Genomic DNA, 111389 nt, shown 5'->3' with positions numbered 1-111389 from the left:
TTCCGGAGTTCGATCTCAACCAGTGGAAGCTGGTGTCGAACGTGCCGAATCCGGCTGAAGGCGACAAACCGGCTTACAACTTCGAAGTCTGGGAGCGGGTTTAGCTCAATTGATCGTTCCCACGCTCCTGCGTGGGAATGCCTCTAGGGACGCTCCGCGTCCAGTGACGCAGAGCGTCACGGGCTGCATTCCCACGCGGAGCGTGGGAACGATCAGCGAGGGAGCACGCTCCCTCGCTACAACGTCAATCAAGCCTGAGCAAGCTCCGCATGCTCATCGGCATCCAGCAGGGCCTTGTCGGTCTGCTGCATCACCTGGCTGGTAATCGCGCCAGCGGTGATCGAACCACTCACGTTCAGCGCCGTACGACCCATGTCGATCAGTGGCTCGACCGAAATCAGCAACGCCACCAGCGAAACCGGCAAGCCCATGGCCGGCAGCACGATCAGTGCCGCGAAAGTCGCACCGCCACCCACGCCCGCCACACCGGCCGAACTCAAGGTCACGATCGCCACCAGCGTCGCGATCCACAGTGGATCCAGCGGGTTGATGCCGACCGTTGGCGCAACCATCACCGCCAACATTGCCGGGTACAGACCGGCGCAGCCGTTCTGGCCGATGGTCGCACCGAACGATGCGGCGAAGCTGGCAACCGATTGCGGAATGCCCAGACGACGGGTCTGCGCTTCGATGCTCAGCGGGATGCTCGCGGCGCTGGAGCGACTGGTGAACGCGAAGGTCAGCACCGGCCAGATCTTGCGGAAGAAGCGCAGCGGGTTGATCCCGGCCGCCGACACCAGCAGGCCGTGCACCACGAACATCAGGCCCAGACCGAGGTACGACACCACCACAAAACTGCCGAGTTTGATGATGTCTTGCAGGTTGGAACCCGCCACCACTTTGGTCATCAGCGCCAGCACGCCGTACGGGGTCAGCTTCATCACCAGACGCACCAGACGCATCACCCAGGCTTGCAGGGTGTCGATGGCGTTGATCACTTTCTGACCTTTCTCGACGTCATCCTTGAGCAGTTGCAGCGCGGCAACCCCCAGGAACGCGGCGAAGATCACCACGCTGATGATCGACGTCGGCTTGGCCCGGGCCAGGTCGGCGAACGGGTTCTGCGGGATGAACGACAGCAGCAGTTGCGGCACATTCAGGTCGGCGACCTTGCCGGCGTAGTCGGTCTGAATGGTTTGCAGACGGGCCATTTCCTGAGTGCCGGCGACCAGGCCTTCGGCGGTCAGGCCGAACAGATTGGTCAGGCCGATACCGATCAGCGCCGCAATCGTGGTGGTGAACAGCAGTGTGCCGATGGTCAGGAAGCTGATCTTGCCCAGCGATGAAGCGTTGTGCAGACGGGCCACGGCGCTGAGGATCGAGGCGAACACCAGCGGGATCACGATCATTTGCAGCAGTTGCACGTAACCGTTGCCGACCAGGTCGAACCAGCCGATCGAGGCTTTCAGCACCGGGTTGCCGGCACCGTAAATCGTGTGCAGCGCGACGCCGAATGCCACGCCCAGCACCAGCGCGAGCAGGACTTTTTTCGCCAGGCTCCACGAGGTGTGACGGGTTTGCGCCAGGCCGAAGAGCAGGGCGAGGAACACCAGCAAGTTGAGAATCAGAGGCAGATTCATGAGGACTCCAGAAAAGACTGTGCCAACAACCTTCCGGGGCTGTTGCGAACCGGCAAGCCTAACAGTTTGATTTCCAATGAATTAATACCGAAATCGAAGGTCGTCCGTCGTTTTTGGAATAAGCGTGTGTCGCTCTCGGGGATGCAACTGGCGCGGAAGGGACGCGGACGGTCGCTGACAGACGAGGACTGTCACATTTATTTGTTAGCGTCGATTTCTTTGACTCAGGGAGAAGTGTCCATGAAGTTTGCACCGAAATTTCTGGCTGTCGCGCTGACTGTGGGGATGGGCCTGGCCACTCAGGCGTTCGCCACCGACCTGAAACACTGGCCGGCGGATCAGGCCAAGGCGCTGGACGCGATGATTGCCGCCAACGCCAACAAGGGTAACTACGCGGTGTTCGACATGGACAACACCAGCTACCGCTACGACCTCGAAGAGTCGTTGCTGCCGTTCATGGAAAACAAGGGCCTGATCACCCGCGACAAACTCGACCCCTCCCTGAAACTGATGCCGTTCAAGGACACCGCCGACTACAAGGAAAGCCTGTTCAGCTACTACTATCGCCTCTGCGAAGTCGACGACATGGTCTGCTATCCATGGGTCGCGCAGGTGTTCTCCGGTTTCACCCTCAAGGAACTCAAAGGCTACGTCGATGAGCTGATGGCGTCGGGCAAACCGGTGCCGGCGACTTATTACGATGGCGATGTGGTGAAGAACCTCGACGTCCAGCCGCCGAAAGTCTTCGCCGGTCAGGCCGAGTTGTACAACAAGTTGATGGAGAACGGCATCGAGGTCTACGTGATGACCGCCGCCTCCGAAGAACTGGTGCGGATGGTCGCGGCCGATCCGAAGTACGGCTACAACGTCAAACCGCAGAACGTGATCGGTGTATCGCTGCTGCTCAAGGATCCAAAGACCGGCGAACTGACCACCGCGCGCAAGCAGATCACCGCTGGCAAGTATGACGAGAAGGCCAACCTCGGCCTGGAACTGACGCCTTACCTGTGGACCCCGGCGACCTGGATGGCCGGCAAGCACGCGGCGATCCTGACCTACATCGACGAATGGAAAAAACCGGTGCTGGTGGGCGGCGACACCCCGAGCAGCGACGGCTACATGCTGTTCCACAGCGTCGACGTGGCCAAGGGCGGCATTCACCTGTGGGTCAACCGCAAGGACAAGTACATGACCCAGCTCAACGGCATGATGGCCAAACACGCAGCGGCGCAGGCGAAGGAAGGTTTGCCGGTGACGGCGGACAAGAACTGGGTGATCGTGAAGCCGGAAGAAATTCAGTAATCCTTTCTACGATGATCGTTCCCACGCAGAGCGTGGGAACGATCAAACTGAAGGAAACAAAATGCCCCGCACTTGGCGGGGCATTTTGTTTCTGCGATTTGACGCTTACAGCCCGTCGAGCATCGCCTTGTTACGCACCGCACCCTTGTCGGCGCTGGTGGCCAGCAGGGCGTAGGCCTTGAGGGCGGTGGTCACTTTGCGTGGACGGATTTCCACCGGTTTCCAGCCCTTCTTGTCCTGCTCGACCCGGCGTGCCGCCAGTTCCTCGTCGCTGATCAACAGGTTGATCGAGCGGTTCGGAATGTCGATCAGCACCTTGTCACCGTCCTGCACCAGACCGATCGCGCCGCCGGCTGCAGCTTCTGGCGAAGCGTGGCCGATGGACAGGCCGGAGGTGCCGCCGGAGAAACGGCCATCGGTCAGCAGGGCGCAGGCTTTGCCCAGGCCTTTGGATTTCAGGTACGACGTCGGGTAGAGCATTTCCTGCATGCCCGGGCCGCCTTTCGGGCCTTCGTAGCGAATGATGACGATGTCGCCTTCCTTCACTTCGTCGGCGAGGATGCCGCGCACGGCACTGTCCTGGCTTTCGAAGATCTTCGCGTTGCCTTCGAAGACGTGGATCGATTCATCGACGCCGGCGGTTTTCACCACGCAGCCGTCCAGGGCGATGTTGCCGTACAGCACGGCCAGGCCGCCTTCTTTCGAATAGGCGTGCTCGAAGCTGCGGATGCAGCCGTTTTCACGGTCGTCGTCCAGGGTTTCCCAACGGGTCGACTGGCTGAACGCGGTCTGCGTCGGAATGCCTGCCGGGCCGGCCTTGAAGAAGTGGTGTACGGCTTCATCGTCGGTCTGGGTGATGTCCCACTTGGCGATGGCTTCTTCCATGCTGCGGCTGTGCACGGTCGGCAGGTCGGTGTGCAGCAGGCCGCCACGGGCCAGCGAACCGAGGATGCTGAAGATGCCGCCGGCGCGGTGCACGTCTTCCATGTGGTACTTCTGGATGTTCGGCGCGACTTTGCACAGTTGTGGCACTACGCGCGACAGGCGATCGATGTCGCGCAGGTCGAACGCGATCTCGGCTTCCTGGGCAGCGGCCAGCAAGTGCAGGATGGTGTTGGTCGAGCCGCCCATGGCGATGTCGAGCATCATCGCGTTCTCAAACGCCTTGAAGTTGGCGATGTTGCGCGGCAGTACCGACTCGTCGTTCTCGCCGTAGTAGCGTTTGCACAGTTCGACGATGGTGCGGCCGGCCTGCAGGAACAGCTGTTCGCGGTCACTGTGGGTGGCGAGGGTCGAACCGTTGCCCGGCAATGCGAGGCCCAGGGCTTCGGTCAGGCAGTTCATCGAGTTGGCGGTGAACATGCCGGAGCACGAACCGCAGGTCGGGCAGGCGCTGCGCTCGTACTCGGCAACCTTCTCGTCAGAAGCGCTGGAGTCGGCAGCGATGACCATGGCGTCGACGAGGTCGAGACCGTGGCTGGCCAGTTTGGTCTTGCCGGCTTCCATCGGGCCGCCGGAGACGAAGATCACCGGAATGTTCAGGCGCAGGGCGGCCATCAGCATGCCCGGGGTGATCTTGTCGCAGTTCGAGATGCAGACGATGGCGTCGGCGCAGTGGGCGTTGACCATGTACTCGACGGAGTCGGCGATGATCTCGCGGCTCGGCAGCGAATACAGCATGCCGTCGTGGCCCATGGCGATGCCGTCGTCCACGGCGATGGTGTTGAATTCTTTCGCCACGCCACCGGCGCGTTCAATTTCACGGGCAACCAGTTGGCCCAGGTCCTTCAGGTGAACGTGGCCCGGTACGAACTGGGTGAAGGAGTTGGCAATCGCGATGATCGGCTTCTTGAAGTCGTCATCTTTCATCCCGGTGGCGCGCCACAGTGCGCGGGCGCCGGCCATGTTGCGGCCGTGGGTGGATGTTTTCGAACGGTAATCTGGCATGGAGCACTCCGGGCGGCTAATCACTTACTAATCAGGTGCAAAAGGGGAGTGAGCTTCTATTGACGTCTGGAACACTCAGAAATGGCCGTGTGTCCTGAAGTTGCCGATGACGTTGCGGGATCGCCGCTGGTCTCAGCCTGAGCTCATAAACCCGCCGGGGATGAATGGCGATGAATCTCGCGATTCTACACCGCTGGCGTCAGGAGGGAATGGCGCAAAACGTTGTTCCAGCGCTGACGCCCCGTGCGGAATGACGACTGGCAGGTTTAATCGCCGCCCGGCTGTGCGATGGCACCGGTTTGCAGGATTCTGGCGCGACGGCTGATCCGGTTGTTCAAGGCGAGCGCCACACCACTGAGCAAGACAAAGCTGTAGCCCAGGGTGGATTGCAGGTTGGTCGGGCTCAGACTGATCAAGGCACTGATCAAACCGCCGCAGATGAAAATGATCGTGCTGCCGGCCGAGGCCGAGGTGCCGGCGATGTCCGGAAACAGGCCCATGGCCCGTGAGGTGGCGGCCGGTCGGGCGATGGTGGTGCCGGCGGTGCAGATCAGCATCGGGATCAGCACTGTCGCCGGAGCCAGTGCAAAGCTCGACGACAGGTACAGCATGGTCACACCGGCGAACAGGATCAGGCTCAAACCGACGACCATCTGCTGGCCGCTGGTGATGCGCCTGCTCAGCACGCTGGCGAGGATGCCCCCGGTGACGTACGCCGCACCGTAGATCAGCAGGATCAAGGAAAATTCGTAGGCGGACAATTGCAGCCGGTCCATGAAGATCAGCGGCGAGATCACGATGAATGAAAAGTGGCAGGCGAACGCGAATGCCGAAATCAGCCAGTAGCCGACGAAGTCGAAATCCCCCAGCACCCGACGGTAAGCCGTGAGGAAGTTCGTGCTTGTGCCTCGGGTGGTCGGTCGGGTGTTCTCCAGAAACAGACAGGCCTTGAGCAGCACTACGGCGGATAATGTGATGAACACCCAGAAGCTGCCTCGCCAGCCCAACGTTGCCTGCATGAAAGTCCCTGCCAGCGGTGATACCGAGATGAAAATCCCGCCGGCGGTGACCATCAGGATTCGCAGGCGATCGCGTTCCTCGCCTTCGAACAGATCCTGGACCAGCGCCTGGGACAGCACGAAGCAACCGCAACCCAGCGCCTGAACGACCCGGAATATCAGGAACAGCGAATAGTCCGAGGTCATTACACACCCGAGGGCACCGAGCATTGAAACGCTCATGCCGGCGAGCAGCAGCCCCTTGCGACCGATCACATCCGACAGCGGCCCGATCAGCAACTGGGCGAAGGCGATACCGACGGCGAACAGGCTGATGGACAGTGCGATGTCCGCCGGAGTGCTGCGAAAGTGTTCGGCTAGCGCCGGGAACGAAGGCAGCAGGACATCCAGCGGAAATACACCCAGCAACACCATCGCCAGCAACAGGCTGACGGCCCCGCGACGTTGTCGGGTCGTCATCCCGGATTTTCCTTTATCCATCGATCAATCCTGCCTTGGCGAAAAGTATCTGGTTTTGAGGTTCAGTGAAAAATCCGGCTTTCTTCAGTGCATTCAACGTGGCGACGCTGCCTGCCCGTGCGCGCGATCGGGTGGCTTGCACTGTTACCAGCTTGCCGAGTATCTCCGTCACGACGCTGTCTGCGATCCCGGCGTTGCACAGGCTTTGCTGCAGCCACGGTTCATCGATTTCGAAGAAGATCCCGAGGATCTCAAGCAGGGTGGCGGCGGCGAAGGTTCGTTGTTGCGCGCCCAGGTGCAGCCAGAGGTAGTGGAACACTTCAGTGAAGTAGCGACTGTGGCGCGCTTCGTCCGTGAGGTGATCGCGCAGCATGTCGTTGACCCCGGACACCAGGCTGTCCCGGCAGACGTCGAGCAGCTCCCGGGCAATGATGGTTTCCGAGACGAAGCCGAGCAGGAACCCTGTCAGCGGTCGCTGCTCTTGAGGCGTTCTGGCGATCAGCCCGTCCATCCGCGTGATGCGCCTGGGCATCACCGGGCGCCCTGTGATGGCGTAGAACCCGGCGATCTGTTCCGCGACCTGATGGGAAAACAGGGCGTGGTAGCCCTCATCGGTGTAGAGCTGCAGTGCGGCGGTTTTCATGGATGGCAGAAGATCGACCGGCAGTTCGCCGTGGACGATGACTTCGACGGCGCGATTGACGATGCGGTGTTCAAGTAACGTGGTGTAGTCGAGAAAATGCACCAGATGACTGGCCGTGAGCCGATGCACTACCGAACGGCCCGCCGCTTCGATGGCCGGGTGGGCAAGATAGGGCAGAAATGCCGGCGGGAACCAATGACGGGTTTCCAGTTGTTGCGCGATGTCAGCCGGCAAGCGGTAATCGTGGGCGCTGGTACGCACCGAAGCGCGGGTGTTCCAGTCGCCCAGTGAAAACTCGAAGGCCGGGGCTTGGGAGAGAAGGCTCATGCTTGCGACTCACGCAGCAGGTCGCGCATTTCCTGGCACATCGCCTGACCGTCGCTTTCGCCGCAACCGACAAAGAACAGCGGTTGCTCGGTAGCGTTCTCCAGTTGCAGCAATGTGTCGACCTGATCGTCGGCGAATGCGCCTGTCAGCCAGGTGTTCATGCCTAGCGCGGTGGCGGCCAGTTGAAACGTCTGTGAAAGATGCCCGGCCTCGACGAACGCCATTCGGTAGGCGCGCGAGTGGGGATACTTCCACCAGAGCCTGTCGAAACGGGCGGTGATGAACAGGCCCAGTGGCAGGTTGTTGATGAAGTGCTGGCCTCCCAGCAGATTGCCCAGCGCTGTGTCGGGCGACGGGTTGATCAGGCTCAAGGCGTGTTCGGTCGGGTGATAGGCATATACGCCAGGTGCCAGTCCTTCGACGTTCTGGATCAGCAGGTAACCTTCGCAGGCATTGAGCCCGCCACCGGAAGGGCTGCTGCGGCGGGCGTCGAGTCCTTCGGCGACGCTGTCGTCGCCTTCGCGCTCGCGCAGGTATCCGAGGGTCAGGTAGAGCAAAGTGCCGACATCTTTCAGCGCGATGGAAGAGCCGGTGAAGGACCGGCAGGTTTTTCGCCGGGTCAGGGCGTTCGACAGACTGTCGTCATTCAATGTCGACGGCGCGGGGAGAGCGATGCGTCTGCCTGGGGGGCGCTCAGCCGTGTCATCGGCCGGGGGCGAGGAGGCGAGCACTTCGTTGCAATGTTCCAGGTATTGTCTGGCCCATTCATGAATGTTGTCCGGAATATATTCGCAGGGAATGTTGCGGGTGCCGATGTGATAAATCTTCGACAGTTCATCCCAACCCCAGACGGGGTTGTTTATTGCCGATACTGTCAGTATCCCGGCATTGAGTAACTGTGTATCTATGATGTTGTCGTTGTCGTACAGCTCGGGGTTGTGGATTAGTTGTGCCAGGCGAGATGAATAGTCCAGATCGAGTTCATGTTGCGTGTGATCTTTATAGTTCCAGACTATTTGTCCTGGCGTGCGCGGCAATATGAATAGATAGGGATTTATTTGCATGTTAAGGCAAGGCTCTCTGGATAGGTCATCAAAGACGCTGGGTAGCCGGCAATACCCAGCGCCGCCTTACTTATCGGGTTTTAGGTGCAACCAGAAAAGCCAGGTTTGCGATTTTGCGGGATTCCAGAGTAATTGCTTTCATGTTTGAACTCCTTGTTCATTGAGGCTTCGTTATTTGTTGAGTGCCACCTCGTGGTGACGACTTAATAATAGTTTGTAATGGATTAATCGCAAGTGGATATTAAGTAGGAATATTCCAGTAATTTTGTCGGAGTGATCTTTCGCTTGAAAAGGTCTTGTAAGTTAGATATTGGTAAATGATGAATGTAAGGAAAAGTCCTGCATGTTGATCGGACGATAAATGTAGGAAAACCAATAACGGAAGGCAAAAAGAAGGGGAGCCAACGGGCTCCCCTTCTTTTATACATCGATACCGTTAGCTGTTGGGCAGCAGACGGCAGGTGATGCTCTTGATGTAGCGGGTTTCCGGAATGGCCGGGTGCACCGGGTGATCCGGGCCCTGACCACCACGCTCCAGCAGCTGGATGTTGCGGTCCAGGTGACGGGCGCTGGTCAGCAGGATGTTCTGCAGGTCGTCTTCCGGCAGGTGCATCGAGCACGAAGCGCTGAACAGGATGCCGTCCTTGTTGAGCAGGCGCATGGCTTGCTCGTTCAGGCGGCGGTAGGCGCCTTCACCGTTTTTCATGTCCTTCTTGCGTTTGATGAACGCAGGCGGGTCGGCAACGATCACGTCGAAGCGTTCTTCGCTGGCCTTGAGTTCCTTCAGGGCTTCGAAGACGTCGCCTTCGATGCAGGTCATCTTGTCGGCGAAGCCGTTCAGCGCGGCGTTGCGTTCAACACCGTCGAGGGCAAAACCCGAGGCATCGACGCAGAACACTTCGCTGGCGCCGAATGCGGCAGCCTGCACACCCCAGCCACCGATGTAGCTGTAGAGGTCCAGCACGCGTTTGCCTTTGGCGTAAGGGGCCAGGCGCGCGCGGTTCATGCGGTGGTCGTAGAACCAGCCGGTTTTCTGGCCCTGAATCACCGGGGCTTCGAATTTCACGCCGTTCTCTTCCAGCGCCACCCACTCCGGCACCAGGCCGAACACGGTTTCGGTGTAGCGCTCGAGGCCTTCGGCATCACGGGCGGCGGAATCGTTCTTGAACAGGATGCCGCTTGGCTTGAGCACTTGGGTCAGCGCCGCGATCACGTCATCTTTATGCGCTTCCATGGTCGCCGAAGCGATCTGCACCACGAGGATGTCGCCGAAACGGTCGACCACCAGACCCGGCAGCAGGTCGGAATCACCGTAGACCAGACGATAGAACGGCTTGTCGAACAGGCGATCGCGCAGGGACAGGGCCACGTTCAGGCGATGCACCAGCAGCGACTTGTCCAGCGGCAGCTTGATGTCGCGCGACAGCAGGCGGGCGCAGATCAGGTTGTTCGGGCTCATGGCGACGATGCCCAGCGGCTTGCCGCCGGCGGCTTCGAGGATCGCCTGGTCGCCGGCCTTGAAGCCGTGCAACGGGGTCGCGGCCACGTCGATTTCGTTGCTGTAGATCCACAGGTGACCGGCGCGCAGGCGACGGTCGGCGTTGGCTTTGAGGCGCAAGCTAGGCAGGGACATGACGTCGCTCCGGAAAAAAGAGCGGGAGTATACCGTGTTGCGCTGCACGCGGGTTCGGTGCTGGACATGTGGCGCGTAAGCCCGGCCTGTCAGCGGATGAAGGCAGAATTGGCCAAATGGTCTTGAATGAAAGTTTCCGCCGATCTGTCCCCGATGTGTCGTTCGTCGGTTTTTAGGGGTTAGAATCGCCGCCTGTCCCAGAGTGTGTACTTATGTCCCAAGAGCTGACCACCGAACAGATTCAACAGTCCCTGCAAGGCATCAGCGTGCCTGCGCAACCGCAGATCATGGTGGATCTGCAAATGGAGCAGTACATGCCCGACCCGGATCTGGAGACGATCGCCAAGCTGATCTCCCAGGATCCCGGCCTGTCCGGCTCACTGCTGAAAATCGTCAACTCGCCGTATTACGGCCTGAGCAACAAGATCACTTCGATCAAGCGCGCGGTGAACCTGCTGGGCAGTCGTTCGATCATCAACCTGATCAACGCGATGTCGATCAAGGGCGAGATGAACGATGACACCATCGTCACCCTGAACCGCTTCTGGGATACCGCCCAGGACGTGGCCATGACCTGCCTGACCCTGGCCAAGCGCGTCGGCACCGAGGCGAGCGACGAGGCCTACGCATTGGGCCTGTTCCATGACTGCGGCGTGCCGCTGATGCTCCAGCGTTTCCCGGATTACATGAAGACACTCGAAGAGGCCTATGCCAACGCGGGTGCCGAACGCCGGGTTGTGGACACCGAGAACGATGTCTACAACACCAATCACTCGGTGGTCGGTTACTACACCGCCAAGTCCTGGCGCCTGCCGGAACACGTCAGCGCGGCCATCGCCAACCACCATAATGCGATGGCGATCTTCAGCGACGAGACTTCACGCAACAGCCAGATGAAAAACCTGCTGGCGATCCTGAAAATGGCCGAGCACATCTGCGCCTCGTATCGGGTGCTGGGCAACCAGACCGAAGACTTCGAATGGCAGGCCGTCGGGCCGCTGGTGCTCGAATACATCGGCCTCTCGGATTACGACTTCGAAACGTTGAAGCAGACGATCCGCGAACTTGGTGCACATTGATTTAGCAAACTGATTCGAGACACCCATGCCTGAATTGCCGGAAGTCGAAACCACCCGCCGCGGCATCGCCCCGCACCTGGAAGGCCAGCGCGTCAGCCGGGTGATCGTGCGTGACCGGCGGCTGCGCTGGCCGATTCCCGAAGACCTCGATGTGCGCCTGTCCGGGCAGCGCATCGTGCTGGTCGAGCGGCGCGCCAAGTATCTGCTGATCAACGCCGAGGTCGGCACGCTGATCAGTCACTTGGGCATGTCGGGCAATCTGCGGCTGGTTGAAGTCGGGCTGCCGGCGGCCAAACACGAGCATGTCGACATCGAGCTGGAATCCGGCCTGGCCCTGCGCTACACCGATCCGCGGCGCTTCGGCGCGATGCTCTGGAGTACCGACCCGCTCAATCACGAATTGCTGATTCGTCTGGGGCCTGAGCCGTTGACCGATCTGTTCGATGGCGAGCGGCTGTTCCAGTTGTCACGCGGGCGGTCGATGGCGGTCAAGCCGTTCATCATGGATAACGCAGTGGTGGTGGGCGTCGGCAATATTTACGCGACTGAAGCGCTGTTCGCCGCCGGTATCGATCCGCGTCGAGAAGCCAAGGGCATTTCCCGGGCGCGCTATCTGAAGCTGGCAATCGAGATCAAGCGCATCCTCGCCGCCGCCATCGAACGTGGCGGCACCACGTTGCGCGATTTCATCGGTGGCGACGGGCAGCCGGGGTATTTCCAGCAGGAACTGTTTGTCTACGGGCGTGGCAACGAGCACTGCAAAGTCTGCGGCACCGGTTTGCGGGAAGTGAAACTGGGTCAGCGCGCCAGCGTCTTCTGTCCGCGCTGCCAAAGCTGAGCGCAAAAGCTGAAAAAGTCCTACGGTCTATAGTGAGTTGTCTCACTGTTCAACCCGAAGGATCGTGCCATGAAATCCTCGCAAGCCCTGTTTCTCGCACTGCTGCTGTGTTCCGGCCTGACCGTTCATGCCACGGAAGGCGGCAGCGGTGACCCGCGATACGCGATCCAGAATCCACCGGCCTACGCCATGATTGGCGATCTGCTGATTGCCCGCCCCTTGCTGGTGGCGGCGACGGTGATCGGTGCGGGGGCGTTTGTGGTGTCGTTGCCGTTTACCGCGCTGGGCGGCGGCGTCGGCGATGCGGGGGAGGCGCTGGTGGTGGCACCGGCGAAAGCGGCGTTCGTGCGCTGCCTGGGCTGTACCGGGGAAGGATTCGAGCAACGTGAATGACGCGATCGCAGCCTGGCGCTGCGATCGGGGTCAGAGGCTCAAGCCTTGCCGGTAATCTTGCGGTACTTCTCCATCAACTGTTCTTCAGTCTCCGGATGGGCTTCGTCCAGTGGAATGCAATCCACCGGGCAGACCTGCTGGCACTGCGGCTCGTCGTAGTGGCCGACGCACTGGGTGCACAGGTTCGGATCGATCACGTAGATCTCTTCGCCCTGGGAAATGGCGGCGTTCGGGCACTCAGGTTCGCAGACGTCGCAGTTGATGCAATCGTCGGTGATGATCAGGGACATGCTAACTCCAGCCGGGGCGGCGGGCCCGGGCGCAATAAATCAATGCGCGCAATTGTGCCGCATTGGCGCCCGCAGTGCACGCGGGCGCCGTTTGAACGGTCGTTACTTCTTGAAGCGCAGGGTCAGTGCGTCAGCCACCGCCGGGTGGACGAACTTGCTGATATCGCCGCCCAGGGCTGCAATTTCCCGCACCAGCGTCGAGGAAATGAACGAATAACGCTCGGACGGGGTGAGGAACAGGCTCTCCACATCCGGTGCCAGTTGGCGGTTCATGTTGGCCAGCTGGAATTCGTATTCGAAGTCCGACACCGCGCGCAAACCACGCAGGAACACATTGGCGTTCTGCTCTTTGGCGAAATGCGCCAGCAGCGTCGAGAAGCCGACCACTTCCACGTTCGGCAGGTGTTTGGTGACCTCGCGAGCCAGCTCGACCCGTTGTTCCAGCGGGAACAGCGGATTCTTCTTGGGGCTGGCGGCGACGGCGATGATCACATGGTCGAACAGGCGCGAGGCGCGTTCGACCAGATCGCCATGGCCCTTGGTAATAGGGTCGAAGGTACCTGGGTACAACACTCGGTTCATCGCGTCGTCCTGGCGGGAATCCGTTGGGGAGTCGGATGGTATCGCAGCCGTCCCGGTCGGCCAAGTCGCCTTTTGGGTAAGAAAGCACTATAGACGGTACGAATCTTCGGCTTTTTCACGGGTTTCTCAACCGTTCGCCGAGGGATGTCGCCAGTTGCGCCGTCAGACCATATACCGACAGCTGCGGGTTGGCGCCGATGCTGGTGGGGAACAGCGAGCCGTCATGAATCGACAGATTGCGCAGTTGATGATGCCGGCCAAGGCTATCGGTGACGGCGGTTTTCGGGTCTTCGCCCATCGCACAACCGCCCATGACGTGGGCGCTGCCCAGGCGTGTGCGGTACAGCTCAAGGCTCAAGCCGTCGATCATTTTGCGTGCCTCGGCCAGACTGTTCACGTAGCGCGCATCGGCGTGCATCGGCATCACCGCTTTGGCGCCACCGGCGAACTGGATTTCGGCCATGACGTGGAAGGCCCGGCGCAAACCGTCCCAGGCGTAGGACGACACCTGATAATCGAGCACCGGCGAGCCGTCGCCACGCAATTCGACACTGCCGCCCTGGCTGTCCTGATGAAAGCCGTCACGCAGCAACGCCAGCATGGCGTGGGTGTGCGGAAGATCCGCCATGTGCTGCGCGTTTTCCTGGCCGAAGCCGCCGAGCAGGGTGGCAGCCAGCGCCGGGTGCAGCGGCGGCACTTCGAGTTTGAAGGCCATCGGCCCGGTGGTGCCGTCCTTCCACTGGAAGTGGTCGGAGTAGATCGACTGCGGCGCGCCATAAAACGGGTTGATGACCTCGTCGAAGCGCCCGGCGGACATGTTCACCGGGTGCAGAAAGGTGCGTTTGCCGAGGCGCTGATGGGGATCCGGCGCATCCGAGCGCAGCAGCAGGGCAGGGCTGTTGATCCCGCCGCCGGCCAGCACGTAATGGCGGGCCTTGATCGTGATCTTGCGTCCGGTCGGCTCGACGCAGCGTTCGTCCATCGCCACGCATTGCAGCCCGCTCACCTTGTCGCCGCTGATCAAGAGCTTTTCGGCGCGGGCCAGATAAAGCAGTTCGCCGCCCTTTTCCAGGGTCGCCGGAATGGTCGTGACCATCATCGATTGCTTGGCGTTGGTCGGGCAGCCCATGCCGCAGTAGCCGAGGTTCCAGCAACCGCGCACGTTGCGCGGGATCACGTGCCAGCTGTAGCCCAGTTGTTCGCAGCCTTTGCGGATCACGTCGTTGTTGGCGTTGGGTGGGATCATCCATGGCGCAACGCCGAGGCGCTGCTCCATTTTTTCGAACCACGGCGCCATGTCGGCGGGGCTGTGGCCCTTGACGTTGTGTTCTTTGGCCCAGTGTTCGAGGGTCGGCTCGGGGGTTCGGAAGCTCGATGTCCAGTTGATCAGGGTGGTGCCGCCGACCGCGCGACCCTGAAGGATGGTGATCGCGCCGTCCTTGCTCATGCGGCCGATGCCTTCCTGATAGAGGCTGCTGTAGGCCTTGTCCTCCAGCATCTTGAAGTCGCTGCTGGTCTTGAGCGGACCTTCTTCGATCAGCAGCACTTTATAACCGGCGGCGCTGAGGATTTCCGCCGTGGTGCCGCCGCCGGCACCGCTGCCGATGATGGCCACGTCGGCTTCCAGAGTCAGGTCGTCGGTCAGTTGTGCGCCGTTGTAGGTTTTCCAGCCACGGGCAAGGCCTTCGCGAAACGGGTCAGGTACGGGCATCAATCAGGCTCTCTTATTATTGTTCGGGGGAGGCGCGCGTCTCAGACGGTGGGCGGGCCGGGATAACCGCAGTGCGCCCAGGATTCGGCGCGGGTGTACCAGGCCATCATCACCATTTGCTGCAGGGAGCTGTGGCCCATGCGAAGCAGGCTCAACGAGCTGTTTTCCCAGCGTTCGAGGAAGTGCCGGATCGCCTCGGGACTGGCGTTTTCCCAGCTGCCCCAGATTCCGGTCAGCGGTCCTCGGGTCACGGCCATGCCCAGCACGTCGAACAGTTGCCGGGTGAGTTTGAGCATTTCCGGCGACAGGTGATCGAGGCTGTAATCCAGGGACTTCAGCGCTCCGTCGACAGCGGCGGGCATATTCTCCACTGCGACGGCTCCCTCGAGCATCACCGGAATCAGCGCGCGCAGAAACAGCAGGTCACCGCTGCGCAACGTGGTGAATCCGTTGGCCGATACGCTCGACGAACAGCCGCTGAGGCTGGCGCCGAGGCCGGCGGTGGCGAGGAAAGCCGTGGCGCCCAGGCTGAATTTCAGCAGGCCACGGCGCGACAGTGCAGGTGTTTCGGTCAGGCTTGGGTGCATTGTTGTTATTACCCGGCGGTGACGTTAGCGAATGAACAGTTTCTGGATCAGTTTCTGAATGGATTTGCCGTACGGCGGGTAGATCAGCTTCGCCGCGTTGAAGCGCTGTTTAACCAGCACACCCTTGGCCTTGCTGAAGGTCAGGAAACCTTCGTGTCCGTGGTAATGGCCCATGCCCGATGGGCCGATACCGCCGAAGGGCATGTCGTCCTGGGCCACATGCAGCAACGTATCGTTGAGGCAGACGCCGCCGGAATGGGTTTCGTGGAGCACGCGCTTTTGTTCGCGTTTGTCGTAGCCGAAGTAGTAAAGAGCCAGAGGACGTGGCCGTTGATTGATGTAAGCAAATGCCTGATCCAGATCCTGATACGGCACGATCGGCAGCAGCGGGCCGAAGATTTCGTCCTGCATCACCGCCATCTCGTCACTGACATTCAGCAGCAGGCTGTGAGGCATGCGTCGGCCCTGGCCCTGGTCGAACAGCGGAATCAGCAGCGCGCCCTTGCTGGTGGCGTCGCTGAGGTAGCTGTTCAGCCGCGCCAATTGGCGCTCGTTGATGATGGCGGTGTAGTCCGGGTTGTCGGCGAGTGTCGGATAAAACCCGCGCACGGCCTGGCGATAGGCTTCGACGAAACCGCCGACCCGATCTTCCGGCACCAGCACGTAGTCCGGGGCCACGCAGGTCTGGCCGGCGTTGAGCGTCTTGCCGAAGGCGATGCGCTCGGCGGCGTCCTTGAGCGGCACATCGCGGGAGACGATGGCCGGGGATTTACCGCCCAGTTCGAGAGTCACTGGCGTGAGGTTTTCCGCCGCTGCGCGCATCACGTGCTTGCCGATGCTGGTGGCGCCGGTGAACAGAAGGTGATCGAAGCGCAGTTTCGAGAACGCCACGCCGACATCGGCCTCGCCGAGCACCACGCAAACCAGGTCTTCCGGGAAGATCCGCGCCAGCAATTCCTTGAGCAACAGGCCGGTGGCCGGGGTCGATTCGCTGAGTTTGAGCATCACCCGGTTGCCGGCCGCGAGGGCACCGGTCAACGGGCCCATGGCCAGGAACAGCGGGTAGTTCCACGGCACGATCACGCCGACCACGCCCAGCGGCTGATACACCACTTTTGCCGATGCCGGCTGGAAGGCGACACCCACTTTGCGCCGCGATGGCTTCATCCACTGGCTGATATGGCGGCTGGCGTAATGAATGCCATGCAGGCTCGGCATCAACTCGGCGAGCAGGGTTTCATCGGTGCTGCGGTGGCTGAAATCCGAACTGATCGCCTCGACCAGCGCCTGCCGTTCGCTGCTCAGCAGATCGCGCAACGCCTTGAGCCATTGCTGGCGCTGGGCGGCCGGCGGCATCGGGTTGGCGGCGTAGGCGGCGCGCTGCGCGTTGAACAACCGGTTGAGCTCTTCCAGCGGCTGTTGCAACGATTGCAGGTAGGCAATATCGGCGGTCATTGTCGGCTCCGGATTTGTTGTCGTGAGGAACTTTTTAGAGTCTATGCTCTAGAAAGTCAAATGACTTCCTTGTGCGTCATGGTTTTATCCCATTCCGGTTAGGTCGTAAGATGCCCCCCAACGCACTCTGAATTAAAGCTCAAGCCATGGCCCCACGGATCAAAACCAGCGAGCGCATCGTGCAGAACAGCCTCGAGCTGTTCAATCAGCAGGGCGAGCGCAGCATCAGCACCAACCACATCGCCGCTCACATGGAGATTTCTCCGGGCAACCTGTACTACCACTTCCCCAACAAGCAGGCGATCATCTCCGTGCTGTTCAGTGAGTACGAAAGCCTGGTGGACAGCTTCCTGCGCCCGCCTCAGGGGCGTGCGGCGACGGTCGAAGACAAGCGTTTCTATCTCAAGGAACTGTTGTCGGCGATGTGGCGCTACCGTTTCCTGCATCGCGATCTCGAGCACCTGCTCGACAGCGACCCGGACCTGGCCGGGCGTTACCGGCGCTTTTCCCAGCGCTGTGTGATTCAGGGGGCAGCAATCTATGAAGGCTTCGTCGCCGCCGGCATCCTCAAGATGGACCGGGTGCAGATCGAATCCCTGACCCTCAACGCGTGGATCATCCTCACCTCCTGGGTGCGCTTTCTGTGCACGACCCGGGAAAACTCCAATCACCTCAGCGAGCAGGCCATTAAACGCGGCGTGTATCAGGTGCTGGTGCTGGAAGCGGGGTTTGTCACCGAGCAGGCCCGCGATGAGGTCAACGCACTGTTCGAAGAATTCTACGTACCGTTGGCCCAGGCCCTCGAAGAAAGGTCCTGACCCATCCGCTCACAGGAGTCGTTCGCTATGCCGATTGCGCAACTGATCAGCCCGACCACGCTGGATGCCCGCAAGGAGCAACCGGGGCTGGTGATTCTCGACTGCCGTTTTGCCCTCGAAGACCCGGACTACGGCCAGCGCAGCTATGCCGAAGGACACATTGCCGGGGCGAGCTATGCCGATCTTGAGCGAGACCTCAGCGGCCCGGTGACCAAGGGCGTGACCGGGCGTCATCCGTTGCCGGAGCCGGCAGCGCTGATCGAGCGCCTGCAAACCTTCGGCATCAACAACGACAGCGACGTGGTTCTGTATGACGACGGCCCCGGTGCCTACGCGGCGCGGGCCTGGTGGTTGCTGGCGTGGCTGGGCAAGCGCGACGGCGTGTTCATTCTCGATGGCGGGCTCAAGGCCTGGCACGCGGCCGGTCTGCCGCTGAGCCTGGATGCGCCTTCGGTGACTCGCGGGACGTTCAGCGGGCATCCGGACAAACATCTGCTGCTCAGCGCCGAGCAATTGCAGCAACGCCTCGGTCAACCGGCTCTGACTCTGCTCGATGCCCGCGCCTTGCCGCGTTTCAAGGGTGAAGTGGAGCCGATCGACCCGATCGCCGGGCACATCCCCGGTGCGCAATGCGCGGCGTTCACCGACAATCTGGGCAGCGATGGGCGTTTCTTGCCGTCCGACCAGCTCAAGCAGCGCTTTGCCGCGAAACTCGGCGAGCGGTCGCCGGCCGATCTGGTGGCGTATTGCGGCTCGGGGGTGACGGCGTGTCACAACCTGTTCGCCCTGTGCCTGGCGGGTTATCCGTTGGGTTCGCTGTATGCCGGGTCGTGGAGCGAGTGGATCAATGAGCCTTCGCGCGGTATCGCCACCGGCGAGTAAGCGCGTTCAGCGGTCCAGCCGCGCGCTGCGATAGGCCGCTGGCCCCACGCCGTAAACCTGTTTGAACTGCCGGCTCAGATGGCTCTGGTCGGCAAAGCCCAACTGTGTGGCGACCTCCACTGGCAGGCAGCCGCTCTGCAACAAGCCCCGCGCGCAGGCAATCCGCTGTTGCATCAGCCAGGTGTGCGGCGGCATGCCGGTGGCGCGGCGGAACACCCGGGCGAAGTGGAAGGGCGACAGGTTCACCGCTGCCGCCAGTTCTTCCAGCGAGGGTGGCGCCGCCAGTTGTGCGTGCAGCAATTCCTTGGCCATCACCACCGCACGATGTTCCTTGCCGGGTTTGCCGTTGATCTGCACCGCCGCGTGGCGTTGCAACAGCAGCATCATCATTTCGCGCCACACCGTTTGCTGTTGCAGCGCGGTGGCGGGGCTTTCCAGCAAGCGGTGCAACTGGCTGAAACCGTTGACCAGATCCGGATCGCGATAGAGCGTCGCGCCAAAAGCCGGCATCGGCGCAGTCGGCAGTTCCAGTTCTTCGAGCAACGAGACAATCTTGCCGGTATCCGGATAAAACGCCCGGTACAGCCAACCGTCCTCGGTGCCTTTGTGGCCGGTGTGCAATTCGTCCGGGTTGATCAGCACCAGCGTGCCGCTGCCGGCCAGGTGTTCGGCACCGCGATAACGGTAGCGCTGGGCGCCGGCCATGATCATGCCGATCACGTAGCCGTCGTGGACGTGCGGGGCGAAGCGATGCTCGATGTAGCGCGCCGACAGTAATTCGACCCCGGCCAGCGGCGCGGTTTGCCAGAAACGGATCGACTCGCCCTGTTCGCTCATGACGTCACTCGCGCCCCGAATCGGCCAGCCACTGGGGAATGCGCCGTTCCAGGTAATAACCCGGTTGGCGGAACGAGCCATCGACGAAGCCGACATGCCCGCCCTTGGTCTGCAATTCGAACGCGGTCGAACTCGACAGCTCACTGGCTGAAGGCAGGCTGTGGGGGAACACGAACGGGTCGTCCGCCGCTTGAATGATCAGGGTCGGTGTACGGATCTCGCCAAGAAAGTAGCGGCTCGATGCCCGGCGATAGTAATCCTCGGCATCGGCAAAGCCATTCAGTGGCGCCGTCACCCGGCCGTCGAAATCCCAGAAGGTGCGCATGTTTTCCAGTGAGCCGAGGGCGGCCAATGCGGCAAGACCCTCCTCGCGGCCGTCGTGCTGGAACTGGCGCTGCTTGTTCTTGATGTAGGCGACCATCTCGCGCATGAAGTGCGCCTGATAGACCTTCGAGAAACCCTGGCCAATACGGTCGGCGCACTGATCCAGACGAAACGGCACCGACACCGCCACCGCACCGAGCACGCCGCTGGCGCTGCCGGTTTCCCCCAGATGCTTGAGCAGCACGTTGCCGCCGAGGGAGTAGCCGACCGCATACAGCGGCGCCAGTGGCCGCTTGGCCTTCAGATGACGGATGGTTTCGGCGAGGTCTTCGCTGGCGCCGGAATGGTAGCTGCGCGGCAACAGGTTCGGTTCGCCCGAGCAGCCACGCCAGTTCAGCGCAACACTGGCCCAGCCTTGGGCGGCGAGCGCTGCCTGGATTCCGGCGACGTAAGGCGAATTGGAAGAACCAGTCAGCCCGTGCAGCACCAATACCAACGGCGCTTCCGCACTGTGGGGGCCGTGCCAGTCAAGGTCGAGGAAATCGCCGTCGTCCAGCCACAGTCGTTCGCGCTGGCGATCAAGGTGCACGGTTTTGCGCCACAGCGGCCCCCACAAGGTTTGCAGGTGCGGATTGCCGAGGCCGAAGGCGGGGATGAACGGTTTTGACGAAGGGGACACGATTGCTCTCGATGCAGCGCAGCGAGCCTCGGCTGAAGCTCGCCGCTTTTTCAGGCCGGTCGGTTAACCGGCGATCACTGCCATACGTTGCCACAACGCGTAGTACACCCGCCCGGATTTCTGCTCGCGGTGCAGGCGCCAGTTGCCTGGCAGGCCGAGGGTCGATGGCGCGGTTTCGCTTTCAGTGTAGATCCACGAATCATCGGCCAGCCATTGGCGTTCTTCCAGCAGCGTGCAGACGGCGGGCAGCAGGTTCTGGTTGAACGGCGGGTCGAGGAACACCAGATCGAACGCGGTCGCGGTCTGGGTTTCCAGATAGCGCAAGGCATCGGCGGTCTGCACGTGGCCGTTGGTGCAGCGCAGCGTGCCGAGGTGTTCTTTCAGGCTGGAGACCGCGACATGGCTGGCATCCAGCGCCTGGCCCATGGACGCGCCACGGGACAGCGCTTCCAGAAACAGCGCGCCGCTGCCGGCAAACGGATCGAGCACCTTGGCCCCGGCAACATACGGCGCGAGCCAGTTGAACAGGGTTTCACGCACCCGGTCCGGCGTCGGACGCAGGCCCGGCGCATCAGGGAAGCTCAGTTTGCGGCTGCGCCATTCGCCGCCGATGATGCGCAACTGGTTCACACCGTTGTGCAGTTTTTGTACAGGTTTCTTTGGACTGGCCATTAATGCTCCGGAACCCCGAGCGGCTGCTCGGCAAGTTTATCAGATGGGGCCGGTAACGGCTTTTGCGGCACGGTCGGGCCAGCGCTGACGATGACCAGTTTATCCGTGCTCAAGTGTTTGTTCAGGGCGTCGCGAACCTGCTCGACGGTCAGGCTCTGGGACTGACGCATGAAGTCGTCCAGATAATTCAGCGGCAGGTTGTAGAAACCCATGGCGCCGAGTTGGCCGACGATATCGGCGTTGCTCGCAGTGGACAGCGGGAAGCTGCCGGCCAGTTCGCGCTTGGCGTCATCAAGTTCTTTCTGGGTCGGGCCGCTCTTCAGGTAATCGGCGAGCACGTCCTGCACCAGTTTCAGGGTGCCTTCACTCATTTCCGCGCGGGTCTGCAGATTGATCATGAACGGGCCGCGCGCCTGCATCGGGCTGAACGCCGAATACACGGTGTAGGCCAGACCGCGTTTCTCGCGGACTTCACTCATCAAACGAGTGCCGAAACCACCACCGCCGAGGATCTGGTTGCCCATCGACAGTGCGGCGTAGTCCGGGTCGTCACGGTCGATGCCCAGTTGCGCAAGCATCAGATTGGTCTGCTTGGACGGGAACTCGATATGGCCGACGCTGGCCTTCGGCTCCTGCGGCTGGGCGATCTTCGCCAGCGCCGGGCCTTTTGGCAGGGCGGCAGAAACCTGATTGGCAATTGCCTCGGCCTCGGCACGGGACAGGTCGCCGACCAGCGCAATCACCACGTTGCCGGCGGCATACGCCTTGGCGTGGAACTCACGCAGTTGCGCCAGGGTGATCTTCGGTACGCTTTGCGCGCTGCCATCGCTGGAGTGCGCGTACGGGTGATCGCCGTACAGGCGCTTCATCAATTCCAGGCTGGCGAGTTTGCCGGGGCTCTGTTTCTGGTATTCGAAACCGGCGAGCATCTGGTTCTTGATACGCGCGAAGGAGTCGGCGGGGAAGGTCGGTTTGCCGATCACTTCGGAGAACAGCTTCAGTGCCGGTTCGCGTTTGTCGACGGCACTCAGGCTACGCAGCGATGCGATGGCCATGTCCTTGTAGGCGCCGTTGCCGAAATCCGCGCCCAGGCCTTCAAAGCCCTGGGCGATTGCACCGACATCCTTGCCGGCCACGCCTTCGTTGAGCATGGCGTTGGTCAGCAGGGCCAGGCCCGGCGCGTTGCCGTCCTGGCTGCTGCCGGCGGAGAAGATCAGGCGCATGTCGAACATCGGCAGTTCGCGAGCTTCGACGAACAACACCTTGGCGCCTTCGGCGGTGTTCCAGGTCTGCACGTCGAGCTTGCGGCTGGCCGGGGCCTTGCCGTCGAGTTCGGCCAGCGATTGCAGCTTCTGGCTGGACTTGGCGTTATCCAGTGCTTCGCTGGCCTTGCTGTTGTCGCTCGGCGCCAGGTAGAACGCGGCGGAGCCGATCACCGCCACGGTGATCATGCCGAGCAGCAACAGGCGTGGGGTTTTGCGCTCACTCATGAGTCGTCTCCAGTGGCAGGACGTGGGCGACGCTGAGACGTTCGCGGGTGAAATACAGCTTGGCGGCGTTCTGGATGTCTTGCGGGGTGACGCTTTCCAGATCGGCCAGTTCGGTGTCCATCAATTTCCACGACAGGCCGACCGTCTCCAGTTGGCCGATGGCGGTGGCCTGGGCAGTGATCGAGTCACGCTCGAAGACCAGGCCGGCGATGACTTGTGCACGCACGCGCTCCAGTTCTTCGGCGGACGGTGCGGTGGTTTTCAACTGTTCCAGCAGTTTCCACAGACCGGCTTCAGCCTGGGCCATGGTCTTTTTCTTCTGGGTGTTCGGTGTGGCGGACAGGGTGAACAGGCTGTCACCGCGCGTGTAGGCGTCATAACTCGACGAACCGCCGGACACCAGCTCTTCGCCACGCTCCAGTTGGGTCGGGATACGACCGCTGTAGCCGCCGTCCAGCAGCGCCGAAATCAGGCGCAAGGCATTGATGGAGCGCTTGTCCTCGACGGTGGCCAGGCTTGGCACGTTGAAACCGAGCATCAGGCTGGGCAGTTGGGTCTGCACATGCAGAGTGATCTGGCGTTCGCCGGGTTCGGCCAGTTCCAGCGGTTTTTTCGCTGGTGGCACGTCGCGTTTCGGGATCGGCCCGAAATAGCGCTGGGCGAGGGTTTTCACCTCGTCCGGGGTCACGTCACCGACCACCACCAGCGTGGCGTTGTTCGGCACATACCAGGACTGGTACCAGTGGCGCAGCTCTTCGACCTTCATCCGGTCGAGGTCGGCCATCCAGCCGATGGTCGGCGTGTGATAACCGCTGGCCGGGTAGGCCATGGCCTTGTAGCGCTCGTAAGCCTTGGACATCGGTTTGTCGTCGGTGCGCAGGCGGCGCTCTTCCTTGATGACTTCGATTTCCTTGGCGAACTCGTCGGCCGGCAGACGCAGATTGGCCATGCGGTCGGCTTCCAGTTCAAAGGCTACGCCCAGGCGGTCGCGGGCCAGCACCTGGTAGTAGGCGGTGAAGTCATCGCTGGTGAACGCGTTCTCTTCGGCGCCGAGGTCGCGCAGGATCAGCGAGGCTTCACCGGGGCCGACTTTCTCGCTGCCCTTGAACATCATGTGCTCGAGGGCGTGGGACAGACCGGTCTGGCCCGGGGTTTCGTAGCTGGAGCCGACCTTGTACCAGACCTGCGACACCACCACCGGCGCGCGATGATCTTCGCGCACGACAACCTTCAAACCGTTGTCGAGGGTGAATTCGTGGGTCGGTTGCGGGTCGGCTGCCAGGGCCGAAAGGGGCAGGCAGACTGTGCTGAGCAGCAGGCCTGCGGCGCGGCGGGCTAGAGCATTCATTCGTTTTTAAACCTGTTGGGCTGCCCGCTTGGTCTTAGCCTAGGCGGGCGAGGAGGTGCTAGGATACTGATCCGTTTTACCGGCGACCACGCCTATCCGGTTTTGAAACTTGATCAGGTTGTATGGGTTTGCGGCAGAAGGCCTTGGTTTATCAGCTAAACTTCGCTTTTTCGCCGATTTTGCCGGCTAGTCCTTCATTAAAACGATTCCTTTGAGGTGCCGTTGGCGCTTCGACAAAATGTTGCGCGTGAACAAGCTGGGTGAAACGCAGTCTGTTCTGCATCGAATATTTATTTGCCGGGGCGCCCCTGTGGCGCGTCGCTACCGTGAGATAGCCGTCCTCCATGTTTGGTTCCAACGACGACAAGAAGACCCCAGCTGCGGCTGGCGAGAAGAAAAGCCTGTTCGGATGGCTGCGCAAGAAACCGCAGGAACCCGTCGTCGAACAGCCGACGGCCATTCCTGAGCCGGCCCCGGCGCCAGCGCCGGTAATAGAGGAAGCGCCGGCCCCGGTTGTGCTGCCGATTGCCGAGCCTGTGTTGCAACCGGTGGCTGAGGCCGAACCTGAAATGCCGACGGCCGCCGAGCTGCCGCTGACTCCGGTTGCCCAGCCGTGGCTGACCTTGCCGGTGGCCGAAGAGCCGGTGGCACTGGTTGAAGAGGCTGCGCCGCATGTGACGCCGGTGATTCCTGCGCCGGTTGCTTGGGTGCCTGAGCCGGTTCTCGTTCCGGCGGCCGAGCCTGTGATCGAGACCGCACCGGTTCCTGCAGAGCCTGTCGCAGTTGCTCCGGTTGCTCCGGTTATCGAAATCCCCGAGCCTGCACCTGCACCTGCACCTGCACCTGCACCTGCACCTGCACCTGCACCTGCACCTGCACCGGTCGTCGCTGCGCCTGTCGCGGTCGTCGAAACTCCGGTCGCTGCGCCTCGCACCGAAGAAACCAAGGCCGGCTTCTTCGCCCGCCTCAAGCAAGGCCTGTCGAAGACCAGCGCCAGCATCGGCGAGGGCATGGCCAGCCTGTTCCTCGGCAAGAAAGCCATCGATGACGAGTTGCTCGACGACCTCGAAACCCGTCTGCTGACCGCTGACGTCGGCGTCGAAGCCACGTCGGTGATCATCCAGCGTCTGACCCAGAAGGTCGCACGCAAGGAGCTGGCCGATTCCGACGCACTGTACAAATCCCTGCAGGCCGAGCTGGCCGCGATGCTCAAGCCGGTCGAGCAGCCGCTGAAAATCGTTTCGCAGAACAAGCCGTTCGTGATCCTCGTGGTCGGCGTCAACGGTGCCGGCAAGACCACCACCATCGGCAAGCTGGCCAAGAAGCTGCAACTGGAAGGCAAGAAAGTCATGCTCGCCGCCGGTGACACTTTCCGCGCCGCGGCAGTCGAGCAATTGCAGGTCTGGGGCGAGCGCAACAAGATTCCGGTGATCGCCCAGCACACTGGCGCTGACTCGGCCTCGGTGATCTTCGACGCCGTGCAGGCCGCCAAGGCCCGTGGCATCGATGTGCTGATCGCCGACACCGCCGGTCGCCTGCACACCAAAGACAACCTGATGGAAGAACTGAAGAAGGTTCGCCGGGTAATCGGCAAGCTCGACGCCGATGCGCCGCACGAAGTGCTGCTGGTGCTCGACGCCGGTACCGGTCAGAACGCCATCAACCAGGCCAAGCAATTCAACCAGACCGTCGAACTGACCGGCCTGGCGCTGACCAAGCTCGACGGCACCGCCAAGGGCGGGGTGATTTTCGCCCTGGCCAAGCAATTCGGCCTGCCGATCCGCTACATCGGCGTCGGTGAAGGCATCGACGATCTGCGTACCTTTGAAGCCGAACCCTTTGTCCAGGCACTGTTTGCCGAGCGGGAGCGTTCATGATTCGTTTCGAACAGGTCGGTAAACGCTACCCGAACGGTCACGTCGGCTTGCATGAGCTGAGCTTTCGAGTCCGTCGCGGCGAGTTCCTGTTTGTCACCGGCCATTCCGGTGCCGGTAAATCCACATTGTTGCGCCTGCTGCTGGCGATGGAGCGTCCGACCAGCGGCAAACTGCTGCTGGCCGGGCAAGACCTGAGCACCATCAGTAACGCGCAGATTCCGTTCCTGCGCCGGCAGATCGGCGTGGTGTTCCAGAATCATCAACTGTTGTTCGATCGCACGGTGTTCAACAACGTCGCGCTGCCGTTGCAGATCCTCGGGCTGTCCAAGGCGGAAATCGCCAAGCGCGTCGATTCGGCGCTGGAGCGCGTGGCTCTGTCGGACAAGACCGATCTGTACCCCGGCGACCTGTCCACCGGTCAGCAACAGCGCGTCGGCATTGCCCGCGCCATCGTTCACCGTCCGGCCCTGCTGCTGGCGGACGAACCGACCGGTAACCTCGACCCGCGTCTGGCGGCCGAAATCATGGGTGTGTTCGAAGACATCAACCGTCTGGGTACCAGCGTGCTGATCGCCAGTCACGACCTGGCCCTGATTGCGCGCATGCGCCATCGCATGCTGACCCTGCAACGCGGCCGATTGATCGGTGACGGGGAGGCTGGCGAATGAGTGCAACACGTAGTCCGAAGGTTTCCGAGCGTGTGGCCCCGAAAGCCGCCGATCCGCAGCCGCCAAAAAAGAAAAAGCACGACGATGACGATGGCCCGGATTTCGCCACGCTGTTCCGTGCCTGGGTGGAAAACCACCGTGCCAGCCTGCTCGACAGCCTGCGCCGCCTCGGCAAGCAGCCGATCGGCAGCTTCTTCACCTGCATGGTGATGGCGGTCGCACTGAGTCTGCCGATGGGGCTGTCGCTGTTGCTGAACAACGTCGAGCGCCTGGGTGGTTCTTGGCAGCGTGCGGCACAGATCTCGCTGTACCTGGAGCTCGAAGCCAGTCCGGCTCAGGGCGAGAAGCTGCGCGATCAGATCAAGGGCATGCCCGGTGTAGCTGATGCTGAATATGTCGGCCGCGATCAGGCACTGGAAGAGTTCCAGCAGCAGTCCGGATTGGGCGAAGCCCTGCGCGAGCTGCCGGAAAACCCGCTGCCGGGCGTGGTGCTGGTCACGCCGAACGAGGTCGACAAGTCGACGCTGGAAGCATTAAGACAAAAACTTTCCGAGCTGCCCAAGGTACAACAGGCGCAACTTGATCTAGTCTGGGTCGAGCGTCTGGCTGCCATCCTCAAGCTCGGCGACCGCTTTGTCTTCGGTCTGACGGTGTTGCTGGTTTCCGCATTACTTTTGGTGATAGGCAATACCATTCGTCTTCATATTGAAAACCGCCGCACCGAGATAGAAGTGATTAAACTCGTCGGCGGCACTGACAGCTATGTACGTCGTCCCTTCCTTTATATGGGCGCGTTGTATGGTTTCGGTGCGGGGCTGCTGTCCTGGGGTGTGCTGGCGTTCGGCCTGAACTGGCTGAACGACGCGGTGGTTGGGCTGGCCGGCTTGTACGGCAGTGATTTTGCGCTGGCCGGAGTGCCAGTTGCCGACGGTCTGTCGCTCTTGCTTGGCGCGGTGCTGTTGGGTTATATCGGTGCATGGATTGCAGTCGCACGTCATCTCAGGGAGCTGGCGCCGAAGTAGAATCTTTTTTTGCGCGTGATTGACCTTACGGTTTTTAGGGAACTTGTACTTGAGTTCCCGGTCAATTTTTCGCAGTGCCGAAAGGCGCGAGTATGTAAGTCGGAGGTTTTTTCGTATGACCAATTCTTTGCAACCTGCGTATGCATTGGTTCCGGGCGCAAACCTGGAAGCCTATGTACACACCGTCAACAGCATTCCATTGCTGACGCCGGAGCAGGAGCGTGAACTGGCCGAGAGTCTCTACTATGAGCAGGATTTGGGGGCGGCTCGGCAGATGGTGCTCGCCCACCTGCGTTTTGTTGTACACATTGCCCGTAGCTATTCCGGCTACGGCCTGGCTCAGGCTGACCTGATCCAGGAAGGCAACGTCGGCCTGATGAAGGCTGTGAAGCGTTTCAACCCGGAAATGGGCGTGCGTCTGGTGTCCTTCGCGGTGCACTGGATCAAGGCCGAGATTCACGAGTTCATCCTGCGCAACTGGCGGATCGTGAAAGTCGCGACCACCAAGGCCCAGCGCAAGCTGTTCTTCAACCTGCGCAGCCAGAAGAAACGTCTGGCCTGGCTGAACAACGAGGAAGTCCACCGTGTGGCGGAAAGCCTCGGCGTCGAGCCGCGTGAAGTGCGAGAGATGGAAAGTCGCCTGACCGGTCATGACATGGCCTTCGACCCGGCTGCCGAAGCGGACGACGACAGTGCTTTCCAGTCGCCGGCCAACTACCTGGAAGACCACCGGTACGACCCGGCGCGTCAGCTGGAAGATGCCGACTGGAGCGACAACTCCAATCACAACCTGCACGAAGCGCTGGAAGTGCTGGACGAACGCAGCCGCGACATCCTCTACCAGCGCTGGCTGGCAGAAGAGAAAGCCACGCTGCACGACCTGGCGCAGAAGTACAACGTGTCGGCCGAGCGGATCCGTCAGCTCGAGAAGAGCGCGATGAACAAGCTCAAGTTGTCGATTGCCGCGTAACCGGTAGTCCGACAATAAAAAACGCCCCGATCAGTGATGATCGGGGCGTTTTTGTTTGCCTGTCAGAAACTCATTGGGCCCAGGGCGCGCGGCGTGAATCGTTGAGTGTCAGCAAATAGCTGTCGCCACCCAGTTGGCTCATCTGCTGGCGAATCCACCCCGCCCGGCGTGAAACATAGGATGTCGGGTGGCTGGCGCTCCAGACCCGGGGATTGGGCAATACGGCCGCCAGATAACTCGCCTGCTGTCGGGACACTGACTTGGCACCTACACCAAAGTGATGCCTTGCTGCCGCTTCGGCACCAAACACGCCGTCATCCCACTCGACGCTGTTCAGGTATACCTCGAGAATCCGCTGCTTGGGCCAGAACACTTCGATCAGCGCGGTAAACCACGCTTCCAGGCCTTTGCGCAGATAGCTGCGGCCCGACCACAAGAACAGGTTCTTCGACACCTGCTGGCTCAAGGTGCTGGCGCCGCGAATCGAGCCGCCGAGTTCGTTGTGGGCCAGTGCGGCCTTGATGGCACTCAGGTCAAAACCCCAGTGCTCGGGGAATTTCTGGTCTTCGCCGGCAATCACCGCGACCTTCAGGTCATCGGAGATCTCGTCCCACGGCTTCCACGTGCGTTGCAGATCAATCGGCTCGCCGTCGACCCAGGATTCGATCTTGCGCTCGACCATCAGCGCCGTGCCCGGTGGCGGCACGAAACGAAACACCAACACCAGCAATACGCTGCCGCCCGCGAACCAGAGCAGAGCCTTCGTGAAACGACGGAGAAATAAACGCAGCATAGAGATGGCTTGGCCGAACCGGTTGAGCGGGCCATTATACAGACCCTGCCGATCGAGTCTGACTGGAGTTCTACATGCTGCGTAGCTTTCTGATGCTGGCTGCCTTCTTTGGTTTTACCGGTGTCGGCCTCGGCGCATTCGCCGCCCATGGCCTGAAAAACCGCCTGACCCCCGAGTACCTCGCGATCTTCCACACCGGCGTCACCTATCAACTGGTGCATGCGCTGGCGTTGTTCGGCGTGGCACTGCTGGCCACGCAGCTTCAGGGGCGACTGGTTGCCTGGGCCGGTATCTCGTTCAGCATCGGCATCCTGCTGTTCTCCGGCAGCCTGTACCTGCTGACCACCGTCGGCATCGGCAAGCTCGGCATCATCACCCCGTTCGGTGGCCTGGCGTTCCTGATCGGTTGGCTGTGCCTCGGACTCGCCGCCTGGCGCCTGCAGCCAACCGCTTGACGCTTGGTGCTGACCTTTAGGTCATGATCGGGCTAGAATGCCACCCCCTAAAAATGATGGCGGCATCCGGCATGCGCATTCAGTTGAACGGCGAATCCCTTGAACTGCCCGACGGTGAAACCGTTGCGGCCCTGCTGACCCGTCTGGACCTGACCGGACGCCGGGTGGCGGTCGAACTCAATCTGGATATCGTCCCGCGCAGCCAGCATGCCGACACGACTTTGAACGACGGCGACAATGTCGAAGTGGTGCACGCCATCGGCGGCGGCTAGTCGCCAGGCCTGCATGGGCCGAGAATTCTGCAAGACCCTCACCCCAACAGAGGATTTCCCATGAGCATCGTTCGTAGCGACAAGCCTTTCGTTCTGGCCGGTCGTACTTACCAGTCGCGTTTGCTGGTCGGTACCGGCAAGTACCGTGACATGGAAGAAACCCGTCTGGCCATCGAAGCCTCGGGTGCCGAGATCGTCACCTTCGCCGTGCGCCGCACCAACCTGGGCCAGATCGAAGGCGAGCCGAACCTGCTCGACGTGCTGTCGCCGGATCGCTACACCTTCCTGCCGAACACCGCCGGCTGCTACGACGCGGTCGAGGCTGTGCGCACCTGCCGCCTGGCCCGTGAGCTGCTCGATGGCCACAACCTGGTGAAGCTGGAAGTGCTGGCCGACCAGAAAACCCTGTTCCCCAACGTGATCGAAACCCTCAAGGCCGCCGAAGTGCTGGTCAAGGAAGGCTTCGACGTGATGGTTTACACCAGTGATGACCCGATCATCGCCCGTCAACTGGCTGAAATCGGCTGCATCGCAGTGATGCCGCTGGCCGGTCTGATCGGTTCGGGCCTGGGGATCTGCAACCCGTACAACCTGCAGATCATCCTCGAAGAAGCAAAAATTCCGGTGCTGGTGGATGCCGGTGTCGGCACCGCTTCCGACGCCACCATCTCCATGGAGCTGGGCTGTGATGCGGTGCTGATGAACTCGGCCATCGCCCACGCCCAGCAGCCGATCATGATGGCTGAAGCCATGAAACACGCGATCGTCGCGGGCCGCCTGGCCTACCTCGCCGGCCGCATGCCGAAAAAACTCTATGCCAGCGCCTCTTCGCCGCTGGATGGTCTGATCAAGTAAGAGCTATTGATGACTGAATCGAACGACACGCCAATCCAGACGGAAGAAGGCGACGAGCGCCAACACCGCCGCATCAAGAGTTTCGTGATGCGCGCCGGGCGCATGACCGAAGGCCAGCAGCGCGGCCTGGATCAGGGCGCGCCGAAGTTCGTCCTGCCGCTGGCCGATGCACCGGTGGATTACGACCAGGTGTTCGGCCGTTCCGCGCCGCGTTCGCTGGAGATCGGTTTCGGCATGGGCCACTCGCTGCTGGAAATGGCAGCCGCTGCGCCGGAACAGGATTTCATCGGTGTCGAAGTTCACCGTCCGGGTGTCGGTGCGCTGCTCAATGGCGTGCTGACGCAGGGCCTGACCAACCTGCGGGTCTACGATTGCGACGCGATCGAAGTGCTCAATCGCTGCATCGCCGACAACAGCCTCGATCGTCTGATGCTGTTCTTCCCGGATCCGTGGCACAAGAGTCGTCACCACAAGCGCCGCATCGTTCAGGCGTCCTTCGCTGAGCTGGTGCGCAGCAAGCTGAAGGTTGGCGGCATTCTGCACATGGCCACCGACTGGGAACCGTACGCCGAATACATGCTGGAAGTGATGAACGTCGCCCCGGGCTATCGCAACCTCGCCGAAGACGGCAAGTGCGTGCCGCGCCCGGCTGAACGCCCGATCACCAAGTTCGAACGCCGCGGCGAACGTCTTGGGCATGGCGTGTGGGATCTGAAGTTCGAAAAGCTCGCTTAAGCATCACGCAATAAAACTGTGGGAGCCATTGGCTCCCACAGTTGTTTTAGCGGTACTCGGAAGTTACACCGTTGAAAGAAATTCCGCCGGAACCCGCTCTGTCAGCCAGACACCATTCTCGGCCTGATAGAACTTGAAGCCTTGTTCCTGCATCTGCCGTGCGGCGACTTGCAGAATCACGACCGTTCCGTAACGTTGCCCAACCGCCGAGGCGGTAGCGGTTTCCTGAGAAAGGTGCACGTGATGGCGTGACCCAGGAATCAATCCTTGCTCGTTGATCGAGTCCATGAAACGTGTCGCCGTGCCGTGATACAGCGTTTCCGGAGGCTGCTTTTCTTCGAACTGCAGCTCCACGCTTTTCGTCGAGTGGCCCTGTACGGCACGAATCGACTGGCCGTCTGGAGAGATCGAAAAGCGCTTCTTGTCACTGCTCGCCACGACGTTTTCAATCAGCGTGCGATCCAGCGTTCTACCGTCCCGCGCCGCGCCATTGATCAAGGCGTCGATGTCTGCCCAGCCTTCAGAGTCCAGCGTCAAGCCAATCGCCTGTGGCTCATGACGCAGCACGAAGCTGAGAAATTTGCTTGTTTCGTCCAGCAGTTTCTTGCTCATGAACTTCCCTGTCTGTTTTCAATGCGCGGTCAGCGGCGATCCGCGACTACGCCGATCAAAACGAGCACCACCAACAACACCGGTGCCAGGCTGTAGTTGTTGAACTGGCTCAAGCCCTTCACCACCCAAGGCGTGGCGTAGATCAGTGCCGCGCCGCTGCCGATCAGGCAGAGCAGAGCCATCAACGGGACGCGCAGGGCGCCGGCGATGCTGCCCAGGCGCTGGTCTACCCAGGCCTTGAAGTCAGCGCCGAACAGCACCAGCAGGCAGCCCACCAGGGCCAGCGCGATTTCCGAGAGGTTGCTGCGGCTCCAGCGGGACACGGTGGCGAGCAGGTCGAGTATCAAATCCATGCGGTTTCCTTAAGAGCGGTCAGCTCAGAAATTTCTGCAGCAAGTCGTTGAGGAACAGTTGTCCGCGCTCGGTGGCCGCCAGACGTGACGGTTCGACCTGCAACAGACCGCTTTGTTCGGCCTCGCGCCGGTGTTCGTCGAGGCTCTCCAGCGGCAGGCCGGTGCGCTCGGGATACAGGCGCGATTCGACACCGGCGGTCAGGCGCAGGGCGTTCATCAGGAACTCGAACGGCATCTCGTCGTTGGTCAGGGCTTTCTCGCCGGCCTGGAAGCTTTTGGCCGGGTTGAGGTAGTCCTTCGGCAGGCGAGTCTTCCAGGTGCGCACGATGCGCCCGTCCGGATGGCTGAGCTTGCCGTGGGCGCCGGCGCCGATGCCGATGAAGTCGCCGAAGCTCCAATAATTGAGGTTGTGTCGCGCCGGGCGACCCGGTTGGGCATAGGCCGAAACTTCGTACTGCGCGTAACCGTGCTCGGCCAGCAGCGCCTGCCCGGCCTCTTGAATGTCCCACAGCGTGTCGTCTTCCGGCAGCACCGGCGGCTGGTTCCAGAAAACGGTGTTCGGCTCCAGCGTCAGCTGATACCAGGAAATGTGCGTCGGCTTCAGCTCGATCGCCTGACGCAGATCGCTCAAGGCATCGTCCAACGACTGATCCGGCAAGCCGTGCATCAAGTCGAGGTTGAAGTTATCGAACCCGGCCTGGCGCGCCATGCCGGCGGCGCGGATGGCCTCGTCGCCGTTGTGGATACGGCCGAGGGCCTTGAGCTTTTCCTGCTGGAAGCTCTGGATACCGATCGACAGGCGATTGATCCCCAGTTTGCGGTAGGCGACGAACTTCTCTTGCTCGAAAGTCCCGGGGTTGGCTTCCAGGGTGATTTCGATGTCATCGGCAAACGGAATGCGCTGTTTCACGCCTTCGAGCAAGCGGCCGAGGGCTTCGGCACTGAACAGGCTCGGTGTGCCGCCGCCAAAGAAGATCGAACTCAGCTCACGGCCGTACACCGCGTGCAGGTCCTGATTGAGGTCGGCCAGCATCGCGTCGACGTATTCCTGCTCCGGCAGCACCGGGCTGGCGGTGTGGGAGTTGAAGTCACAATACGGGCATTTGCGCACACACCACGGGATGTGGATGTACAGCGCCAGGGGCGGCAGCTTCGGCAACGGCGCCCGAGGCGAGGAGGCGGCACCGCCGATGATCAGCGACGACGCGGAGGAGCTATCGGTCATTTCAAGCCCAGACGCAGGCGCAGCAGATCCATTGCACGGGCGCGGTGGCTGATCTGGTTCTTGTCGCTCGGGCTCAGCTCGGCGCTGGACACGTTACGCTCCGGGACCCAGAACAATGGGTCGTAGCCGAAACCGTGTTCACCGCTGGCGGCGGTCAGGATGCGCCCGTGCCACAGACCTTCGCAGAGGATCGGCAGCGGATCATCGGCATGACGCACCAGCGCCAGCACACAGACGAACTGCGCGCCGCGCTCGGCTTCCGGTACGTCCTTCAAGGCGTCGAGCAGTTTGGCGTTGTTCGCCGCGTCGCCCTTGCCGTCGGCGTAGCGCGCCGAGTAGATGCCCGGCGCACCGCCGAGGAAATCCACCGCCAGACCCGAATCGTCGGCCAGCGCCGGCAGCCCGGAGATGCGCGCGGCATTGCGGGCCTTAAGGATCGCGTTCTCGACGAACGACAGGCCGGTTTCTTCCGGCTCCACGCTGCTGAACTCGCCGATCGAGCGCAGTTGCACCGATTCGCCGAGCATGGCCTGGAGTTCCTTGAGTTTGCCGGCGTTATGGCTGGCCAGTACGAGTTGCTTGAGGTTCATCATTCGCCGGGGAAAAGCTCTTGGTTGAAATTGATGGTGTTGATCTTGTCGCCGTTCTGCACCTTGATTTCAAAGGTGCGGGTTTCCTGCTGTTCCACCGGGTACTGGGCGATGTAATAGATCGCGCCCTGTTCGGTGATCTGGCGGAATTTCAGCGGCACGCTCTGGCTGGTCAGGTCTTTGACCGTGCCGGTGACATTGGCGATCAACGGCTTGCCGTCCTTGATCACCGAGACATTGATCACGCCCTGATTCTTGCTGCGGATCAGCTCGGCGGCCTTGGCGATGTCCGGTTGCAGGTAGGTCGAGTTGAAGGTGTTGTAGTGCACCGTCACGTCGCCGAAGGTTTCCTGGCGCTCGCCTTTGATGACGTCGGCAGCCATGGCCGAGAGGCTCAGGCAGGCGGCCAATAGCGCGGTAATCAAGCGTCCCATGTTCGTTCTCCTCGCAATGTCGTGGTTCAGACCGCGATTCTGTGATCCTGCAGCCCCGGGCTGCTGACGCGGTAGATACCGATCTCACCTAACAGATTAGGCCATAGCTTACTGGCCCACCCGTGGCGGTGCTGTTGATCCACGGCAAGCCGATCAATGACCTTCGCCTCACGTTCGCGGCAAAGTTCTTCAAAGTCTTCGAAGGTGCAGAAGTGAATGTTCGGCGTGTTGTACCAGGTGTACGGCAGGAACTCGGACACCGGCATCCGGCCCTTGCTCGCCAAGTACCAGCGGCAGCGCCAGTGGCCGAAGTTGGGGAAGGTGATGATGCACTGGCGACCGACCCGCAGCATTTCGTCGAGGATCTTGTCCGGGTAGTGCACGGCTTGCAGGGCCTGGGTCATCACCACCACGTCGAAGCTGTTGCTGGCGAAGTTGCCCAGGCCCTTATCCAGGTCCTGTTCGATGACGTTGATGCCCTTGGCCACGCACTCGGCGATGTTGTCCGGGTCGTTTTCCAGGCCATAACCGGTGACCTGCTTGTGGTCGCGCAGCCAGGTCAGCAACTCGCCGTCACCGCAGCCGAGGTCGAGCACGCGGCTGCCGGCGGGGATCCATTCCTGGATGATTTCCAGATCAGCTCTCATGGCTTTCTCACAACGTAATGCGGTTCATGTAATTGCCGAACGCCTGCAAATAGCGCGGGATCGGAATCAGGAAGGCGTCGTGGCCCTGCGGCGCATCGATTTCCAGGTAGCTGACGTCCTTGCGCGCGGCCATCAGCGCGTCCACCAGTTCCCGCGATCGGGCCGGGGAGAAGCGCCAGTCGGTGGTGAACGACATCACGCAGAACTTCGCTTTGGCACCTTCGAAGGTTTTCGCCAGGTTATCGTCGAAGTTCGCCGCCGGATCGAAGTAATCCAGCGCCTTGGTCATCAACAGATACGTGTTGGCATCGAAGCGCCCGGAGAACTCTTCGCCCTGGTAGCGCAGGTAGCTTTCGACCTGGAACTCGACGCTGTGGAAGTCGTAGTTGAGCTTTTCGCTCTTCAGGCCACGGCCGAATTTCTCGCCCATGGAGTCGTCGGACAGGTAGGTGATGTGCCCGACCATCCGCGCCAGCATCAGCCCACGCTTGGGGATCACGCCCTGTTCCTGGAACGAGCCGCCGTGGAATTCCGGGTCGGTGAGAATCGCCTGGCGCGCCACTTCGTTGAAGGCAATGTTCTGCGCCGACAGCTTGGGGGCCGAGGCGATGGCCAGGCAGTGGCGCACGCGATCCGGATACGTGATGGTCCATTGCAGCGCCTGCATGCCGCCGAGGCTGCCACCGATCACCGCGGCCCACTGGTCGATGCCGAGCAGGTCGGCGAGGCGTGCCTGGCTGTGCACCCAGTCTTCCACGGTCAGCACCGGGAAGTCGGCGCCGAACGGTTTGCCGGTTTCCGGGTTGAGGCTGCTCGGGCCGGTGGAGCCGTTGCAACCACCAAGGTTGTTCAGGCTGACCACGAAGAACTTGTTGGTGTCGATCGGTTTGCCGGGGCCGATGCAGCTGTCCCACCAACCGGGCTTGCGGTCGTCGACGCTGTGGTAGCCGGCGGCATGGTGGTGGCCGGACAAGGCGTGGCAGATCAACACGGCGTTGCTCGCTTGCGCGTTCAGCGTGCCGTAGGTTTCGTAGATCAGGTCATAAGCGGCCAGCGAACGGCCGCAGGCCAGGGCCAGCGGTTCGCTGAAGTGCGCCGTTTGCGGCGTCACCAGACCAACAGAATCGGGGGGAAAGGCAGCTGGCATCGACCCTGCTCTCGTTGAAATGAGGCGTAAGTCTAAAGACCGGTGGGGTTAGCGGCAAGCAACTACCTGCGCTCGTTCCCACGCTCTGCGTGGGAACGCCTCATTGGACGCTCCGCGTCCGCTTCGGCGGGGACGCGGAGCGTCCCGGGATGCATTCCCACGCAGAGCGTGGGAACGATCAAGGTAAAACCAAACCCGGCAAATCCGGCAGTTTTTTGGGGGCGTGGATGCGCACACGTTTCTGCCGGTTCAACTCACCGCTGATCAGGCTGACCTGGCTCTTGGAGACTCCAAAAGCCTTGGCCAGAAACCCCATCAGGTACGCATTGGCCTTGCCCTCGACCGGCGGCGCGGTCAGGCGGATCTTCAAGCGGTCGCCGTGCAGCCCGCAGAAATCATCGCTGCGGGCTGCCGGTTGCAGATGACACTCGAGGATCAAGTCGTCACCGTCCCAACGAAACCAGCTCACATCAACAGGCGCAGGATTTCCGGCATCATCGTCATCGCCGCGAGGTTGTTGATCACCAGCATGTCGATCAGCTTCAGCGCGAGGAAGGCGAAGATCGGCGACAGGTCCAGACCGCCCATGCTCGGCAGGAAGCGACGGAACGGCGCCAGGGCCGGTTCGCAGATCTGGTTGACCAGCTCGGCGCCCGGGTTATGGCTGCCCGGAGCGACCCACGACAGGATCACGCTGATGATCAGGGCGAAGAAGAAAATCTTCAGGAACAGCGCGGTCACGCCGATGATCGACCAGATGAACAGTTGCAGCGGGTTGCCGGTGGTGCCGTAGGTCAGCAGCAGGGTCAGCGCCATCAGTGCCAGTTGCACGAGGATTGCCAGCACCAGCGACGACATGTCGAGGCCGAAGACGCTCGGGATGATCCGGCGCAGTGGCTTGAGCAGCGGCTGGGTGGCCTTGACCACGAACTGGCACAGCGGGTTATAGAAGTTCGCCCTTACCAGTTGCAGGACGAAGCGCAGCAGCACGATCAGCAGGTACAGGCTGCCGAGGGTTTGCAGCACGTAGACCGCTGCAGTGTTCAATCCAATCATGTAAGGCTCCTTATTTGCCCAGTTGTTCGGCCATTTCGGCCGAGCGGTGCGCGGCGGCGCCGAGTGCTTTTTCCACCAGGGCTTCGAAGCCGCCGGCCTGGAACGATTTGATCGCCGCTTCAGTGGTGCCCGCTGGCGAGGTCACGCGGCGGCGCAGTTCGGCGGCGTCGACGTCGCTGGACACGGCCATGTGCGCGGCGCCCAGTGCGGTTTGCAGGGTCAGTTGCTCGGCGGTTTCCTTCGGCAGACCGAGTTTGACGCCGGCGGCGGTCATGGCTTCGATCAGCAGGAAAAAGTACGCCGGGCCGGAACCGGAGACAGCGGTGACCGCGTCCAGTTGTTGCTCTTCGTTCAGCCACAGGGCGATGCCCACGGCGGACAGCAGCTCTTCCGCCTGTTGGCGCTGTTCGGCGCTCACTTCGCTGGTGGCGTACAGACCGCTCACGCCCTGACGCAGCAGCGCCGGGGTGTTGGGCATGCAGCGCACGATTGGTTGTTCGCCGAGCCATGCGGTCATGCTGGCGCAGGTGATGCCGGCGGCAATCGACACCACCAGTTGATTCGGTTTCAGGCTCGGGCGGATGGCTTCGCACACGGCTTTCATGGCCTGTGGCTTGACCGCCAGCACGACAACGTCGGCACCGTCGATGGCCTGGGCATTGTCGGCGAAGGCTTCGATGCCGTGCTCGGCGCTGACCCGGTTGCGGGTCTCTTCGCCCGGATCGCTGGCGCGGATCGATGCGGCTTCCAGACCCTTGGCCCGCAGGCCGCCGATCAGGCTGGCGGCCATGTTGCCGGCACCGATAAAGGCAATACGCGTGTTGCTCATGTCAGGTCCTTATCTGGAAATCATCAAGATTGGGAGTAGTCGCGAGCGCCAAACAGGGCCGTACCGATACGGACCCAGGTGGCGCCCTGGGCAATGGCCGACTCGAGGTCGTGGCTCATGCCCATGGAAAGTGTGTCGAGCGGCAGATCGAGGCTGGCCTGCAGCTTCTGAACAGCGGCGAATGCGGCGTCTTGCTCGGCGCGATCTTCGGTCGGCTCGGGAATTGCCATCAGCCCGCGCAGCTTCAGGCGCGGCAGGGCGCTGATGGCCTGTGCCAGCGCCGGCAGGTCGGCCGGGGTGCAGCCGGACTTGCTGGCTTCACCGCTGACGTTGACCTGAATGCAGATGTTCAGTGGCGGCAGATCCGCCGGACGTTGTTCGGACAGGCGTTGGGCGATTTTCAGGCGGTCCACGGAGTGCACCCAGGCGAAATGCTCGGCAATCGAGCGGGTCTTGTTCGACTGAATGGGGCCGATGAAGTGCCAGATCAAGGGCAGGTCGGCCAGTTCGAGCTGTTTGCCCAGGGCTTCCTGCAGGTAGTTCTCGCCAAAGTCGCGCAGGCCGGCGGCGTACGCTTCGCGCAGGGCTTCGGCGGGTTTGGTCTTGCTCACGGCCAGCAGCTGGACGCTGTTTTCATCGCGGCCGGCGGCTTTGACGGCTGCCTTAATGCGCGAACTAACCTGGAGAATGTTGTCTGCTATCGTGGACATCAAGAGGCGCCAGCGGTCTGAAGGTTCGCGGCATTCTACTGGAATTGAGGGACGCTATGGATATCACTGAACTGCTGGCCTTCAGCGCCAAACAGGGCGCTTCCGACCTGCACCTGTCGGCCGGACTGCCGCCGATGATCCGCGTGGATGGCGATGTGCGACGGATCAATCTGCCGGCGCTGGATCACAAGCAGGTGCATGAGCTGATCTACGAAATCATGAACGACACCCAACGGGTGGAGTTCGAGAAACATCTGGAAACCGACTTTTCCTTCGAAGTGCCCGGCGTGGCGCGTTTTCGGGTCAACGCCTTCAACCAGAACCGTGGCGCCGGCGCCGTGTTCCGCACCATTCCGTCGAAAGTGCTGAGCATGGAAGACCTCGCCATGGGTGATGTCTTTCGCAAGATCACCGACGCCCCGCGCGGTCTGGTGCTGGTGACCGGGCCGACCGGTTCCGGCAAGTCCACCACCCTGGCGGCGATGATCGATTACCTCAACACCCACCGTCATCACCACATCCTGACCATCGAAGACCCGATCGAATTCGTTCACGAATCGCGCAAATGCCTGATCAATCAGCGTGAGGTCCATCGCGATACCCGCAGTTTCGCCACGGCGTTGCGTTCAGCGCTGCGTGAAGACCCGGACGTGATCCTGGTGGGCGAGATGCGCGATCTGGAAACCATCCGCCTGGCGTTGACCGCTGCCGAAACCGGGCACCTGGTGTTCGGCACGCTGCACACCACGTCGGCGGCCAAGACCATCGACCGGGTGGTGGACGTGTTCCCGGGGGATGAGAAGTCCATGGTGCGCTCGATGTTGTCCGAGTCGCTGCTGGCCGTGGTGTCGCAGACGCTGATCAAGAAGATCGGCGGCGGGCGGGTGGCGGCGCACGAGATCATGCTCGGCACATCGGCGATCCGGAACCTGATCCGCGAGGACAAGGTGGCGCAGATGTATTCGGCGATCCAGACCGGCGGGTCGCTGGGGATGCAGACACTCGACATGTGCCTGAAGGATCTGGTGACCAAGGGCCTGATCAGTCGCGAACATGCGCGGGAGAAGGCGCGGACACCGGATAATTTCTAGGGACGAAAAAAAACGCAGCCCGAAGGCTGCGTTTTTTATGATCTGTACAGATCAGCGCTGAACCACGCGCATCTGCTTGCCACCTGGTTCTTTCGGCAGCACGCGCTTGGCTACCACGTAATGCTGTTCCCAATACGGCTTGTTCAGCGTATCGATGCTCACCGCTTTACCACGACGCGGCGCGTGGATGAAGCGGTCGTTGCCCAGGTAGATGGCAACGTGATTGACCCGACGGCTCTTGATGTTGAAGAAAATCAGGTCGCCCGGCTTGAGATCCTTGCGCTCGACTTTCTCGCCGTGGCCGCTGGCCATGGCATTCGAGGTGCGGGGCAGGTCGAAAGTCGCGTCGTTGAACGCGTATTTCACCAGACCGCTGCAATCGAAGCCTTTACTTGGGCTGCTGCCGCCCCAACGGTAAGGTGTACCGAGGACGTTCACCGCGCGACTGAGGACGTTGCTGCTTTCCTTGTTCGCCATCGGTGGGACCAGCTTGCCGTGACTCTTGCTGGCGAGCGTGGTGTGTTTCGTTTGCTTGCCTTTGTTCGAAGGAGCAGAGGCATGGGATTTAGGGGTGAAGCCGTTGACGTTGGGAAGACGTTGCTCACGATTGGTGGCGTGGGCGGCCAGTGGCATTAATAGGCAAATGGTTAGCCATGTCTTGAAAAATGGACGCATTAGGCAGGGCTCTTATGTGTTAGCGCGCAACTTTATAACAGCTTTTTTGTCCCTTCCGAGGCCGTTGGTCGATTCAAAAGGCGGGCAACGGAACCAAACAAGCGGCAAATAGACGCAATTGTCGGACAGAAGTCAGGTGCTATAAGGCTTTGACGGAACACACGGTAGCATTTGCCGTACGTCGGCTACCTGTAAAAAAGTCACAAAGAATTAAAGAATATTTATCTATCGTGTGAATCGAGGTCTTCATGAACAGCTATCAGCTACCCCGTGTGAAGGAAAAAGACACCCATAGCAAAGTGATCGGTTACCTGCTGTGGATCTTCGGTTTTACCGGTTCTCACCGCTTCTATTACGGCAAGCCGGTGACCGGAACGATCTGGTTTTTCACCTTCGGGCTACTGGGGATCGGCTGGCTGATCGACGTGTTCCTGATCCCGGCGATGGATCGGGAAGCGGATCTGCGATTTGCGGCGGGGCCGATCGAATACAACGTGGCGTGGATCCTGCTGACGTTCCTCGGGGTGTTCGGTGTGCACCGGATGTACCAGGGCAAGTGGATCACAGGCTTGCTGTACCTGCTGACCGGCGGATTGTTCTTTATTGGCGTGCTGTATGACTTCTGGACGCTGAACGATCAGGTGTCGGTGCGTAATGCCGAAGGGCGGGGCGCTTTTCAGTAAGTGATGGCGAGGGAGCAAGCTCCCTCGCCATTTTTTTATGCCTGGTGGCTGATCCGGCCATCCACCAAGGTGTAACGCACCACACTCGGCAGGCTATGGCCGAGGAACGGGCAGTTCTCGCCCTTCGACAGCCAGGTTTCGCCGGCAACGGTCGAGGCCTTCGGATCGAACAGCACGATATCCGCCGCGCCACCCACCGCCAGTTTGCCCGCCGGCAGGCGCAAGGCCTCGGCCGGGCCGGCGCTCAGGCGTGAGAGCAGGGTCGGCAGGTCCAGCAGACCATCCTCGACCAGCGTCATCGCCAGCGGCAGCAGCAGCTCGACGCTGCTGATGCCCGGCTCGGTCGCGCCGAACGGTGCCAGTTTCGCATCGCGCTCGTGGGGTTGGTGATGGCTGGAAATCGCCGAGACCACGCCGGACTTCACCGCTTCACGCAGGCCGTCGCGGTCGGCGCGGGTGCGCAGCGGCGGTTGCACGTGATACAGGCTGCTGAAGTCGATCAGCGCTTCGTCCGTCAGGATCAACTGATACAGGGCGACATCCGCCGTGACTTTCAAACCACGGGCCTGGGCCTGAGCGATCAGGGCCACGCCGCGAGCGCTGGTGAGCTGGCTGAAATGCGCACGCACGCCGGTCTGCTCGACCAGCAGCAGGTCACGGGCCAGGGCCACGGTTTCAGCGGTTTCCGGGATGCCCGGCAGACCGAGGAAACTGGCGGTGGCGCCTTCGTGGGCCAGGCCGCCGTCGGCCAGGTCGTGATCCTGGGAGTTGAAAATCACCGTCAGGTCGAAGGTCGCCGCGTAATCGAGCGCCCGGCACAGGGTGCGGGTGTTGCGGAAACTTTCCAGGCCGTTGCCGAAGGCCACGCAACCGGCGTCGCGCAGGGCCACCAGCTCGGCCAGTTGCTCGCCATCCAGGCCTTTGCTCAGGGCGCCGATCGGGAACACCTTGGTGTTGCCGGCCTCGCGGGCGCGGTCGAGGATCAGCTCGGCCACTGCGGAGGTGTCGAGCACCGGCTTGGTTTTCGGCGGGCAGCACAGGCTGGTCACGCCGCCGGCCGCCGCAGCGCGGGTTTCGCTGGCGATGGTGCCTTTGCGGCTGTAGCCCGGCTCGCGCAGGGCGACGTTCAGGTCTACGAGGCCTGGAGCCGCGACAAGGCCTTGGGCATCGATGGTTTCGAGGGCGGTGAAACCGGCCGGTGCGGCGCCGAGGGCGACGATCTTGCAGGCTTCAACGTGAATATCGGTGACTTGATCCAGGCCGCTGCTTGGATCGATGACGCGGGCGCCGAGAATGCTGAGCTTCACTGGGCGTTCTCCTGCTCGAATTGGCGCTGGGCTGTTTGTCCGCTCATGGCCATCGACAACACGGCCATACGGATCGCGATGCCGTAGGTGACTTGATTGAGGATCACCGAGTGTGGGCCGTCGGCCACCGCCGACTCGATCTCCACGCCGCGGTTGATCGGCCCCGGGTGCATGACGATGCAATCGGGCTTGGCGCCGGCCAGGCGCGCGGTGGTCAGGCCGAACAGGCGGTAGAACTCGCCTTCGCTCGGCAGCAGGCCGCCGGTCATGCGCTCACGCTGCAGGCGTAGCATGATCACCACGTCGACGTCTTTCAGGCCTTCGGTCATGTCGGTGTAGACCTTCACGCCGTATTGCTCGATGCCGATCGGCAGCAGGGTTTTCGGTGCGATCACGCGGATGTCCGGGCAACCGAGGGTCTTCAGGGCGAGCATGTTCGAGCGCGCCACCCGCGAGTGCAGGATGTCGCCGACGATGGCCACCGAGAGGTTTTCGAAGCTGCCCTTGTGCCGACGGATGGTCAGCATGTCGAGCATGCCCTGGGTCGGGTGGGCGTGGCGGCCGTCGCCGCCGTTGATGATCGCCACTTGCGGGCACACATGTTCGGCGATGAAGTGCGCAGCGCCCGAATCACCGTGGCGTACGACGAACATGTCGGCGGCCATGGCTTCGAGGTTGCGCAGGGTGTCGAGCAGGGTTTCGCCCTTGCTGGCCGACGAAGTCGACACGTTCAGGGTGATCACGTCTGCCGACAGCCGCTGGGCCGCCAGTTCGAAGGTGGTGCGGGTGCGGGTGGAGTTTTCGAAGAACACGTTGCACACGGTCTTGCCGCGCAGCAACGGGACCTTCTTCACGGCCCGTGCGCCGACTTCGAGGAACGAGTCGGCGGTGTCGAGGATTTCCGTCAGCAACTCGCGGCGCAGGCCGTCGAGCGAGAGGAAGTGGCGCAGCTGGCCCTGATCATTGAGCTGCAGCGGGCGCTTGGTATCTAGAGGCGTCATCGCGAAGGGGACTCTCAATAGGGCGGATTAAAGGGCGAGGTCTTGCAGTTCGAGGGCCAGCTCCGGGCCGGACAGCTTCACCCGTTCGTGGGGGCTAAGCGACAGCGTCGCGCCGACCACGTTCGGGCGGATCGGCAGTTCGCCGGCGTCCAGGTCCAGCAGGCAGACCAGCGTCACGCTGGCCGGGCGGCCGTAGTCGAACAGTTCGTTCATGGCGGCGCGGATGGTGCGGCCGCTCATCAGTACGTCGTCGATCAGCACCAGATGCTGGCCTTCGATTTCGAAGGGCAGGGCGGACGGACGCACTTGCGGGTGCAGGCCGTTCTGGCTGAAGTCGTCGCGATAGAAGGAAACATCCAGCGTGCCCAATGGCGCATCGCTGCCCAGCTCTTCGAGCAGGGCCTGGGCGACCCAGACGCCGCCGGTGCGGATGCCGATGTAACGCGGTTCGCTGATATCACGCTGGGCAAGGTGCGCCTTGAGGCGGGTCGCCATCTGGCTGATCAGATCGGCGGGATTGGGCAGGCTCATGGTTGCTCCTTCTTGGGGTCGAGCCGGTTCTCGCGAACCGAGGCTCGGGTTGTAACCAAAAGAAAAGCGCCGTAGCGCTTGTCAGGATTCAAATAGTGCGGTGTTTTCGTCGAGCCAGCCTTGCAGCAGCAGGGCGGCGGCGATGGCGTCCACCGGGTTGTCGCGGTAACTGCCTTTCTGCCCGCCGCGCACCAGTCGTTCGCCCTTGGCTTCAAAGGTCGTCAGGCGCTCGTCGTGGGTGTAGAAAGGCAGGTTGTAGCGGCCGTTGAGGCGACGGGCGAATTTCTCGGCGCGCAGGCACATCTCGCTGGGCGTGCCGTCCATGTTCAGCGGCAGGCCGACCACCACGGCGTCGGGTTTCCATTCCTTTATAAGCGCTTCGACCTGATTCCAGTCCGGCACACCGTTTTGCGCCTTCAAGGTGCACAGTTCGCGGGCCTGGCCGGTAATCACCTGGCCGACCGCCACGCCGATCTGTTTGGTGCCGTAGTCGAAGCCGAGGATCAGGCGCAGGGCCATCAGGCGTGCCCTGCCTGGCTGGTCAGCAGATTGAGGTTGATCCCCAAATGCTTGGCCGCCGCTTCCAGACGCAGCTCGCTGCTGGTGTTGAACAGGATGTCGGCATCGTACGGGCAGGTCAGCCAGGCGTTGTCGGCCATTTCAGCCTCCAGTTGCCCGGCTTCCCAGCCGGCGTAGCCGAGGGCGATCAGGCTTTTCGCCGGGCCCACGCCGTCAGCGATGGCGAACAGCACGTCTTGGGAAGTGGACAGTGCCAGCTCGCCTTCCAGTTCGACGGTCGCCTGGAAGGTCTTGCCCGCCGGGTGCAGCACGAAACCGCGATCGGTCTGCACCGGGCCGCCGATGAAGATCGGCACATGCTGGCACAGCGCTGGCGGATCGATGTCCGGGCGCAGTTGCTCGAGGATGTCGGCCAGATTCAGCTCTTGCGGTCGGTTGACCACCAGCCCCATGGCCCCATTGGCCGTGTGCTCGACGATGTAGGTCAAGGTGTGGGCAAAGTTCGGGTCGGCCATGTGTGGCATGGCGATCAGGAAGTGATGCTTGAGGTAGCTGGGGCTGACGTTTTTCATGTGCGGTAGTGTGGCGTTCGGGGGGCGAACTGACAAGCTGGAGCGGTCAAAAGATCGGCTCAGTTGCTGGACAACCGGTCGCCCCGGGCGAATTTCCAGGTGCGGATGATTTCCAGTCGGTCGATGTCCGACAGATCCCCGGTAAACGGTGCGAAAGGCGCGGCCAGCCGGACGATGCGTTGCGCCGCCTGATCCAGCAGCGGCTGGCCGGAGGATTCCAGCACCAGCACTTCATACAGCGAGCCGTCGCGGTTGATCGACACCATCAGGCGCAGATTGCCGTAGATCTGCTGGCGACGGGCTTCGTCGGGGTAATTGAGGTTGCCGATGCGCTCGACCTTCTTGCGCCATTCGTCCTTGTACCAGGCGCCCTTGTCGCGCATGGTCGAGGCCGCGCTCAGGCGGTGGATGCGCGGACGCTTGGCGTACAGCTGTTGTTCGTTGGCCAGTTCGGCTTCCAGGCTGGCGATGTCGCTGGAGAGCTGCGAGCTGTCGAAAGTCGGGGCGTCGACCGTCGGTTTGGTCTCGGTCTTGGCTTCTTCTTTTTTGGTCGGTGCCTTTTTCGGTTTCGGCGCGACGGTGGTCACGGCCGCCTTGGGCGCCGCTTCCTGCACTTCCGTCTTGGCGGCCGGCGGCGGGGTGACCTTCTTGACCTGATTGTCCTGGAACGGCGCGACCTCGGTGGTCTTGGGGATCGCCTTCTTGTCGAGGGTGCCGCTGCCTTCCTGGTTTTCCTGGGCGAGGAAATCAGCCTTCTTGGGCTTGGTTTCGCTCTTGAAGGTGGCGAGGGTGATTTCCAGGGTTTTGCTGATCTGCTTGGGCTCGACCATGGTGAAACCCACGCCGAGCAGCAGCGCCAGATGGATCAGCGCCGCGAGAAACAGGGTAAATCCGAGGCGATCGACCGGGCGCACGCCTTTATGGGCGAGTTCAGCGGGCAGATCGGACGGAAGTGTCATGACAAGAAAACCAACATCGCGTTTTTCACAGGCCGCGCATGATAACGCAATGTTGGTTTCTCGCCTTGGGCTTCAAGCATCAAGCGACAGGCTGCATGTGACACACATCAAGCTTGCAGCTTTTTCTCGATGGCATCCATCAGCAGGCCGCCGATGTCGGTGCCGAAGGCATTGTCGATCTCGCGGATGCAGGTCGGGCTGGTGACGTTGATTTCGGTCAGGTGTTCACCGATCACATCCAGGCCGACGAACAGCAGACCCTTCGCGCGCAAGGTCGGGCCGACCTGAGCGGCGATCCAGCGATCCTTGTCGGTCAGCGGACGGGCTTCGCCACGGCCGCCGGCCGCGAGGTTGCCACGGGTTTCGCCCTGGGCCGGAATCCGCGCCAGGCAGTAATCCACCGGCTCGCCGTCGATCATCAGGATGCGTTTGTCGCCATCCTTGATCGCCGGCAGGTACGCCTGGCCCATGATCTGTTGGGTGCCGAGTGCGGTCAGGGTTTCGAGGATCACTGACAGGTTCGGATCGCCGACGCGGTGACGGAAGATCGACGTGCCGCCCATGCCGTCCAGCGGTTTGAGGATCACGTCGCCATGCTTGGCGGCGAATTCACGCAGCACGTCGGCGCGGCGGCTGACCACGGTTGGCGGCGTGCACTGCGGGAACAGCGTGGCGAACAGTTTTTCATTGCAGTCGCGCAGGCTCTGCGGCTTGTTGACCACCAGTACGCCGGCGGCTTCGGCCTGTTCGAGCAGGTAGGTGGAGTAGACGAACTCCATGTCGAACGGCGGATCCTTGCGCATCAGGATCACGTTCAGGTCGCTCAGCGGCAGATCCTGCTCGGCGCCCAGTTCGAACCATTTTTCCGGGTTGGCGAAGACTTTCAGCGGCTTCATCCGCGCCCGTGCCTGACCTTCGCCCTGATAAAGGTCCTGCTGTTCCATATAGAACAGTTCCCAGCCGCGCTTCTGCGCCGCCAGCAGCATGGCCAGCGAGCTATCCTTTTTATAGGAAATGCTGGCGATTGGGTCCATGACTATCCCGACGCGAACGCTCATTGGGTTTTCCTCGAAAATTGGCTACCGGATCGGTATGAAAAAAGTGCCGCCAGAGTGGCTCCGGGCGGGTTTTCGGTCAAGGAAAAACCCGTCGATAGATTGCTTCTGGAGACTGTGCTAAAAAGGCTGCCAGCCGTGCTGGCCCTTGAACATCAAGGGTTTCCAGCCATCAGTCATCGCAAAACGGACAAATTGATTCGCAAAGGCGACGGTAGAGCCCCCTTATGGAACAGCAGTCCAGCGCCTTGAAGGTCATGGTGATCGACGACTCGAAAACGATTCGTCGCACCGCCGAGACCCTGTTGAAAAATGCAGGGTGCGAAGTCATCACGGCGATCGACGGTTTCGACGCCCTGGCGAAGATCGCCGACAACCACCCCGGGATCATTTTTGTCGACATCATGATGCCGCGTCTGGATGGTTATCAGACCTGCGCTTTAATCAAGAACAACAGTGCTTTCAAGGCAACGCCGGTGATCATGCTGTCGTCCCGCGACGGGCTGTTCGACAAGGCCAAGGGGCGGATTGTCGGTTCCGATCAATTTTTGACCAAGCCTTTCAGCAAGGAAGAACTGCTCGACGCGATTGCGGCCCATGTTCCGGGCTTTACCGCTGATTTGCCGCAGTAAGACACGCACAGTGACGCTCGGCCAGCGGGCCCGGTGTCGACAAGAAAAATGGGGAAGACCATGGCACGTATTCTGATCGTCGATGATTCGCCGACCGAAATGTACAAACTGACCGGCATGCTGGAAAAGCACGGCCACGAAGTGTTGAAAGCCGAAAACGGCGCCGACGGCGTGGCCCTGGCCCGTCAGGAAAAACCCGACGCGGTGCTGATGGACATCGTCATGCCCGGCCTCAACGGTTTCCAGGCGACCCGCCAACTGACCAAGGACGCTGAAACCAGCCACATCCCGGTCATCATCATCACCACCAAGGATCAGGAAACCGACAAGGTCTGGGGCACTCGCCAGGGCGCCAAGGATTACCTGACCAAACCGGTCGATGAAGACACGCTGATCAAGACCCTGAACAACGTGCTGGCCGGTTGATCGCGCCGCCATGAGCGAGTCGCTGACCGCGTTCGAACTGTTGTGGCAGATCGACCAGCGCTGTCGCCTGCTGGCGGCGGACCTGCCGTCGCAGCCGGCGCGCCAGGATCGCTGGAGCGGCATCGGCTTTCGTCTGGGCGAGCACTGGTACGTCGCGCCGATGGGCGACGTCAGCGAAGTGCTGCCCGAACCGCGTTTCACCCAACTGCCGGGGGTAAAGCCGTGGGTCAAGGGCGTGGCCAATCTGCGCGGGCGGTTGTTGCCGATCATGGACCTGTGCGGATTCTTCGGCCATGAGCTGTCACCCATGCGCAAGCAGCGGCGGGTATTGGTAGTGGAGCATCAGGACGTTTTTGCCGGTGTGCTGGTCGATGAGGTCTTCGGCTTGCAGCACTTCGAGCAAGACAGCTTCGAACCCGTCTCGATCCGTAAACGGCAAGGCTCCAAGGGCGAGTTCGTCAAAGGGTATTTCCGGCGCGAGCAGAACTGGCGAGTGTTCAGCCTGTTTGCGCTGGCGCAGTCACCGAGTTTCATGCACGTCGCGGTTTAACAGGCGAGGACCGATGATCAAAGCAAAAACCAGCAAGCCCGCAGAAGGCTCGCGCAGCCGCTCGCAGATCATCGTGCTGTTCATCGCGCTGATCGTGTTCATCATGCTGCTGTTCGCCAACTTCGCTTACCTCAACACCCAGGCCAATTACGACAAACAGTACATCGGTCACGCCGGTGAGCTGCGGGTGCTGTCGCAGCGGATCGCCAAGAACGCCACCGAAGCGGCGGCCGGCAAGTCGGCCGCGTTCAAGCTGCTCAGCGATGCGCGCAACGATTTCGCCCAGCGCTGGGGTTACCTGAAGAAGGGCGATCCGGCCACCGGCCTGCCGCCGGCACCGTCCACCGTGCGCCCGGAAATGCGCGCCGTGCAGCTGGACTGGGAACGCCTGCTGAAAAACACCGACGCCATCCTGTCCAGCGAACAGACTGTACTGTCCCTGCATCAGGTCGCCGCAACCCTGGCCGAAACCGTGCCGCAGTTGCAGATCGAATACGAAAAAGTCGTCGAGATCCTCCTGCAACGCGGCGCCCCGGCGGCGCAGGTGGCGATGGCCCAGCGTCAGTCGCTGCTGGCCGAGCGGATTCTCGGCGCGGTGAATACCGTGCTCTCCGGCGATGAAAACTCGCAACAGGCTGCCGATGCCTTCGGTCGTGACGCCGCGCGTTTTGGTCAGGTGTTGAACGGCATGCTGCAAGGCAACCCGACACTGAAGATCAGCCAGGTCGAAGACCGCGACGCCCGCGCTCGTCTGAGCGAGATTTCCGAGCTGTTCCAGTTCGTCTCGGGCTCAGTGGATGAAATCCTCGAAACCTCGCCGGAGCTGTTCAAGGTCCGCGAGTCCGCCACCAACATCTTCAGCCTGTCGCAGACCCTGCTCGACGAAGCCTCGCACCTGGCCACCGGTTTCGAGAACCTCGCCGGCGGCCGCAACACCGACACCATCGGCGGTTACGTGCTGGGCCTGCTGGCGCTGGCGTCGATCATCCTGATCGGCATGGTCATGGTCCGGGAAACCAACCGGCAGTTGCAGGAAACCGCCGAGAAGAACGAACGTAACCAGAACGCGATCATGCGTCTGCTGGATGAAATCGAAGATCTCGCCGATGGTGACCTGACGGTAACGGCTTCGGTGACCGAAGACTTCACCGGGACCATCGCCGATTCGATCAACTATTCGGTCGACCAGTTGCGCGACCTGGTGGCGACCATCAACCTCACCGCCGGCCAGGTCGCCGCTGCGGTGCAGGAAACCCAGGCCACCGCCATGCACCTGGCCCAGGCTTCCGAGCATCAGGCCCAGCAGATTTCCGAAGCCTCGACCGCGATCAACGACATGGCCCAGTCCATCGATCAAGTGTCGGCCAACGCCGCCGAATCCTCGGCGGTGGCCGAGCGTTCGGTGGAGATCGCCAACAAGGGCAACGAGGTGGTGCACAACACCATCCACGGCATGGACAACATTCGCGAACAGATCCAGGACACCGCCAAACGCATCAAGCGTCTGGGCGAGTCGTCCCAGGAAATCGGCGACATCGTCAGCCTGATCGACGACATTGCCGACCAGACCAACATCCTCGCCCTCAACGCGGCGATTCAGGCGTCGATGGCCGGTGACGCCGGACGTGGCTTCGCCGTGGTTGCCGACGAAGTGCAACGGCTGGCCGAACGTTCGTCCGCCGCGACCCGGCAGATCGAGACACTGGTACGGGCGATCCAGACCGACACCAACGAAGCCGTGATTTCCATGGAACAGACCACCACCGAAGTGGTGCGCGGCGCGCGGCTGGCGCAGGATGCCGGTGTGGCCCTGGAAGAAATCGAAGGCGTGTCCAAGACCCTCGCGGCGCTGATCCAGAGCATTTCCAACGCGGCGCAGCAGCAGACGTCTTCGGCCGGGCAGATTTCCCTGACGATGAACGTGATCCAGCAGATCACCTCGCAGACCTCGTCCGGCTCCACGGCCACCGCCGAAAGCATCGGCAACCTGGCGAAAATGGCCAGCCAGTTGCGGCGTTCGGTGTCCGGGTTCACCTTGCCCGCGGCGGCAGCGCCCGCCACGGACAAGGCGTGAGTTCATGTCGAGCGGAGTGGTTATGGGTGACCGGCACGACTACGTGGCCCTCGAATGGGTCAAGGGCGAAATTGCTGAAACGCTGAGACAGGCGCATCAGGCCATCGAAGCCGTGCTCGACGATCCGCAGTCGGTGCCCGGCCTCGACGAGTGCCTGGCGTGCATCCACCAGGTCCACGGCAGTCTGCAGATGGTCGAGTTCTACGGCGCGGCCTTGCTCGCCGAAGAGATGGAGCACCTGGTCGAAGCCCTGCAGAACGATCGCGTCAGCCACCGCGACGAAGCCTTGCACCTGCTGTTGCAGGCCTTCGGTCAGTTACCGATTTACCTCGATCGCGTGCAAGGTGCCCGCCGTGACTTGCCGCTGGTGGTGCTGCCACTGATCAACGACTTGCGCAGTGCCCGGGGCGAAAGCCTGTTGTCCGAGACCAGCCTGTTCAGCCCGCAATTGCCCGAGCTGCCGCCGCTAAGCGCGGAAGCGTTGGCCCTGCTGGAACCGGCGGATCTGCCCAATGTGTTGCGCAAGCTACGGCAGATGTTGCAGATGGCACTGGTGGGATTGCTCCGCGAACAGGACGACCAGACGCATCTCGGTTACCTGAGCAAAGTCTTCACCCGCCTCGAAGCCTTGAGCGGCGAGGCACCGTTGAGCCCGTTGTGGCAGGTCGCCTCGGCGCTGGTCGAGGGCATGCGCGAAGGCCGGATCGCCAACAGCCCGGCCCTGCGCAGCCTGTTCAAGGACGCCGACAAGGAACTCAAGCGTCTGCTCGAGCAAGGCATGGCCGGCCTCAACCAGCCACCGCCGCCCGAGCTGTTCAAAAGCCTGCTGTTCTATATTGCCAAAGCCGAACATCCCACCGGGCAGATGCTGACCATGAAAGATCGCTACTCCCTGGACGACGCGTTGCCCGACAGCGCGATGGTCGACGAAGAACGCGCGCGGCTGGCCGGCCCCGACCGCGATGCCATGCGCTCGGTGCTCGCGGCGTTGTGCGAAGAGCTGGTGCGGGTCAAGGAGCGCCTCGACCTGTTCGTGCGCAGCGATCGCCAGCACACCTCGGATCTGGACAGCCTGCTGGCGCCGCTGCGGCAGATCGCCGACACCCTCGCGGTGCTCGGTTTCGGCCAGCCGCGCAAGGTCATCATCGATCAACTGGCGGTGGTGCTCAGCCTCGCTCAGGGCCAGCGCGAACCGAACGACGCCACGCTGATGGACGTCGCCGGCGCCTTGCTTTACGTCGAAGCGACGCTGGCCGGAATGGTCGGCACGGTGGAACCGGAGAGCCCGGAAGACTCGCGCCTGCCAACCACCGACCTGACGCAGATCCATCAGATCGTGATCAAGGAAGCGCGTATCTGCCTGCAACAGGCCAAGGACATGATCGTCGACTACATCGACGCCGACTGGGATCGCCAGCAACTGCAACCGTTGCCAGCGCTGCTGACCCAGGTGCGCGGCGCACTGGCGATGATTCCGTTGACCCGTGCGGCGAGCCTGCTGGAAGCCTGTAACGGGTTCATCCGCGAGCATCTGCTGCTCGATCCCCATGAGCCGGGCTGGCAGCAACTGGATAACCTCGCCGATGTCATCACCAGCCTTGAGTATTACCTCGAACGCCTGACCGATGACCCGCAGGCGCCGAGCGAGCAACTGCTGGATGTCGCGCAGAAAAGCCTGGCCAGCCTCGGCTACTTTCCTGACGAGCCGCCCAGCGAACAGCATGTGCCGGTGCTCGACGATGTGCTCAGCCCCAGCGAAGCGCTGGTGATGCAGGACCTGCAGGAACTCGATGACCCGGACATCGTGCAGTCGCTGGCCGATGTGCTGGCCAGCCCGGTGTCGGCGGTCAACCCGCCGGCGCTGACCACGCCCGGCAGTCTGCTGCCGCCACCGGCCGATGAAGAGCCGGTGGACGACGAGTTGCGTGAGGTGTTCCTCGAAGAGACCGAGGAAGTGCTCGATGTGCTGCGCGAATACCTGCCGCGCTGGACCGCCGATCCGCAGGATCGCACAGCCCTCAGTGAGCTGCGCCGGGCCTTTCACACCTTGAAAGGCAGCGGTCGCATGGTGCGTGCGCTGGTTCTCGGCGAACTGGCCTGGGCGGTGGAAAACCTGCTCAACCGGGTGCTGGAACACAGCGTCGAACCGGGCCCGGCGGTGCAACAATTGCTCGCCGATACGTTGCTGTTGCTGCCGGACCTGATTGCCGAGTTCGCCATCAACCACCAGCGTCAGCGCCAGGATGTCGATCAGCTGGCGGCTCGCGCCCACGCCTTGGCCAAGGGCGCCACGCCGCTGCCGGCCGAAGACGTGGAAGACGTCGCTGCGCTCGATCCGCTGTTGCTGGAGATTTTCCGCAACGAAGCCGAAACCCACCTCGCCAGCCTCAACCGCTTCCTCGATCAGGCCGCCGAACACGTGCCGTTGCAGGCCAGCGATGAATTGCAGCGAGCGCTGCACACCCTCAAGGGCAGCGCGTCGATGGCCGGCGTATTGCCGATCGCCGAACTGGCGGCGCCGCTGGACAAACTGGCCCGGGAATACAAGGCCCATCAACTGGCGCTGGACCTCGACGAAGTGGAATTGCTGCTGGAAGCCGAGGGCCTGTTCCGCGTCGGTCTGCGTCAGCTCAAGCACGATCCGCTGGCGCCGATTGTCGGTGCCCAGTCGTTGATCAAACGCACCGAAACCCTGCTGAGTGAGCGGCTGGAATCGATCCTCAATGCGCCGAGCAGCAGCTTGCGGGTCAAGCGTGATCCGCAACTGATCAACAACTTCCTGGCCCAGGGCATGGACATCCTGCTCGACGCCGAAAACCTCCTGCAACGCTGGCAGCAGCACCCCGGCGAACGCCAGGAACTCAGCGCGCTGCTGGATGAACTGACGACCCTCGGCGAGGGCGCGCACTTGGCAGATCTGCTGCCGGTGGACGTGTTGTGCGAAGCCTTGCTCGACCTGTATGGCGCGGTGGAAGAAAGCAGCCTGGCGGTCAGCGAGCGGTTTTTCCATGAGGCGCAGCAGGCCCACGAAGCGCTGATCAACATGCTCGACGAACTGGCCGCCGGCCAGGAAATCACCCCGCAACCGCAGCGTATTCGTGCGCTGCACGAACTGCTCGACGAAAGCCTCGACCCGTCGGCCATGGGCCTGATTCGCAGCGACGGCAGTCGAACCCTGAGCATTTCCGAACTGGGCAGCGCCACTGCCGAACTGCAAAAAAGCACCACCGGGATCGCCCCGGATGACGAGATCGTCGAGATCTTCCTCGAAGAGGCGGTGGACATCCTCGACAGCGCCGGGCAAGCCTTGCAGCGCTGGTTGAACGACCCGGAAAACGGCGCGCCGCTGTCGTCGCTGCAACGGGATCTGCACACCCTCAAGGGCGGTGCGCGAATGGCCGAGGTCGAGGCCGTCGGTGATCTTGCCCAGGAACTGGAGAGCCTTTACGAAGGCCTGGTGGATCGCCGCTACAACCACAGCGATGCCTTGGGCCGGCTGTTGCTGCAAAGCCATGACCGCCTGGCGTTGTTCCTCGATCAACTGCATGACCATCAGCCGTTGAAACCGGCGCAGGAGTTGATCGACGCGATCCGCCAGTTCCGTCAGGGTCAGGCCGGCAGTCCCGAGACACCGCCCGCCGTCGCCAGCCATGACGGCCCGGGGCACGATCCGGAATTGCTGGAAATCTTCCTCGAAGAAGGTTTCGACATCATCGAAAACTCCGGCGCCGCGCTGCTGCGCTGGCAGGCCGAGCCCGGCAACCGCCAGGAAGTGGAAACCCTGCTGCGCGACCTGCACACCCTCAAGGGCGGCGCGCGGATGGTGGAAATCGGCCCCATCGGCGACCTCGCCCATGAGCTCGAATACCTGTACGAAAGCCTGTCCTCCGGCACCCTGCAGGGCAGCGCCGAACTGTTTGCTCTGTTGCAGCGCGGTCATGACCGGTTGGCGCAGATGCTCGACGCGGTGCGCGCCGGCCAGCCGTGCCCGCCAGCGGATCGACTGATCAGCGCGATCCAGAATTTCAGCCACCCGGTGGCCGCACCAACGCCACCGCTGTTGTTGCCGGCGCCGGTTAAAACCGAAACCACCGCGCCTGTCCCCGAGGCCGGCGCGGACATGGTCAAGGTCTCCGCCGAACTGCTCGATGACTTGGTCAACCTCGCGGGCGAAACCTCGATTTTCCGTGGGCGTATCGAGCAGCAGGTCAGCGATGCACAGACAGCCCTGAACGAGATGGAAACCACCATCGAGCGCATGCGCGATCAGTTGCGCCGGCTCGACACCGAAACCCAGGGGCGGATTCTCAGTCGTCAGCAAGTGGACGCCGAACGTCTGGGCTACGAAGAATTCGATCCGCTGGAAATGGATCGCCATTCGCAGTTGCAGCAGTTGTCCCGGGCGCTGTTCGAATCCGCCTCCGACCTGCTCGACCTCAAGGAAACCCTCGACCGGCGCACCCACGACGCCGAGAACCTGTTGCAGCAACAGGGCCGGATCAACACCGAATTGCAAGAAGGCCTGATGCGCACGCGCATGGTGCCGTTCGAGCGCATGTTGCCGCGACTCAAACGCATCGTCCGTCAGGTCGCCGAAGAGCTGAACAAGGACGTGGCGTTCACCGTCGGCAACGCCGAAGGCGAGATGGATCGCAACGTCCTCGAACGCATGGCCGCACCGCTGGAGCACATGTTGCGCAACGCCGTCGACCATGGTCTGGAGCCGGCCGACGTGCGACTGGCAGCGGGTAAACCGGCCCAAGGACAGATCAGCCTCGACCTGTCCCGCGAGGGCGGCGACATCGTTTTCGACATCCGCGATGACGGCGCCGGCGTGCCGCTGGACGCGGTGCGACGCAAAGCGGTCAAGCGCGGTCTGCTGGCGCCGAACGCTGAAATCAGCGACCGCGAAGTGTTGCAGTTCATCCTTCAGCCGGGCTTCTCCACCGCCGAAAAAATCACCCAGATTTCCGGGCGCGGCGTGGGCATGGACGTGGTGCACGAAGAAGTACGGCAACTGGGCGGCACCATGAGCATCGACTCGGTGCCGGGGCAGGGCGTGCATTTCCGGATTCGCCTGCCGTTCACCGTGTCGGTCAACCGTGCGCTGATGGTGCAGTGCGGCGAGGATCAATACGCGATTCCGCTGAACACCATCGACGGCATCGTCCGCGTCTTGCCGAATGAACTGGACGGGCATTTCCGCCACGATCCGCCGCGCTACGAGTACGGCGGCCAGCGTTATGAACTGTGCTACCTGGGCGAGCTGCTGAAAACCGCGCCACGGCCGAAACTGCTCGGCCAGAGCCTGCCGCTGCCAGTGCTGCTGGTGCAATGCAACGAGCGGCACATCGCGGTGCAGGTCGACGCCATGGCCGGCACCCGCGAGATCGTGGTCAAGAGCCTCGGCCCGCAATTCGCGGCGGTGCAGGGCGTGTCCGGGGCGACGATCCTCGGCGATGGCCGGGTGGTGCTGATCCTCGATCTGCTGGCGCCGATCCGCGCGATGCAGGCGCGGTTGCCGCAGCGTCCGGCCAGCCACGAAATCGAAAGCGAACCGCAGAAGCCGCTGCTGGTGATGGTGGTCGACGACTCGGTCACCGTGCGCAAGGTCACCAGCCGTCTGCTCGAACGTCATGGCATGAATGTGCTGACCGCCAAGGACGGGGTCGACGCGATGTTACTGCTGGAAGAGCACATGCCCGACCTGATGCTGCTCGACATCGAAATGCCGCGCATGGACGGCTTCGAAGTGGCGACCCAGGTGCGCCACGATGAACGCCTGCAACACCTGCCGATCATCATGATCACCTCGCGCACCGGGCAGAAACACCGCGACCGCGCCATGGCCATCGGCGTCAACGACTACCTCGGCAAGCCGTACCAGGAATCGGTGCTGCTCGAAAGCATTGCCCTGTGGAGCAAAAAACATGCATGAGCGGCGTCATAACCAGCGCAGCAGCCAGCTCACCGGGCTGCTGCTGCCGCTGGCCGATCGGAATTTGATCCTGCCCAACGTCGCCGTGGCCGAGCTGATCGACTACCAGTCCAGCGCCTTCGACCTCGATACACCGCCGTGGTATCTGGGCCGGGTGACCTGGCGCGAACGGCAGATTCCGCTGCTGAGTTTCGAGTCGGCGTGCGGTAACAAGATCGTCATCGGCGAACGGGCACGGATTGTCATCCTCAACGCCCTCGGCGGATTGCCGACACTGCGCTTCATTGCATTGCTGGTGCAGGGGATTCCACGCTCGTACAAGCTCGATAGCCAGTTGAGCTATGTCGACGTGCCGCTGTGTGCGCTGGAGCAGGCGGCGGTGCAGGTCGGGGAACAGGTGGCGAAGGTGCCGGATCTGTTGGCGCTGGAGAAGCTGTTGGTGGATGCGGGGCTGGTTTAGACGCCTAGCCCTCACCCCAGCCCTCTCCCGGAGGGAGAGGGGGCCGACCGAGGTGTCTTGGATCATCCATCGACCTGAACCACCGTGTTGATTATGGATTCAGAGCAAATCGTTCATTTCGGTGCATCTCGCCAATATCCCCCGGTCAGTCCCCTCTCCCTCCGGGAGAGGGCTAGGGTGAGGGCCGCTCTTGATCGTTACGCTAGCCGTAATGATTCACCACCGCGCTTGATTGATGCCCCCACCCGACACTCCTAAGGTAGCTCCACAACAGCGAACCCCGTGGAGTGAGCATGACAACAACAATTTCCCCCGACTCGCGCTGGACGCGGCGGCGCGACGAGAAGCAGCGTCGCCTCGACAAGGTGCGCGGGTTGGCCGACGGTGCGGTGTTGCCCACCGACAGGATCGTCGCGGCGCTTGAGGCGCTGATCCATCCGGGCGACCGTGTGGTGCTGGAGGGCAACAACCAGAAACAGGCGGATTTCCTTTCCCGTGCGCTGGCCAAGGCTGATCCCGAGAAACTCCACGACCTGCACATGATCATGCCCAGTGTCGGCCGCTCCGAGCATCTGGACCTGTTCGAACGCGGCATCGCCCGCAAGCTCGATTTCTCCTTTGCCGGCACCCAGAGCCTGCGCATCAGCCAATTGCTTGAAGACGGCTTGCTGGAAATCGGTGCGATTCACACCTACATCGAACTCTACGCCCGGCTGGTGGTGGACCTGATCCCCAACGTCGTGCTCTCGGCGGGGTTCATGGCCGACCGTGCCGGCAACATCTACACCGGCCCGAGCACCGAAGACACCCCGGCGCTGATCGAACCGGCAGCCTTCAGCGACGGCATCGTCATCGTCCAGGTCAATCAACTGGTGGACGACGTCAGCGAACTGCCCCGTGTGGACATTCCTGCGTCGTGGGTGGATTTCGTGGTGGTGGCGGACAAGCCGTTCTACATCGAACCGCTGTTCACCCGCGACCCGCGTCACATCAAGCCTGTGCACGTATTGATGGCGATGATGGCGATCCGCGGGATCTACGAAAAACACAATGTGCAGTCGCTGAACCACGGCATCGGTTTCAACACCGCGGCCATCGAACTGATCCTGCCGACCTACGGCGAATCCCTCGGCCTCAAGGGCAAGATCTGCCGCAACTGGACGCTCAACCCGCACCCGACGCTGATCCCGGCCATCGAAAGCGGCTGGGTCGAAAGCGTGCATTGCTTCGGCACCGAACTGGGCATGGAAAACTACATCGCCGCGCGGCCAGACGTGTTCTTCACCGGGCGTGACGGTTCGCTGCGTTCCAACCGGATGTTCTGCCAACTGGCCGGGCAGTACGCGGTGGACCTGTTCATCGGCGCAACCCTGCAAGTCGATGGCGACGGCCACTCTTCAACCGTTACCCGAGGTCGCCTCGCCGGTTTCGGCGGCGCACCGAACATGGGGCACGACCCACGCGGTCGCCGTCACGGCACTCCAGCCTGGCTCGACATGCGTCATGACGATTCGCAGCAACCGATGCTCGAACGCGGCAAGAAACTCGTGGTGCAAATGGTCGAGACCTTCCAGGAGGGCGGCAAACCGACCTTCGTCGAAACCCTCGATGCGGTGGAGGTGGCGAAGAAAAGCGGCATGCCGCTGGCGCCGATCATGATCTACGGCGACGACGTCACTCACTTGCTCACCGAAGAGGGCATCGCCTATCTGTACAAGGCGCGCTCGCTGGAAGAGCGTCAGGCGATGATCGCAGCGGTGGCCGGCGTCACCGCCATCGGCCTGCGGCACAACCCGAAAGACACCGAACGCATGCGCCGCGAAGGCCTGATCGCCTTGCCCGAAGACCTCGGCATCCGTCGCACCGACGCCACCCGCGAATTGCTCGCGGCGAAGAGCGTTGCCGATCTGGTCGAGTGGTCCGGCGGCCTCTACAACCCGCCCGCCAAGTTCAGGAGTTGGTAATGCACGCACTCAACCTGCAACCCAAAACCATCACCCTCGCGGAACGGCTGGCGGACCTGGCAGTGGACGCGCTGATCGACGAAGCCGATCTGTCGCCGAAACCGGCGCTGGTCGACCGTCGCGGCAATGGTGCGCATACCGATCTGCACCTGGGATTGATGCACGCTTCGGCGCTGGCGCTGTGGCCGGCGTTCAAGGAAATGGCCGAGGCCGCGCTTGAGTTCGGCGAGATCGGCTTGCCGTTGCGTGAAGCCATCGGCCGTATCGGACGGGAAGGCGAGCAAGCCATGCTCGCCACCACCCACGGCGTGAACACCCATCGCGGGGCGATCTGGGCGTTGGGCCTGTTGGTCACGGCCGCTGCGCTGGATTCGAAGTCCGCCTGTGCCAGCGCCGTCACTCTGCGCGCTGCGCGTCTGGCGTTGCTCGATGACCGTTATGCGCCGCGTCCACTGAGCCACGGCGCCCAGGTCGCCCAACGCTATGGCGCTCGCGGTGCCCGGGAAGAAGCGCAACTCGGTTTCCCGTCCGTGCTGCAGCGTGGCCTGCCGCAGCTCAAACGCAGTCGCGCCGCCGGCCATGGCGAACAGAACGCCCGGCTTGATGCCTTGCTCGCGATCATGACCGACCTCGCCGACACCTGCGTCCTGTACCGCGCCGGCGAACCGGGCCTGCACGCCATGCAGCACGGCGCCCAGGCAGTGCTCGACGCCGGTGGCAGCGCCAGCCTCACCGGTCGCCGCCGCTTGCACGAACTGGATCAACAACTCATCGCATTGAATGCCTCGCCCGGTGGCGCCGCCGACTTGCTCGCCGCCACGTTGTTGCTCGACCGGATCGAGTGCGACGGCATCCTTCAGGGAGCGTTTTGATGGAAACCTTATCTTTTGAATTCCCCGCCGGGCAGCCGCCACGTGGTCGGGCGCTGGTCGGATGTGTCGGTTCCGGCGATCTGGAAGTGCTGATCGAACCGGGACTGGCAGGCAAGTTGACGATCAACGTGCAGACCTCGGTCAACGGCGCGCAGCAGCGCTGGCAGCATCTGTTTGCGCGGATGTTCGACGGCACCACACCGCCGGCGATGGCCATCGATATCCACGATTTCGGCGCGACCCCGGGCGTGGTGCGCCTGCGTCTGGAACAAGGCTTCGAGGAGATCGGCCATGACTGACACCTCAGCGCTTCTGCACAAACATTCGTTCGTCGAACTTGGCGCACGGCAGCGGGCGAAAGCCTTGCTCGACGCCGGTACTTTCCGCGAATTGCTCGACCCGTTTCAACGCGTCATGTCGCCGTGGCTGGAACGTCAGGGCGTGGTGCCGCAGGCCGATGACGGTGTGGTGATCGCCAAGGGCAGCCTCGACGGTTTGCCGGTGGTGATCGCGGCGATTGAAGGCGCGTTTCAGGGCGGCAGCCTCGGTGAAGTCGGCGGCGCCAAAATCGCCGGCGCACTGGAACTGGCGGCTGAAGACAACCGCAAAGGGATCCCGACCTGTGCCATTTTGCTGCTGGAGACCGGCGGCGTGCGCTTGCAGGAAGCCAACCTCGGACTGGCGGCGATTGCCGATATCCACGCGGCGATTGTCGATTTGCAGCAATACCAACCGGTGGTTGGCGTGGTGGCCGGCAGCGTCGGTTGCTTTGGCGGCATGTCGATTGCCGCCGCGCTGTGCAGCTATTTGCTGGTGACCCAGGAAGCACGCCTCGGCCTGAACGGTCCGCAGGTGATCGAGCAGGAAGCCGGGATCGAGGAATACGACTCCCGCGACCGGCCCTTCATCTGGAGCCTGACCGGTGGCGAGCAACGGTTTGCCAGTGGCCTGGTGGATCGCTATGTCGCCGATGACGTGGCGCGGATTCGCCAGCAGGTCGGCGAGTTGCTGCAACAAGGCTTGCCGCTGCAACCGCGCAGCCAGCGGGCCGAATGGTTCCTGCAACGTCTGGCGAGCTTGGACACTGACAAGCAAATCGAGCCTTCGGTGGTTCGCGATCTGTATCAAGGAGAGCGCTCATGAGCGGTTATTCCGTGCGCGGTTTGAACTGGTTCAACGCCTTGAGCGCTGGCGCGAATGTGGTTGAAGGTTTACCGCCATCGTTGAAGGTCGCCGACGGCCCACTTGGGCGCTTTATCGCGGTGGTCGCCGATCCGGAAAACCGTTTCCCTCGCGCTCGCAACGGTGAAGTCGGTTTGCTCGAAGGTTGGGGCCTTGCCAAAGCAGTGGATGACGCGATCACCGCCGACCGTGACAAAACGCAAAAGCGCCCACTGATCGCCATCGTCGATGTGCCGAGCCAGGCCTACGGTCGTCGCGAAGAAGCTCTCGGCATTCATCAGGCTCTGGCCGGTGCGGCGGACGCTTACGCCCGCGCTCGTCTGGCCGGGCATCCGGTGATTGCATTGTTGGTAGGCAAGGCCATGTCGGGGGCATTTCTGGCTCACGGTTATCAGGCCAATCGCTTGATCGCCCTGCGTGATCCGGGGGTGATGGTGCATGCGATGGGCAAGGCTTCGGCGGCGCGGGTGACCTTGCGCAGCGTCGAAGAACTGGAAGCTCTGGCCTCCAGCGTGCCGCCGATGGCCTATGACATCGACAGCTACGCCAGCCTCGGCTTGCTCTGGGAAACCCTGTCGGTGCAGCAGATCGAACAGCCGACGGCGGAGGATCTGGCGCGGGTCGGCGAATGCCTGAAGCAAGCCATCGGCGATGTTGCCGCGACTGACTTGAGCAATCGTCTCGGCGCGAAAAATCGCGAAGCCTCCAGCCGCGTACGTGAATTGCTGAGGGCGCAGTGGTGAACAGCGTTCTCGCCCACGACCTGCTGTGGGGCATGACGCCGGCGCAGTTGCCGGCGGATGCGCCGCAGTGGGCGATTGATTCGCTGGCTGCTGGGCAACCGGTGGTGGTGCGGCGGGCGTTGAGTGCTGAGGGATTCGTGGCGGTGGGTGTACGCGGTGTGTTGCGCGAGCAGCGGTTGGCGGCGTTCATGGCCATCGATTCGATTGCCTGTCGGGTCAGCCCGGAAGCCCTTTGTCATGTCGAGAGCGAGCGTGATCTACCGGTCATGCAGGCGCTCCGGCAACTGCGGCCGGTGCTCGATGATTGCGGTTGGATCTGGGGCATCAGTGGCAGCGTCGGGTTTGAGCTGGCCAGTGGATTTACGGCGATGCACGAGCGCAGCGATCTCGACTTGATCCTGCGAGCGCCGCAACTGATGACCCGTAATCAGGCGCGCAAACTGGTGGCGATTTTCGATCAGGCAGCCTGCCGGGTCGACCTGCAATTGCAGACACCATTCGGTGCCGTCGCGCTGCGCGAATGGGCCGGGAATGCTTCGCGGGTGCTGCTGAAAAGTGCCCATGAAGCCTGTCTGGTCAGCGACCCATGGAACCCGCAGGAGCAGGCAGCGTGAGCAGCCTGCTGGTTTTTCCCGGCCAAGGCGCGCAGCAGCCCGGCATGCTCCAGCGTTTGCCTCGGGAAACACTGATCGAGGCCAGTGATGGGCTCGGTGAAGATGTCTTGCGGCTGGATTCGAGCGAAGCGTTGCGCAGCACCCGGGCGGTTCAGCTCTGTCTGCTGATCGCCGGGGTCGCGGCCTCGCGGCAGTTGTTGCAGGCCGGACTCACCGCAGATTACGTCGCCGGCCTGTCCATCGGTGCCTACCCGGCAGCCGTGGTTGCCGGAGCGTTGAGCTTCAGCGATGCGTTGCATCTGGTCAGCCTGCGGGGTGAGCTGATGCAGCAGGCTTATCCACAGGGCTTCGGCATGACCGCGATCATCGGTCTGCAATTGTCCACAGTCGAAGCTTTGCTGGCTCAGGTACACAACGCAGAAACACCGGTGTACCTGGCCAACATCAACGCCGATAACCAGGTGGTGATTGCCGGCAGCGACAAGGCAATGCAAACGGTCGCCGAGTTGGCGCGCAGTCGTGGCGCCGGGCTGGCAAAACGTCTGACGGTTAGCGTGCCGTCGCACTGCCCGTTGCTGGATAAGCCTGCGCAAACCCTCGCCGAGGCGTTCGCCAGGGTTGAACTGAAAACACCGAAAATCGCTTACCTGAGCGGCAGCCGCGCAAGGCCTGTGACCAAGGTAGAAGCGCTGCGCGACGACCTCGCCTTCAACATGTGCCGCGTGGTGGACTGGCGCGGCACCGTGCAAAGCGCCTACGAGCGCGGCGTACGTCTACAGATCGAACTGCCGCCCGGTGCGGTACTGACCGGGCTGGCGCGCCGGGTGTTCGAACAGGGGACTGTCACTGCCTTCGACAGTGCCCGGCTCGACACCTTGCAGGCGCTGTTGCGTGAAGAGGAGGGCCGCCGACTCTAGACCGCCGCGACTCAGGCTTCGAACAACAAAAACAACATTCGACGATGCACTTTGAGGACTACAACAATGATTATTTACGGTGTGGCGCTGCTGGCGATCTGTACGCTGGCAGGGGTGATCATGGGTGACCTGCTTGGCGTGCTGCTGGGGGTCAAATCCAACGTCGGCGGGGTCGGCATCGCCATGATCCTGTTGATCTGCGCGCGGTTGTGGATGCAGAAACGCGGCGGCATGACCAAGGACTGCGAGATGGGCGTCGGCTTCTGGGGCGCCATGTACATTCCGGTGGTGGTGGCGATGGCCGCGCAACAGAACGTCGTCACCGCCCTGCACGGCGGCCCGGTGGCGGTGCTGGCGGCAATCGGTTCGGTGGTGGTCTGTGGCTGCACGATTGCGCTGATCAGCCGTACCCACAAGGGCGAACCGTTGCCCGATGAACCGGCGGAAGTCTCCCCGGTCGGCACGCCCGTAGGAGGTCGCTGATATGTGGGATCTCATTGAAAAAGGTCTGGAGCACAACGGTCTGGTCACCGCGTTCGCCTTCGTCGGCGTGATCATGTGGGTCTCGGTGATTCTCTCCAAACGCCTGACGTTCGGGCGGATTCACGGCTCGGCGATCGCCATCGTCATCGGCCTGGTGCTGGCCTGGGTTGGCGGCACCATGACCGGTGGGCAGAAAGGCCTGGCGGATCTTTCGCTGTTCTCCGGCATCGGCTTGATGGGCGGCGCGATGCTGCGGGATTTCGCCATCGTTGCCACGGCGTTCGAGGTGCAGGCGACCGAGGCGAAGAAGGCCGGGTTGATTGGCGTGATCGCGCTGCTGCTGGGCACGATCCTGCCGTTCATAGTCGGCGCGTGCATGGCCTGGGCGTTCGGTTACCGCGATGCGGTGAGCATGACCACCATCGGCGCGGGGGCGGTGACTTATATCGTCGGGCCTGTGACCGGCGCAGCGATTGGCGCGACCTCGGATGTAATGGCGTTGTCGATTGCCACCGGGTTGATCAAGGCGATTCTGGTGATGGTCGGCACGCCAGTGGCGGCGCGCTGGATGGGCCTCGACAATCCGCGCTCTGCGATGGTGTTTGGCGGGTTGGCCGGGACCGTGAGTGGCGTGACTGCCGGGTTGGCGGCGACGGATCGGCGGTTGGTGCCTTATGGGGCGTTGACGGCTACGTTTCACACCGGGCTTGGGTGCCTGCTTGGGCCATCGCTGTTGTTCTTCATCGTGCGCGGGATTGTTGGCTAGGTTCTGAAGATTGCTCCCACGCAGAGCGTGGGAGCAATCATTGGGTGGTCTGGCGATTGGCATACATCCGACACTCCGCCAGCAACGCCAGCAGATTCGGATCCCGCTCCTTGGCCTTCAGGAACACCACGCCAATGTGCTGTTGCAACCGATACTTTTCCTGCAACGGAATCAGCTTCACCCGGTTCTCGTACACCGCCGCAATCCTCCCCGGCAGCAATGCATAACCGACCCCGGAGCTGACCATGCTCAGCAGGGTGAAGATGTCATTGACCTGCATCGCCACCTTCGGCTCGAACCCCGCCTGGCGGAACACCCGAATACCGTCCTGATGGGTGGCAAAGCCTTGCGTAAGGGTGATGAAGGTTTCGTCGCGCACCTCCGCCAGATCCACTTCGCTGCGTTGGGCGAAGCGGGAATCGGCCGGGGTGGCGAGGAAGATGTCGTCGGAAAACAGTGGAATCTGCTCGCAGTCCGGGTCGTTGACGCTGTCGTCCAGCGACACCAGGATCGCATCGACTTCCATGTTTTTCAGCTTGTAGAGCAGGTCGATGTTCGAGCCGAGGATCAGATCGATGTTGAGTTCGCTGCGGCGGATCTTCAGGCCCATGATCAGCTGCGGCACGGTCTTCACCGTCAGCGAATACAGCGAGCCGAGCTTGAAGCGTTCGGCCGAGAACCCGGCGGCTTCGCGGGTCAGGCGCACGCTTTCGACCACGTCCTGAATCAGCTTCTGCGCCCGCTCTTCGAGTACATAGGCGCTCTCCAGCGGCGTCAGGTTGCGTCCTTCGTGCTTGAACAACGGGCAGCGCAGGGCGCTTTCCAGCGAATGGATCGCGCGGTGCACGCTGACATTGCTGGTCTGCAACTCGGCGGCGGCGCGGGCGAGGTTGCCGGTACGCATGAAGGCGAGGAACACCTCGAGTTTCTTCAGGGTCAATTCTTCGTCGATCAGCATGGCGCGGACTCTTCTTGGTATCGGTCGATTGTGCCCAAATATCAGGACAGGCGCAGGCCCGCGTTGAACGGAAACATTGCGCTTTTACGCTCAAGGCCCGAGCCTTGCGCGCTGCGGTAATGAAATCGAGGTGTGCGACACATGTATCACGGAGAAAAACTGAACGCCTGGACGCATCTGGTCGGGGCGATAGCGGCGTTTGTCGGGGGCGTCTGGATGCTGGTGATTGCCAGCCTCGACGGCAGCCCGTGGAAGATCGTCAGCGTGGCGATTTACGCTTTCACTTTGCTGGTGCTCTACAGCGCATCCACCGTGTACCACAGCGTGCGCGGGCGCAAGAAAGCGATCATGAAGAAGGTCGATCACTTTTCGATCTACCTGCTGATCGCCGGCAGTTACACGCCGTTCTGCCTGGTGACCCTGCGCGGGCCGTGGGGCTGGACGCTGTTCGGGATTGTCTGGGGACTGGCGCTGATCGGCATCCTGCAAGAGATCAAGCCGCGCTCCGAGGCGCGGATCCTGTCGATCGTGATCTACGCGGTGATGGGCTGGATCGTGCTGGTGGCGGTCAAGCCGCTGATCGCGGCGCTGGGGACGGCGGGGTTTGCCTGGCTGGCGTCGGGCGGCGTGTTGTACACCGTGGGGATCATCTTCTTTGCCCTCGATCATCGCTTGCGGCATGCCCACGGGATCTGGCATTTGTTCGTGATCGCCGGGAGCCTGCTGCATTTTGTGGCGATTCTGTTTTACGTCCTGTAATCGCTCCCACAGGTTTAGAAATCACCCCACAGTTGCTGCGCCACCGCCAGCGCCACAACCGGCGCGGTCTCGGTGCGCAGCACGCGCGGGCCGAGGCGGGCGGCGTGGAAGCCGTTGCCTTTGGCCTGCTCGACTTCGGCGTCGGACAAGCCGCCTTCAGGGCCGATCAGGAACGCCAGGGTCGATGGCTTGGCGTGGCTGACCAAGGGTTCGGCCACCGGGTGCAGAACCAGTTTCAGTTCGGCTTCGGTCTGTTTCAACCAGTCGGCCAGCAACACCGGCGGATGAATCACCGGCACCCGCGAACGACCGCATTGCTCGCAAGCGCTGATCGCTACCTGACGCCAGTGCAGCAGGCGTTTGTCGGCGCGTTCATCCTTGAGGCGGACTTCGCAGCGTTCGCTGAAAATCGGGGTGATTTCGTTGACGCCCAGTTCGGTGGCTTTCTGGATCGCCCAGTCCATCCGCTCGCCCCGGGACAGGCCCTGGCCGAGGTGGATTTGCAACGGCGACTCGACCTGGCCGGCGAGTTGTTCGTCGATCCTGACCGTCACGCGCTTCTTGCCGACTTCCAGCAGTGCACCTCGAAACTCATGGCCGGAACCGTCGAACAGCTGCACCGCATCGCCCTCGGCCATGCGCAGTACGCGGCTGATGTAATGCGCCTGGGCTTCCGGCAGTTCGTGGTCGCCAATGCTGAGCGGGGCGTCGATAAAGAAGCGGGACAGTCTCATTTCGGGTCTCTCTGGTTAGATCGCTCCCACGCAGAGCATGGGAACGAGCCGTCAACTTAAGTAATTTAGATCAGCCCGGATCGCGGAAACCGGGATGGAAATCCTTCGGCACCGCCACGCTGACGCTGTCGCGGGTGGCGATGTCGATGCCTTCGCTGGCGACTTCGGCGAGGAAGTCGATCTGCTCCGGGGTGATCACGTACGGCGGCAGGAAATACACCACGCTGCCCAGCGGACGCAGCAACGCGCCACGCTCCAGCGCATGCTGGAACACCTTCAGGCCGCGACGTTCCTGCCACGGATAGGCTTCTTTCGTGGCCTTGTCCTTGACCATCTCGATGGCCAGCACCATGCCGGTCTGGCGTACTTCGGACACGTTCGGATGATCCACCAGATGCGCCGTGGCCGACGCCATGCGCTGTGACAACGCCCGGTTGTTCTCGATCACGTTGTCCTGTTCAAAGATATCCAGCGTCGCCAGCGCCGCTGCACAGGCCAGCGGGTTGCCGGTGTAGCTGTGCGAATGCAGGAAGGCGCGCAGGGTCGGGTAATCGTCGTAGAACGCGCTGTACACCTCGTCGGTGGTCAGGCACGCCGCCAATGGCAGATAACCGCCGGTCAGGGCTTTCGACAGGCACAGGAAGTCCGGGCGGATGCCGGCCTGTTCGCAGGCGAACATCGTTCCGGTACGGCCGAAACCGACAGCGATTTCATCGTGGATCAGGTGCACACCGTAACGGTCGCAGGCCTCGCGCAGCAGCTTGAGATAGACCGGGTGATACATGCGCATGCCGCCGGCGCCCTGGATCAGCGGCTCGACGATCACCGCAGCGACGCTGTCATGATTTTCCGCCAGGGTCTGTTCCATGGCCGCGAACATGTTGCGCGAATGCTCTTCCCAGCTCATGCCTTGGGGGCGCAGGTAGCAATCGGGGCTCGGCACCTTGATGGTGTCCATCAGCAGCGCTTTGTAGGTTTCGGTGAACAGCGGCACGTCGCCGACCGCCATCGCCGCCATGGTTTCGCCGTGGTAGCTGTTGGTCAGGGTGACGAAGCGCTTCTTGTTCGACTGGCCGCGGTTGAGCCAGTAGTGAAAGCTCATTTTCAGCGCGACTTCGATGCAGGACGAACCGTTATCGGCGTAGAACACCCGGTTCAGGCCCTCTGGCGTCATTTTCACCAGACGCTCGGACAGCTCGATCACCGGCTGATGGCTGAAACCGGCCAGAATCACGTGTTCCAGTTGATCGACCTGATCCTTGATGCGCTGGTTGATGCGCGGGTTGGCGTGACCGAACACGTTGACCCACCAGGAACTGACGGCATCCAGATAACGCTTGCCTTCGAAATCTTCCAGCCAGACGCCTTCACCGCGCTTGATCGGGATCAGCGGCAGCTGTTCGTGGTCTTTCATCTGGGTGCAGGGATGCCACAACACCGCGAGATCGCGTTGCATCCACTGGTTGTTCAGGCCCATGTTCAGTCTCCTCGAGGCGGCTCGCGTCAGGCGCGGGCAAACAATCGCGCAAGCCTATGCAATGCGTCGCGTCGGGACAACCCATTGTGTCGATTGAGCTACTTTGTATGGGCCGATAGACGTTGCTGGCGGCGTTTTGATGGCTGACGTATTCTTCGCGGTTCTTTGGGTCGTCTGACCCGCAAAACTGCTTTTTCCTACGTGTTTTTCCGGAGTTCGCTGAATGTCTGTCGGTTGGCTGCGCGCCTGTGCGCTTGTGGTGTTGGGGCTGTTTAGCGTTACGGCGCTGGCCAAGGATAAAACCGCGATCGTGATCGGCGGCGGCCTGTCGGGCCTGACTGCGGCTTACGAACTGCAGAACAAGGGCTGGCAGGTGACGCTGCTGGAAGCCAAGCCGAGCCTGGGCGGTCGCTCGGGCATGGCCACCAGCGAGTGGATCGGCAACGACAAGGCTCAGCCGGTGCTTAACAAATACGTGTCGACCTTCAAGCTGAGCACCACGCCGGCCCCTGAATTCGTGCGGACCCCGGGTTACCTGATCGACGGCGAGTATTTCTCCGCCGCCGACCTGGCCACCAAGCAACCGGCCACCGCCCAGGCGCTGAAAGCCTACGAGAAGACCCGCGACGATCTGGCGCGTTCGATTGACGATCCGCAGAACCCGGCCGCGACCAACACCCTGCACGCCCTGGACCAGATCAACGTGTCGAGCTGGCTCGACAAGCAGAACCTGCCAGCCACCGCGCGTCAGCTGATCAACCAGGATATCCGCACCCACTACGACGAACCTTCGCGCCTGTCGCTGCTGTATTTCGCGCAGCAGAGCCGGGTTTATCGCGGCGTGTCCGACCGTGACCTGCGCGCTTCGCGTCTGGTCGGTGGCAGCCCGGTGCTGGCCCAGGCCTTCGTCAAGCAGCTGAAAACCATCAAGACCGATTCGCCGGTGTCCGCCATCACCCAGGACAAGGACGGCGTGACCGTCAAGGTCGGCAGCGTTGGCTATTCGGCGGATTACGTCGTATTGGCCGTGCCACTGCGCGCGCTTAACAAGATCCAGCTGACCCCGGCGCTGGACGCCCAGCACCTGGCGGCGATCAAGGGCACCAACTACGGCTGGCGCGACCAGATCATGCTGAAATTCAAGACGCCAGTGTGGGAAAGCAAGGCGCGGATGTCCGGCGAGATCTACAGCAACACCGGTCTGGGCATGTTGTGGATCGAGCCGGCCCTGAAGGGCGGCGCGAACGTGGTGATCAACCTGTCCGGCGACAACGCCCGTGTGATGCAGGCCTTCGGCGACAAGCAGATGGTCGATCAGGTGCTGATCCGTCTGCACACGTTTTATCCACAGGCCCGTGGCTCGTTCACCGGTTATGAAATCCGTCGCTACAGCACCGACCCGTCGACTGGCGGCTCCTACCTGGCCTTCGGTCCTGGCCAGATCAGCAAATTCTGGCGCCTGTGGGAACGTCCGCTGCAACGCGTAGCGTTTGCCGGCGAGCACACCGACACTTTGTACCCGGGCACCCTGGAAGGCGCACTGCGCACCGGTCAGCGTGCGGCCAGTCAGGTTGAAGACCTGGCGGCGGGCAAATCCTTCGAACCGATCAAGGTCGGCCCGGCAGCGGCCACCGCAGCAGCGGCGGCAGGCGCAGCGGGTGCGGCCACGGCGGCGAAGAAAGGCAACTTCTTCACCAACCTGTTCGGCGGTTCGGACGACGACAAGAAACCGGAGCCAGTGAAAGCGCCAGAGCCGGCACCTGCTCCAGCCGCTCCAGCGCCTGCACCGACCCCGGCTCCTGCGCCAGCCCCGGTAGAAGCACCGAAACCAGCGGCCCCGGTGAAAGCCGAGCCAGCCAAGAAAGCGGCAGCCAAGCCAGCAGCGAAGAAACCTGCGGCGAAGACCGAGGCGAAAAAGGCCCCGGCCAAACCTGCAGCGAAAAAGGCTGAGCCGGCGAAGAAGCCAGCCGCCAAACCGGCTCCGGCGGCAGCGACCGATACCAAGGCGCAGTAACCGTCAGGCATAAAAAAACGCGGCTCAAGGGCCGCGTTTTTTATATCTGAATTTTGGGCAGGTTTTTTACAGAACATCACAGTCCTACATGCATCGGCGATGTATCGGATGCTTCCCACAGAAATACAGGAAAGAAGCGATTGAGGGCGCCTCAGCTTGATTCTATGTTCTTCAATAAATTTGGAGGGCGATATGCAAGCAGTAGTTCTGATTGTTATGTTGGTCGCACTGTCCGGCTGTGTGGATGGTCGATTGGTACTTAAAGGTCATGATTCCGAGTTGGCCCATAAGTGTCGGATAGATCCCTATAAGCCTGATTGTCTCGATCCGCCGCCGTTGTTCAAAAGCTCTTGAAGTCGGGAATTTGGCTGTGATTAGAGACACCTCTCAGGAAAACGTCCACTCATAAACGTCTATCCCGTCCGGCAGCTTTCTCAGCCACCTTGGTTTTGGCTTCTGGATACGGCCGGGGATGAAGCCAAAGCGCGCCCAGCGCAGGCTTCCTGTGCGCTGGTCGTATATCACCAGATTCCCATCGTTCTGTATCACCAGGCAGGTGTTGTACCAAAGTGATTTGTCAGTGCTGTGGGTACTTTCAGCAATCCATATTCGCTTTCTGGAAGCGTCATAAAGGAAACCGTTATTACTGATTACAAACTGTAGGGGCTGATGCATTCTTTTCTGATGCAAGGTCAAACTGTGGGGTTGATGTGCATCTGCAATCCAGACTACAGCCTCTCCATCCTGAATTATCAAATTTCCATCTGCCTGCAATATCAGTCGGAATCGCCCGTTCTCGGATATCAGGAATTGCCCTGCTGACATCGTTTGGTTCGGCGGCAATACTGATGAGCCACTTGCTTGGAATGGGGTGTAACGAATAGCCATGTGTTTCACCTTTTATGTGAGATGTTGAACACTCATTCAATCAAGTTGAAATACACAATTGGCTATACATATTGCTTGGCTGAAACATTTTTTTTCTTGTAATCGATCCCTCAAGGAGAGCGTCTTCCTGCTGAAGAAACCCCCTATGCTCCTGACAGGATTTGCGCAACCTGCGCCTGACATCACGACACAAAATCGTCTTTAATCCTTCCTTAACCCACGACTTTCAGACTCTTGATCGTATTTCTCGATATTTCAAAGCGAAATTTTCCGCTTTAAATCGATAGATAACTCGCTAGTCTTGGTTCGCAGTTCTCACAGGATTTGGGCAATGCAGCTACGTAACTCTTCTTCGCGCTACGGTTGGGTCAGCATTTTCATGCACTGGGGCGTGGCGCTGGCAGTCTTCGGATTGTTCGCACTCGGTCTGTGGATGGTGGGGCTGGATTACTACAGCACCTGGCGCAAAGACGCGCCGGATCTGCACAAGAGCATCGGTCTGGTGCTGCTGGCTGTGATGGTGTTGCGGGTGCTGTGGCGTTTTGTCAGCCCTCCGCCGCCAACGCTGCAGAGCTACAGCCGCATGACCCGCATCGGCGCCAGGTTCGGCCATGGGTTCCTCTACCTTGCGCTGTTCGCTGTGATGCTTGCCGGTTACCTGATTTCCACCGCAGACGGTGTCGGGATTCCGGTGTTTGGCCTGTTTGAAGTTCCTGCACTGGTTTCCGGACTACCGGACCAGGCAGATACCGCTGGGGTGATTCATCTGTACCTGGCGTGGGCGCTGGTAATTTTTTCCGGCCTTCATGCGTTGGCAGCATTGAAGCACCACTTTATCGATCGTGATGCGACCCTTACCCGAATGCTCGGTCGCAAAGCCTGACGTTCAACCTCGACTCAAAGGAAAAGAAAGCATGTTGAAAAAGACTCTGGCCGCTCTGGCAATCGGTTCTGCCGTGCTGTCCGCCAACGTAATGGCCGCTGACTACACCGTCGACAAAGAAGGTCAGCACGCCTTCGTCGACTTCAAGATCAGCCACCTGGGCTACAGCTTCATCACCGGTACCTTCAAGGACATCAGCGGCAAGTTCAGCTTCGATGCTGCCAAGCCTGAAGACAGCAAGATCGAGTTCGACGTGAAGACCGCCAGCGTGTTCACCAACCACGCCGAGCGTGACAAGCACATCGCCAGCAAAGACTTCCTGGACGTGGGCAAATTCGCTGACGCCAAGTTCGTCTCCACCAGTGTCAAATCCACCGGCAAGAACGCCGCAGGCAAAGACACTGCTGACGTGACCGGCGACCTGACCCTGCACGGCGTGACCAAGCCGATCGTGGTCAAGGCCACGTTCCTGGGTGAAGGCAAGGATCCATGGGGCGGCTACCGTGCCGGCTTCGAAGGCACCACCAGCATCAAGCGCTCTGATTTCGGCAAGATGATGGATCTGGGTCCACAGTCCGACAACGTCGACCTGTACATCTCGTTCGAAGGTGTCAAAGCGAAGTAATTTTCGCCAGACATACAAAAACGCCCCCGGTCTTGCGACCGGGGGCGTTTTTTATTGCCTTGTTGAAACTCAGCGATTGCGAGTCAGCAAGGCCGGTTTTTCACCGCGTGGACGGCTTGGCAGTTGATCGAGCTGTTCCGGAGTCGGGAAGCGGTCGGCTTTCGATTCCTTGTGCATGATCTTCGGGCCGCTGCTGCGCGGGTTCTGCACGGCCGGTTCTGCACGTTGCTGATCGTCACGGGCCGGGCGGCGGTTGCGCGGGTTTTCGTCGCGACGACCCTGGCCGTCACGCGGCGCACCGTTGCGCGGGCCGCTGCGTTTGGCCGGTGGGGTGCCGGTGCTCGAACCGTTGCTGTTGCGCGGACCGTTCTGGCGACCTTGTGGCTGGCCACCGGTGCGCGGCGCGCCCGAACCTGCGCCTTGCGCCGGAGCGCCTGGACGACGACCACGGCCGCCGGCCGGAGCCTGCTTCGGCACGTAGTCAACGCGGTTACCGAAGTTATCCACATCGTCGTCGAGGAATTCGTCCGGAGCACGGTCAGCGGCTGCGCGTGGCGGTTGGCTCGGCTGACGCTGTTCGCGGGCCGGGGTGCCTTCGCGCGGCTTCTGTTGACGGGCTGGACGCTCGCCACGCTCACCGCGTTCGCCGGCCGGTTTTTCCTTGCCCTTGTCTTTGCCTTTGTCTTTACGGCCGCCACCACCACCGCCGCCATTCGGGCCGTCGCCGCGTGGGCCACGGGCATTGCGCGGGTTGCGCATGTCCGGACGCTCGCGCACTTCAGGCTTCTCGGCCTCGATGGTGCTGGCATCGAAGCCCATCAGGTCGCCGTCGGCGATTTTCTGCTTGGTCATGCGTTCGATGCTTTTCAGCAGTTTTTCTTCGTCCGGCGCGACCAGCGAGATCGCCTCGCCCGAACGACCGGCACGGCCGGTACGGCCGATGCGGTGCACGTAGTCTTCATCGACGTTCGGTAGTTCGAAGTTGACCACGTGCGGCAACTGGTCGATGTCCAGGCCACGGGCGGCGATATCGGTCGCTACCAGAATGCGCACTTCACCGGCCTTGAAGTCGGCCAGGGCTTTGGTGCGGGCGTTCTGGCTCTTGTTACCGTGGATCGCCACAGCCGGCAGGCCGTGTTTGTCCAGGTACTCGGCCAGACGGTTGGCGCCGTGCTTGGTACGGGTGAACACCAGCACCTGTTCCCAGGCGCCAGCGGTGATCAGGTGAGCCAGCAGCGCACGCTTGTGGCTGGCCGGCAGACGGAATACGCGTTGTTCGATGCGCTCGACCGTGGTGTTCGGCGGCGTCACTTCGATGCGTTCCGGGTTGTGCAGCAACTTGCCGGCGAGATCAGTGATGTCTTTGGAGAAGGTCGCCGAGAACAGCAGGTTCTGGCGTTTGGCCGGCAGGCGCGCGAGGACTTTCTTCACGTCATGGACGAAGCCCATGTCGAGCATGCGGTCGGCTTCGTCCAGCACGAGGATTTCAACGTGGGACAGATCGACGCTGCCCTGGCCGCACAGATCGAGCAGACGACCCGGGCAGGCAACCAGTACGTCCACACCACGGGACATGGCCTGAACCTGCGGGTTCATGCCGACGCCGCCGAAGATGCAGGCGCTGACGAATTTCAGGTCACGGGCATAGATCTTGAAGCTGTCGTGAACCTGGGCCGCGAGTTCGCGGGTCGGGGTCAGCACCAGGACGCGCGGTTGGCGCGGGCCGTGACGCTGGGATTTGTCCGGGTGACCGTTAGGGAACAGCCGCTCCAGGATCGGAAGGGCGAAGCCGCCGGTTTTACCGGTACCTGTCTGTGCCGCAACCATCAGGTCGCGACCTTGCAACACGGCGGGAATGGCCCGCTGTTGCACCGGAGTAGGCTCGGTATAGCCCGCGTCTTCGATAGCGCGGACCAAAGCCTCGGAGAGACCGAGGGAAGCAAAGGACATGAGTAATCCTGTTTTAGTTAGGGCTTGGCCCAATGGGAGTCTTGCCTGGCGCGAATGGCGTTTAAGAGGACGCAATCCCGTCCGGTCCTGCTGCGGTTCCGAAGGCACGTCCGGAGCGCTCGCGCGGGCTGAAAAGCTGCGCTGTAGCGGGTCGGGAGGCCTGTTACGGTTCCGGGCGTCCGGGCGTGAGCCTGGCGGGAACGCCGGAGTATAACAGAGCAATCACTGCGCGCCGCTTTCCTGCTGCTCAACGGTTTTGCCGCTGGCGGTGGCGCTGCCCAGTGGCGCGGTCATGGCCGGGGTCGCGCCGTAGCGTGCGCTGAGCTCGGCATAGGCCGGTTCACGCTTGAAACGCTTGAGTTCGGCGCCGAAGCGCTGCACCAGCAAATCCATCCCTGCGTTGCGCCGAACGGCCAGAAACTGGCTCTGACGGCTGATGACGGTGGGGTTCTCGGTGATCTGGTTGCGGATATTCAGTTCATCGAGCAAGTGCTGGCCCACGCGTCGGTCGGTGATCAGCAGGTCGATCCGCCCGCGCACCAGTTTGCCGAAGTTGGCTTCGTGGGTCGGGGCCGGTTCCCGGGTGAACAGGGTCGACTCGCTGAAGTCCGGGCTGTACAGATAACCCGGCGAGGTGCCGATGGTCAGGCCCTTGAGGTCTTCAAGGCTGCGAAAGGGATGCGGTCGTTCGTTGGCGTAGAACATCACGAATTCGACGTCCGACAGCGGTTCGCTCGGGTAGAGCAGGGTGGCGTCGCGTTCGGCGCTGTGAAAAATGTCCAGTGCGCCGTCGGCCTGGCCGGTTTCGAGCATCGACAGGCAGCGTTTCCACGGCAGGAACTGCCATTCGACTTCGATGCCCAGGCGTTTGAACACGATGGCGGTGGTTTCGTAGTCCAGCCCGAGGTTCTTGCCGTTCTCTTCGTAAACGTACGGCGCCCACGGTTCGGTGACGATACGCAGCTTCTCGCCCCGAGCCGCAAAGCTCAGGCAAGCAAAAACCAGCACGGCGAATAACTGCGTGATCAAAGGCATGACTTGAGATTACGACGAGAAACGCCAAAGAGCCAGAAACTGGCAGCAGAAGCTCTGTTTCGGGCCTTAAAAGCAAAAGATCGCAGTTGCGACAGCCCTGTAAAAGCTGTCGAAAGTTGCGATCTTTTGTTGTGGCAAGAAGCGTTCAGCTTGCGGCGTACAGCGGTCTCAGCGTGGCAACTTCAGGTTGTTCCAGATCGCCAGGCTAGGTTCGGCCTGGTTCATGGAATAGAAGTGCAGACCAGGTGCGCCGCCCTGCAGCAGGCGTTCGCACATTTCGGTGACGACCTGTTCGCCGAAGCGCTGAATGCTTTGGCTGTCATCGCCATAGGCTTCCAGTTGCTTGCGGATCCAGCGCGGGATTTCCGCACCGCAGGCATCGGAGAAACGCGCGAGCTTGCTGTAGTTGGTGATCGGCATGATCCCCGGCACAACTGGAATGTCCACGCCCAGCGCCTGCAAACGGTCGACGAAGTAGAAGTAGCTGTCGGCGTTGAAGAAGTACTGGGTGATCGCGCTGTCGGCGCCGGCACGGGCCTTGCGCACGAAATTGGCGAGATCGTCTTCGTAGTTGCGCGCTTGCGGGTGCATTTCCGGGTAGGCAGCGACTTCGATGTGGAAATGATTGCCGGTTTCTTCACGAATGAACTCAACCAGTTCATTGGCGTGACGCAGCTCGCCGCTGGTCATGCCCATGCCGGACGGCAGGTCACCACGCAGGGCGACGATGCGCTTGATGCCGGCAGCCTTGTACTCGTTCAGCAGGCCGCGCAGATCGTCCTTGCTGTCGCCGACGCACGACAGGTGCGGGGCAGCGGGGATTTTGACTTCGCTTTCCAGCTGCAACACGGTGTTCAGCGTGCGGTCACGGGTCGAACCGCCCGCGCCGTAGGTGCAGGAAAAGAAGTCAGGGTTGTAGGTGGCCAGCTGACGGGCAGTGGCGAGCAGTTTTTCATGCCCAGCATCGGTCTTGGTCGGGAAGAACTCGAAGCTGTAGCGACGGTCTTGGGACATGGAGGGGACCTCCAGCTACAAGCTGCAAGCTTCAAGCTGCAAGAGCAGCGGAGGTGCGCTGGTCTCTTGTGCCTGAAGCTTGCGGCCTGACACTGTTTTGACAAATAGGGGCAGAGCTTTCGGGCTTCGCGCGGCAAGCTCGGCTTGTGGCCTTGCTTGCCGCTTGAAGCTTGAAGCTCGCAGCTGCTCTTAGTAGCGGTAAGCGTGCGGCTTGAACGGGCCTTCGACGGTCACGCCGATGTAGTCAGCCTGTTGCTTGGTCAGTTGGGTGACCACGCCGCCGAAGCCGCGAACCATTTCCAGGGCCACTTCTTCGTCGAGTTTCTTCGGCAGTACTTCAACGGTCAGGCGCTCGGCTTTCTGGGCTGGCGACAGGTCGGCGTACTTCTGGCCGAACAGGAAGATCTGGGCCAGAACCTGGTTGGCGAACGAACCGTCCATGATGCGGCTCGGGTGACCGGTGGCGTTGCCCAGGTTCACCAGACGGCCTTCGGCCAGCAGGATCAGGTAGTCGTCGTTCTGAGCGTCGAAAGCGCCCGGGCCGGTACGGTGAATCTTGTGTACCTGTGGCTTCACTTCTTCCCATGCCCAGTTCTTGCGCATGAAAGCGGTGTCGATTTCGTTGTCGAAGTGACCGATGTTGCAGACAACGGCGCGCTTCTTCAGGGCTTTGAGCATGTTTGCGTCGCAAACGTTGACGTTACCGGTGGTGGTCACGATCAGGTCGATCTTGCCCAGCAGCGCTTTGTCGATGCTGGTTTCGGTGCCGTCGTTGATACCGTCGATGAACGGCGAAACCAGTTCGAAACCGTCCATGCAGGCTTGCATGGCGCAGATCGGGTCGACTTCGGAGACTTTAACGATCATGCCTTCCTGACGCAGGGACTGGGCCGAGCCCTTGCCCACGTCACCGTAGCCGATGACCAGCGCTTGCTTGCCGGACAGCAGGTGGTCAGTACCACGCTTGATGGCGTCGTTCAGGCTGTGACGGCAGCCGTACTTGTTGTCGTTCTTGGACTTGGTCACCGAGTCGTTGACGTTGATGGCCGGGATGCGCAGTTCGCCCTTGGCCAGCATGTCCAGCAGACGGTGTACGCCGGTGGTGGTTTCTTCGGTCACGCCGTGAACGCGGTCCAGAACCTGTGGGTACTTGTCGTGCAGCAGCTGGGTCAGGTCGCCGCCGTCGTCGAGGATCATGTTGGCGTCCCATGGCTGGCCATCTTTCAGGATGGTCTGCTCCAGGCACCACTCGTACTCTTCTTCAGTCTCGCCTTTCCAGGCGAAAACCGGGATGCCGGCAGCGGCGATGGAAGCAGCGGCCTGATCCTGAGTCGAGAAGATGTTGCAGGACGACCAGCGAACTTCGGCACCCAGGGCAACCAGGGTTTCGATCAGCACGGCGGTCTGAATGGTCATGTGGATGCAGCCGAGGATTTTTGCGCCTTTCAGCGGCTGCTCGGAAGCGTACTTGCGGCGCAGACCCATCAGGGCCGGCATTTCCGACTCGGCGATGATGGTTTCGCGACGGCCCCAGGCAGCCAGGGACATGTCGGCAACTTTGTAATCGTTAAAATCTGCAGGCGTGATAACAGCGCTCATGAGAGCCTCCATTCGTAATGTATGCGAATGGGCGCCGTTGTGCGTTTAGTGTCTGGCCTGAGCCAGTCAACGCCCCATCCGAGCCTGACAGGTTGAACCTGCTGCAGCGCCCCTCGGACAGGTGGCGGGAAAACGGTATCAAGTGAACGTTACCGTTTTGAAACGGGGGCGATTATAGCCGTCTAGACTGATCTTCCAAAGGGTTTCTGTCGGCCAAATGAAGATCGCCAATCGCGACCATAGTAGAAGCCTCATGGAGCATGACCGATCAGTCTGCCAAGATGGCGCCCATCTTTCGGCAAACGCTCAGGAGTGAACATGAATTTCCACACCCGCAAATGGGTAAAACCCGAAGACCTCAACCCCAACGGCACCCTGTTCGGCGGCAGCCTGCTGCGCTGGATCGACGAAGAAGCCGCGATCTACGCCATCGTTCAACTGGGCAACCAGCGTGTGGTGACCAAGTACATTTCCGAGATCAACTTCGTCAGCGCCTCGCGCCAGGGCGACATCATCGAGCTGGGCATCACCGCCACCGAGTTCGGCCGCACCTCGATCACCCTGACCTGTGAAGTGCGCAACAAGATCACCCGCAAGAGCATCCTGACGGTCGAGAAGATGGTCTTCGTCAACCTCGGTGAAGACGGCCTGCCGGCACCGCACGGGCGGACCGAAATCAAATACGTCAAAGACCAGTTCAAGGATGAAACGCCTGTTACCGAGTAATCGGCGCGTTCTGTAGAACGGAAGCCGAATGGCGCGTGTCGTAGTTTTATGACCCCGCCACCGGTTTCCCGCCATGACCACGCCAACAGACGGCAAGACCCCCGACCTCTCGGCCAAGGAACAGCACGAAGTCGAGAAAAACCAGCCGCCCCGCGCGGCAGTCCTGCATGAAATCATCCGTAAACAGGGCGACCAGGAACTGGAGCGCAGCATTGCCGCGCTGTGGTGGTCGGCGCTGGCGGCGGGGCTGACCATGGGCCTGTCGCTGATGGGCATGGGCCTGCTCAATTCCCGGTTGCCCGAGGGTGACGAATTCAAGGTGATCGCCAGCTTCGGCTACTGCGCAGGTTTTCTCGCGGTGATCCTGGCTCGCCAGCAACTGTTCACCGAAAACACCCTGACCGCTGTGCTGCCGGTCATGACCAAACCGACGATCCGCAACTTCGGCCGACTGATCCGACTCTGGACAGTCGTACTGTTCGGCAATCTGTGCGGCACGATTCTGGTGGCTTACGTGATGCTCGAGCTGCCGATCTTCGACAGCAAGACCGACGCCGCCTTCCTCGAAATCGGTCGCAAGGTCATGGAAAACCACGCCAGCCAGATGTTCGCCAAGGGCATCGTTTCCGGCTGGATGATCGCCACCATGGTCTGGATGATTCCGTCCATGGAAAGCGCGAAGATGTGGATCATCATCCTCATCACCTACCTCATGGCACTGGGCGACTTCACCCACATCGTGGTCGGCTCGGCGGAAGTGTCGTATCTGGTGTTTGCCGGCGAGTTGCCGTGGAGTGATTTCTGGGCGGTATTTGCCGGACCGACATTGGCGGGGAATATCATCGGCGGCAGTTTCATCTTCGCCCTGATCAGCCATGCGCAGATCCGCAGCGAAAGTGGAAAACCGAAGGAGTCTGCGGACCAGGCCGAAAAGCCCGATCCGCAGCAGATCAAGAAATGATCAATGGTGCGCAGGTTCGGCAGTGGCTGCCGATTCATCACGGGTGGCGTGCTTGACCAGTTTGCCGATGGTCAGTCCCTGCAACAGGATCGACGACAGCACCACGATGTAGGTGATGCTCAGCAGCAGATCGCGTTCCGGGCCCAGCGGCAGGGCCAGCGCCAATGCCACCGAAACACCGCCGCGCAAACCACCCCAGGTCAGGATTCGGATGGTGCCGCGCGGCACTGTGCGCCAGCGGCGCAACAGGACAATGGCCGGGGCCACGGTGAGCAGGCGCGACAGCAGAATTGCCAGTGCCAGCAGGCTCGCCGCCGCCACGTGCAGCCAGTTGAACGGCAGCAGCAACAGCTCCATGCCGATCAGCGCGAACAGCAGGGCGTTGAGCATGTCGTCGAGCAACTCCCAGAAACCGTCCAGGTATTTGCGCGTCATGTCGTTCATTGCCAGGTTGCGACCGAGGTTGCCGATGATCAGACCGGCGACCACCATCGCAATCGGCGCCGAGACGTGCAGCTCGGTGGCCATCGCCGAACCGCCAATCACCAGCGCCAGGGTCAGCATGACTTCGATCTGGTGCTGCTCGATGCTCTTGATCATCAGGTACACCAGATAACCGATCAGCCCGCCGAACAGCACGCCGCCCACTGCTTCATGGACGAACAGCATGGCCGTGGCGCCGACGGTCGGGGTTTCGCCCAGTTGCGCGATGCCCAGCAGCACGGTGAACACCACCACGGCGGTGCCGTCGTTGAACAGGGATTCGCCGACGATGGTGGTCTTCAGCGGCTTCGAGGCATTGGCCGTACGCAACACGCCAAGCACCGCGATCGGGTCGGTCGGGGAAATCAGCGCGCCGAACAACAGGCAGTAGAGGAAGCTCACGTGCCAGCCGAAGAGGGCAAAAATGTAGTAGGCGAGGCTGCCGATCACGGCGGTGGCGATCAGTACACCGAACGTCGCCAGCAGGCCGATGGGCCAGCGGTAGCTGCGCAGGTCGTTCAGGTTGACGTGCAAGGCGCCGGCGAACAGCAGGAACGACAGCATCCAGTTCATCAGCAGATCACCGAAGTCGATCTGGCCGATCAGTTGCTGTACGCGCTCTTCGAGGCCGGGGTAGCCGAGCAGGCTCAGGCCTTGCAGCAACAGGGAAAACATCAGTGCGGTAACCATCACGCCGATGGTCGGAGGCAAACCGATGAAGCGGAAATTCACAAAAGTGAGGAGGGTGGTGAGGCAGATGAAAGCGGCGACGAGTTCAAGCATCCGGGGTCCTTTGGATGGGGGTGAAAAGACAGCGCGCCCGTTCGTGGACGCAAGGGTTGGATGGGCCGATGCCGGGTGGGGGCACAATTGTGTCGCCCAGACAGGATTTTTTGAGATTTGTCTGTGCGCAACCGGTTGCGACGGGGGCGCTTGACGTATAAACAGCGCCTGACACATCGCGAATCAAAGACCTGATCAAATGGCTCAGGTTCAAAAACAAGAATGAAGGAGTGACACGTGCTGGCGACAGCTCTGGTGTTGGTGGCGGCGCTGTTGCACGCAGCGTGGAATACCCTGATCAAATTCAGCGCAGAACGGCTGCTGGTGGTGGCCTGCATGGACACCGTGGCGCTGTTGTTCGTCGCGCTGGCATTTCCTTTCATCAGCCTGCCGCCGCAGGAAATCTGGCCGTGGATTCTGGCGTCGGCGGCGTTCGAGCTGCTCTATCGCTACCTGTTGATCCAGGCCTATCGGGTCGGCGACCTGGGCCTGGTTTATCCACTGATGCGCGGATTGTCGCCGCTGGTGGTACTGGCGCTGACCCTGATCTTCGCCGGTGAAGTGCTGACCACGCAGCAGATCTTCGGGATCATGTTGATCCCGCTGGGCATGGCCTGCCTGCTCTGGCAGGGCGGTGGCGGGAAACACTTGCCATGGTCGATGCTGCCGGTGGTGGCGTTGATCGGGTTGTGCATCGGCTGCTACACCTACATCGATGGCCAGGCCTTGCGGCGCTGGTCGCATCCACTGGATTACCTGGTCTGGGTCACGCTGCTCAGCGCGTGGCCGTTCCCGCTGCTGGCGTGGGTGGCCAAGCGGCCGGCGTTCATGCTGTTCTGGCGCGAACAATGGAAGCTGGGACTGGCGGTCGGGTTCTGCGTGTTGTTCAGCTACGCTCTGGTGCTGTGGGCGATGCAACTGGGGTCGATTGCCGAAGCGGCGGCGTTGCGTGAAATCAGCGTGATTCTGGTGGTGCTGTTCGGCATGCGTTACCTGAAAGAACCTTTCGGTCGGCCACGGCTCTTAGCCTGTGGGCTGGTACTGATTGGCATGCTGGTGATGAAGTTCTGACCCGCCAATACTCTAAAAACTGAAGAAGGACGGCGTTATGACGGTGGCTCTGTGGTGCGTTTTGATTGCGATCTTTCTGCCCTATGTGTGCACGGGCGTGGCCAAGGCTGTCGGTGGTTATCGGCTCAGCGACAATCACGATCCTCGGGATTTTCTCGAAAGCCTGAACGGTCTGGCCCGACGGGCTCATGCGGCGCAACTGAACAGTTTTGAAGTGACGCCGGCGTTTGCGGCGGCGGTGATCGTCGCGCATCTGGTGGGCACGGCGGAGCTGGTGACGGTCAACGTGCTGGCGGTGCTGTTTATCACCAGTCGCCTGCTCTACATCATTTGTTATCTGGCGGACTGGGCGATTCTGCGGTCGCTGGTGTGGTTTGTCGGGATGGGGCTGATCGCCAGTTTCTTCTTCGTTTCGGTCTGACGCTGAACAGATCGCAGACTGACGAAGCCTGCGATCTTTTGCGTTGCGCTTACAGTTTGTCGGCCACCTGCGGCACTTGCGGTAACGCCGCGCCTTTGGGCCAGAGCATCCAGATCTGCCCCTGCTGCTTCATGTCACCGGCCAGTTGCCCGGCGGCCTCACCGGTGCCCCAGAACAGGTCTGCACGAACTTCGCCGGCAATCGCGCCGCCGGTGTCCTGCGCGGCTACCGGGCGTACCAGTGCCGTGCCGTCAGGGCGAGTGGTCGACAGCCACAGCAGGCTGCCCAGCGGGATCACCTTGCGATCCACCGCCGCGCTGTAACCGGCGGTCAGCGGCACATTCAACGAGCCGCGCGGTCCTTCGTTGCTGTCCGGGTTGCGGGTGAAGAACACATAACTCGGGTTGCTGCCGAGCAACTCCGGAATACGCGACGGATTGGCCTTGGCCCAGTTGCTGATGGCGCCCATGGTCACGTCTTCTTTCTTCAGCTCACCCTGTTCCACCAGCCAGCGGCCGATCGGCCGGTACGGATGACCGTTCTGGTCGGCGTAGGCGATGCGCAGTTGCCGGCCGTCATCGGTCTGAATCCGCCCCGAACCCTGGATCTGCAGGAATTGCAGGTTCATCGGATCGGTCAGCCACGCCACCACCGGTGCCTTGACGCCTTTGGTCTCGATGGTCGCGGCGTCGTCGTAAGGCTTGAGCACGCGACCTTCGAGGCGTCCGCGCAGGCGCTTGCCTTTCAGCTCGGGGTAAATGCTGTCCAGGGACACGATGATCATGTCTTCAGGCACGCCGTACACCGGCACGTTGGCGGTCGCTGTTTGCGTCAGGCTGCCGGGGTAGACCGGTTCGTAGTAGCCGGTGATCAGGCCGTTGGGATTGTCGTGCTCGGCGCGCAGCCCGAAGACGTCGAGGTGCTGCTTGAGGAAGCTGCGGATGTCGCCGGCGCTTTGCGGCACATTGGCGGCCGCCGCGCAGGTGGCGCCCCAGATCGGGTCAGCCTTGAGTCGGGTGCAGGCGCTGCGCCACGAACCGAAACCGGCCACCAGATCGTTGTCGGACACTGCGGGCAGCGCTTCCCAGGTGGCGCTGGAGTAAGTGGCCAGTGCGTGGGTTTTCGGCTTGGCACTGTCGCCCCCGGTGCAGCCGGCGAGGATGGCCAGCAGCGGCAGGGTTGCGATGAGTGGGTGACGCCAGGCCTTGAAACGGCTGTTCATGGAGAATTTCCTGTGTCGGTTGCAGGCGTGCTCCATGCGCGCCAGCAACCCGTATTATTAATAGGGCTATTGGTGTTTGGCGGTGACGCGAGGATACTGGCCGCCGAATTCCGTGACCTGAAGCCACCATGACTCTTAAAAGACTTTCTGTTGTATTGCTGGCCTGTCTGACCTTGTCCGCCTGCGGCGGTGTCGATCCGAATTCCCCGCTGGGCCAGCGCAAGGCAATCTTCAAGCAGATGCTCAAGACCGGCGAAGACCTGGGCGGCATGCTGCGCGGGCGCATCGCCTTCGACGGGCCGAAATTCACGGAAGGCGCGGTCAAGCTCGATGCGCTGTCCCATGAGCCGTGGAAGCATTTCCCTTCGGTGCGCGAAGAAGATCACACCAGCGCCAAGGATGATGTCTGGCAGCGACAGGCACGTTTCCAGGAGATGGCCCGCACCCTTGAGGCCGCCACCGGTGAACTGGTGATCGCCAGCAAGGTTCAGCCCTACAAGGCCAGCAACCTGGGGCCGGCGGTACAGAAGGTTGAAGATGCTTGCAGTGCCTGCCATAAAGAATTTCGGGATCATTGATCCTGAGGTGCGGTGAAGGAGCGGGCTCTTTCACCGCACGTTGCCTTCCGGATTACTTGTCCAGTTCGTCCAGCGCGTCCTGCAATTCCTTGCGCGACTCGGCGAGCTTGTTCTTGCGCTTGTCGATCTTCTCCGGGTCGCCTTTCTTCATGGCCTTGTCGAGGTCAGCCTGACGCTTGCTGACTTCGTGCTTGGCGTCGAGCACCTTGTTTTCACGTTCCTTTTTCAGGCCGGCGTCGGTGCAGTGTTCGGTGACTTCGCGCAGGGCGGTTTCGAGGCCGGCCTGCTGGTCGGCGTTGCCGCGGGATTTGGCCTGTTCGATCTGATTGATGATGCCTTGCTTCTTGGCAGCACAACCGGTCAGGCCCGGGGCGTCTTCGCCAGCCATCGCGGGGGCGGCCATTACGCCGCAAAGAGTCAGCAGGGCGAGCGGTGCGAGAAATTTCATAAAAGCTCCATGTGCAAAGGCAATCGGGTCGTGAAAGCACTGCGCTCTTGGAGCGCCTCGGCGACCGTTGGGTTCCCGGCGTACCGGGATGCATGTTCAGAAACCGTCGATTCCGGCGGCACGTAAGGTTTCACTCAGGACCAGCACCTGCGGGTCGCGGAAAAAAGCGCTCAATTGCGCCGCGCGACCGGGGCCGATTCCGGGCTCTGCCTGCCATTGTTCGGTATTTCGTTGTGCCAGCGCTTGCCATGAGTCAGCCAAAGAAGCCTGGCCGGTCGGCGGCAGCCCGAGGGCTTTGAGCCACTGGGTGAACGGCCGTTGGCGAGCGCTGTGAAAACTGTGCGACAGGCGAGCGCTGCTGCGTTCGCCGAGGCCGGCAATCTTAGCAAGCTCTGGCCCGTCGAGGGTCAACCAATCCAGCAGGCTGTTCAGGCGGCCTGTTTCCAGAAGTTTCTCCCACGTACCGCGCCCGACATGGGGCAGTGCCAGCCCTTGCTTGCCGCCAAGCCAGGTCAGGCGCGCGAGGAACTGACCCTCGCATCCGGGCGTTGGTTGCCAGCAGCTTAGCGCGTGAAAGTCGCTGGCGAGTGGAGCGTTCAGCTCGACGCGCTCTGTGCTGCGCAGCACAACGCTGTCGAGTCGCGGAATCGTCAGCCCGGCCAGGCTGATCGCCACTTGGTCGCCGGGACGAATGTCCAGTTCCTGCCAGCGTTTGAGTGAGCTGACGCTGACGCGTCTGATCTGGCGATCATCGAGCATGACCGGCGCCAGTTCCAGCACGGGGGTGATGCGCCCGGTACGGCCGATCTTGAAATCGACCTTGCGTACATCGGCCAGTGCTTGGGCGAACGGGTACTTCCAGGCCACGGCCCAGAAAGGCGAGCGCGCCTGCCAACGTTCGGCCGCAGGGCGCAGACTTTGGCGCAAGACGATGCCATCACTGGCGAAGGGCAGCGGTGAGCGATACCAGTGATCACGCCACTTTTGCGCCTCGGCAAGATCACCAACGGGATGGCTGTAAGGTTCAGTCGTGGCGAAGCCCAGTGATGCCAGTCCGGTGATTCGCTCTGTGAGGCTGCTTGGGCCCAGCGGCCAGTCCCAGACAAAAAGTCCGATGCCTGCTGCCTGTTCGGCACTCAAGTCCTTGCGTCCCATCAGGCCGGCGACTGTCGCTCGGGCGTTGGCGCTGCCGGCACGGGCCTGGATATGGTCGTTCAGTCGCCAATAGAGTTCACCCTGCACTGACAGGTCCAGCGGTTGTGTCAGTTGTCGGGGAATGGCGTTGATCTTGTGTGCCGATGCAGTCCAGTCCTGCCCGCGAACTCCGTCGCCGCGACTGATCGCCTGCTGCAAACGTCCGGCGCGATAGACCAGCGTGACGGCCACGCCATCGACTTTGGGTTGTGCCCAGACGTCCTTGCGATCGTGCAGCCAGGCTTCGATGTCCGCTGCGTCGTGAAGTTTGTCGAGGCCGGTATGAGCGATCGGATGTGCGACCGGACCTGACGCCGTCCGTAACGGCTTGGGCGGTGGAGGAAGTTTGAAGCACTCGCGCCATTCGCCGAGTCGGGTGCGGGACTGATCATAGAGTTCGTCGCTGATCAGTGATTGGCCTTCCCGATGATAGGCGTCGTCCCACTGATCGACCTGCTGCTGCAGGGCGGCGATTTCGGTTTGTGCACGGTCGGCGGGCCAGGCGGGGCAATCGTCAGCGAAGGCGCTGAGGTGGATGAAAACCGGCAGGAAAAAGAAAAACAGGCGCAGTGTGGCAAGCATCGTGAGCGTCCTTGCTCAGAGAGATACCTGAAGGCTAGCCGGGATTTTCAAGCGGGTCGGTCGGCTGTTTTGCCGGTTGTTTCGCGGCCATGAAAAAGCCCCGCACGGCGCGAACCGTGCGGGGCTTCTTGTACCGCCGGGGAAGTCTTACAGACCGGCAGCAGAACGCAGAGCGTCGGCGCGGTCGGTTTTTTCCCAGGTGAACGTGGTGAAGGTGTCTTCGCCAACGGTCTTGGTCTGCGGAGCGCGGCCGAAGTGGCCGTAGGCTGCGGTTTCCTGGTACATCGGGTGCAGCAGGTCGAGCATGGTGGTGATTGCGTATGGACGCAGGTCGAACACTTCGCGGACCAGTTTGATGATCTTGTCATCGCTGATCTTGCCGGTACCGAAGGTGTTCAGCGAGATCGAAGTAGGCTGGGCCACACCGATCGCGTAGGAAACCTGAATCTCGCAACGCTCGGCCAGGCCGGCAGCCACGATGTTCTTGGCAACATAACGGCCAGCGTAGGCGGCCGAACGGTCAACCTTCGATGGATCCTTGCCGGAGAACGCGCCACCGCCGTGACGGGCCATGCCGCCGTAGCTGTCGACGATGATCTTGCGACCGGTCAGACCGCAGTCACCTACCGGGCCGCCAATGATGAACTGGCCGGTCGGGTTGATGTGGAACTGGGTGTCCTTGCTCAGCAGTTCGGCAGGCAGCACGTGCTTGACGATCAGCTCCATCACGCCTTCGCGCAGGTCTTTGTACGACACTTCAGGGTTGTGCTGGGTCGACAGAACAACAGCGTCGATACCCACAACCTTGCCGCCTTCGTAACGGCAAGTCACTTGCGACTTGGCGTCTGGACGCAGCCAAGGCAGCAGACCCGATTTGCGGGCTTCGGCCTGGCGCTGAACCAGCTGGTGCGAGAAGGTGATCGGTGCTGGCATCAGCACGTCGGTTTCGTTGCTGGCGTAGCCGAACATCAGGCCCTGGTCGCCGGCGCCCTGATCTTCAGGCTTGGCACGGTCAACACCCTGGTTGATGTCAGGGGACTGCTTGCCGATGATGTTCATCACGCCGCAGGTCGCGCCGTCGAAGCCGACGTCGGAGCTGTTGTAGCCGATGTCGAGAATCACGTTACGCACGATCTCTTCCAGATCGACCCAGGCGCTGGTGGTCACTTCACCGGCAACGATGGCCACGCCAGTCTTGACCAGGGTTTCCACGGCAACGCGTGCGTGTTTGTCCTGGGTGATGATGGCGTCCAGCACCGCATCGGAAATCTGGTCGGCGATTTTGTCCGGATGCCCTTCGGACACGGACTCGGAGGTGAAGAGGGAGTATTCGCTCATCTCGATGTTTTCCTGAATTTACCGATGGTGAGTGTCGCCAGTCGGTCGCTGAAAATGGCGGACCTGAATCTGGAAACCATTACGTAAGCCTACATAGAGGCTGTCCCCGGGAACGAGTCCCGCAGCGGTGGCCCAACGGGCCAGATCGTCCTGTTCAAACCCCAACCACAGATCACCGCAGGCCTCCCTGGCCCAACTCTGGTTGTGGCTACATAACTCTGTCACGAGCAGGCTACCGCCCGGTTGCAGCAGGCTGGCCATGTGCTTGAGCGCTTCGGCCGGCGCGGCGAAATGGTGCAACACCATGTTCAACACCACGCAATCGGCCTGAAGGCTCACGCCATTCAATGCATCGGCCAATTGCAGGCTGACGTTAGCCAGCTTTTCACGTTCACATACCTGGCGGGCCAGTTCGAGCATCGCCGCGCTGTTGTCCAGTGCGGTTACGGTGCCGAAACGACGGGCCAGTTCCGGCAGGAAAGCACCATCGCCGGGGCCGACTTCGATGGCCGAGGCTGCACCATCGAAATTCAGTTTGTCGAGCAGGGCCAGCACGCTTTCACGGTACTGCGGCAGGCCGGCAATCAAATCCTGCTGGGCGCGGAATTTCTCTGCGACCCGTGAGAAAAAATCCTGGCTGTTGGCAGCACGCTGCCCATGTACCTGTGCGATCCGCGTTTCCACGTCGGCCGGCAGCGCCAGATTGTCGACTTCTTCTAACAACGCCGCGTGCAACTTGCCGCCCAGCAACTCGGTGTGGGGCAGGGCGCGGCGATAGAAAACCGCATTGCCTTCACGGCGAGTCGCCACCAGATCCGCCTGTGCCAACACTTTAAGGTGATGGCTCATGCCGGACTGGCCGATATCGAAGATCTGCGCCAGTTCCAGAACGCCGAACGAATCGTTGGCCAGGGCGCGCAATACATTCAGCCGCAGCGGATCGCCGCCGGCCTTGCACAGGGCCGCCAGCTCGTCGCAATCGTCATGGCGAATGGAAGGCACGCGTAAGTTCATAGGGCCAGCAGTCTAGAGACGGCCGGAAAACACCGCAAGGTCAATATCAAAAAGTTTTGATATTGCTCGATGGATGGCGCTTTTTATTGCACTTCTCACTGACCGGTTAACTCTACAGACGAACAGCGGAAAGGTTTCACCAGCCGAAACCGATGTTATCCATGGGAAAAACGTCTCCGGATGACTATCTGTCATTGCCCCGAGGCGCTCGGGTGAGGGAAAATGCCCTCCTTTTTTCCGTTTCAATCTATTCAAACCCAGGAGATCAGCGATGCCTAGCCGTCGTGAGCGTGCCAACGCCATTCGTGCCCTCAGCATGGATGCCGTGCAAAAAGCCAACAGCGGCCATCCCGGTGCCCCTATGGGTATGGCAGATATCGCCGAAGTGCTTTGGCGCGACTACCTCAAGCACAACCCGAGCAATCCATCGTTCGCTGACCGTGACCGCTTCGTGCTGTCCAACGGCCACGGCTCGATGTTGATCTACTCGCTGCTGCACCTGACCGGTTACGACCTGTCGATCGACGACCTGAAACAGTTCCGTCAATTGCACAGCCGCACCCCGGGCCACCCGGAATTCGGTTACACCCCGGGCGTTGAAACCACCACCGGCCCGCTGGGTCAGGGTCTGGCCAACGCCGTGGGCTTCGCTCTGGCTGAAAAGGTACTGGGCGCGCAGTTCAACCGTCCTGGCCACAACATCGTCGACCACCACACCTACGTGTTCCTGGGTGATGGCTGCATGATGGAAGGCATTTCCCACGAAGTCGCTTCCCTGGCCGGTACGCTGGGTCTGGGCAAGCTGATCGCCTTCTACGATGACAACGGCATCTCCATCGACGGCGAAGTCGAAGGCTGGTTCACCGACGACACGCCGAAGCGTTTCGAAGCCTACAACTGGCAGGTGATCCGCAACGTCGACGGTCACGATCCGGAAGAGATCAAGACTGCCATCGACACCGCTCGCAAGAGCCCGCTGCCGACCCTGATCTGCTGCAAGACCACCATCGGTTTCGGTTCGCCGAACAAGCAAGGCAAGGAAGACTGCCACGGCGCCCCGCTGGGTGACGCGGAAATCGCCCTGACCCGTCAGGCGCTGAACTGGAATCACGGCCCGTTCGAAATCCCGGCCGACATCTACGCCGAGTGGGATGCCAAGGAAAAGGGCCGCGCCGTCGAGTCCGAGTGGGACCAGCGTTTCGCTGCCTACTCCGCCGCGTTCCCGACCGAAGCCAACGAACTGATCCGTCGTCTGAGCGGCGAGCTGCCGGCTGATTTCTCCGAGAAGGCTTCGGCCTACATCGCTGAAGTCGCGGCCAAGGGCGAAACCATCGCCAGCCGTAAAGCCAGCCAGAATGCCCTGAACGCGTTCGGCCCTCTGCTGCCGGAAGTGCTGGGCGGTTCGGCTGACCTGGCCGGTTCCAACCTGACGCTGTGGAAAGGCTGCAAAGGCGTCAGCGCCGAAGACGCCAGCGGCAACTACATGTACTACGGCGTGCGCGAATTCGGCATGACCGCGATCATGAACGGCGTTGCCCTGCACGGCGGCCTGGTGCCTTACGGCGCGACCTTCCTGATGTTCATGGAATACGCCCGCAACGCGGTGCGCATGTCCGCACTGATGAAGCAGCGTGTGATCCACGTCTACACCCACGACTCCATCGGTCTGGGCGAAGACGGCCCGACGCACCAGCCGATCGAGCAACTGACCAGCCTGCGCAGCACGCCGAACCTCGACACCTGGCGTCCAGCCGATGCCGTTGAATCGGCAGTGGCCTGGAAAAACGCCCTGGAGCGCAAGGACGGCCCGTCGGCGCTGATCTTCTCGCGTCAGAACCTGCAGCACCAGACCCGTGATGCCGGCCAGATCGCCGACATCAGCCGTGGTGGTTACGTGCTGAAGGACTGCGCAGGCGAGCCTGAGCTGATCCTGATCGCCACCGGTTCGGAAGTCGGCCTGGCCGTTCAGGCCTTCGACAAACTGACCGAGCAGGGCCGCAAGGTGCGTGTTGTTTCGATGCCTTGCACCAGCCTGTTCGACGCTCAGGACGCCAGCTACAAGCAATCGGTCCTGCCGTTGCAGGTTGGTGCGCGTATCGCGATCGAAGCGGCTCACGCCGACTTCTGGTTCAAGTACGTGGGTCTGGAAGGTCGCGTGATCGGCATGACCACCTACGGCGAATCGGCTCCGGCTCCGGCCCTGTTCGAAGAGTTCGGCTTCACCCTGGAAAACATCCTGGGTCAGGCTGAAGAGCTGCTGGAAGACTAAGCAGTACGAATGCGGTGGCCCTGGCCACCGCGTTCCCCTGTAGGAGCTGCCGAAGGCTGCGTTCTTTTGATCTTAAAAACAGGATCAAAAGAACGCAGCCTTCGGCAGCTCCTGCATAGGGTTGTGTTGTTAGCGAATACTATCGAGAACCCCATGCCTCAACCGCGTCCCTACAAAGTTGCACTCAACGGCTACGGCCGGATTGGTCGTTGCGTCTTGCGTGCGTTGTTCGAGCGAGGCGAGAAGGCCGGGTTTGAAATTGTCGCGATCAACGATCTGGCCGACATGGCCAGCATCGAATACCTGACACGCTTCGACTCCACCCACGGCCGGTTTCCCGGTGAAGTGAAGGTCGACGGCGATTGTCTGCATATCAATGGCAACTGCGTGAAGGTCCTGCGCAGTGTCACCCCCGAAGGCATCGATTGGGCGTCGCTTGGCGTCGATCTGGTGCTCGAATGCTCCGGCGCCTACCACACCCGCGAAGACGGCCAGCGTTTCCTCGACGCCGGCGCGCCACGGGTGCTGTTCTCGCAGCCGATGGCCAGCGAGGCGGATGTCGACGCCACCATCGTCTACGGCGTCAATCAGGATTGCCTGACCGGTGACGAACTGCTGGTGTCCAACGCCTCCTGCACCACCAATTGCGGCGTGCCGCTGTTGCGTCTGCTGGATCAGGCGGTCGGCCTGGATTACGTGTCGATCACCACGATTCACTCGGCGATGAACGATCAGCCGGTGATCGACGCCTATCACCACGAAGACCTGCGCCGCACCCGTTCGGCGTTCCAGTCGGTGATCCCGGTGTCCACTGGTCTGGCGCGCGGTATCGAGCGTCTGCTGCCGGAACTTGCCGGGCGAATTCAGGCCAAAGCCGTACGCGTGCCGACGGTCAACGTGTCCTGCCTCGACATCACGATGCAGACCGCGAGCGACACCGACGCCGGCGAGGTCAACCGGATCCTGCGCGACGCCGCCACCAGCGGCCCGCTCAAAGGTCTGCTGGCCTACACCGAATTGCCTCACGCAAGTTGTGATTTCAACCATGACCCACATTCGGCCATCGTCGATGCCAGTCAGACCCGCGTTTCCGGCCCTCGGCTGGTGAACATCCTGGCCTGGTTCGACAACGAATGGGGTTTTGCCAACCGAATGCTGGATGTTGCAGAACACTATCTGCAAACAGCGACTTCAAAAAAACCGTAGGAAGTGCGACCCATGACCGTGTTGAAGATGTCCGACCTCGATCTGCAAGGTAAGCGCGTATTGATCCGCGAAGACCTCAACGTCCCAGTCAAGGACGGTGTTGTCACCAGCGATGCGCGTATCCTGGCTTCGCTGCCGACCATCAAGCTGGCCCTGGAAAAAGGCGCGGCCGTGATGGTCTGCTCGCACCTGGGTCGTCCGACCGAAGGCGAGTTCTCCGCCGAGAACAGCCTCAAGCCCGTCGCCGACTACCTGAGCAAGGCCCTGGGCCGCGAAGTGCCGCTGGTGGCCGATTACCTGGGCGGCGTTGACGTCAAGGCCGGCGACATCGTGCTGTTCGAAAACGTGCGCTTCAACAAGGGCGAGAAAAAGAACGCCGACGAACTGGCCCAGCAATACGCCGCCCTGTGCGACGTGTTCGTGATGGACGCTTTCGGCACCGCTCACCGCGCCGAAGGCTCGACCCACGGCGTTGCCAAGTTCGCCAAAGTCGCCGCTGCCGGCCCGCTGCTGGCCGCTGAACTCGACGCGCTGGGCAAAGCCCTGGGCGCGCCGGCCAAGCCAATGGCTGCCATCGTTGCCGGTTCCAAGGTCTCGACCAAACTCGATGTGCTGAACAGCCTGAGCCAGATCTGCGATCAACTGATCGTCGGCGGCGGCATCGCCAACACCTTCCTCGCCGCTGCCGGTCACCCGGTCGGCAAGTCGCTGTACGAGCCGGACCTGCTGGACACCGCTCGCGCCATCGCCGCCAAGGTCAGCGTGCCGCTGCCGGTTGATGTTGTGGTTGCCAAGGAATTCGCTGAAAGCGCCGAAGCGACCGTGAAACTGATCGCTGACGTGGCTGCCGACGACATGATCCTCGACATCGGCCCGCAAACTGCCGCCAACTTCGCCGAACTGCTGAAGTCGTCGAAAACCATCCTGTGGAACGGCCCGGTCGGCGTGTTCGAATTCGACCAGTTCGGCAACGGCACCAAAGTGCTGGCCCAGGCCATCGCCGACAGCGCTGCGTTCTCGATTGCCGGTGGTGGCGACACCCTGGCGGCCATCGATAAATATGGCGTGGCGGAAAAGATCTCCTACATTTCCACCGGCGGTGGCGCGTTCCTCGAATTCGTCGAAGGCAAGGTGCTGCCGGCCGTTGAAGTCCTGGAAAGCCGGGCCAAGGCCTGAGGCCGCCCGTTTGGCCAGGCAAAGGAGTGTTCAGATGGTCAAGTCGTTAGCGCTGTTGCTGCTGACCGGTACATTGGCAGCCTGCGGAAGTAACCCGAAGGCTGCGCCGGAGCCGGCACCCGGCGAGGCACAGAAAGGCTGCTACCAGGCCGACTGGCAGGCCGAAACCAACCCGGTGCTGAACAAGCGCTCGGGTCCGGAAGGCCTGGACAAATACGAGACGCAAACCCCGGCCAAGGAACATGGTTGTCCTTGACCGGTCTGACTCTTTAACTCAGGGCCGGTGGCGTGTGCTGCCGGTCGAGGAACACGGATGAAAGGCTTGATCGCCGTTGCGGCATTGGGATTGTTGGGTGGTTGCGCGCAGTGGAACCCGTTCCAGTCATCCGCCCCTGTGGATAACTGGACCACCTGGACCTGCGACAGCCAGGCCAAGGTGCTGTGGCGCTTCACCGATGCCGGCCAGAAGGCAGTCGATGTGCGGCTGGGTGGTGGCGATCAGGTCTATCGCCTGAAAGAAGAGCCGGGCGCCTCGGGCGCGCTGTACAGCGACGACATGCTGGCGTTTCACATCAAAGGTAATGAAGGCCTGGTCTACTGGGTCGCTACCAATGATTTGATCGGCCGGGGCTGCAAAGCCGAATAAAACAGAATTTGCTGCACCGAATCACCGGGCCGGGGCCGACCCCCGATCCGCAATCACTTGAATAGCCGCCGCCGCTCCGGCAGGCTGGCACGATTAACGACCCAAACCGGGAGAGACACACACAATGGCACTTATCAGCATGCGCCAGATGCTGGACCACGCAGCCGAATTCGGCTACGGCGTTCCAGCCTTCAACGTCAACAACCTTGAGCAGATGCGCGCCATCATGGAAGCCGCTGACAAGACTGACTCCCCGGTGATCGTTCAGGCTTCGGCCGGCGCTCGCAAATACGCCGGCGCGCCGTTCCTGCGTCACCTGATCCTGGCCGCGATCGAAGAGTTCCCGCATATCCCGGTGTGCATGCACCAGGACCACGGCACCAGCCCTGACGTCTGCCAGCGCTCGATCCAGCTGGGCTTCAGCTCGGTAATGATGGACGGCTCCCTCGGCGAAGACGGCAAGACGCCGACCGACTACGAATACAACGTCCGCGTCACCCAACAAACCGTGGCCATGGCTCACGCCTGCGGCGTTTCGGTTGAAGGCGAGCTGGGCTGCCTGGGTTCGCTGGAAACCGGCATGGCCGGTGAAGAAGACGGCATCGGCGCAGAAGGCGTTCTGGATCACAGCCAGATGCTGACCGACCCGGAAGAAGCCGCTGACTTCGTCAAGAAAACCCAAGTTGATGCCCTGGCCATCGCCATCGGCACCAGCCACGGCGCCTACAAGTTCACCAAGCCACCTACCGGTGACGTGCTGGCGATCGACCGCATCAAGGAAATCCACAAGCGCATCCCGAACACCCACCTGGTGATGCACGGTTCCTCGTCGGTTCCACAAGAGTGGCTGGCGATCATCAACCAGTACGGCGGCGACATCAAAGAAACCTACGGCGTACCGGTTGAAGAAATCGTCGAAGGCATCAAGCACGGCGTGCGCAAGGTCAACATCGACACCGACCTGCGCCTGGCATCCACCGGCGCCATGCGTCGCCTGATGGCCACCAACCCGAGCGAATTCGACCCGCGTAAATTCTTCGGCGAAACCGTCAAGGCAATGCGCGATGTATGTATCGCTCGTTACGAAGCTTTCGGTACTGCCGGCAACGCTTCGAAGATCAAGCCGATCTCGCTGGAAAGCATGTATCAGCGTTATCTGAAGGGTGAGTTGAACGCCAAGGTCAATTGAGACTGGGTGTTTAGCTGATTTCAAAGAAACCCGCCGTGAGGCGGGTTTTTTTTGCCTGGAGTTTTATCAAGCAGTCGACTGACGTAAGGCGCTTGAAATGTAACCCATAACGGACATAATCGATTCTATATTTTAAAAAGTACCATATGGGTGACATTTATGCTGCTCCCCAATCCCGCTGTTTTCGGTGAAAGAATTCGGCAATTGCGTCGGGCCAAAGGCTATAGCCAAGCGATATTGGCCCACAGAGCCAAATGCAGCCGCAAAACCATCATTGACCTTGAGGCCGGCGAGAATGTCGCGCTCTACACCGCGTTCAGGGTGTTGTCAGCGCTGGGCATGGCACTGGAAATTGTCGATAACCGCATTGATCTCAAATCCTTGGCCGATCTGGTAGAGCACGATGAGTAAAGTCAAAAGGCTCAACGTCACCACTCCGCAAGGCTTCTCCGGCGAGTTGTCCAGGGGATCGCAGTTTTCCTTCGCTTATGAAACCGCAGATGCAACAAGGGAAGTCTCTCTGGTCATGCCCTATGATCCGACGCCCTCGGTGAGCAACGTGCTGCATCCGATCTTCGATATGAATGTGCCTGAAGGGTTTCTGGCGGATCAGATCAAGCGCCGGATGGCCAAGCACATGCAAGTCGATGAGATGCGCCTGTTATCGGTCATCGGCGGGAACCAGATCGGACGCCTCACCTACCAGAATCCGATAGAAACTCCGGTATCCGTGCGTGCGCAAGTCGGATTGCAGGAGATCCTGTCGGCCGATGTATCTCAGGGCGTTTTCGACTTTCTCGTCGACACCTACTTCGAGTCTGGTATTTCAGGTGTACAGCCCAAGGTGCTGGTTCCGGACCTGGACAAGCTCACCGGCAATCGAAAAACCATGCTCAGCTCCGATCTGATCGTCAAATCAGGCGCGGATGAGTACGCACATCTGGCTCAGAACGAATTTCTCTGCCTGGAAGCGGCTCGTCTCGCAGGGTTGGAAACACCGCCGTTCTGGCTGTCCGAAAACGGCGATTTGTTTGTGATGGAGCGTTTTGACCTGACCGAGGCCGGTCGCCTCGGGTTCGAAGACATGGCGGTTCTGTTGGGACTCAACAAGGATCCCCATGACAACTACAAGTATTCGCAGAGCTACGAAACACTAGCGGCCGTGATTGGCCAGGTCTGTCGGCATGGTGATTCGCTTCGAGAGTTGGAGCGCTTTTTTTCTTCGGTCTGCCTTTCGGTGATGGTTCGAAACGGAGATGCGCATCTGAAAAACTTCGGCGTGATTTATACCCATCCAGAAGCTTTGGAAACCGTGCAATTGGCTCCCGTTTTCGATGTCACCACCACAACGGTCTACGAAAACTACAATCCTAAATCCGGCCGTTCATTGGTTGATCGCACGTTAGCCATCAAGATGAACAAGGTGAAAACCTACCCGGATCGCCAGCAACTGATCGAGTTCGGTCGCAAGCATTGCTCAGTTGAAAAGCCAGCCTTGATCATCGAGCGTATTGCCGAGGCGATGACTCAAGCGTTGGCGAATCATCAGGCGCGAGTGAGCGGCGAGTTGTTTGCGGATATGCAGCGGGAATGGGATGCGGGGCGGGTAGTGGCGCTGAATGACTCCGTCGGCTCAGGAATGAAGCGAAAGCCAGTCGGCACGACGCGTATTTGATACCTGTCGTCTGAGTTAAAACTAAAGTAAAGCGGGGGGCAGATTAATCTAATCGAACAGCAGATAAATAAATCTGTCCCTTTTTATTACTCTTTTTATTGTCCGGAGAGCTTGAGGCCGTTCGCGTCGTACTGAGTGCCGAGTGGGTCGCCGTACGAGTTTTTTGGTTCCAAGCGCTGACCGGTAGCATCCGACTCAACTTTGGACACGAATCTCAGGTCCAGTGCCCCATCATTGTTTTGGATATCGTTGTCGTTGATTTGCATCCACAAATCTTCGCCGCCCAGAAAATAACTGTTGCGTTCCAGTGATTCCACGCTGCCGTTGTTACCGATACTGATCAACGCCTGGCCGCATTTGGCATTGGGGCCGGAGTAGGGGAAACTTCTGTCGCCTTCGACTTTGATGATGTAGTAGTTCCCGGTATTACCCTGACCGTTACTGTTGCAGGAGCGAGCCGTGCGTTCGCTGGTATTGAAGCACCACATGCCGTCAGCAAATAGGCGCCCTTCCGAGGGAGTTCGGCCGACGTTTTGCCAGCCCTGATTTGCGTAAAGTTTGCTGTTCATTTTCATTCTCCTGTCATCATTCGGAAAAATATCAGTTTGTTGTTTTGCAAATTTTTTAATGTCCCGTAGGTGGATTTAGATTCCTGTATATATAAGCATCTTTCAGAGTTGACAGATGCTTATATGTTTTTTTGCGATCGGCAGATAAATAAATCTGTCCACTCTTAGTTGTCATCTGGATGTGAGCCTATGGTTTGTGTTTATAAGGTTTTCAGCAACTGTAAGATCTGACAGTTTTTTATGTTTTTTTGGTATTTATGTAATTCTATTTAGTTACCAACGTACGCTTGTTTTTTTAATTATTGATTGCGCTTGATGGCTGGAGCTTTTCGTTTTGTGAGCAATTGGGCCCAATTGCGTTTTTGCTGGTAAAACCCGCCAGTGGCGGGTTTTGTTGTAGATGAGTTGCTCCGGCCAGTCGCCGATTACACTTATGGCTCGACGTGATCCAGCGCCTGATTCACCGCGAGTTCTCCAAGCATCACCAACTGCGCAATGCCTATCGCGGTTTTGCGGTCGGTGGGAGGGAGAGTCGCGGCGAAGTTGTTGAGCATTTCGCTGGCGGAGCCGAGGGTTTCGCTGGCGTTGGCCAGCAGGGACTCGGTGTTGTAGGCGGGGTTGGCGAAGTACATGCGGTCGGGTTCGTTGACCGTGGCCATGATGCGGGCGCCGGGGGAGAGGTAGTGGTCGAGGGCGCGTTCGGCGGCTTCGTTGAGTTTTTTGGGGTCGAGGGAATCGTAGGGGGAGGCCAGATCGGTGTCTGGCGGGTTTGGCGTAGCTTTGAACATATGCTGAAAACTCCTGTAAGGAGCTGCTTGTCCTTCCCTACTAAAAGAAGGGTGGCAGCTGTGCGCAGGTTAGTAGACCGGGGAGTATTCAGCATTGACCGGCGCGCCGAAGCGCCCTGCGCACAGCCACCATCACAGTCAGACTGGAATGTCTGATGGACAGCGCGTTGCACGTAGCTGAAAAACACCACGGGCTACTAAACCCGATCACTGCGAATCAGTGACCCGAATCAAGTTACCGATGGCCCTCCAGGCGCACAAGCCGGCGGATTCTGGCGTACCGGTAGGCAGCGACGCAAGCCGTTGTAGGCTTCGGGACGTTTCGCAGACAGCCCTTAAACAGCAGCCTTAAACGGTAGGTCGGCTGCTATTTATCGTGATCGATATCCAGCTTGCTGAACGTGACCTGCCCACCCTCGCTGGTGTACCCGGTGTTGTCCTGCACATATACGCCCGCCTTGAAATACAGCGGCTTGTTGCGCCACGTCGCGCTGATCTGCGAGTCCCACTGATACCCGGCCGCACTCACGCCCAGCGCGCCACCTGGACTCAGGTGAATCAGGTAATTGAACTCGCGATCCAGTTTGATCCCGGTCGCCAAGGTAATCACCCGGCCTTCGTCATCATCCGGGTGCATCCGCACTTTGATCACCAGGTTGCCGGACTCAAGTTTGGTCTTGTACTGATACTCAAGCTTCACCAGCGGTTTCTGACTTTCATAGGCGTGAATCTGGCCGATGACGATCTTGCCGGAACTGGGCACTTTATTGACCGAGAGGGTCGCGCGCAGCAGGTTGTCGGCGTCCGGGTAATACCAGTTGCGCAGGGTGCCGTTGCTGTAGGTTTCGCGCAGTTCGGTGCGTGGGTAGATGGCGTTTTCGGTTTTCGAGCCGGTCACCGGGGACCAGAAGAACAGGGTGCCGGTGTCGGAATGGAAGTACTGATCCTTGAAGCCGTTCACCAGTTTGGAGGTTTCGACGGTGTAGGGCGGGCTGCCAACGGGAACGCTGAGGTTCCAGGTTGCGAGGTCGATCATGTCGGTTCTTCCACTCTATTTTTCCTGCACGCGCGTGCCAGAAGCTCTAGCTCGCGGTTCTTGGGGGCGGCCTTTATAAGCGTAGAGGGATTTTTTGTTAACGGCCGTCTGGCGGATGATTGGCGTCAACATCCTGTCGAAATGCCATCTTTCCCGGTTTTCGGGGGCTGCAGCGATGACCGTTAGTCGGCTTCTTACCGGTTTGGTTAAATGATGGCCTGATGACAGCTACTGCTTTTTCGGATCCAGGACTAGAGTGAAGGCTCAGTAACTGTACGGTTTTCACGAGAAACCGGCCGCGTCCCGATTGGATGTCCCGACAAGAGAAGCAGCATGGAATGCGCGCAACCCACGCCAGGTGAAGGCAGCTCAGTCCTTTTGATCGTTGATGACTACCCTGAAAATCTGATCAGCATGCGCGCGTTGCTGCAGCGCCAGGACTGGCAGGTGATGACCGCTGCTTCCGGTTTCGAAGCCCTCAGCCTGTTGCTTGAACACGACATCGACCTGGTGCTGCTGGATGTGCAGATGCCGGGCATGGACGGTTTCGAAGTTGCGCGGCTGATGCGCGGCAGTCAGCGCACGCGCCTGACCCCCATCATCTTCCTCACCGCCAACGAGCAGTCCCAGGACGCCGTGATCAAGGGCTACGCCAGCGGTGCGGTGGATTACCTGTTCAAACCCTTCGATCCACAGATTCTCAAACCGAAAGTCCAGGCGTTGCTGGAGCACCAGCGCAATCGCCGGGCGTTGCAGCGCTTGAGTCAGGATCTGGAGTCGGCGCGGGCCTTCAATGCGTCGGTGCTGGATAACGCGGCCGAAGGGATTTTGGTGCTGGCCGAGGATGGTCTGATTCGCTTCGCCAACCCGGCGATTTCGCGGTTGCTCAATGCGCCGGTGAAGGAACTGGAAGGTCAGGAGTTTCTCGATTACCTGCAGAAACCGCACATTCCGCTGTGGGCCGATTCCGAGTTTTATGCCAGTTACAAACGTGGCGAGACGCTGCGATTACACGATGCGTTGCTGCGTACCGCGCCGGGTCAGCAGGTGCCAGTGGCACTCTCCTGCGCGCCGTTGCCGAGCGAGCAACACGCGATGGTGGTGACGGTGCTGGACATGTCGGTGGTCCGCCATCTGCATCAGCAGCTGGAGTTCCAAGCCGTCACCGATCCGTTGACCGGGCTGCTCAATCGCCGGGGTTTCTACCAGACTGTGGAAAACCTGCTGCTGCGCGGCGAGCGCACGGACAGCAGTTGGGTGCTGATGTACCTCGATCTCGACGGCTTCAAACGGGTCAATGATTCCCTTGGCCACGATGCCGGCGACCGGGTGCTGCGCTGGGTTTCCGAACAATTGAAGGCATGTTTGCGACCGTTCGACATTCTGGCGCGGATGGGCGGTGACGAGTTCACTGCGCTGCTGGATCTGGAATTCCCCGAACAGGCAGCGAAGATCGCCGAGAAGCTCATCGAACGGGTGTCGATCTGTCAGCAGATCGAAGGCATGGATATCGCCCTCGGCGCCAGCATCGGCATTGCCACGTATCCGGATTGCGGCAACAACCTCGATGGTTTGATGCGTGCTTCGGACATCGCGATGTACGAAGCCAAGCGCGCCGGACGTCAGCAATATCGCTTCTACGATCACGAAATGAACGGCCGCGCGCGCTCGCGACTGATGCTGGAAGAGAGCGTGCGCAACGCCATCGAGAACCGTGATTTCAATCTGGTGTATCAGCCGCAGGTGGCGATTGGTGACGGCAAGATTCGCGGTTTCGAGGCGTTGCTGCGCTGGCAGCATCCGAGCGTCGGCGACGTGCCGCCGGGGTTGTTCCTGCCGCTGCTGGAGGAAGCGACGCTGATCAGCCGACTCGGCAGCTGGATCTATCATCGCGGCGCCGGGCAGCGTAAGGCCTGGGAGTCCGAGTTTTCCAAGGATCTGGTGCTCGGCGTGAGCCTGAGCAATACCCAGTTCGGGCTGCCGAATCTGGTGACCGAATTGCGTCAGGTGCTGGAGCGCCATGGTTTGCAGCCGCATCAGATGGAAGTGGAAGTCACCGAGGAAGCGCTGACGGTCAATCCCGATGAAACGCGCAAACAGCTGCGGTTGCTGCGCAATCTCGGGGTACGAGTGGCGCTGGATGATTTCGGTTCCGGGTCCTGTTCGCTGTCGCATCTGCGCGACCTGGAGCTGGATACGCTCAAGCTCGATCGCCACCTGATCGCCCGATTGCCGGACTCATCGCGGGACGCCTCGCTGGTGCGCAGCGTCATCGAACTGTGCAAGGAATACGGCTTGCTGGTGATTGCCGAAGGCGTGGAAACCGTCGAGCAATACCAATGGCTGCAAGCCCATGGTTGCGAGTACGTGCAAGGGTTCCTGGTGGCGCGGCCGTTGGTCGCCGAGGACGCGACGCGCTTTGCCGAGCCGTTCGACTGGAGCGCGTTGGCCAGTTGAATTCGTTACACTGGCGGCCTTTTCATGACCCGTGCCGCCCCATGACTGCGTTGAAATACCTCCAGGCCTATCCCGCGCAATTGCAGGATCAGGTGCGCCAATTGATTGCCGAAGATCGCCTCGGTGATTACCTGAGCCAACGCTATCCGGGCCGCCACGATGTGCAGAGCGACAAGGCGTTGTACGGCTACGCGTTGGACTTGAAACAGGAATACCTGCGTAACGCCCCGGCCATCGACAAGGTCTTGTTCGACAACCGTCTAGACCTGACTCACCGCGCCCTCGGTCTGCACACCACGGTCTCTCGGGTGCAGGGCGGCAAGCTCAAGGCCAAGAAAGAGATTCGCATCGCCTCGCTGTTCAAGGAGGCCGCGCCGGAGTTTCTGAAGATGATCGTGGTGCACGAGCTGGCGCACTTCAAGGAATCGGATCACAACAAGGCGTTCTACAAATTGTGTGATCACATGCTGCCGGGCTATCACCAGATCGAGTTCGACCTGCGGGTCTATCTGACCTGGCGAGACATGCAATAAAAAATCAAACAGCGGAGTGCATGCATGGACGTGAGCAAGACCAAGAGCAGTTTCTACCGGCGCTTGTACGTGGCGTACCTGATCGACAGCGGCCTGGCCAGCAGCGTGCCGGCGCTGACCGAAGTCACCGGCATGCCCCGGCGCACGGCGCAGGACACCATCGCGGCGCTGGCGGATCTGGATATCGTCTGCGAATTCGAACAGGAAGAGGGCGCGCGCAATCATGCGGGGCGCTATCGGATTCGCGAGTGGGGGGCGATTGATCGGGGGTGGATCGAGCGGAATTTGCGGCAGATCAAGGCTGTTCTCGAGTATCCCTGACCAATGCAGTTCCTTCGCGGGCAAGCCCGCGAAGGGGGAATCTCAAGACCTGCGCATGCCAATGTGTGGAATGTCATCCTCCAGATATTCCTCACCCGCCACCACAAACCCGTACCGCCCGTAATACCCCTGCAAATGCGCCTGGGCCGACAGATAGATCGGCACCTCGGGCCAGCGCTTCTCGGCCTGTTTCAGCGCCTGCTCCATCATTTCATGCCCCAGCCCTTTGCCACGTCCGGCCGGTGCCGTCAGTACGCGGCCGATCACCACGTCGCCACCCTGGGATTCCGGGTCCAGCAGGCGCAGGTACGCCACCAGTTGATCACCGTCCCAGCCCATCAGGTGGCAGGTATCGCCATCCAGATCCTGACCGTCCGGGTCCAGGTAGGCGCAGCGCTGTTCGACCACGAACACTTCCGAGCGCAATTTCAAAATGGCGTACAGCTGCTCCAGTCCCAGATCGCTGTGATGTTTGCAGACCCACTCGATTGTCATCTTCCGATTCCTTGAACAACGTCGCCCGATACTAAGCGCACCGTCGAAATATGTCTGTATGGCGCAATAATCTGTGACGAAGGCCAAAATGCCATCATTCCTTTCTCGCGCCGCCGACTTCTTTGTGTAATCTGCAGAGAAGCGCTGTGCAACGGCTTCAATGAGCTAATGTTAGGGCCTGGGATTCGCCGGTACGGGGCCTTGGGGTTTTGACTGAAAACACGCCGGGCGGCCCGCCCGCTAAGGATTTTCAAGCATGCCGCGATTGCATCGAGCTATTGCTTTGATCGGATTGCTGTTGCTGGGTCAAAGCGCTGCAGCGGAGAAATTGCGTCTGGTCTTCGACGTCTGGCCGCCGTTTACCGATGACACGCTGGTCAACGGTGGGCTGGCCACGGACATTGTCAGCACGGCCCTGGCCCGGGCCGGCTATGCCAGCGATTACGAACAGGTGCCGTGGGCGCGGGCGCTGCTCGGGGTTGGCGAGGGGCGTTACGACGTGCTGGTCAACGCCTGGTACAACGACGAGCGTACGAAACTGGGGCAGTTTTCCGACGAATACCTGCTCAACCGTGTGCGTTTTCTCAAGCGCAAAGACACGCCCATCGAATACAACAACTTGCAGGAACTGCACACCTATCCGATTGCGGTGGTGCGCGGCTACGCCTATTCCGCACCGTTCGATGCCGACACGGCGTTGCAGAAAGTCCCTGTGCATAACTTCGCGATGGCCGTGCGCATGCTGGCAGCGGATCGGGTCAAGCTGACCCTGGAAGACGAATTCGTCGCCCGCTATTACCTGGCCCGTGAATCACCGAAAGTGCGCAACGCCGTGGAGTTCCTGCCCAAGCCGCTGAGCGAGAACAGTCTGCACATTCTGGTCAGCCTGAAAAACCCGGAGCACGAACAGATCGTGGCCGGGTTCGACAAGGCGATTGCGGCGATGAAGGCCGACGGCAGCTATGACAAGTTGCTCAGGCAGCATGGCATGTGAGGCGGCTCAAGCCTCGCCGGTGTCCTTGATCAAGTGCGCCGCCAGCGTCCGCAAAGGGCCGAGCTGGCGGCAGATCAGTGCCAGTTGCGTTTGCACCAGTCGCTGGCCTTCGTCGATCTCGTCCGCCATCTGCTCAAGCTCATTGGCCAGCGCCTCTTCCTCATCGCTCTGAATCGCAATCGGCTGTTTGCTCGCCAGGCCCTGGGCGATCTCGTCGATGCTGGTGGCCAGTTTCACCCCGGCGCCATCGATCAGATGCTCACGGACCTCGGCCGGCAGCTGGGTTTCCCGGTGTGCGCCGAGGCCTGACAGATAGCTGAGCAACGTGTGCGACAGCACCAGGAAACGGAAGCCAACGTCGGCTTCCTTCCGGAAATGCCCCGGCTCCATCAGCATGTTTGCCAGCGTGGTCGACAGCGCCGCGTCGGCGTTGTGCGCGTTGCGACGGGCCAGGCGGTAAGCGAGGTCGTCGCTCTTGCCGGCGGCGTATTGCTGCATGATCTGGCGCAGGTAGATGCTGTTGCAGGTCAGGGTGTTGGCCAGCACTTTGTTCAGGCGCCGACCCTGCCAGTCCGGCAGGAACAGGATCACCGTCAGGCCTGCGATCAGGCTGCCGAGCAAGGTATCGAACAGGCGCGGCACAAACAGCCCGTAACCGTCACCGACCTGGTTGAAGCAGAACAGCACCATGATCGTGATCGCGGCGGTCGCCACGGTGTAGCGGGTGGTGCGGTTGGTAAAGAACACCACACCGGCGGCGATGGCGAAGCACGACTGCACCAGCGGGCTCGGGAACAGATCGAACAGCGCCCAGGCGATGGTCAGGCCGATGGCGGTGCCGAGAATCCGCTGGCCGAGTTTGCGTCGGGTGGCACCGTAGTTCGGCTGGCAGACGAACAGCGTGGTGAGGATGATCCAGTAGCCTTGCGACGGGTGAATCAGATGCACCATGCCGTAACCGATGCTCAACGCCAGCGGCAGGCGCAGGGCGTGGCGGAACAGCAATGACGTCGGTGTCAGTTGGGTGCGCAGACGTACCAATACGTCTTTGAAGTTACGCGGCGAGCGGTCGAGCAGGCTGCTGTCGGTGGCATCGGCCAAGGCATCAGGGTTGCTCGCGTCGCTGAGCAGACGGTCGAGGGTGCCGAGGTTGGCCGCCAGTGCCCGCAGCGAGCGCAACAGTCCACGCCAGGCCGGGTTGCTCTGGATGCGCAGGTGTTCGAGGGAGGCGTGGAGGTCACTCAGGGCTTCGGCGAATGTCGCGTCGTAGATGAACGGCTGGCGCATCTGGATCGATTCGGCCAGCGCCCGGCACGCCTTGCCTTGCTGGCGCAGCAGACGCTGGCAGCGGAACAGCACGTCGCTGTGGAAAAACGCTTCGGCCAGCGCGTTGTAGGGATAGTGCGAAGAACTGGCGCGTTCGTGAATGTCCTGGGCAAGGAAGTACAGCTTCAGGTAACGGCTGACTTTCGAGCCGGGGCGACCGTTGCCGACCCGGTGCAGGATGATTTCCTTGGCGCTGTTCAGTGCCGCAACGACGCGGCCGTTTTGTTGAGCCAGTTCCAGCCGCCGCGCTTCGACGTCCATCTGACGGATCGGCTCGAACAGCGAGGATTTCAGCTTCAGGTAATAACCCAGTTCACGGAACAGCCGCGCCAGACTCTGCTGCACCGGCTGGTTGGAAAACATCGCCTGCCACAGCACCGACAGCAAGCCGTACCACGCGGCGCCGGCCACCAGCAGCATCGGCTCGTGCCAGAAATCCGTGACCGCGCCACCACGCTGGTCGACGCCGATCATGGTGTAGACGGAAAGAATCAGGGTCGCCGAAGCGATCGCGCCATATCGCTCACCGAGCGCCCCGAGCATGGTCAGGCCGAAACTGGCCAGTGCCAGAGCGATGACGAACACGATGGGGTAGGGGAACAGCAATTCCACCGACAGCGCCGCAACGCTGAAACACACCAGCGTCACCGCCAGTGCGTTGAGGCGGCCCTGCCAACTGTCGTCGGTCTCGGCCAGGGCGCTGGCGATGATCCCGAGGAACAGCGGGATCAGCAGCCCCATTTCATCCTGATACCAGCACAGCGCCATGCTGCCGGTCAGGGCGATGAACACCCGCACGCTGTAGCTGAATTTATCCAGCGCCCACAGGCGCCGCAAAGACTGACGAAACGAGGTCGAGGACATGAAGTGCGAGGGCCTTCCGAGGCGATGCCGCTAAATTGAGCCAGTAATGACGCCGACGCAATGGCGCCGATCACATCTGACAGCAAAAAGTGTTCCGCCCGGCCTTCGAATCAGACGTATTGCGCCGCCGCGTAACCCGATGCCCAGGCCCACTGGAAGTTGAATCCGCCCAGATGCCCGGTGACATCCAGCACTTCGCCAACAAAATAGAGGCCCGGGCTTTTCAGCGATTCCATGGTCTTGGACGAGACTTCGCGGGTGTCGACGCCACCGAGGGTGACTTCGGCGGTGCGGTAGCCTTCGGTGCCGGCCGGGACGACTTTCCAGCTGCCGAGCTTCTCGGCGATGTCCGCGAGTTCGGCGTGGGTGTACTGCTTCATCGGTTTGGAGACGAACCAGTTGTCCGCCAGCAGGTTGGCCATCTTCTTGGTGAAGATTTCACCGAGCAGGGTTTTCAGTTCGCTGTTCGGGCGTTCGGCGGTTTGCTGTTGCAGCCAGCTCGCCGCGTCGTGATCGGGCAGCAGGTTGATCTCGACCGTGTCGCCCGGCTCCCAGAAGGAGGAAATCTGCAGAATCGCCGGGCCGCTGAGGCCGCGGTGAGTGAACAGGATGTTCTCGCGAAAGCTCTGGTCGTTGCAGCTGACCAGGCAATCCACCGAGGTGCCGGATAGTTCGGTGCACAGATCCTTGAGTTGATCGGTGATGGTGAACGGCACCAGACCGGCGCGGGTCGGCAGCAGGTCGTGGCCGAATTGCTTGGCGACCTGATAACCGAAACCGGTGGCACCCAACGTCGGGATCGACAGGCCGCCGGTGGCGATCACCAGCGACTGGCACTGGATCTGCCCGAGGGTGGTGTCGAGCAGGTAACCGCCCTCGACTTTCTCGATGGTCTGGATCGAGGTGTCCAGGTGCAGGTTGACGCCGACCTGATCGCACTCGTCCAGCAGCATGCCGAGGATGTCGCTGGATTTGTTATCGCAGAACAACTGGCCGAGCTTTTTCTCGTGATACGGCACGCCGTGTTTGGCGACCATGCCGATGAAATCCCACTGGGTGTAGCGGGCCAGCGCGGATTTGCAGAAGTGCGAATTCTGCGAAAGGAAATTGCTCGGCTCGGTGTACATGTTGGTGAAGTTGCAGCGCCCACCGCCGGACATCAGGATTTTCTTGCCGGCCTTGTTCGCGTGGTCGAGCAGCAGCACCTGACGCCCGCGCCCGGCGGCGGTCAGTGCACACATCAACCCTGCGGCGCCAGCGCCAATGATCACGACTTCGGTAGAGCGCAAAACGGTGTCCTCACACAATGATCGTTCCCACGCTCTGCGTGGGAATGCCGCCATGGACGCTCTGCGTCCGCTTTTAAATCGTGACGCGGAGCGTCACAGGATGCATTCCCGCGCGGACGGTTCGACGCCTCGACGCGGGAACGATCAGGTCAGAGGACGCGTACGCGCAGCGAACGACCCTTGATCTTGCCGTTGTTCAAACGTTGCAGCGCCTGCATGACCACGGTGCGCTCAACCGCCACATAGGACTGGAAGTCGAAGATCGCGATCTTGCCAACCTGAGCGCCAGGGATGCCGGCATCGCCGGTCAGTGCGCCAAGAATGTCGCCCGGGCGCACCTTGTCTTTACGGCCGCCACCGATGCACAGCGTGCTCATCGGCGGTTGCAGCGGGGCACCGCCCTGGGATTTCAGGTTGTCCACCTGATCCCAGTTCAGCGGGGTTTTCTGCAGTTGTTCGATGGCTTGCGCGCGGTGTGCTTCCGACGGCGCCACCAGGCTGACCGCGATGCCTTTCTCGCCGGCACGACCGGTACGGCCGACGCGGTGAATGTGGATTTCCGAGTCGCGGGCCAGCTCGACGTTGATCACCATGTCCAGTGCATCGATGTCCAGACCACGGGCGGCAACGTCCGTGGCGACCAGTACCGAAGTGCTGCGGTTGGCGAACATTGCCAATACCTGATCGCGGTCACGCTGTTCCAGATCGCCGTGCAGGCCGACGGCGGAAATGCCTTTGGAAGTCAGGTGATCGACGGTTTCCTGCACTTGCTGCTTGGTGAAGCAGAATGCCACGGTGGAAGCTGGACGGAAGTGGTGCAGGACCTTGGTCACCGCGCTCATGCGCTCTTCCGGGGAAATCTCGTAGAAGCGCTGTTCGATCTGCGTGTCGTCGTGGAACGCTTCGGCTTTCACCGTTTGCGGATCACGCATGAACTTCGACGCCAGTTGCTTGATGCCCACCGGGTAGGTCGCGGAGAACAGCAAGGTCTGACGACGGGCCGGGGTCTGCTCGATGATGTCTTCGATGGCGTCGTAGAAACCCATGTCGAGCATGCGGTCGGCTTCGTCGAGGATCAGTGTGTTGAGGCCGTCGAGGACCAGCGAACCCTTGCGCAGGTGCTGCTGGATGCGGCCCGGGGTGCCGACGATGATGTGCGCGCCGTGCTCCAGCGAGCCGATCTGCGGGCCGAACGACACGCCGCCGCACAGGGTCAGGACCTTGATGTTGTCTTCGGCGCGGGCCAGACGACGGATTTCCTTGGCGACCTGGTCGGCCAGTTCGCGAGTCGGGCAAATCACCAGCGCCTGGCAGCCGAAGTAGCGCGGATTGATCGGGTTCAGCAGGCCGATGCCGAACGCGGCGGTCTTGCCGCTGCCGGTCTTGGCCTGGGCGATCAGGTCCATCCCCTTGAGGATCACCGGCAAGCTCTGCGCCTGGATCGGCGTCATCTGGGCATAACCGAGCGATTCGAGGTTAGCCAGCATGGCGGCGGACAGCGGCAAAGTATTAAAAGCGGTGGCGATGGTGGTCACGGGACTGGCCTGCAAAACAAAATGTCGCGCAGTGTACCAGCCCGGTGGCCATTAGCCCTAAGACTCGATGTGTTCTTCCGGACGTCTGACGCGCCGTCCGTCATTCTTCGAGAGCTGGGAGAAAATCGTCGCCGCCAGCATCGCCATGATCCCAACAGTCACGAACGTGAGCTGAAACGCGCCCAACACGGTCTCAACGCCGTCGTTTCCGATCTCCGCCGTGAAGCCGCCGAGCAGCGCGCCGGCGCACGCCACACCGAGGCTCAGCGACAACTGCGCCACCACCGATAGCAGGCTGTTGCCGCTGCTGGCGCTGGCGTCGTCGAGGTCGATCAGGGTCACGGTGTTCATCGCGGTGAATTGCAGCGAGTTGATTGCCCCGAGAATCGCCAGCAGGCACAGCAGCAGCCAGTACGGCGTCTGCTCGCTGACCAGGCCCATGCTCGCCAGCATGATCCCCAGAAACAGCGTGTTGCCGGTCAGCACGATGCGATAGCCGAGGCGTTCGATCAGCGGCCGCGCGCCCCACTTGGCGACCATCGCGGCAGCCGCCAGCGGCAGCATGCTCATCCCGGCCTGGGACGGCGAATAACCCAGCGCCACTTGCAGCAGCAACGGCACCAGAAACGGCAGGGCGCCGCTGCCCAGTCGGGCGAACAGGTTGCCGAGGATGCCGACCGCGAAGGTGCGGGTCTTGAACAGCGACGGCGCGAACAGCGGATTGTCGATGTGCCCGGCGCGCAGCCAGTACGCCGCCAGACACGCCATGCTGCCGAACAGCAACAGCATCACCCGCAAGTGCGGCAGGTGCAGTTCGCCGAGGCCTTCCATGGCGATGGTGATCAGCACCATCGCCGCGCCGAACAGCAGGAAACCCAGGCTATCGAAACGCGTACGTTCGGTGCCGCGCAGGTCGGGGATGAACTTCCACACCGCGTAGCAGCCGATGACACCGACCGGCAGATTGATCAAAAAGATCCA

The 111389-nt window shown here is 61.3% G+C and carries 112 protein-coding genes and 1 riboswitch (2 of these 113 running past the window's edge); of the genes, 53 read left to right on the top strand and 59 right to left on the bottom strand.

Annotated elements, in window-relative coordinates; all coding sequences use genetic code 11:
- Positions 1 to 104: the final stretch of a dihydrofolate reductase gene (locus AC3WRD_RS03820; RefSeq protein WP_102619674.1), read on the top strand. The gene continues 409 nt to the left of window position 1, outside the view; 104 of the gene's 513 nt are visible here — the last part of the coding sequence; its start codon lies off the left edge, out of view; it ends in the stop codon at positions 102 to 104.
- Between the two features lie 144 nt (positions 105 to 248).
- Here AC3WRD_RS03820 and AC3WRD_RS03815 read toward each other — a convergent pair whose 3' ends face one another.
- On the bottom strand, positions 249 to 1640 hold the full coding sequence (locus AC3WRD_RS03815; RefSeq protein ID WP_102619675.1) for an L-cystine transporter: 1392 nt from the start codon (positions 1638 to 1640) through the stop codon (positions 249 to 251).
- A gap of 240 nt (positions 1641 to 1880) precedes the next feature.
- On the opposite strand from AC3WRD_RS03815, the gene AC3WRD_RS03810 reads away from it, so the two are divergent.
- The gene (locus tag AC3WRD_RS03810) at positions 1881 to 2942 is read left to right on the top strand and encodes an HAD family hydrolase (protein ID WP_102619676.1); all 1062 of its coding nucleotides are present in this window, start codon (positions 1881 to 1883) and stop codon (positions 2940 to 2942) included.
- 105 nt (positions 2943 to 3047) lie between these two features.
- On the opposite strand, the gene ilvD is transcribed toward AC3WRD_RS03810, so the two are convergent.
- From ilvD to AC3WRD_RS03785, 5 genes are all read right to left on the bottom strand, one after another.
- On the bottom strand, positions 3048 to 4889 hold the full coding sequence (gene ilvD / locus AC3WRD_RS03805; RefSeq protein WP_096817537.1) for a dihydroxy-acid dehydratase: 1842 nt from the start codon (positions 4887 to 4889) through the stop codon (positions 3048 to 3050).
- 266 nt (positions 4890 to 5155) lie between these two features.
- Positions 5156 to 6388, bottom strand: a complete 1233-nt coding sequence (locus AC3WRD_RS03800) for an MFS transporter (protein ID WP_102619677.1) — start codon at positions 6386 to 6388, stop codon at positions 5156 to 5158.
- Positions 6381 to 7337, bottom strand: a complete 957-nt coding sequence (locus AC3WRD_RS03795) for a diiron oxygenase (RefSeq protein ID WP_102619678.1) — start codon at positions 7335 to 7337, stop codon at positions 6381 to 6383. Before AC3WRD_RS03795 ends, AC3WRD_RS03800 begins: the two co-directional genes overlap by 8 nt.
- Entirely contained in the window at positions 7334 to 8401 is a 1068-nt protein-coding gene (locus tag AC3WRD_RS03790; protein ID WP_102619679.1) for a SagB family peptide dehydrogenase, read from the bottom strand. The genes AC3WRD_RS03795 and AC3WRD_RS03790 overlap by 4 nt, the downstream gene beginning before the upstream one ends.
- 436 nt (positions 8402 to 8837) lie before the next feature.
- The gene (locus AC3WRD_RS03785; protein WP_096817544.1) at positions 8838 to 10034 is read right to left on the bottom strand and encodes a class I SAM-dependent rRNA methyltransferase; all 1197 of its coding nucleotides are present in this window, start codon (positions 10032 to 10034) and stop codon (positions 8838 to 8840) included.
- 266 nt (positions 10035 to 10300) lie between these two features.
- On the opposite strand from AC3WRD_RS03785, the gene AC3WRD_RS03780 reads away from it, so the two are divergent.
- The 3 genes from AC3WRD_RS03780 (at position 10301) to AC3WRD_RS03770 (ending at position 12344) form a co-directional block, all read left to right on the top strand.
- Positions 10301 to 11113: an HDOD domain-containing protein gene (locus AC3WRD_RS03780; RefSeq protein WP_173861305.1), complete on the top strand. Its 813-nt coding sequence runs from the start codon at positions 10301 to 10303 to the stop codon at positions 11111 to 11113.
- A gap of 25 nt (positions 11114 to 11138) precedes the next feature.
- Positions 11139 to 11951, top strand: coding sequence for a bifunctional DNA-formamidopyrimidine glycosylase/DNA-(apurinic or apyrimidinic site) lyase (gene mutM, locus AC3WRD_RS03775; RefSeq protein ID WP_102619680.1), 813 nt, complete (start codon positions 11139 to 11141; stop codon positions 11949 to 11951).
- Between the two features lie 69 nt (positions 11952 to 12020).
- The gene (locus AC3WRD_RS03770) at positions 12021 to 12344 is read left to right on the top strand and encodes a multidrug transporter (protein ID WP_102619681.1); all 324 of its coding nucleotides are present in this window, start codon (positions 12021 to 12023) and stop codon (positions 12342 to 12344) included.
- Between the two features lie 38 nt (positions 12345 to 12382).
- Here AC3WRD_RS03770 and AC3WRD_RS03765 read toward each other — a convergent pair whose 3' ends face one another.
- The 5 genes from AC3WRD_RS03765 to AC3WRD_RS03745 all read right to left on the bottom strand — a co-directional run bounded on the left by AC3WRD_RS03765 (position 12383) and on the right by AC3WRD_RS03745 (position 16969).
- Positions 12383 to 12634 (bottom strand): YfhL family 4Fe-4S dicluster ferredoxin, encoded by a 252-nt coding sequence (locus AC3WRD_RS03765; protein ID WP_003195146.1) that lies wholly within the window; start codon positions 12632 to 12634, stop codon positions 12383 to 12385.
- 102 nt (positions 12635 to 12736) lie between these two features.
- Positions 12737 to 13216 (bottom strand): pantetheine-phosphate adenylyltransferase, encoded by a 480-nt coding sequence (gene coaD / locus AC3WRD_RS03760; protein WP_003229157.1) that lies wholly within the window; start codon positions 13214 to 13216, stop codon positions 12737 to 12739.
- Between the two features lie 115 nt (positions 13217 to 13331).
- Positions 13332 to 14927 carry a GMC family oxidoreductase gene (locus AC3WRD_RS03755; RefSeq protein WP_102619682.1) on the bottom strand — a complete coding sequence of 532 codons (1596 nt, stop codon included), beginning with the start codon at positions 14925 to 14927 and terminating at the stop codon, positions 13332 to 13334.
- 41 nt (positions 14928 to 14968) lie between these two features.
- Positions 14969 to 15514, bottom strand: coding sequence for a twin-arginine translocation pathway signal protein (locus AC3WRD_RS03750; protein WP_102619683.1), 546 nt, complete (start codon positions 15512 to 15514; stop codon positions 14969 to 14971).
- Between the two features lie 24 nt (positions 15515 to 15538).
- Complete coding sequence (locus AC3WRD_RS03745; protein WP_102619684.1) at positions 15539 to 16969, bottom strand: coniferyl aldehyde dehydrogenase; 1431 nt, start codon at positions 16967 to 16969, stop codon at positions 15539 to 15541.
- A gap of 146 nt (positions 16970 to 17115) precedes the next feature.
- Here AC3WRD_RS03745 and AC3WRD_RS03740 point away from each other — a divergent pair, with 146 nt between their 5' ends.
- Both AC3WRD_RS03740 and AC3WRD_RS03735 read left to right on the top strand, forming a co-directional pair.
- Positions 17116 to 17787 carry a TetR/AcrR family transcriptional regulator gene (locus tag AC3WRD_RS03740; protein ID WP_096817567.1) on the top strand — a complete coding sequence of 224 codons (672 nt, stop codon included), beginning with the start codon at positions 17116 to 17118 and terminating at the stop codon, positions 17785 to 17787.
- Positions 17788 to 17814: 27 nt separating this feature from the next.
- Positions 17815 to 18669, top strand: a complete 855-nt coding sequence (locus tag AC3WRD_RS03735; RefSeq protein ID WP_102619685.1) for a sulfurtransferase — start codon at positions 17815 to 17817, stop codon at positions 18667 to 18669.
- Positions 18670 to 18675: 6 nt separating this feature from the next.
- Here the strand turns inward: AC3WRD_RS03735 and AC3WRD_RS03730 are convergent, their stop codons facing one another.
- The 6 genes from AC3WRD_RS03730 to AC3WRD_RS03705 all read right to left on the bottom strand — a co-directional run bounded on the left by AC3WRD_RS03730 (position 18676) and on the right by AC3WRD_RS03705 (position 24365).
- Positions 18676 to 19506 carry an AraC family transcriptional regulator gene (locus AC3WRD_RS03730; RefSeq protein WP_085731553.1) on the bottom strand — a complete coding sequence of 277 codons (831 nt, stop codon included), beginning with the start codon at positions 19504 to 19506 and terminating at the stop codon, positions 18676 to 18678.
- Between the two features lie 4 nt (positions 19507 to 19510).
- On the bottom strand, positions 19511 to 20509 hold the full coding sequence (locus tag AC3WRD_RS03725; protein WP_102619686.1) for a hydrolase: 999 nt from the start codon (positions 20507 to 20509) through the stop codon (positions 19511 to 19513).
- A 63-nt stretch (positions 20510 to 20572) separates the two neighbouring features.
- Positions 20573 to 21181, bottom strand: coding sequence for a 16S rRNA (guanine(966)-N(2))-methyltransferase RsmD (gene rsmD, locus AC3WRD_RS03720; protein ID WP_096817575.1), 609 nt, complete (start codon positions 21179 to 21181; stop codon positions 20573 to 20575).
- Positions 21181 to 22671 carry a M16 family metallopeptidase gene (locus AC3WRD_RS03715; RefSeq protein ID WP_102619687.1) on the bottom strand — a complete coding sequence of 497 codons (1491 nt, stop codon included), beginning with the start codon at positions 22669 to 22671 and terminating at the stop codon, positions 21181 to 21183. The genes rsmD and AC3WRD_RS03715 overlap by 1 nt, the downstream gene beginning before the upstream one ends.
- Complete coding sequence (locus AC3WRD_RS03710; RefSeq protein ID WP_096817578.1) at positions 22664 to 24019, bottom strand: M16 family metallopeptidase; 1356 nt, start codon at positions 24017 to 24019, stop codon at positions 22664 to 22666. Before AC3WRD_RS03710 ends, AC3WRD_RS03715 begins: the two co-directional genes overlap by 8 nt.
- Positions 24020 to 24170: 151 nt before the next feature.
- Complete coding sequence (locus tag AC3WRD_RS03705) at positions 24171 to 24365, bottom strand: hypothetical protein (RefSeq protein ID WP_096817581.1); 195 nt, start codon at positions 24363 to 24365, stop codon at positions 24171 to 24173.
- Between AC3WRD_RS03705 and ftsY the strand changes: the two genes are divergently transcribed.
- The 4 genes from ftsY (at position 24364) to rpoH (ending at position 28556) form a co-directional block, all read left to right on the top strand.
- The gene (gene ftsY / locus AC3WRD_RS03700; protein WP_102619688.1) at positions 24364 to 25896 is read left to right on the top strand and encodes a signal recognition particle-docking protein FtsY; all 1533 of its coding nucleotides are present in this window, start codon (positions 24364 to 24366) and stop codon (positions 25894 to 25896) included. The two genes, AC3WRD_RS03705 and ftsY, sit on opposite strands and share 2 nt — an antisense overlap.
- On the top strand, positions 25893 to 26564 hold the full coding sequence (gene ftsE, locus AC3WRD_RS03695; RefSeq protein ID WP_008065082.1) for a cell division ATP-binding protein FtsE: 672 nt from the start codon (positions 25893 to 25895) through the stop codon (positions 26562 to 26564). Before ftsY ends, ftsE begins: the two co-directional genes overlap by 4 nt.
- A complete protein-coding gene (gene ftsX, locus AC3WRD_RS03690) occupies positions 26561 to 27586 on the top strand; it encodes a permease-like cell division protein FtsX (RefSeq protein ID WP_096817585.1) in 1026 nt (341 codons plus the stop codon). The genes ftsE and ftsX overlap by 4 nt, the downstream gene beginning before the upstream one ends.
- A 115-nt stretch (positions 27587 to 27701) precedes the next feature.
- Complete coding sequence (gene rpoH, locus AC3WRD_RS03685) at positions 27702 to 28556, top strand: RNA polymerase sigma factor RpoH (protein WP_003229146.1); 855 nt, start codon at positions 27702 to 27704, stop codon at positions 28554 to 28556.
- Between the two features lie 70 nt (positions 28557 to 28626).
- Here rpoH and mtgA read toward each other — a convergent pair whose 3' ends face one another.
- Positions 28627 to 29349: a monofunctional biosynthetic peptidoglycan transglycosylase gene (gene mtgA / locus AC3WRD_RS03680; protein WP_102619689.1), complete on the bottom strand. Its 723-nt coding sequence runs from the start codon at positions 29347 to 29349 to the stop codon at positions 28627 to 28629.
- Between the two features lie 74 nt (positions 29350 to 29423).
- Here mtgA and AC3WRD_RS03675 point away from each other — a divergent pair, with 74 nt between their 5' ends.
- The 4 genes from AC3WRD_RS03675 to trmB all read left to right on the top strand — a co-directional run bounded on the left by AC3WRD_RS03675 (position 29424) and on the right by trmB (position 31666).
- A complete protein-coding gene (locus AC3WRD_RS03675) occupies positions 29424 to 29804 on the top strand; it encodes a DUF423 domain-containing protein (RefSeq protein WP_085709061.1) in 381 nt (126 codons plus the stop codon).
- A gap of 71 nt (positions 29805 to 29875) precedes the next feature.
- The gene (gene thiS / locus AC3WRD_RS03670; protein ID WP_167394879.1) at positions 29876 to 30076 is read left to right on the top strand and encodes a sulfur carrier protein ThiS; all 201 of its coding nucleotides are present in this window, start codon (positions 29876 to 29878) and stop codon (positions 30074 to 30076) included.
- 60 nt (positions 30077 to 30136) lie between these two features.
- On the top strand, positions 30137 to 30931 hold the full coding sequence (locus AC3WRD_RS03665) for a thiazole synthase (RefSeq protein ID WP_085731561.1): 795 nt from the start codon (positions 30137 to 30139) through the stop codon (positions 30929 to 30931).
- 9 nt (positions 30932 to 30940) lie between these two features.
- Positions 30941 to 31666, top strand: a complete 726-nt coding sequence (gene trmB, locus AC3WRD_RS03660; protein WP_085646976.1) for a tRNA (guanosine(46)-N7)-methyltransferase TrmB — start codon at positions 30941 to 30943, stop codon at positions 31664 to 31666.
- Positions 31667 to 31729: 63 nt separating this feature from the next.
- Here the strand turns inward: trmB and AC3WRD_RS03655 are convergent, their stop codons facing one another.
- The 11 genes from AC3WRD_RS03655 to AC3WRD_RS03605 all read right to left on the bottom strand — a co-directional run bounded on the left by AC3WRD_RS03655 (position 31730) and on the right by AC3WRD_RS03605 (position 39269).
- Entirely contained in the window at positions 31730 to 32278 is a 549-nt protein-coding gene (locus AC3WRD_RS03655; RefSeq protein ID WP_102619690.1) for an RNA 2'-phosphotransferase, read from the bottom strand.
- Positions 32279 to 32307: 29 nt separating this feature from the next.
- Positions 32308 to 32631 (bottom strand): DUF3392 domain-containing protein, encoded by a 324-nt coding sequence (locus tag AC3WRD_RS03650; protein ID WP_102619691.1) that lies wholly within the window; start codon positions 32629 to 32631, stop codon positions 32308 to 32310.
- 19 nt (positions 32632 to 32650) lie between these two features.
- Positions 32651 to 33856: a radical SAM family heme chaperone HemW gene (gene hemW, locus AC3WRD_RS03645; protein ID WP_102619692.1), complete on the bottom strand. Its 1206-nt coding sequence runs from the start codon at positions 33854 to 33856 to the stop codon at positions 32651 to 32653.
- On the bottom strand, positions 33853 to 34449 hold the full coding sequence (gene rdgB, locus AC3WRD_RS03640) for an RdgB/HAM1 family non-canonical purine NTP pyrophosphatase (RefSeq protein WP_102619693.1): 597 nt from the start codon (positions 34447 to 34449) through the stop codon (positions 33853 to 33855). Before rdgB ends, hemW begins: the two co-directional genes overlap by 4 nt.
- Positions 34446 to 34880, bottom strand: coding sequence for a DUF4426 domain-containing protein (locus tag AC3WRD_RS03635; RefSeq protein WP_102619694.1), 435 nt, complete (start codon positions 34878 to 34880; stop codon positions 34446 to 34448). Before AC3WRD_RS03635 ends, rdgB begins: the two co-directional genes overlap by 4 nt.
- A gap of 26 nt (positions 34881 to 34906) precedes the next feature.
- Positions 34907 to 35527 carry a methionine biosynthesis protein MetW gene (gene metW, locus AC3WRD_RS03630; protein ID WP_096817600.1) on the bottom strand — a complete coding sequence of 207 codons (621 nt, stop codon included), beginning with the start codon at positions 35525 to 35527 and terminating at the stop codon, positions 34907 to 34909.
- Positions 35528 to 35534: 7 nt separating this feature from the next.
- Entirely contained in the window at positions 35535 to 36674 is a 1140-nt protein-coding gene (gene metX / locus AC3WRD_RS03625; protein ID WP_102619695.1) for a homoserine O-succinyltransferase MetX, read from the bottom strand.
- 178 nt (positions 36675 to 36852) lie between these two features.
- Positions 36853 to 37143, bottom strand: coding sequence for a DUF167 domain-containing protein (locus AC3WRD_RS03620; protein WP_102619696.1), 291 nt, complete (start codon positions 37141 to 37143; stop codon positions 36853 to 36855).
- Positions 37140 to 37730, bottom strand: coding sequence for a YggT family protein (locus AC3WRD_RS03615; protein WP_096817605.1), 591 nt, complete (start codon positions 37728 to 37730; stop codon positions 37140 to 37142). Before AC3WRD_RS03615 ends, AC3WRD_RS03620 begins: the two co-directional genes overlap by 4 nt.
- 10 nt (positions 37731 to 37740) lie before the next feature.
- On the bottom strand, positions 37741 to 38559 hold the full coding sequence (proC, locus tag AC3WRD_RS03610) for a pyrroline-5-carboxylate reductase (RefSeq protein WP_102619697.1): 819 nt from the start codon (positions 38557 to 38559) through the stop codon (positions 37741 to 37743).
- 23 nt (positions 38560 to 38582) lie between these two features.
- Positions 38583 to 39269, bottom strand: a complete 687-nt coding sequence (locus AC3WRD_RS03605) for a YggS family pyridoxal phosphate-dependent enzyme (protein WP_102619698.1) — start codon at positions 39267 to 39269, stop codon at positions 38583 to 38585.
- Positions 39270 to 39325: 56 nt separating this feature from the next.
- Here AC3WRD_RS03605 and AC3WRD_RS03600 point away from each other — a divergent pair, with 56 nt between their 5' ends.
- Complete coding sequence (locus AC3WRD_RS03600) at positions 39326 to 40360, top strand: type IV pilus twitching motility protein PilT (protein WP_102619699.1); 1035 nt, start codon at positions 39326 to 39328, stop codon at positions 40358 to 40360.
- A 51-nt stretch (positions 40361 to 40411) separates the two neighbouring features.
- Here the strand turns inward: AC3WRD_RS03600 and AC3WRD_RS03595 are convergent, their stop codons facing one another.
- A complete protein-coding gene (locus tag AC3WRD_RS03595; RefSeq protein ID WP_096817610.1) occupies positions 40412 to 41035 on the bottom strand; it encodes a C40 family peptidase in 624 nt (207 codons plus the stop codon).
- 248 nt (positions 41036 to 41283) lie between these two features.
- On the opposite strand from AC3WRD_RS03595, the gene AC3WRD_RS03590 reads away from it, so the two are divergent.
- Positions 41284 to 41718 (top strand): NINE protein, encoded by a 435-nt coding sequence (locus AC3WRD_RS03590; RefSeq protein WP_096817612.1) that lies wholly within the window; start codon positions 41284 to 41286, stop codon positions 41716 to 41718.
- A 35-nt stretch (positions 41719 to 41753) separates the two neighbouring features.
- Here the strand turns inward: AC3WRD_RS03590 and AC3WRD_RS03585 are convergent, their stop codons facing one another.
- The 7 genes from AC3WRD_RS03585 to gshB form a co-directional block, all read right to left on the bottom strand.
- Positions 41754 to 43025 (bottom strand): dihydroorotase, encoded by a 1272-nt coding sequence (locus tag AC3WRD_RS03585; protein ID WP_096817614.1) that lies wholly within the window; start codon positions 43023 to 43025, stop codon positions 41754 to 41756.
- A complete protein-coding gene (locus AC3WRD_RS03580) occupies positions 43022 to 44026 on the bottom strand; it encodes an aspartate carbamoyltransferase catalytic subunit (RefSeq protein WP_095164512.1) in 1005 nt (334 codons plus the stop codon). Before AC3WRD_RS03580 ends, AC3WRD_RS03585 begins: the two co-directional genes overlap by 4 nt.
- 27 nt (positions 44027 to 44053) lie before the next feature.
- Positions 44054 to 44557 carry a bifunctional pyr operon transcriptional regulator/uracil phosphoribosyltransferase PyrR gene (pyrR, locus tag AC3WRD_RS03575; RefSeq protein WP_102619700.1) on the bottom strand — a complete coding sequence of 168 codons (504 nt, stop codon included), beginning with the start codon at positions 44555 to 44557 and terminating at the stop codon, positions 44054 to 44056.
- 81 nt (positions 44558 to 44638) lie between these two features.
- Complete coding sequence (gene ruvX / locus AC3WRD_RS03570; RefSeq protein WP_096817618.1) at positions 44639 to 45076, bottom strand: Holliday junction resolvase RuvX; 438 nt, start codon at positions 45074 to 45076, stop codon at positions 44639 to 44641.
- Complete coding sequence (locus tag AC3WRD_RS03565) at positions 45076 to 45648, bottom strand: YqgE/AlgH family protein (protein WP_096817620.1); 573 nt, start codon at positions 45646 to 45648, stop codon at positions 45076 to 45078. Before AC3WRD_RS03565 ends, ruvX begins: the two co-directional genes overlap by 1 nt.
- A 59-nt stretch (positions 45649 to 45707) precedes the next feature.
- Positions 45708 to 46607, bottom strand: a complete 900-nt coding sequence (locus AC3WRD_RS03560) for an energy transducer TonB (protein WP_102619701.1) — start codon at positions 46605 to 46607, stop codon at positions 45708 to 45710.
- 107 nt (positions 46608 to 46714) lie between these two features.
- The gene (gene gshB, locus AC3WRD_RS03555) at positions 46715 to 47665 is read right to left on the bottom strand and encodes a glutathione synthase (RefSeq protein ID WP_096817624.1); all 951 of its coding nucleotides are present in this window, start codon (positions 47663 to 47665) and stop codon (positions 46715 to 46717) included.
- Between the two features lie 224 nt (positions 47666 to 47889).
- Between gshB and pilG the strand changes: the two genes are divergently transcribed.
- From pilG to madM, 15 genes are all read left to right on the top strand, one after another.
- The gene (gene pilG, locus AC3WRD_RS03550; protein ID WP_096817626.1) at positions 47890 to 48294 is read left to right on the top strand and encodes a twitching motility response regulator PilG; all 405 of its coding nucleotides are present in this window, start codon (positions 47890 to 47892) and stop codon (positions 48292 to 48294) included.
- 60 nt (positions 48295 to 48354) lie between these two features.
- On the top strand, positions 48355 to 48720 hold the full coding sequence (gene pilH / locus AC3WRD_RS03545) for a twitching motility response regulator PilH (RefSeq protein ID WP_007953328.1): 366 nt from the start codon (positions 48355 to 48357) through the stop codon (positions 48718 to 48720).
- A 10-nt stretch (positions 48721 to 48730) separates the two neighbouring features.
- Positions 48731 to 49270: a chemotaxis protein CheW gene (locus AC3WRD_RS03540; RefSeq protein ID WP_102619702.1), complete on the top strand. Its 540-nt coding sequence runs from the start codon at positions 48731 to 48733 to the stop codon at positions 49268 to 49270.
- A 13-nt stretch (positions 49271 to 49283) separates the two neighbouring features.
- Positions 49284 to 51344, top strand: a complete 2061-nt coding sequence (locus AC3WRD_RS03535; RefSeq protein WP_096817628.1) for a methyl-accepting chemotaxis protein — start codon at positions 49284 to 49286, stop codon at positions 51342 to 51344.
- A 22-nt stretch (positions 51345 to 51366) separates the two neighbouring features.
- A complete protein-coding gene (locus tag AC3WRD_RS03530) occupies positions 51367 to 57282 on the top strand; it encodes an Hpt domain-containing protein (RefSeq protein ID WP_102619703.1) in 5916 nt (1971 codons plus the stop codon).
- A complete protein-coding gene (locus AC3WRD_RS03525; protein ID WP_102619704.1) occupies positions 57275 to 57742 on the top strand; it encodes a chemotaxis protein CheW in 468 nt (155 codons plus the stop codon). The genes AC3WRD_RS03530 and AC3WRD_RS03525 overlap by 8 nt, the downstream gene beginning before the upstream one ends.
- A 293-nt stretch (positions 57743 to 58035) precedes the next feature.
- Positions 58036 to 59706: a malonate decarboxylase subunit alpha gene (gene mdcA / locus AC3WRD_RS03520; RefSeq protein ID WP_102619705.1), complete on the top strand. Its 1671-nt coding sequence runs from the start codon at positions 58036 to 58038 to the stop codon at positions 59704 to 59706.
- The gene (locus tag AC3WRD_RS03515) at positions 59706 to 60578 is read left to right on the top strand and encodes a triphosphoribosyl-dephospho-CoA synthase (RefSeq protein WP_102619706.1); all 873 of its coding nucleotides are present in this window, start codon (positions 59706 to 59708) and stop codon (positions 60576 to 60578) included. The genes mdcA and AC3WRD_RS03515 overlap by 1 nt, the downstream gene beginning before the upstream one ends.
- On the top strand, positions 60578 to 60877 hold the full coding sequence (locus AC3WRD_RS03510) for a malonate decarboxylase subunit delta (RefSeq protein ID WP_003229075.1): 300 nt from the start codon (positions 60578 to 60580) through the stop codon (positions 60875 to 60877). Before AC3WRD_RS03515 ends, AC3WRD_RS03510 begins: the two co-directional genes overlap by 1 nt.
- Positions 60870 to 61721, top strand: a complete 852-nt coding sequence (locus AC3WRD_RS03505) for a biotin-independent malonate decarboxylase subunit beta (RefSeq protein WP_102619707.1) — start codon at positions 60870 to 60872, stop codon at positions 61719 to 61721. Before AC3WRD_RS03510 ends, AC3WRD_RS03505 begins: the two co-directional genes overlap by 8 nt.
- Positions 61718 to 62503 carry a biotin-independent malonate decarboxylase subunit gamma gene (gene mdcE, locus AC3WRD_RS03500; protein ID WP_102619708.1) on the top strand — a complete coding sequence of 262 codons (786 nt, stop codon included), beginning with the start codon at positions 61718 to 61720 and terminating at the stop codon, positions 62501 to 62503. Before AC3WRD_RS03505 ends, mdcE begins: the two co-directional genes overlap by 4 nt.
- Entirely contained in the window at positions 62497 to 63117 is a 621-nt protein-coding gene (locus AC3WRD_RS03495) for a malonate decarboxylase holo-ACP synthase (RefSeq protein ID WP_102619709.1), read from the top strand. Before mdcE ends, AC3WRD_RS03495 begins: the two co-directional genes overlap by 7 nt.
- The gene (mdcH, locus tag AC3WRD_RS03490; RefSeq protein ID WP_096817642.1) at positions 63114 to 64034 is read left to right on the top strand and encodes a malonate decarboxylase subunit epsilon; all 921 of its coding nucleotides are present in this window, start codon (positions 63114 to 63116) and stop codon (positions 64032 to 64034) included. The genes AC3WRD_RS03495 and mdcH overlap by 4 nt, the downstream gene beginning before the upstream one ends.
- A 66-nt stretch (positions 64035 to 64100) precedes the next feature.
- On the top strand, positions 64101 to 64517 hold the full coding sequence (madL, locus tag AC3WRD_RS03485) for a malonate transporter subunit MadL (RefSeq protein ID WP_085709094.1): 417 nt from the start codon (positions 64101 to 64103) through the stop codon (positions 64515 to 64517).
- A gap of 1 nt (position 64518) precedes the next feature.
- Positions 64519 to 65283: a malonate transporter subunit MadM gene (gene madM, locus AC3WRD_RS03480; RefSeq protein WP_096817644.1), complete on the top strand. Its 765-nt coding sequence runs from the start codon at positions 64519 to 64521 to the stop codon at positions 65281 to 65283.
- Between the two features lie 37 nt (positions 65284 to 65320).
- Here the strand turns inward: madM and AC3WRD_RS03475 are convergent, their stop codons facing one another.
- Positions 65321 to 66241 carry a LysR family transcriptional regulator gene (locus AC3WRD_RS03475; protein ID WP_096817646.1) on the bottom strand — a complete coding sequence of 307 codons (921 nt, stop codon included), beginning with the start codon at positions 66239 to 66241 and terminating at the stop codon, positions 65321 to 65323.
- A 141-nt stretch (positions 66242 to 66382) separates the two neighbouring features.
- Between AC3WRD_RS03475 and trhA the strand changes: the two genes are divergently transcribed.
- Complete coding sequence (gene trhA, locus AC3WRD_RS03470; RefSeq protein WP_007953311.1) at positions 66383 to 67000, top strand: PAQR family membrane homeostasis protein TrhA; 618 nt, start codon at positions 66383 to 66385, stop codon at positions 66998 to 67000.
- A 14-nt stretch (positions 67001 to 67014) separates the two neighbouring features.
- Here trhA and AC3WRD_RS03465 read toward each other — a convergent pair whose 3' ends face one another.
- Complete coding sequence (locus tag AC3WRD_RS03465; protein WP_102619710.1) at positions 67015 to 67734, bottom strand: 16S rRNA (uracil(1498)-N(3))-methyltransferase; 720 nt, start codon at positions 67732 to 67734, stop codon at positions 67015 to 67017.
- A gap of 70 nt (positions 67735 to 67804) precedes the next feature.
- Positions 67805 to 69211 (bottom strand): adenosylmethionine--8-amino-7-oxononanoate transaminase, encoded by a 1407-nt coding sequence (locus AC3WRD_RS03460; protein ID WP_102619711.1) that lies wholly within the window; start codon positions 69209 to 69211, stop codon positions 67805 to 67807.
- Between the two features lie 223 nt (positions 69212 to 69434).
- On the opposite strand from AC3WRD_RS03460, the gene AC3WRD_RS03455 reads away from it, so the two are divergent.
- Positions 69435 to 71225 (top strand): flavin monoamine oxidase family protein, encoded by a 1791-nt coding sequence (locus AC3WRD_RS03455; RefSeq protein ID WP_102619712.1) that lies wholly within the window; start codon positions 69435 to 69437, stop codon positions 71223 to 71225.
- Between the two features lie 387 nt (positions 71226 to 71612).
- Here AC3WRD_RS03455 and AC3WRD_RS03450 read toward each other — a convergent pair whose 3' ends face one another.
- Entirely contained in the window at positions 71613 to 72113 is a 501-nt protein-coding gene (locus AC3WRD_RS03450; RefSeq protein WP_102619713.1) for a hypothetical protein, read from the bottom strand.
- Positions 72114 to 72444: 331 nt separating this feature from the next.
- Here AC3WRD_RS03450 and AC3WRD_RS03445 point away from each other — a divergent pair, with 331 nt between their 5' ends.
- Positions 72445 to 72996, top strand: a complete 552-nt coding sequence (locus tag AC3WRD_RS03445) for a cytochrome b (protein WP_102619714.1) — start codon at positions 72445 to 72447, stop codon at positions 72994 to 72996.
- A 31-nt stretch (positions 72997 to 73027) separates the two neighbouring features.
- Positions 73028 to 73621 (top strand): YceI family protein, encoded by a 594-nt coding sequence (locus AC3WRD_RS03440; protein ID WP_096817658.1) that lies wholly within the window; start codon positions 73028 to 73030, stop codon positions 73619 to 73621.
- A gap of 69 nt (positions 73622 to 73690) precedes the next feature.
- Here the strand turns inward: AC3WRD_RS03440 and rhlE2 are convergent, their stop codons facing one another.
- From rhlE2 to ahcY, 4 genes are all read right to left on the bottom strand, one after another.
- Entirely contained in the window at positions 73691 to 75571 is a 1881-nt protein-coding gene (gene rhlE2 / locus AC3WRD_RS03435) for an RNA helicase RhlE2 (protein WP_096817662.1), read from the bottom strand.
- A 222-nt stretch (positions 75572 to 75793) separates the two neighbouring features.
- Positions 75794 to 76606 carry a substrate-binding periplasmic protein gene (locus tag AC3WRD_RS03430; protein ID WP_096817664.1) on the bottom strand — a complete coding sequence of 271 codons (813 nt, stop codon included), beginning with the start codon at positions 76604 to 76606 and terminating at the stop codon, positions 75794 to 75796.
- Between the two features lie 168 nt (positions 76607 to 76774).
- Positions 76775 to 77620: a methylenetetrahydrofolate reductase [NAD(P)H] gene (gene metF, locus AC3WRD_RS03425; protein WP_007959683.1), complete on the bottom strand. Its 846-nt coding sequence runs from the start codon at positions 77618 to 77620 to the stop codon at positions 76775 to 76777.
- Between the two features lie 189 nt (positions 77621 to 77809).
- Entirely contained in the window at positions 77810 to 79219 is a 1410-nt protein-coding gene (gene ahcY, locus AC3WRD_RS03420) for an adenosylhomocysteinase (RefSeq protein WP_096817673.1), read from the bottom strand.
- Between the two features lie 22 nt (positions 79220 to 79241).
- A riboswitch (S-adenosyl-L-homocysteine riboswitch) is annotated at positions 79242 to 79340 on the bottom strand.
- A gap of 197 nt (positions 79341 to 79537) precedes the next feature.
- On the opposite strand from ahcY, the gene AC3WRD_RS03415 reads away from it, so the two are divergent.
- On the top strand, positions 79538 to 79945 hold the full coding sequence (locus AC3WRD_RS03415) for an acyl-CoA thioesterase (RefSeq protein WP_007959686.1): 408 nt from the start codon (positions 79538 to 79540) through the stop codon (positions 79943 to 79945).
- Positions 79946 to 80018: 73 nt separating this feature from the next.
- Positions 80019 to 80906 (top strand): formate/nitrite transporter family protein, encoded by an 888-nt coding sequence (locus AC3WRD_RS03410; protein WP_102619715.1) that lies wholly within the window; start codon positions 80019 to 80021, stop codon positions 80904 to 80906.
- Here the strand turns inward: AC3WRD_RS03410 and AC3WRD_RS03405 are convergent, their stop codons facing one another.
- Positions 80907 to 82172, bottom strand: coding sequence for a cation:proton antiporter (locus AC3WRD_RS03405; protein ID WP_102619716.1), 1266 nt, complete (start codon positions 82170 to 82172; stop codon positions 80907 to 80909).
- Positions 82173 to 82409: 237 nt separating this feature from the next.
- On the opposite strand from AC3WRD_RS03405, the gene AC3WRD_RS03400 reads away from it, so the two are divergent.
- Together AC3WRD_RS03400 and AC3WRD_RS03395 are read left to right on the top strand one after the other, a co-directional pair.
- Positions 82410 to 83243: an EamA family transporter gene (locus AC3WRD_RS03400; protein ID WP_096817687.1), complete on the top strand. Its 834-nt coding sequence runs from the start codon at positions 82410 to 82412 to the stop codon at positions 83241 to 83243.
- Positions 83244 to 83280: 37 nt separating this feature from the next.
- The gene (locus tag AC3WRD_RS03395; protein ID WP_102619717.1) at positions 83281 to 83664 is read left to right on the top strand and encodes an MAPEG family protein; all 384 of its coding nucleotides are present in this window, start codon (positions 83281 to 83283) and stop codon (positions 83662 to 83664) included.
- Between the two features lie 49 nt (positions 83665 to 83713).
- On the opposite strand, the gene mltA is transcribed toward AC3WRD_RS03395, so the two are convergent.
- Positions 83714 to 84886 carry a murein transglycosylase A gene (gene mltA, locus AC3WRD_RS03390; RefSeq protein ID WP_102619718.1) on the bottom strand — a complete coding sequence of 391 codons (1173 nt, stop codon included), beginning with the start codon at positions 84884 to 84886 and terminating at the stop codon, positions 83714 to 83716.
- Positions 84887 to 85014: 128 nt separating this feature from the next.
- Between mltA and AC3WRD_RS03385 the strand changes: the two genes are divergently transcribed.
- Positions 85015 to 85464 carry a c-type cytochrome gene (locus AC3WRD_RS03385; RefSeq protein WP_102619719.1) on the top strand — a complete coding sequence of 150 codons (450 nt, stop codon included), beginning with the start codon at positions 85015 to 85017 and terminating at the stop codon, positions 85462 to 85464.
- Between the two features lie 52 nt (positions 85465 to 85516).
- Here the strand turns inward: AC3WRD_RS03385 and AC3WRD_RS03380 are convergent, their stop codons facing one another.
- The 4 genes from AC3WRD_RS03380 to AC3WRD_RS03365 all read right to left on the bottom strand — a co-directional run bounded on the left by AC3WRD_RS03380 (position 85517) and on the right by AC3WRD_RS03365 (position 90040).
- Positions 85517 to 85912 carry a DUF1090 domain-containing protein gene (locus tag AC3WRD_RS03380; RefSeq protein ID WP_102619720.1) on the bottom strand — a complete coding sequence of 132 codons (396 nt, stop codon included), beginning with the start codon at positions 85910 to 85912 and terminating at the stop codon, positions 85517 to 85519.
- Between the two features lie 96 nt (positions 85913 to 86008).
- Positions 86009 to 87688, bottom strand: coding sequence for an NAD-dependent DNA ligase LigB (ligB, locus tag AC3WRD_RS03375; protein ID WP_102619721.1), 1680 nt, complete (start codon positions 87686 to 87688; stop codon positions 86009 to 86011).
- Positions 87689 to 87835: 147 nt separating this feature from the next.
- Positions 87836 to 89026 (bottom strand): methionine adenosyltransferase, encoded by a 1191-nt coding sequence (gene metK, locus AC3WRD_RS03370; RefSeq protein WP_096817710.1) that lies wholly within the window; start codon positions 89024 to 89026, stop codon positions 87836 to 87838.
- A gap of 18 nt (positions 89027 to 89044) precedes the next feature.
- Entirely contained in the window at positions 89045 to 90040 is a 996-nt protein-coding gene (locus AC3WRD_RS03365) for an ArsR/SmtB family transcription factor (protein ID WP_102619722.1), read from the bottom strand.
- Between the two features lie 271 nt (positions 90041 to 90311).
- Here AC3WRD_RS03365 and tkt point away from each other — a divergent pair, with 271 nt between their 5' ends.
- From tkt to AC3WRD_RS03325, 8 genes are all read left to right on the top strand, one after another.
- Positions 90312 to 92309 (top strand): transketolase, encoded by a 1998-nt coding sequence (tkt, locus tag AC3WRD_RS03360; protein WP_102619723.1) that lies wholly within the window; start codon positions 90312 to 90314, stop codon positions 92307 to 92309.
- A 153-nt stretch (positions 92310 to 92462) separates the two neighbouring features.
- Positions 92463 to 93515: an erythrose-4-phosphate dehydrogenase gene (gene epd, locus AC3WRD_RS03355; protein ID WP_102619724.1), complete on the top strand. Its 1053-nt coding sequence runs from the start codon at positions 92463 to 92465 to the stop codon at positions 93513 to 93515.
- Positions 93516 to 93527: 12 nt separating this feature from the next.
- Entirely contained in the window at positions 93528 to 94691 is a 1164-nt protein-coding gene (locus AC3WRD_RS03350) for a phosphoglycerate kinase (protein WP_102619725.1), read from the top strand.
- Between the two features lie 34 nt (positions 94692 to 94725).
- Complete coding sequence (locus tag AC3WRD_RS03345; RefSeq protein ID WP_085688661.1) at positions 94726 to 94947, top strand: hypothetical protein; 222 nt, start codon at positions 94726 to 94728, stop codon at positions 94945 to 94947.
- A 57-nt stretch (positions 94948 to 95004) separates the two neighbouring features.
- Complete coding sequence (locus tag AC3WRD_RS03340; RefSeq protein ID WP_096817719.1) at positions 95005 to 95337, top strand: MliC family protein; 333 nt, start codon at positions 95005 to 95007, stop codon at positions 95335 to 95337.
- 124 nt (positions 95338 to 95461) lie between these two features.
- Positions 95462 to 96526: a class II fructose-bisphosphate aldolase gene (gene fba / locus AC3WRD_RS03335; protein WP_007959708.1), complete on the top strand. Its 1065-nt coding sequence runs from the start codon at positions 95462 to 95464 to the stop codon at positions 96524 to 96526.
- A 159-nt stretch (positions 96527 to 96685) separates the two neighbouring features.
- The gene (locus AC3WRD_RS03330; protein ID WP_102619726.1) at positions 96686 to 96937 is read left to right on the top strand and encodes a helix-turn-helix transcriptional regulator; all 252 of its coding nucleotides are present in this window, start codon (positions 96686 to 96688) and stop codon (positions 96935 to 96937) included.
- On the top strand, positions 96930 to 98201 hold the full coding sequence (locus tag AC3WRD_RS03325; protein WP_102619727.1) for a type II toxin-antitoxin system HipA family toxin: 1272 nt from the start codon (positions 96930 to 96932) through the stop codon (positions 98199 to 98201). Before AC3WRD_RS03330 ends, AC3WRD_RS03325 begins: the two co-directional genes overlap by 8 nt.
- Before the next feature lie 95 nt (positions 98202 to 98296).
- Here AC3WRD_RS03325 and AC3WRD_RS03320 read toward each other — a convergent pair whose 3' ends face one another.
- The 3 genes from AC3WRD_RS03320 to AC3WRD_RS03310 form a co-directional block, all read right to left on the bottom strand.
- Entirely contained in the window at positions 98297 to 98770 is a 474-nt protein-coding gene (locus tag AC3WRD_RS03320; protein WP_102619728.1) for a hypothetical protein, read from the bottom strand.
- Between the two features lie 431 nt (positions 98771 to 99201).
- Entirely contained in the window at positions 99202 to 99558 is a 357-nt protein-coding gene (locus AC3WRD_RS03315) for a DUF6124 family protein (protein ID WP_102619729.1), read from the bottom strand.
- A 367-nt stretch (positions 99559 to 99925) separates the two neighbouring features.
- A complete protein-coding gene (locus tag AC3WRD_RS03310) occupies positions 99926 to 100594 on the bottom strand; it encodes a polysaccharide lyase family 7 protein (protein ID WP_102619730.1) in 669 nt (222 codons plus the stop codon).
- A gap of 333 nt (positions 100595 to 100927) precedes the next feature.
- Here AC3WRD_RS03310 and AC3WRD_RS03305 point away from each other — a divergent pair, with 333 nt between their 5' ends.
- Genes AC3WRD_RS03305 through AC3WRD_RS03295 form a run of 3 tightly spaced genes read left to right on the top strand, consistent with a single transcriptional unit; the run spans position 100928 to position 103905 of the window.
- Positions 100928 to 103051 carry a putative bifunctional diguanylate cyclase/phosphodiesterase gene (locus AC3WRD_RS03305; protein WP_102619731.1) on the top strand — a complete coding sequence of 708 codons (2124 nt, stop codon included), beginning with the start codon at positions 100928 to 100930 and terminating at the stop codon, positions 103049 to 103051.
- 41 nt (positions 103052 to 103092) lie between these two features.
- Positions 103093 to 103584: a YgjP-like metallopeptidase domain-containing protein gene (locus tag AC3WRD_RS03300; protein WP_096817726.1), complete on the top strand. Its 492-nt coding sequence runs from the start codon at positions 103093 to 103095 to the stop codon at positions 103582 to 103584.
- A 24-nt stretch (positions 103585 to 103608) separates the two neighbouring features.
- Positions 103609 to 103905 (top strand): winged helix-turn-helix domain-containing protein, encoded by a 297-nt coding sequence (locus AC3WRD_RS03295; RefSeq protein WP_007894945.1) that lies wholly within the window; start codon positions 103609 to 103611, stop codon positions 103903 to 103905.
- Positions 103906 to 103947: 42 nt separating this feature from the next.
- Here AC3WRD_RS03295 and AC3WRD_RS03290 read toward each other — a convergent pair whose 3' ends face one another.
- Positions 103948 to 104400, bottom strand: coding sequence for a GNAT family N-acetyltransferase (locus tag AC3WRD_RS03290; protein ID WP_011336314.1), 453 nt, complete (start codon positions 104398 to 104400; stop codon positions 103948 to 103950).
- A 256-nt stretch (positions 104401 to 104656) separates the two neighbouring features.
- Between AC3WRD_RS03290 and AC3WRD_RS03285 the strand changes: the two genes are divergently transcribed.
- Positions 104657 to 105394 carry a substrate-binding periplasmic protein gene (locus tag AC3WRD_RS03285; protein WP_102619732.1) on the top strand — a complete coding sequence of 246 codons (738 nt, stop codon included), beginning with the start codon at positions 104657 to 104659 and terminating at the stop codon, positions 105392 to 105394.
- Positions 105395 to 105400: 6 nt separating this feature from the next.
- Here AC3WRD_RS03285 and yccS read toward each other — a convergent pair whose 3' ends face one another.
- The 4 genes from yccS to mdtD all read right to left on the bottom strand — a co-directional run.
- Entirely contained in the window at positions 105401 to 107584 is a 2184-nt protein-coding gene (yccS, locus tag AC3WRD_RS03280; RefSeq protein WP_102619733.1) for a YccS family putative transporter, read from the bottom strand.
- Between the two features lie 110 nt (positions 107585 to 107694).
- Entirely contained in the window at positions 107695 to 108873 is a 1179-nt protein-coding gene (locus AC3WRD_RS03275; protein WP_102619734.1) for a BaiN/RdsA family NAD(P)/FAD-dependent oxidoreductase, read from the bottom strand.
- Between the two features lie 149 nt (positions 108874 to 109022).
- Positions 109023 to 110408, bottom strand: coding sequence for an ATP-dependent RNA helicase DbpA (dbpA, locus tag AC3WRD_RS03270; protein WP_096817735.1), 1386 nt, complete (start codon positions 110406 to 110408; stop codon positions 109023 to 109025).
- 57 nt (positions 110409 to 110465) lie between these two features.
- On the bottom strand, positions 110466 to 111389 hold the 3' portion of the coding sequence (mdtD, locus tag AC3WRD_RS03265) for a multidrug transporter subunit MdtD (RefSeq protein WP_102619735.1). It continues 504 nt past the right edge of the window; the window shows 924 of its 1428 coding nt (coding positions 505-1428); its start codon lies off the right edge, out of view — the gene reads right to left on this strand; its stop codon occupies positions 110466 to 110468.

The sequence above is a fragment of the Pseudomonas sp. FW215-R2 genome (genome assembly GCF_058789255.1).
Note: the sequence above shows the minus strand (reverse complement) of the source record. Positions and strands in the feature narration are given on the sequence as shown.

Bases quoted from the DNA above. Each gene is read 5' to 3' on its own strand.
- AC3WRD_RS03815 (WP_102619675.1), bottom strand. From the start codon at position 1,640: ATGAATCTGCCTCTGATTCTCAACTTGCTGGTGTTCCTCGCCCTGCTC.
- AC3WRD_RS03810 (WP_102619676.1), top strand. From the start codon at position 1,881: ATGAAGTTTGCACCGAAATTTCTGGCTGTCGCGCTGACTGTGGGGATG.
- ilvD (WP_096817537.1), bottom strand. From the start codon at position 4,889: ATGCCAGATTACCGTTCGAAAACATCCACCCACGGCCGCAACATGGCC.
- AC3WRD_RS03800 (WP_102619677.1), bottom strand. From the start codon at position 6,388: ATGGATAAAGGAAAATCCGGGATGACGACCCGACAACGTCGCGGGGCC.
- AC3WRD_RS03795 (WP_102619678.1), bottom strand. From the start codon at position 7,337: ATGAGCCTTCTCTCCCAAGCCCCGGCCTTCGAGTTTTCACTGGGCGAC.
- AC3WRD_RS03790 (WP_102619679.1), bottom strand. From the start codon at position 8,401: ATGCAAATAAATCCCTATCTATTCATATTGCCGCGCACGCCAGGACAA.
- AC3WRD_RS03785 (WP_096817544.1), bottom strand. From the start codon at position 10,034: ATGTCCCTGCCTAGCTTGCGCCTCAAAGCCAACGCCGACCGTCGCCTG.
- mutM (WP_102619680.1), top strand. From the start codon at position 11,139: ATGCCTGAATTGCCGGAAGTCGAAACCACCCGCCGCGGCATCGCCCCG.
- AC3WRD_RS03770 (WP_102619681.1), top strand. From the start codon at position 12,021: ATGAAATCCTCGCAAGCCCTGTTTCTCGCACTGCTGCTGTGTTCCGGC.
- AC3WRD_RS03765 (WP_003195146.1), bottom strand. From the start codon at position 12,634: ATGTCCCTGATCATCACCGACGATTGCATCAACTGCGACGTCTGCGAA.
- coaD (WP_003229157.1), bottom strand. From the start codon at position 13,216: ATGAACCGAGTGTTGTACCCAGGTACCTTCGACCCTATTACCAAGGGC.
- AC3WRD_RS03755 (WP_102619682.1), bottom strand. From the start codon at position 14,927: ATGCCCGTACCTGACCCGTTTCGCGAAGGCCTTGCCCGTGGCTGGAAA.
- AC3WRD_RS03750 (WP_102619683.1), bottom strand. From the start codon at position 15,514: ATGCACCCAAGCCTGACCGAAACACCTGCACTGTCGCGCCGTGGCCTG.
- AC3WRD_RS03745 (WP_102619684.1), bottom strand. From the start codon at position 16,969: ATGACCGCCGATATTGCCTACCTGCAATCGTTGCAACAGCCGCTGGAA.
- AC3WRD_RS03740 (WP_096817567.1), top strand. From the start codon at position 17,116: ATGGCCCCACGGATCAAAACCAGCGAGCGCATCGTGCAGAACAGCCTC.
- AC3WRD_RS03735 (WP_102619685.1), top strand. From the start codon at position 17,815: ATGCCGATTGCGCAACTGATCAGCCCGACCACGCTGGATGCCCGCAAG.
- AC3WRD_RS03730 (WP_085731553.1), bottom strand. From the start codon at position 19,506: ATGAGCGAACAGGGCGAGTCGATCCGTTTCTGGCAAACCGCGCCGCTG.
- rsmD (WP_096817575.1), bottom strand. From the start codon at position 21,181: ATGGCCAGTCCAAAGAAACCTGTACAAAAACTGCACAACGGTGTGAAC.
- AC3WRD_RS03715 (WP_102619687.1), bottom strand. From the start codon at position 22,671: ATGAGTGAGCGCAAAACCCCACGCCTGTTGCTGCTCGGCATGATCACC.
- AC3WRD_RS03710 (WP_096817578.1), bottom strand. From the start codon at position 24,019: ATGAATGCTCTAGCCCGCCGCGCCGCAGGCCTGCTGCTCAGCACAGTC.
- ftsY (WP_102619688.1), top strand. From the start codon at position 24,364: ATGTTTGGTTCCAACGACGACAAGAAGACCCCAGCTGCGGCTGGCGAG.
- AC3WRD_RS03705 (WP_096817581.1), bottom strand. From the start codon at position 24,365: ATGGAGGACGGCTATCTCACGGTAGCGACGCGCCACAGGGGCGCCCCG.
- ftsE (WP_008065082.1), top strand. From the start codon at position 25,893: ATGATTCGTTTCGAACAGGTCGGTAAACGCTACCCGAACGGTCACGTC.
- ftsX (WP_096817585.1), top strand. From the start codon at position 26,561: ATGAGTGCAACACGTAGTCCGAAGGTTTCCGAGCGTGTGGCCCCGAAA.
- rpoH (WP_003229146.1), top strand. From the start codon at position 27,702: ATGACCAATTCTTTGCAACCTGCGTATGCATTGGTTCCGGGCGCAAAC.
- mtgA (WP_102619689.1), bottom strand. From the start codon at position 29,349: ATGCTGCGTTTATTTCTCCGTCGTTTCACGAAGGCTCTGCTCTGGTTC.
- AC3WRD_RS03675 (WP_085709061.1), top strand. From the start codon at position 29,424: ATGCTGCGTAGCTTTCTGATGCTGGCTGCCTTCTTTGGTTTTACCGGT.
- thiS (WP_167394879.1), top strand. From the start codon at position 29,876: ATGCGCATTCAGTTGAACGGCGAATCCCTTGAACTGCCCGACGGTGAA.
- AC3WRD_RS03665 (WP_085731561.1), top strand. From the start codon at position 30,137: ATGAGCATCGTTCGTAGCGACAAGCCTTTCGTTCTGGCCGGTCGTACT.
- trmB (WP_085646976.1), top strand. From the start codon at position 30,941: ATGACTGAATCGAACGACACGCCAATCCAGACGGAAGAAGGCGACGAG.
- AC3WRD_RS03655 (WP_102619690.1), bottom strand. From the start codon at position 32,278: ATGAGCAAGAAACTGCTGGACGAAACAAGCAAATTTCTCAGCTTCGTG.
- AC3WRD_RS03650 (WP_102619691.1), bottom strand. From the start codon at position 32,631: ATGGATTTGATACTCGACCTGCTCGCCACCGTGTCCCGCTGGAGCCGC.
- hemW (WP_102619692.1), bottom strand. From the start codon at position 33,856: ATGACCGATAGCTCCTCCGCGTCGTCGCTGATCATCGGCGGTGCCGCC.
- rdgB (WP_102619693.1), bottom strand. From the start codon at position 34,449: ATGATGAACCTCAAGCAACTCGTACTGGCCAGCCATAACGCCGGCAAA.
- AC3WRD_RS03635 (WP_102619694.1), bottom strand. From the start codon at position 34,880: ATGGGACGCTTGATTACCGCGCTATTGGCCGCCTGCCTGAGCCTCTCG.
- metW (WP_096817600.1), bottom strand. From the start codon at position 35,527: ATGAGAGCTGATCTGGAAATCATCCAGGAATGGATCCCCGCCGGCAGC.
- metX (WP_102619695.1), bottom strand. From the start codon at position 36,674: ATGCCAGCTGCCTTTCCCCCCGATTCTGTTGGTCTGGTGACGCCGCAA.
- AC3WRD_RS03615 (WP_096817605.1), bottom strand. From the start codon at position 37,730: ATGATTGGATTGAACACTGCAGCGGTCTACGTGCTGCAAACCCTCGGC.
- proC (WP_102619697.1), bottom strand. From the start codon at position 38,559: ATGAGCAACACGCGTATTGCCTTTATCGGTGCCGGCAACATGGCCGCC.
- AC3WRD_RS03605 (WP_102619698.1), bottom strand. From the start codon at position 39,269: ATGTCCACGATAGCAGACAACATTCTCCAGGTTAGTTCGCGCATTAAG.
- AC3WRD_RS03600 (WP_102619699.1), top strand. From the start codon at position 39,326: ATGGATATCACTGAACTGCTGGCCTTCAGCGCCAAACAGGGCGCTTCC.
- AC3WRD_RS03595 (WP_096817610.1), bottom strand. From the start codon at position 41,035: ATGCGTCCATTTTTCAAGACATGGCTAACCATTTGCCTATTAATGCCA.
- AC3WRD_RS03590 (WP_096817612.1), top strand. From the start codon at position 41,284: ATGAACAGCTATCAGCTACCCCGTGTGAAGGAAAAAGACACCCATAGC.
- AC3WRD_RS03580 (WP_095164512.1), bottom strand. From the start codon at position 44,026: ATGACGCCTCTAGATACCAAGCGCCCGCTGCAGCTCAATGATCAGGGC.
- pyrR (WP_102619700.1), bottom strand. From the start codon at position 44,557: ATGAGCCTGCCCAATCCCGCCGATCTGATCAGCCAGATGGCGACCCGC.
- ruvX (WP_096817618.1), bottom strand. From the start codon at position 45,076: ATGGCCCTGCGCCTGATCCTCGGCTTCGACTACGGCACCAAACAGATC.
- AC3WRD_RS03565 (WP_096817620.1), bottom strand. From the start codon at position 45,648: ATGAAAAACGTCAGCCCCAGCTACCTCAAGCATCACTTCCTGATCGCC.
- AC3WRD_RS03560 (WP_102619701.1), bottom strand. From the start codon at position 46,607: ATGACACTTCCGTCCGATCTGCCCGCTGAACTCGCCCATAAAGGCGTG.
- gshB (WP_096817624.1), bottom strand. From the start codon at position 47,665: ATGAGCGTTCGCGTCGGGATAGTCATGGACCCAATCGCCAGCATTTCC.
- pilG (WP_096817626.1), top strand. From the start codon at position 47,890: ATGGAACAGCAGTCCAGCGCCTTGAAGGTCATGGTGATCGACGACTCG.
- pilH (WP_007953328.1), top strand. From the start codon at position 48,355: ATGGCACGTATTCTGATCGTCGATGATTCGCCGACCGAAATGTACAAA.
- AC3WRD_RS03540 (WP_102619702.1), top strand. From the start codon at position 48,731: ATGAGCGAGTCGCTGACCGCGTTCGAACTGTTGTGGCAGATCGACCAG.
- AC3WRD_RS03535 (WP_096817628.1), top strand. From the start codon at position 49,284: ATGATCAAAGCAAAAACCAGCAAGCCCGCAGAAGGCTCGCGCAGCCGC.
- AC3WRD_RS03530 (WP_102619703.1), top strand. From the start codon at position 51,367: ATGGGTGACCGGCACGACTACGTGGCCCTCGAATGGGTCAAGGGCGAA.
- AC3WRD_RS03525 (WP_102619704.1), top strand. From the start codon at position 57,275: ATGCATGAGCGGCGTCATAACCAGCGCAGCAGCCAGCTCACCGGGCTG.
- mdcA (WP_102619705.1), top strand. From the start codon at position 58,036: ATGACAACAACAATTTCCCCCGACTCGCGCTGGACGCGGCGGCGCGAC.
- AC3WRD_RS03515 (WP_102619706.1), top strand. From the start codon at position 59,706: ATGCACGCACTCAACCTGCAACCCAAAACCATCACCCTCGCGGAACGG.
- AC3WRD_RS03510 (WP_003229075.1), top strand. From the start codon at position 60,578: ATGGAAACCTTATCTTTTGAATTCCCCGCCGGGCAGCCGCCACGTGGT.
- AC3WRD_RS03505 (WP_102619707.1), top strand. From the start codon at position 60,870: ATGACTGACACCTCAGCGCTTCTGCACAAACATTCGTTCGTCGAACTT.
- mdcE (WP_102619708.1), top strand. From the start codon at position 61,718: ATGAGCGGTTATTCCGTGCGCGGTTTGAACTGGTTCAACGCCTTGAGC.
- madL (WP_085709094.1), top strand. From the start codon at position 64,101: ATGATTATTTACGGTGTGGCGCTGCTGGCGATCTGTACGCTGGCAGGG.
- madM (WP_096817644.1), top strand. From the start codon at position 64,519: ATGTGGGATCTCATTGAAAAAGGTCTGGAGCACAACGGTCTGGTCACC.
- AC3WRD_RS03475 (WP_096817646.1), bottom strand. From the start codon at position 66,241: ATGCTGATCGACGAAGAATTGACCCTGAAGAAACTCGAGGTGTTCCTC.
- trhA (WP_007953311.1), top strand. From the start codon at position 66,383: ATGTATCACGGAGAAAAACTGAACGCCTGGACGCATCTGGTCGGGGCG.
- AC3WRD_RS03465 (WP_102619710.1), bottom strand. From the start codon at position 67,734: ATGAGACTGTCCCGCTTCTTTATCGACGCCCCGCTCAGCATTGGCGAC.
- AC3WRD_RS03460 (WP_102619711.1), bottom strand. From the start codon at position 69,211: ATGGGCCTGAACAACCAGTGGATGCAACGCGATCTCGCGGTGTTGTGG.
- AC3WRD_RS03455 (WP_102619712.1), top strand. From the start codon at position 69,435: ATGTCTGTCGGTTGGCTGCGCGCCTGTGCGCTTGTGGTGTTGGGGCTG.
- AC3WRD_RS03450 (WP_102619713.1), bottom strand. From the start codon at position 72,113: ATGGCTATTCGTTACACCCCATTCCAAGCAAGTGGCTCATCAGTATTG.
- AC3WRD_RS03445 (WP_102619714.1), top strand. From the start codon at position 72,445: ATGCAGCTACGTAACTCTTCTTCGCGCTACGGTTGGGTCAGCATTTTC.
- AC3WRD_RS03440 (WP_096817658.1), top strand. From the start codon at position 73,028: ATGTTGAAAAAGACTCTGGCCGCTCTGGCAATCGGTTCTGCCGTGCTG.
- rhlE2 (WP_096817662.1), bottom strand. From the start codon at position 75,571: ATGTCCTTTGCTTCCCTCGGTCTCTCCGAGGCTTTGGTCCGCGCTATC.
- AC3WRD_RS03430 (WP_096817664.1), bottom strand. From the start codon at position 76,606: ATGCCTTTGATCACGCAGTTATTCGCCGTGCTGGTTTTTGCTTGCCTG.
- metF (WP_007959683.1), bottom strand. From the start codon at position 77,620: ATGTCCCAAGACCGTCGCTACAGCTTCGAGTTCTTCCCGACCAAGACC.
- ahcY (WP_096817673.1), bottom strand. From the start codon at position 79,219: ATGAGCGCTGTTATCACGCCTGCAGATTTTAACGATTACAAAGTTGCC.
- AC3WRD_RS03415 (WP_007959686.1), top strand. From the start codon at position 79,538: ATGAATTTCCACACCCGCAAATGGGTAAAACCCGAAGACCTCAACCCC.
- AC3WRD_RS03410 (WP_102619715.1), top strand. From the start codon at position 80,019: ATGACCACGCCAACAGACGGCAAGACCCCCGACCTCTCGGCCAAGGAA.
- AC3WRD_RS03405 (WP_102619716.1), bottom strand. From the start codon at position 82,172: ATGCTTGAACTCGTCGCCGCTTTCATCTGCCTCACCACCCTCCTCACT.
- AC3WRD_RS03395 (WP_102619717.1), top strand. From the start codon at position 83,281: ATGACGGTGGCTCTGTGGTGCGTTTTGATTGCGATCTTTCTGCCCTAT.
- mltA (WP_102619718.1), bottom strand. From the start codon at position 84,886: ATGAACAGCCGTTTCAAGGCCTGGCGTCACCCACTCATCGCAACCCTG.
- AC3WRD_RS03385 (WP_102619719.1), top strand. From the start codon at position 85,015: ATGACTCTTAAAAGACTTTCTGTTGTATTGCTGGCCTGTCTGACCTTG.
- AC3WRD_RS03380 (WP_102619720.1), bottom strand. From the start codon at position 85,912: ATGAAATTTCTCGCACCGCTCGCCCTGCTGACTCTTTGCGGCGTAATG.
- ligB (WP_102619721.1), bottom strand. From the start codon at position 87,688: ATGCTTGCCACACTGCGCCTGTTTTTCTTTTTCCTGCCGGTTTTCATC.
- metK (WP_096817710.1), bottom strand. From the start codon at position 89,026: ATGAGCGAATACTCCCTCTTCACCTCCGAGTCCGTGTCCGAAGGGCAT.
- AC3WRD_RS03365 (WP_102619722.1), bottom strand. From the start codon at position 90,040: ATGAACTTACGCGTGCCTTCCATTCGCCATGACGATTGCGACGAGCTG.
- tkt (WP_102619723.1), top strand. From the start codon at position 90,312: ATGCCTAGCCGTCGTGAGCGTGCCAACGCCATTCGTGCCCTCAGCATG.
- epd (WP_102619724.1), top strand. From the start codon at position 92,463: ATGCCTCAACCGCGTCCCTACAAAGTTGCACTCAACGGCTACGGCCGG.
- AC3WRD_RS03350 (WP_102619725.1), top strand. From the start codon at position 93,528: ATGACCGTGTTGAAGATGTCCGACCTCGATCTGCAAGGTAAGCGCGTA.
- AC3WRD_RS03345 (WP_085688661.1), top strand. From the start codon at position 94,726: ATGGTCAAGTCGTTAGCGCTGTTGCTGCTGACCGGTACATTGGCAGCC.
- AC3WRD_RS03340 (WP_096817719.1), top strand. From the start codon at position 95,005: ATGAAAGGCTTGATCGCCGTTGCGGCATTGGGATTGTTGGGTGGTTGC.
- fba (WP_007959708.1), top strand. From the start codon at position 95,462: ATGGCACTTATCAGCATGCGCCAGATGCTGGACCACGCAGCCGAATTC.
- AC3WRD_RS03330 (WP_102619726.1), top strand. From the start codon at position 96,686: ATGCTGCTCCCCAATCCCGCTGTTTTCGGTGAAAGAATTCGGCAATTG.
- AC3WRD_RS03325 (WP_102619727.1), top strand. From the start codon at position 96,930: ATGAGTAAAGTCAAAAGGCTCAACGTCACCACTCCGCAAGGCTTCTCC.
- AC3WRD_RS03320 (WP_102619728.1), bottom strand. From the start codon at position 98,770: ATGAACAGCAAACTTTACGCAAATCAGGGCTGGCAAAACGTCGGCCGA.
- AC3WRD_RS03315 (WP_102619729.1), bottom strand. From the start codon at position 99,558: ATGTTCAAAGCTACGCCAAACCCGCCAGACACCGATCTGGCCTCCCCC.
- AC3WRD_RS03310 (WP_102619730.1), bottom strand. From the start codon at position 100,594: ATGATCGACCTCGCAACCTGGAACCTCAGCGTTCCCGTTGGCAGCCCG.
- AC3WRD_RS03305 (WP_102619731.1), top strand. From the start codon at position 100,928: ATGGAATGCGCGCAACCCACGCCAGGTGAAGGCAGCTCAGTCCTTTTG.
- AC3WRD_RS03300 (WP_096817726.1), top strand. From the start codon at position 103,093: ATGACTGCGTTGAAATACCTCCAGGCCTATCCCGCGCAATTGCAGGAT.
- AC3WRD_RS03295 (WP_007894945.1), top strand. From the start codon at position 103,609: ATGGACGTGAGCAAGACCAAGAGCAGTTTCTACCGGCGCTTGTACGTG.
- AC3WRD_RS03290 (WP_011336314.1), bottom strand. From the start codon at position 104,400: ATGACAATCGAGTGGGTCTGCAAACATCACAGCGATCTGGGACTGGAG.
- AC3WRD_RS03285 (WP_102619732.1), top strand. From the start codon at position 104,657: ATGCCGCGATTGCATCGAGCTATTGCTTTGATCGGATTGCTGTTGCTG.
- yccS (WP_102619733.1), bottom strand. From the start codon at position 107,584: ATGTCCTCGACCTCGTTTCGTCAGTCTTTGCGGCGCCTGTGGGCGCTG.